Genomic DNA, 115,343 nt, shown 5'->3' on the forward strand with positions numbered 1-115,343 from the left:
GGTCGGTGTCGAGCAGCACGGCGGGCAACTCGGGCAGCCGGCGGCGCAGGTACTCCAGGGTGAGCACCAGCCTCGGCCGGGTCGCCGCGGCCACGGTGCGCAGCCGCTGGTCGGGATGCCCGGGGTCGAGCAGGACCGCGGCGCCGCCGGACTTCAGTACGGCCAGGAAGCCGACCAGCATCTCCAGCGAGCGCTCCATCAGCAGGGCGACCGGCTGCTCGGTACGTACACCGGCGGCGCGCAGGGTGCGGGCCAGCCGGTTGGCCCGGGCGTTGAGGTCGCGGTAGGTCAGCCGCTCGCGGCCGGCGCTGGCGGCCAGCGCGTGCGGGGTGCGCTTGGCCCGCGCCTCGATGAGGCGGTGCACCAGGGTGGTGCCGTCGGCCGGCGGCTCGGCGTGCTCCGGGACGGCCAGGGCGGGCCGGGGAAGTTGAGTGGTGGTCATCCGATGGTCTCCCTCTCCGAGCCGGCGACGAGGCCGGCGTTCTCCAACTCCGAGCCGGCGACGAGGCCGGTGACGAACAGGTCGAGCAACGGCGCCGGGGCGTCGAGGAAGGCGTGGTGGCCGCCGTCGAGCACGACCCGGCGGGACGGGGTGCCGTAGCGCTCCCAGCCCTCCGTGCGCCACGGCTCGACCTCGGCGTCGCCGGTCCAGGCGATCGTGGTCAGCGGAGCGTCCAGCACGGTCCGGGTGGCCGGCCGGTAGCGCCGGTTCACCGCCACGTCGGTGGTGAGCACGTCCAGGCAGAGCTCGACCAGGTCGGGCACCGGCGTGCCACCGGTGCGCCGCATCAGCTCGACGACCTCGGTGCGCAGCGCGTCCCGGTCCATGCCGAGGAACCGGCCGTACGGACCCTCGTCCGGCGCGACCTGGGATGACACGAAGACGTGGGCGGGGCGCCGCGCGCCGGTGCGCTGCAGCTCCACCGCGGTCTGGTATGCGAGCAGTGCCGACCCGCAGTGCCCGAAGAACCCGTACGGGCGGTCCAGCTCCGGCCGCAGCGCGGCGGCCACCGCCCCGGCCAGCTCCTCGTACGTCTCCGGAACGGGCTCCCGCATCCGGTTCTCCCGGCCGGGTAGCTGCACCGGGCACAGCTCGATCCCGCCGACGAAACGGGGCCAGGACCGGTACATGCTGGCGCCGCACCCGCTGTAGGGCAGGCAGAACAGCAGTGCCGCGGACTCGGACAGGGGCGCCCGGGTGAGCCACTTGCCTGTCACGACACCACCCCCCGCAGCCGGGCGGTGATGGTGAGGTGCTTGTACCCGGCGATGAAGTTGGAGACCAGCCGCTGCGGCTCGCCCGCCACCTCGTACGACTCGATCCGGTCGAACAGTTCGGCGAACAGCACTCGCAGGGTGGCCCGGGCAACGGTGTGCCCGATGCAGTAGTGCGGCCCGGCGCCGAACGCGATGTGCCGGTTGGGTTTGCGGCGCACGTCGAACCGGTGCGGCCGGTCGAAGACGCGCTCGTCCCGGTTGGCCGATCCGAGCCAGGCCACCACCGGCTCGCCGGCCCCGATCCGCACCCCGGCGATCTCGGTGTCCCGGGTGGCGTGCCGCATGAAGTGGTTGGCCGGGGAGACCCAGCGCAGGGCTTCCTCGATGCCGGACGCGAGCAGCTCCGGGCGGCGGGCCCAGTCCCGATAGCCGCCGCTACGGTCGAGTTCGACGAGCGCGCCGACCGGGACGTGCGGGGTGGTGGTGTTGGCGCCGAGGATCAGGCTGTAGCAGTTGGACACGATCTCGCTCGACCCGAGTGGCCGACCGTCCACCTCGGTGGCGATGAGCCGGCTGATCAGGTCCTCGCCCGGGGCCCGGCGGCGATCGTGCAGCAGGTCCTGGAAGTACGCGAACAGTTCCCGGTGCGCCTCCCGCAGGGTTTCGCCGGGTCCGCCGGGCAGCGCGTACTCGGGATCGTCCGGCGCGATGGCCATCGTGGTGAGCCGGGTCAGCCGGGGCCAGTCGGCGCGCGGCACACCCATCAGCGTGCCGGTCACGGCCATCGGCAGGTCGGTGAGCAAGGCGGCCACGTCGACCGGGGTGTTGTCGGTGATCGCGCCGAGCAACTGCCGGATCTCCGCCCGGATCATGCCGTCGTGGGTCTCCAGTGACCGCTTGGTCATGGCGCGCTGCAGCCGGTCGCGCATCTGGGAGTGCCGGGGCGGGTCGGTTACCGCGATCTGCCGGCCACCGGCGGGATCGCCGCGTCCGAGCAGGGTCAGCAACGATCCCTCCTCGGAGGTGAACAGATCGTGCCGGCGCAGCACGTGGTCGACGTCGGCGTACCGGGTCACCGACCAGAAGCCGAGTTCCGGGCCGGCCTGCTGCCAGTGCACCGGATCGTGCTCGCGCAGGCCCTGCCAGATCGGGTGCGGGTCCCGGTGGGCGTACAGGCCGGGGTCGATCAGATCGAGGCTCGCGGCGGTGCCGAAGCCGAACGGGCAGCGGCCGGTGGCGGGTACGGCGGTCGTGGTCATGCCGCCACCGCCAGGGTGTCCCGGAGTTCGTCGACGACCGCCGCGAGCCGGCGGATGGTCGCGTCGCGGTACAGCGTGCGGGCCGGGACCCGGACCGCGAACCGGCGGTGCAGTTCGCCGACCAGTTCGGCGGCGAGCAGCGAGTGCCCGCCGAGCTCGAAGAAGTCGTCGTCCACGCCGATGGGCTCGACCTGGAGGGTGCGGCCCCACACCTCGGCGAGCTCGGCCTCGGTGGCCGTGGACGGCGGGTGGTAGTCGCCCTGCACGGTGCGGGGCGCCCGGTCCGCGGCGGGCAGCCGGGAGCGGTCCACCTTGCCGTTGGCGGTGAGCGGCATCCGGTCCAGCGGGAGCACGGCGGCCGGGATCATGTACTCGGGCAGCTCGGTGCGCAGGTCGCGGCGGATGGCGGCGGCGGTCTCCGGCCCGGCGGCGCCGGCCAGTACGACGTACCCGACCAGCCGGGTCCCGGTCAGCGGGTCGGTCTGGGTGACCACGGCCGCGTCGGCCACCTCCGGGCGACGGCGCAGGGTCTGCTCGATCTCGCCCGGCTCGACCCGGAAGCCACGGATCTTGACCTGTTGGTCGGCCCGGCCGAGGTACTCGATCGCGCCGTCGGAGCCGACGCGGACCCGGTCGCCGGTGTCGTACATCCGGTCACCGGGTGCGCCCCACGGGTCGGGCCGGAACTTCTCGGCGGTGAGGCCGGGGCGGCCCAGGTAGCCGCGGGCCAGGCCACGGCCGGTGGCCCACAGCCGTCCCTCGGTGCCGGGCGGCACCGGGCGCAGCTCGTCGTCCAGGACCCGTACGCCGGTCCCGTCGATCGGGCGCCCGATCGGGGTGGTCCCGGCGGCCGGGGCAGTCGTGCTGGTCCAGCAGGTGGTGAAGGTGGTGTTCTCGGTCGGGCCGTACCCGTTGGTGAAGGTGAGCCCGGGCACCGCGTCCAGGACCTGGGCGATCTGCCGTGGCGCGACCACGTCTCCGCCGGCCAGCAGGTGCCGGACGCCGCGCAGGGCGCCGGGGGAGGTGCGGGCGAGCTGATGGAAGATCCCGGCGGTGAGCCACAGCACCGTGACACCCTCGGCCGCGACCGTCGCGGCGATGCTCGCCGCGGTGACCGGGCCGGGCGGATGCAGGGCGAGCCGCCCGCCGGTGGTCAGCGGCGCCCAGATCTCCAGGGTGGACGCGTCGAACGCGACGGGGGACGCCTGCAGGAACACGTCGTCCGGTCCGAAGCTCGCCCAGCGGGTGTCGTGCACCAGCCGGACGACCGCGTCGTGCGGCACGGCGACGCCCTTGGGGCGGCCGGTGGATCCGGAGGTGTAGCTGACATACGCCAGCGTGCCGGGCGCGATCGGCACCGGGACGGCGGGCCGGGCGGCGGGGCCGGTCAGGGGCAGTACCGGCACCGCCGGGTCGCCGGGCGGCGTGTGCCCGGGCCCGGTCAGGATCGCGGCCGGTGCGGCGTCGCCGAGGATCCAGCCCAGCCGCTCGGCCGGCGCGGACGGGTCGGCCACGAGATATCCCGCGCCGGCCTTGAGGATGCCGAGCAGCGCGACGATCAGGTCGGGGGAGCGGTCGGCGAGCACCGCGACGACGTCGTCGGCACGGGTGCCGGCCGCGGTCAGCCGGGACGCGACGGCGTCGGACGCCCGGTCCAGGTCGCGGTAGGTGAGCGAGTGGTCGCCGGCGCTGACCGCAGTGGCGTCCGGCTGGGCCTGAACCTGGCGGACGACGAGATCCACGATGCGCGGTGGAAAAGAGTGGGTCACGGCTCTTCCTCCGGGGTACGGGCCACGCGAGACGGCGGCCGTCTAGGGACTTGACTGTAGTTATGCTTACTGGGGTTGACAATGGAGCCGCGAGAATTAACTCTAGTTAACATCCCAGGACCGACGAAGGGAGACGACATGACGGCCCCGGAGAACGACGAGCAGTTCACCGTCGTCCGCAACGAGGAGGAGCAGTACTCCGTCTGGTGGAGCGACCGGACGCTACCGGCGGGATGGTTCGACGCCGGCTTCACCGGCACCCGCCAGGAATGCCTGGACCACATCGATCGGGTGTGGACCGATATGCGGCCGGCGAGCCTGCGCCGGTTCATGACCGCGAACCAGGCGGCATGACCGGGGCCGAACCCGCTGCCGCGGTCACCTGGGAGCAGGTGCTCGCCTTCCGCCTCGGGCGGCACCTGCTCGCCGGGGAGCCCGGCGACGCGGGACACACCGTCACCGGCGTCGCGTCCCGGCTGTGCGGCCTGCACGCGCAGATCGCCTCCTGCGCCGAACTCGCGGTCACGGTCCGGTCGGACAAGCTCCGACCGGGTGACGTGGCCGCCGCGGTGACCGACCGTGCGCTGGTGAAGACCTGGGCCATGCGCGGCACCCTGCACCTGCTGCCGGCCGCGGAGATGCCACTGTGGACCGCAGCCGGCCGGATGCGCCGCGGGCACCTGACCCCGTCGTGGCTGCGCTACCAGGGCGTCACCCGGGACGAGCTGGAGGCGATCCAGGCGGCGATCCCGGAGGTGCTGTCCGGCACCGAGCTGACCCGCGAGGAACTGGCCGTCGCGGTGTCCGACCGGATCGGCCGACCCGAGATGGCCGAGCGGCTGCGCTCCGGATGGGGTGACCTGTTCAAGCCGTCCGCGTACCGCGGCGACCTGTGCTTCGGCAGCGGACGCGGGCGCAACGTCACCTTCGTCAACCCCCGGGACTGGGTGGACGCCGAGTGGGACTCGATCGCCCCCGACGCCGCTCTGGCGGAGGTGGTCCGCCGGTTCGTGGCCGCGTACGGGCCGGTGGCCCGGGAGGACTTCGCCCGCTGGTGGGGCTGCCAGCCGGCCGAGGCCGGACGGGCGATGGCCGCGCTCGGCGACGAACTCACCCCGGTCGACGTGGCAGGGCATCGCGGCTTCGTCCGCACCGCCGACCTGGCGGAGCTGATGACCGCCGCGCTGCCCCGCGGACCGCACGCCCGACTGCTCCCCGGCTTCGACCCGTACGTGGTGGCCGCCTGCCCCCGGTACCACGAGGCGCTCCTGCCGCCGGAGCGCAAGGAGGAGATCTACCGGCCGCAGGGCTGGATCTCCGCGGTGCTGCTCGACCGTGGGCGCATCTGCGGGGTCTGGAGGCACGAGCAGAGCCGTGCCGCGGTGACCCTGTCGCTGCAGGGTTTCGGCACGGTCGCGGCCCGTACCCGCAAAGCCTTTGGCGCCCGCGCCGAGTCCCTCGCCCGCGCCCTCGGCGGCACCGCCCGCACCGTCTGGGCCGACGCCTGAGCCCACCGACCGCAGGAGACCCCATGTCCGCACCGACGCTGACCGGCGACCGACGCCGGCTCCTCGCCGAACGCCTGCTCGCCCGGCAGGCCCGCCCGGTACCGCGCCGTGACCCGGCGGCCCCGGCGCCGTTGTCCTTCGCGCAGCAGCGTCTCTGGCTGGCCGACCGGATGGCCACCCGGCCGGAGCAGTTCTGCGTCCCGCTGGCCGTGCGGCTGAGCGGCCCGGTCGACGCGGACCGGCTCCGGGACGCCTTCCAGTCCGTCGTCGACCGGCACGAGGTGCTCCGGACGCGGTACCGGCCGGGCGCCGACGGGCCGGTGCAGATCGTGGCGGCCAGCGCGGCCGTGGACTTCGCGGTGGACCCGGACCTGGACCCGGCAACGGCCGCCGAGTACCGCTACGACCTGGAGACCGACCTGCCCCTGCGGGTGCGCCTCATCCCGCGCGGCCCGCACGACGCCGTGCTGGTGCTCACCGTCCACCACATCGCCTCCGACTCGTGGTCGGTCGGCCTGCTCTTCGACGAGGTCCGCGAGGCGTACGCGGCCGGGCTGGCGAACCGCCCGGCCGACCTGCCCGAGCTGCCGGTCCAGTACGCCGACTACGCCCTGTGGCAGCACGCCCAGGCGCGCGGCGACCGCCTGCCGGCGCGGGTCGAAGCGGCCCGGCGGGTGCTGGAGGGCGCTCCGGACAGCCTGGAACTGCCGCACGACCGGCCCCGCCCGGCCACCCGCACCGGCCTGGGCGCCTTCCACCGCAGCACACTGCCGCCCGGCCTGGCCGCGCGGGTGCACGCCGCCGCCCGGGCCGCGAAGGTCAGCCCGTTCACCCTGCTGCTCGCCCTGTACCGGGTGCTGCTCGGCCGGCACGCCGGGACCGGCGACGTGGTGATCGGCATCCCGGCCGCCGGGCGCGGCCGGCCCGAGATCGACCGGCTGATCGGGTGCTTCCTCAACATGCTGGTGGTGCGCGGCGACATCGGCGCCGCCGGGACGGTGTCCGAGCTGATCGCCGCCGAGCACCGTCGGGTACTCGCCGCCTTCGAGGCCGAGGTGCCGTTCGAGCGCCTCGTCGAAGCGGTCGCGCCGGCGCGCGGTACCGGCGTGACACCGCTGTTCCAGACCACCTTCTCGTACCGGCCCGCCGAGCCCGCCCTGGAATCGCTGGGCCCGGCCGCCGTCACCCCGTACGACCTGCCCGGCGGCGTCGCGCAGTACGACCTCGCCCTGGACCTGACCGGTACGGCCGACGGAGGGATCGCCGCGGTGTGGGCCTACGACGACGAACTCTTCGACGCCGGCACGGTGGCCGCGCTGGCCGGGCGCTTCTCCGGCCTGGTCGCCGCCGCGGTGGCCGCTCCGGCCGGCCTGGTCGCCGACCTGCCCGTGCTGACCCCGGTCGAGCACGACGACCTGCTGCGCCACGGCAGGGCCGGCGTCTGCGCGCAAGACGCCGGCACCGACCTGTGCGCGGCGGTGTGGTCGGCCGGCCCCGGCCCGGCGGTGTCCGATGCGTCCGGTGAGCGCGACCACGCGTGGCTCACCGGGTACGCCGACCGCCTCGCCGCCCACCTGCAGAGCCTCGGCGTGCGGTCCGGCGACCGGGTCGGCGTGCTGGTCGGCCGGCGGGCCGAGCTGCCCGCGGTGCTGCTCGCCGTGGCCCGTACCGGCGCCGCCTGGGTGCCGCTCGACCCCGCGCACCCGACCGACCGGCTGCGCTACGTGCTGGACGACTGCGGCGCCCGGGCGCTGGTCACCGACGGCGCGCCGGCCGGGCTGGCGGACGGGATCCCGGTGGTCGAGGTGGACGCGGAACGCCCGGACGCCGTCCCGGATCCGGTGCCGTGCCCACCCGAGCGGCCCGCGTACCTGATCTACACGTCCGGGTCGACCGGTCGGCCCAAGGCTGTCGCGGTACCGCACGCCGCCCTGTCCCGGGTGTTCCGCGCGCTCCGCGAGGAGCTGCGGTTCGGCCGGCACACCCGGTTCGTGGCGGTCAGCACCGTCGCGTTCGACGTCGCCCAGCTCGAACTGCTGCTGCCGCTCACCGCGGGCGGTCACGTCTACGTCGCCGACGCCGCGCAGGCGACCGAGCCCGGCGCGCTGGCCGCCCTGATCGACGCGTGGCGGCCCAGCACCGTGCACGCCACGCCGTCGCTGTGGCGCCTGCTGGCGCAGCTCGACTGGCGGCCCGACCCCGGCATCCAGGCGCTCTGCGGCGGCGAGGCGATGCCGGCCACCGTCGCGGCCTGGCTGAGCGAGCACGTCGCCGAGGCGTACAACTCGTACGGTCCGACCGAGGCGACCATCTTCGCGTCGTTGCACCGGCTCGGCGGGGACGCCGCGAACACCCCGATCGGCTGGCCGCTGACCAGCCACACCATGTACGTGCTGGACGCCCGACTGCGGCCGGTGCCGCCCGGCGCGCCGGGGGAGCTGGTGATCGGCGGCCCCGCGCTCGCGCACGGCTACCCGCGGCTGCCGGCCCGGACCGCGGCTCAGTTCGTGCCCGACCCGTACGGACCGCCGGGCAGCCGGATGTACCGCACCGGCGACATCGTCCGGGTCGGACCGGACGGGCGGCTGCGGTTCCTCGGCCGCGACGACCACCAGATCAAGGTCCGCGGCTTCCGGATCGAGGCCGCGGAGGTGGAGGCGGCCCTGACCACGTGCCCGGGCGTCACCGGTGCGGTGGTCACCGCGGGCCGGGACGCCAGCGGCGACGCCCGGCTGATCGGGCACCTGACCGGCGACGTGCCCGCCCCCGCCGCGCTGCGCGCGACGCTGCGTGAACGACTGCCCGACTACATGGTCCCGTCGCTGTTCGTGACGCTCGACGCGTTCCCGCTCACCCCGACCGGCAAGGTCGACCGGGCCGCCCTGCCCGAACCCGGCCCGGTGACCGGTGACCCGGGGGACCGGCCGCAAGGCCCCACCGAGGAGGTCGTCGCCCGGATCTGGGGCGAGCTGCTCGGCCTGGACACGGTGCCGGCGACAGCGAACTTCTTCGACCTGGGCGGCCACTCGCTGACCCTGGCCCGGCTCGCGTTCGCGCTGGGGTCCGAATTCGGCGTCGAGGTGGCCTTCAACGGCCTGTTCGAGCGGCAGACCGTCACCGAGCAGGCCGCCCTGGTCGAGGAGCTGCTGGTGGCCCAGATCCTGGCGCTCGGCGACGACGAGGCCGACGAGCAGCTACGGAGGCTGTCATGACGGTCGCCGGCAGCCCGGCCCGGCTCACCCCGGCCCAGCAGGCGTTGCTCACCCGGCGGCTGCGGGGCGGCGGTTCCCCCGCCGTCGCCCCGCGCCCCGGCCCGGCCGCGCTCACACCCACCCCGGCCGAGGCACCGCTGTCGTTCGCCCAGGAACGTCTGTGGGTACACGACCGGCTGTATCCCGACGCTGTCCTGTACGCCACCGGGATCGCGCTCCGGGTCGAGGCGCCGCTCGACCCGGACCTCGTGGCCGAGGCGATGCGCCGGCTGCGCGCCCGGCACGAGGTGCTGCGCACCCGCTTCGCCGAGCGTGACGGAACCGTCCGGCAGATCGTCACCGACGAGGACCCGACGCTGCGCGTCGACGACCTGCGCGACGTTCCGGAGGCCGAGGCCGAGGCGCGCGTCCAGGAGGTGCTGCGCGACGACTTCAGCCGCGGGTACGACCTGAGCAGCGGCCCGATGACCCGGGGTCGGCTGATCCGGCTGCCCGGCGACCGTACCGTGCTGTCCTTCGCCACCCACCACGTCGCCGCCGACGCGTGGTCGTTCGAGATCGCCCGGACCGAACTCAGCGACTGCTACGCCGCGCTCGCGGCCGGGCGCCCCTACGACCCGCCGCCGCCCGGCCGGCAGTACCGCGACGTCGCCGTGGCCGAGCGCCGGGCGTGGCCGCCGGAGCGACTGCGCGCGGTGGCCAACGACCGGGCCGACGCGTTGCGCGACGCCCCCGCCCGGCTGGACCTGCCCACCGGGCGGCCACGCGCGAACGGTCGCGGCTCGGGCGACATCCTCGTCGACGGCCCCCTGCCCGCCACGCTCGTCGAGCCGGCCCGGGCGCTCGCCGCCGAGACCCGCAGCACCTTGCTCGCCCCGATGCTCGCCGCGTACACCCTGGTCCTGCACCGTTTCAGCGGCAGCGACGACCTGCTGGTCGGGATGCCGACGGCGGGCCGCACCGACCCCGCCGTGGCCGGGCTGATCGGCTTCTTCAGCAACAACGTGATCGTCCGGCTGCGCGTCGACCCCGGCGCCAGCGTGCGCGACCTCGTGCTCGCCGCCCGGCGCGAGTCGCTGACCGCGCTCGGCCACCAGGACCTCCCGTTCGACCACCTGACCGACGCGCTGCGCGACGGGCGCCCGGCCGGTCGGCTGCCGTTCCACGCCTCGTTCAGCACGTTCCGCACCGAGCCGGCCCGGGAGACGTTCGCCGGCCACCCCGCGTCCACCGTGGACGTCGACGTCGCGCACGAGCCGTTCGACCTGGCCCTCAACATCGTCGACCAGGGTGGCACCTGCACCGCGATCTGGAGTTGGGACGGCACCCGGTTCGGGCGGGACGCGGTGGCCCGGTTCGCGGCGGCGTACCGGCGCGCCCTCGCCGCCCTGGCCGACCCGGACCGTCCGGTGGCGGACGCCGACCTGCTCGACCCGGCCGAGCGGGAGCGGGTCCTGTACGCCTGGAACGACACGGCGGCCGGCCACGAGCCGGAGTTCCGGGTGCATGCCCTGGTCGAGGCGCGGGCCGCCGCCGACCCGGACGGGGTCGCCGTGTGCGGGACCGGCGGCGCCCTGACCTACGGTGGCCTGGACCGCCGGGCCAACCGCCTGGCCCGGGCCCTCGCCTCCCGCGGCGCCGGACCCGGCACCTGCGTCGGGGTCGCCCTGCCCCGCGGGCCGGAACGGGTCGTGGCGCTGCTCGCCGTGCTGAAATCCGGCGCCGCGGTGCTCGCCCTCGACCCGTTCGCCCCGGCGGAGCGCCGGGCCGGACAGATCGCCGACGCCGGCGCCCTGCTCACGCTCAGCACGGCCGCGGACACCGAGACCGGCCCGGACGTCCCGGACACCCCGCTCGACGTCGCGCTGCACCCGCAGTCGGCGGCGTACCTCATCTCGACCTCCGGCTCGACCGGCGTCCCCAAGTCCGTCGTCAACACCCACGCCGGGTTCAGCAACGAGATCCGCACCGCGGCCGGCCTGATCCGACTGGGTCCCGGCGACCGGATCCTGCACCAGGCGGCCGGCGGGTTCGACCTCGCGCTGGAGGAGGTCTTCCTCGCGCTGGCCAGCGGCGCCACCGTCGTCCCGGCCCCGGACGGCGCCGATCCGAGCGGGCTGCTGGACACCATGGCCACGCACCGGGTGACCGTGGTGGACATCGTGCCGTCGGTGCTGCGCGCACTGCTCGACCAGGCCGACCTCAGCGGCTGCGCGACGCTGCGGACCGTGGTGGTCGGCGCCGAGGCGCTCCCGCGGGAACTCGTCCGGCGCTGCCACAGCCGGCTCGGCGTGCCGCTGCTCAACTCGTACGGGCCGTCCGAGGCGGCGATCGCGGTGACGTGCCACCCGATCCCGACGGATGCCAGCACCGTCCGGATCGGACGGCCGATCGCCAACACCACTATGTACGTGCTGGATGCCCGAATGCGCCCGGTCCCGCCCGGCGCGGCGGGCGAGCTGTATCTCGGCGGCGTGCAGCTTGCCCGCGGCTATCACGGCCGGCCCGGCCTGACCGCGGACCGGTTCGTCCCGGACCCGTACGGCCCGGCCGGCGCCCGGCTGTACCGCACCGGCGACCTGGGCCGGCAACACGACGACGGCACGGTGGAGTACATCGGCCGCGCTGACGACCAGATCAAGATCCGCGGGTACCGGGTCGAGCCGGGCGAGGTGGAGGCGGTTCTGGCCGGCTGCCCCGGCGTTACCGGTGCCGCGGTCGTCGCCGTGCCCCGCGGCGGCACCCACTACCTGGCCGGCTTCCTGCTCGGCGACGCCGACCCGGACGACGTCCGCGCGCACTGCCGTGGCCGGCTGCCCGGGCCGATGATCCCGGACCGGCTGATTCCGGTGCCGGCGTTCCCGGTCACCGGGAACGGCAAGGTCGACCGGGCGGCCCTGCGCCGCCGGGCCGCCGCCGCACCCGAGCGGGCGGTCGTGGCGAGCCGGCCACCGCGCGACGCCACCGAGGAGAAACTGGCCCGGATCTGGGCGGCCGCGCTCGGCCGGGAGACCGTGGGCGTGCACGACGACTTCTTCGACCTCGGCGGCAACTCGCTGTTGGCGATCCGGGTGACCACCGGGGCCCGCGAGATCGGCTACGACCTGCCGCCCGCCGCGCTGTTCGAGAATCCCACCGTGGCCGAGCTGGCCGCCCGGCTCCGATCCGTCTCGGACCGGTCGGATAGCCGTACCAGCCTGGTGACCCTGCGGCGGGAGGGTACGGGTGCGCCGATCGTGCTGGTGCACCCGGTCGGCGGCTCGGTCTTCGGCTATCGCGAACTCACCACGCAGCTCGCCGGGCATCCGGTGCACGCCCTGGCCAGCGCGCCCGGCCCGGTTCCGGACGTCGGCGGGATGGCCGACCGGTACCTCGCCGAGCTGATCGCCTTCGGCCCGGACGCGCCGGGAGTGCTCGCCGGCTGGTCGATGGGCGGTGTGGTCGCGCTGGAACTGGCCCGCCGGATGCGCGAGCGCACCGGGACCACGCTGCCGGTGGTCGCGATCGACTCCGGCCTGCCGGACGAGCTGGGCGCACCGGACGGCCCGTACTCGACCCTGCAGTCCTTCGTGTACGACCTCGCCCGCCTGCTCGGGGCCGAGCCGCCGGTGCTGCCGCCGGACGCGGACGACCGGCCGGTCGACGAGGTGCTGGCGGGGGTGCTGCGCGACCTGCCGGACACCGGGCTCACCGCGGACGTGCTCGTCGAGCGGTGGGCAACCTTCGCCGGCAACGACCGCGCCCTGCGCGCCTTCCGGCCGCGTCCCCACCCCGGCCCCGTGCACCTGGTGGTGGCCGGTGACCACCGGCCCGACCTGGACCGGTGGCGCGCGCTCTCCGAATCCCTGCACGTCTCCCGGGTGGGCGCAGACCACTACGACGTCGTGTCCGGCCCGGGCGCCGAACTCACCGCCCGGCTGATCCGGGCCGTGGCGGCGGGCAGGGAGCCGTAGATGCGCGCGGTCCTGTTCGACGTGGACGACACCCTCCTCGACTTCCGCGGCGCGGACTCGGAGGGCTTCGGCCGGCATCTCGCCGACCTGCGGCCCGATCTCGGCCCGGCGGAAACCGCCGTGGCGCGGGAACGCTGGCGGTTCTGGGGCGCACATTTCTTCGCCCGGTTCACCGCGGGCGACCTGACCTTCCCGGAGCAGCGCCGCCGCCGCGCCCGCGCGGTCTGCGCCGACCTGGGTCTTCCGCTCGCCGCCGGACCGGACGCGGCCGACGCCTGGTTCGCCGGGTACCTGCGGCACTGCGAGCGGGCGTTGCGCGCGTTCCCGGATGCCGGACCGGCGCTCGACGCCCTGCGCGCCGGCGGTATCCGGGTCGGCGCGGTCAGCAACAGCGGCCACGCCAACCAGGACCGCCGGCTGCGCCTCGTCGGCCTGCGCGGCCGGCTCCAGGCGATGGTGTGCGTGGACGACGCGGGCGGCGTCGGCAAGCCCGATCCGGGCATCTTCCGGGCCGGCTGCGCGGCACTGGGCGTAGCGCCCGCCGAGGCCGCGTACGTCGGCGACCACCTCGACCACGACGCCCGGGCGGCCACCGCCGCCGGGTTGACCGGCTACTGGCTGGACCGGGCGGCCACCGGCGCCCAACCGGGCCCGCCGGTGGTGACCGGCCTGGCCGAACTCGTCCCGCTGTTCGTACCCGCCCCGGAAGGAGCCTGCCCGTGACAACGCCGTTCGTCCATCGCTGGGCCCGCCTCGCCGCCCACCGCGGCCCGCTCTGCCTCGGTGTGGCGCCGTCACACAAGTGGCTGCGGGCCTGGGATCTGTCCCCGGACCTGACCGGCGCCCGCGCCTACTGCCGGATCGTGCTCGACGCGGCGGGCGACCGGATCGGCGCTGTGAAGGTACAGACCCCGTTCTTCGAGCGACTCGGTCCCGCCGGTCTGGAACTGCTGCGCGAGTTCACCGACGCCGCTCACGACCGCGGCATGCTGGTCCTGGCCGACGCCAAGCGCGGCGACGCCGACGACACCATGGCGGACCTGGCCGCGACCTTTCTGGGACCGGACAGCGTGCTGCGGGCGGACGCGGTGAGCGCTGCCGCGTTCATGGGGTTCGGCACCCTGGCGCCGCTGCTGCGCCACGCGCACCGCACCGGCACGGCGGTGTTCGTCCTGGTACGCACCTCCAACCACGGCGCGACCGAGGCGCAGACCGCGGTGTTGCCGGACGGGCGGACCGTCGCCCAGCATCTGGCCGACGCGGTGGTCGCGGCCAACGACGGGTACGGCGACGCCGGCCCGGCCGCGGCGGTGGTCGGCGCCCGCGCCCCCGAGTCCACCGACCTGCTGGGCCGGCTGCGCGACGCGGTGGTCGAGGTGCCCGGGCTCGGGCGGGCCGACCGTGATCCGGACGAGGTCGTCGGGCCGTGCGGGTTGCTCCGACCGGGACGGGCCATGCTGACGGTCACCACCGGGGTGCTGCGGCACGGTCCGGACCCGGCCGCGCTGCGCCGTTCCCTGTCCGCCTGGCAGGCCGAGGTGGCCGCGGAGGTGCCGGTATGACCGAGCGGGGCGAGGGCATCAGCCAGCCCAGACTCAAGGGTCATGACGCCGACGAGTGGCGCGAGGAGGAGGCATGACCAGCGGAGTCCTGGTCCGGCCGGAACGTGAGGGCGGGCCGTCGAAGCACTTCACCGCCCGGCCGGGGGAGACCCGCCTGGGTCTGGTCCGGCGGGCCCGGCAGATCCACCGGGTCCTCGCCGAGCGGCACCCCGGCGCCCGTCTGCAGCTTCGCTGGGACGACCCGTTCCAGCTACTGGTGGCCGGGGTGCTGGCCGCGCAGACCACGGACGAACGGGTCAACTCGGTGACGCCGGAACTGTTCGCGGCGTACCCGGACGCGGCAGCGCTGGCCGAAGCCGACCCGGCCGGCCTCGAGGAGATGCTGCGCCCGGTCGGCTACTACCGGCTCAAGACCGAGGCCGTGCAGAAGGTCGCCCGGCGGCTGGTGTCCGCGCACCGGGGTCGGGTGCCCCGGACCCTGGACGCCCTGGTCGCCATCCCGTGGGTCGGCCGCAAGACGGCGAACATGGTGCTGGCCAACGCGTACGGGCGACCCGCGCTCACCGTGGACACCCACGTGGGCCGGCTGTCCGCGAGGTGGGGATGGACCGACGCCTGGGATCCGGCCGACGTGGAGACGGAGGTCGCCCCGCTGTTCCCGCGCCGGGACTGGGCGCCGCTGGCCGACCGGGCGACCGCGCACGGCCGGCGGATCTGCCATTCCCGCAAGCCCGCCTGCGGCGCCTGCCCGCTCGCCGCGCTCTGCCCGTCGTACGGCGTCGGGGAGACCGACCCGGAGCGCGCGGCGGGTCTGGTCAAGTCCTGACGCGGTGGCCCGCCGCCGTTCCGTGAACCGGGGCGGCGGCGGGCGCGTCAGCTCTGGTGATGGTCCCGGATCATCCGGGCGAGCCGCTGGATCCCGTCGCGGGCCCGGGCCGGGTCCAGCGCGGAGCACGACAGTCGGATCTCGTCGCGGCCGCCGCCGTCCAGGGCGAAGAACGCCATCGGGGTCCAGATCACCCCGTACTCCGTGGCGCTGCGCCGCAGCGCCGCCTCGTCCGCCCGGAACGGGACGCGCAGCCGCAGGAAGAAACCCCCGTCGGGGACGTTCCACCCGACGCCGAGCCGCTCGCGCTCGCCGGCCGGGAAGCACTCGTCCAGCGTCCGGAGTACCTCGTCCAGGGTCTGCCGGTAGTGCGCGGCGGTGGTCGCGGTCGCCTTGTCGAGGCGGAAGTCGTGCCGCAGCAGGAACCCGCCGAGCGCCGCCTGGGTCAGGCCGGGGGCGTTGCAGGTGACCATGCTGCGGACCTTGGCGATCTCGGCGGCGAGCATCGTGCGGCGCCCGTCCGGGTGGCGCACGGTCTGGTCGGCGACCAGATAACCGACCCGCAGCCCGGGATAGGCGGTCTTGGCGAACGAGCCGATCTGCACCACGCGTCGGCCGGTGTCGAGCGACTTCAGCGACGGCATCGGGTCCGGCCCGGTGAACACCCGGTACGGGCTGTCCTCGAGGATCAGGAAGTCGTGCCGTCGGGCCGCGGACAGCAGGGCGACCCGGTCCGCCCGGCTCAGCGTGGCGCCGGACGGGTTGGCGGCGTCCGGGACGACGTAGCAGGCCCGTACCCGGCGTCCGGCCGTCCGCTCGCCGTGGACCACCCGGTCGAGCTCGCCGAGGTCGATCCCGTCCGCGGTCTCGCGAACCGGCCGGACGGTCAGGTCGAGCAGCCGCGCCGCCCCGGAGACGCCGACGTAGCAGGAGCCTGGCACCACCAGCACGTCGTCCCGCGAGGCGAACAGCGTCCGCAGCGCGAGCAGCAGCGCCTCCTGCGCGCCGACGCTGACCACGATGGACTCCGGGGGCACGTGGACGTCCTCGGACGACGCCAGCAGCCGGGCGATCAGGTCGCCGACGAGCCCGCTGGTCGGGCCGTACTGCAGCAGACTCCGCTCCGCCGCACCCGGGTCGTCGCCGGCGGCCCGGTGAGCGACGTACTCGCGAACGTCGGCCAGTACGTCGTCGAGGGAGAACTCGGCGTCGTACGGGCGCCCGGGCGCGAACGAGACCGCGTCCGGGAACCGTTCGGTCACCTCGTTGAGGAAGGTCATCGTGTCGAGCAGCGGGTCGGTGACGCTGCCGTGCAGGAGGCCGGCATCCAGGTCGTCCGGGCCGCTGCGGTGCAGGAGGCCGGCATCCAGGTCGTCCGGGCCGCTGCGGTGCAGGAGGCCGGCATCCAGGTCGTCCGGGCCGCTGCGGTGCAGGAGGCCGGCATCCAGGTCGTCCGGGCCGCTGCGGTGCAGGAGGCCGGCATCCAGGTCGTCCGGGCCGCTGCGGTGCAGGAGGCCGGCATCCAGGTCGTCCGGGCCGCTGCGGTGGCGGGCGACGCGTCCCTCGGGCACCGCCCGGGCCGCCGCCGCGCCGCCGGATCCGTCGGCGAGCAGGGACTGGTCGACGTCGTCGCTGTTCCGGCAGCCGGCGAGCAGCAGGGCGTCGGCGTACTCCTGGGTGAGCCCGACCAGTGCCTGCTCCACCCCGGACGCGCCGCCCACGGCGAGCGCGTGCAGGACCGGTCGACCGACGAAGGTCGCGGTCGCGCCCCGGGCCAGCGCGGCCAGGACGTCGGCGCCGCCGCGGACGCCGCCGTCAACGAAGACGGGTACGTCCACCGCCGCCGCGACGTCGGCGACGGCGTCCACCGCCGCGATCGCCCCGTCCAGTTGCCGCCCGCCGTGGTTGGACACCAGGACACCGGCCGCGCCGGCCGCCACCGCCCGGGTCGCGTCGTCGCCGCGCAGCACGCCCTTCACCACGACCGGCAGTCGGGTGCGCGACACCAGCCAGGTCACGTACTCCGGGCCGATCGCCGGCTCGAAGGCCGCCGCGGTGTGCGCCGCCGGGTCGGACGGGTCCGCCGCCACCCGGTACGGGGCCAGGTTGGCCGGGGCCAGGCCGGGCGGCAGCCGGAAGCCGGACCGCCGGTCCCGGCGGCGGTCGCCCAGCCGCGGCGCGTCCACGGTGAGCACGATCGCCTCGACGCCGGCCGTTTCCGCGCGCGCCAGCAGGTCGGCGGTGACGGACCGGTCCCGCAGCGGATAGAGCTGAAGCCACAGTGGACTCAGGGCCGCCGCGGCCAGGTCCTCGAGCGGGTGCCCGGAGAGCATCGGGGCGATCACCGGCAGCCCGGCCGCCCCGGCCCCGGCCACCGTCGCCGGCTCCCCGGCCGGATGAGCCAGACCGTGGTAGGCCATCGGCGCGACCCCCACCGGCGCGGACCAGCGCCGGCCGAACACCAGGACCGCCGGGTCGGCGGCGGCGATCCCGCGCAGCATCCGGGGACGCAGCCGGATCGCCTCGAACGCCGTCCGGTTCGCCGCCAGGGTGCGCTCGTCACCCGATCCGCCGGTGACGAAGTCCCAGGCCGACGGGGCGAACAGCGGCTGCGCCCGGGCGGCCAGGGCGGCCATTCCCAGGTACGTCATGTCAGGCCCGGCCCGATCCGGTGAGCGACTCGGCGCGTAGCCGCTCGACCGCCTCGTACAGCGCTCGGATGTTGTTCGAGCCGAAGCCGCGGGCGTCGTGCCGCTGGATCAGCTCGTAGAACAGCGTCGGCCGCGAGTGCGGTGGGCGGGTGAAGATCTGCAGCAGGTATCCCCACTCGTCGCGGTCGGCCAGCACGCTGGTCTCGCGCAGGTCGCCGAGCTGCTCGTCGAGGTGCCCGACCCGGGCCTGCAGGGTGTCGTAGTAAGAGCCCGGCGTCCGCGCGAAGCCCACTCCGCGGGACGACAGCTCGCGCACCGCCGCGACGATGTCCGACACCGTGAAGGCGAGGTGCTGCACGCCCGGCCCGTTGTTGCCGCGCAGGAAGTCGTCGATTTGGCCGGGCTCGTGGGTGGGGTCAGGCTCGATCATGGTGAACGTCGCGCCGTCGCCGGTACGGACCACGATCGAGTCCATCGCCTGCGCGCCGACCTCGATGTACTCGCCGGAGAACCACTCGAACCCGAACGCGCGCTCGTAGTGCGCGACGGTGTCGCGCAGGGTGCCGGCGGTCAGGCACACGGCGACGTGGTCCAGGCCCAGATCGGCGCCGACCGGCGGGACCGGGCCGAGCCGGTGCCATCCGGCGCCCGGCAGCCAGCCGGGATCGGTGACGGAGGTGGGCAGCAGGGTGTGGCGGACCGCGCCGAAGCCCTCGACCGCCGGCGCGCCCAACGTCCCGGCCGGGAATGCCCGCGCTCCGGCGGCGATCGCGCGCCGCATGACATCGGCGGGGTCGTCACAGGTGAACGCGATGTCGGCGATGCCGTCACCGTGCCCGTCCAGGTAGTCGCGGACCGGACCGGCGCCGCGCGGCGCCGTGACCACGACGTTCAGCCCGCCGCGCAGCAGGGTCGAGGTCCGGTCCGGCCGCTCGGTCCGGGCCACCGGGGTGAACCCGAAGGCCGAGACGAAGTAGCCGAGCGCGGCGTCCGCGTCCTCGGTCATCAGCTCCACGTGGCTGATCGTGCGTACGGTCATCAGGGTTCTCCCTCCGGTCGGCGGGCCGGCTCGTCCGGCGCGCGCAAGTGATCGATGTCCCGCCAGATCTGCACCGCCATCCGGTAGGAGTGCAGCTCCTCGGCGAGGAGCGCGAGTTCGCGCAGGTCCCGGACGGCCTCGGCGCGCTGTCCGGCCAGGGCGAGTGCCCGGGCCCGGGTGACGCGGGTGCGCACCTTGTCCAGATGCGCCAGTCCGCCGGGGTCGCTCAGGATGAGGTCGGTGGTGCGCAGGCAGCGCGCGCTGAGCCCGGCCGCCAGTTCGTACCGGGCCCGCAGCAGGAGCACCCGACGCCGCTCCACGGGCAGAGCGAGCAGGCGTGCGGCGGTCTCGGCGTTCTGTAGCCAGTTGCCGACGTCGGCGAGATCGCCGCCGGTGTCGAGCAGGACCGAGGTGGAGGTCCGGCACAGCCGTACCCACTCGTGCAGCGGGAGCGTGGGCGGCATCGGCGTGCGGTGGGCGCGGTCCAGGTGGTCGCGGGCCTGCTCCGGGGAACCCATCCGGGCGAGTGCCAGCGCGGCGGCCTCGTGGGCTCGGCCGATCACCGCGGAGCGGCCGGTGGCTTGGGCGACCAGGAGCAACCTGTCGATCGCCGTTCGCGCCGGCTCGGTCTCCAACTGTTCGACGAGGATGGCGATGAGCACGGCGAGCACCTCGACGTGAGTGGCGGTGTGCGCCAGCATCGTGTCGCCGACCCGCTCCGCGGCGGCGGTGGCCAGCTCGCGCGCGCGACCGAGATCGCCGCAGGCGAGCAGTTCGGCCGCCCGCTCCGCCTCGACCATGGTGTGCAGCCACGGGTGCCGGTCGATCTGGGGCAGGGCGGCCAGCTCGTCCAGCAACTCGATCCGGGCCGTCCCGTCGTCCAGTGCGGCGAGGATGCGCTGTCGGCGCATCCCGGACGCGGCGGCGAGGTGGAAGTCGCCGGCCGCCCGGGCCGCTCGCCAGGTGACGGCGAGGGCCGCCGAGGCGGCCGCGTAGTCCTCGGCGTCCTCCGGGTGCGGGTTCAGCACCTCCTGGAGAAGGGACGTGTCCGGGGACGGAGTTCCGGCGTCGGACGGCGGTTCGCCGAGCAGATCGCTCACGCTCATGTCGAGCGCGGCGGCCAGGTTGCGGAGCACATCCGGAGTGGCTCGGCGCCGTCCCGCCTCGAGCCGGGAGACGTAGCCCGGCGTGACGAAGTCGCCGGCCAACTCGCGCTGCGTGAGGCCCTTCGACTCCCGCAGCGTCCGTAGCCGCCGCCCGAACTCCGTCCGTCGATCCACCCTCGCACCCACCTCATCAACTGGAGTTACGTTACTACTGTAACGGCTCCCTGACTCCAGTCAACCGTATGGATGGGGAGCGATTTATTGCGGCCGGTCGGCGTCCCGGCGGCGTGAAAGTTGGTGACAGGGCCTTGCCTCGACGTGACGGTCGTGCATACCGTAGTCATCACGCAGTTAACTCAAGTCAAGTCCAAGTCACGTCGGGGACATCTCCCGAAGGGTTACCTCTGATGCCACAGCTCACCAAGGCGCTGCGCCCCGTCCTCGCCGCCGTACTGTTCGCCGGCGTGGCTGCCTCCGCTGCTGCCACCGCAGCGGCTGCCCCAGCCTGACGCGACATGGTGGCCGGTGAATGCCGGTCGACGACCCTGGATGCCTCTACCAACGCCGAGCCGGCTGGCAGCCTCGTGATGGGCGCCAGAAGGCAACCTTCGACGCCCGCGAAATGCGACCCTTCAAGAGAGGATCACCCCATGCGACTCAGGCTCCGACTGCTTGTTCCGGTACTGGTGACAGGCGCCTTCCTGCCGCTCACCGTCGCCGCCTCCGTGCAGGCCACGGAAGGTTGCGAGGCACCCGCTTCCTGTCTCGTCGAGAAGGGGACCAGCACGGTCGTCGCCCGGGACCCCGACGACCCCGACGACCCGACCGACGATTGGCCGTGGGACCACGCCGGCTGACATCGCACCTTGTTCAACCTGAACCGAGCGGCGCTCACACACCGCCTCCGACCCCGCACGGACCGCGCAGGGAGGTGGAAAAAGGTTCATCGCACGAGCCCGCGCCGAAACGGTGCGGGCTCGTGCGTGTCCGGTGAACAACGGCAGGCGGGCCGTCATCCGGGTGAACAGCCAGTCCGGCCAGGCCGGTGCCGCCCGGTTTCGCCGGTCGCCCTGGGCGTACGGCGCATCATGTTCGCCGTCGACGACATCGAGGACGTCGTTGCCCGCCTGCGCACCCACGGCGCGGAACTCGTCGGCGAGCTGGCGCAGTACGAGGACAGCTATCGGCTCTGCTACGTCCGCGGCCCGGAGGGCATCATCGTCGGACTGGCCGAACAGCTCGGCTGAAGGCCGCGGCCGCGATCGACGGTCGGACCCTCCGGTCAGGTTCGCGGCCGGAACGGGGCAAGGGTGGCACGGATCTGGTCGCCCGCGCCCCAGTCGTCGTCGAACTGGGCCAGCACGGCGAGGTGCTGGCGTAGCTGGACGATCGGCATGCGGGCCCGCCAGTCGCCATCAAGGGAGGTCAGCTCGGCATAGACCTCGAAGAACCGTTGCGCCTCGGGCGGGGGCGAGGTGGACCACACATGGGCGAGGTCGACCTCGGCCCACATGTAGGACACGGCCGGGTCGATCAGCGCGGGCCGGCCGTCCGGGGTGGCCAGCAGGTTCTGCGCCCACAGATCGCCGTGCGTCAGGCATGCCGGCCGGTCCGGCAGCAGGTCGGGCAGCCGGTGACACAGCCGCTCCAGTGCCGCCCGGTCTCCGGGGTCGAGTGCCGCCTCGACGCGGGGCTGCCCGAGCCACCGAAGCAGCCGATGCTGTGCGAAGAACGCGAAGCCGTCGTCATCCCACGTGTTGACCTGCCGGCGGCGGCCCAGCCAGTTGTCGCGGTGCCATCCGAAGCGAGGATGGGTCGTGCTCAGGTGCAGGCGGGCGAGCGCGTGCGCGAACTGCTCCCAGAAGGTCTCACTGCGCGGCCTCGGCCGCAGTACCGACAACACAAGCAGTTCTCGGTCCGCCAGGATCACCTCGGGGGTCGCCACGCCGCCGAGTTCGCGTAGGGCGGCCAGCCCTTCGGCCTCCGCGACGAAGACGTCGTCGGCAGGCGCGTCGGTGAAGGCCTTGACGAACACCGACGGCGCGTCCCGGCGGGTGGCTACGCCCGCGAGCGCCGCGACCCCACCCGTCGCCGGCTCCACTGTGACGACATCGCGCATCCCGGCCCGGAACAGGCACTCGAGCAGGTACGTCGCCGAGTGCATCACGACGGGTTCCTCCTGTCCGGGTGCGTGTTCGCCAGATGCTATGCGAACGACAGTTGACCTCCCGATACCGACCTCCGGTCCAAGGCCAGTGGATCACGCACGTCCTCGCCAACCCGGACGACCCGCATCTGGACGACTATCTTGCGCAGCAGCTACACGATGACGTCTGACACCGAGATGAGTCCACGCGAGTGTCTGGCCCGGTGGCCGTCGAGCGTCCGGCTCTCGATCGGTTCGAGGTCGAGGTCGGCCGCCTGCTGGAAGATCGGCTCCGGCCCGGTCTGACCGGTGATCACGGGGAAGAGGGTCAGCGCCGCGATCCGTTCCGGGACGCCACCGCGCGGACCACGGCCGCCGTGCCGGCTGGTTGCGATCAACATGCGCCGGCACGGTACGCCGCACCGATGCCAGACCGGCTGCACGCTTGAACCCGTACTCGCTGATCGACCGGATGTCCCGCAACTTGTCGAAGGCGTTGCTTGGCAGGGCGAGGAGGCGGTCCGGTTCCCCTCGCACCGCTCCCGCGGCGGTCGCGCTACCCGCCACCCGGGAGACGGACGGCAGGGTCCGCACCGCCGACCCCCGCCGGGTGCCCGGCCCGGGCCCTGACCGGCCCGCCGAAGCGGATCAACGGGCTGGAACCAACCACCGGTCCACGACGACCAGTAGTAGAACGAGAAGCGAGAACCGGAGGAAATGCAGATGCGCAGGTCGGTATCACCCGGCGTACGACGCGGGGCGGTCAGGTTCGCTGTCACCGTGGTGGCGGTGCTCGCCGCGACGGGCTGCGGCGGAACCGCCGACACACCAGCGGCCGCGCCCAGCCCGGCGGCGTCGGCGACCACCGACAGCGCCGTGTTCATGGTGCGGGACCCGTGGGTCAAGGCGGCCGACAAGGGTATGACGGCGGCCTTCGGGACCCTGGTCAACAACACCGCCAGCGATCTCACCATCACCGGTGTGAGCACCAGTGTCTCCCCGATGGAACTGCACGAGATGACGATGAAAGACGGCAAGATGGTGATGCAGCCGAAGACCGGCGGGATCACGATCAAGGCCGGTGGCAGCCACGTGCTGGAGCCCGGCGGCGACCATCTGATGCTGATGGACCTGAGCAAGCCGGTCCGGGCCGGTGACGAGCTGACCTTCACCCTCACCTTTGCCGACGGGAAGACCACCGGGTTCACCGCGGTGGCGAAGCCGTTCACCGGCGCCGAGGAGAGCTACGACCCGAGTTCGGGCATGCCGATGACCCCCGGCCAGCAGATGACGATGAGCCCGACGCCGTGACCGAACCCGCGCAGACCCGCACGGTGAGCCGTCGGCGCCTGCTCACCGGCGGTGCCCTGGGAGTCGGTGGCGCGGTCGCCGGGGCGGCGGGCGTCGCCGCGACGGCCGCCGGCCGGCAGCCACCGGCACCGGTACCGCTCGACCCGGGCGCCGCCACCGCCGTCGGTACGGATGTCGAGCCGTTCCACGGCGCCCGGCAGGCCGGTATCGCCACCGACCCGCAGGCGCACGCGTCCTTCGTCGCCTTCACCCTGCACCGGGGAGTCGACCGGGCGGCGCTGGGCCGGCTGATGCGGCTGCTCACCGACGACGCCGCCCGGCTGACCCAGGGCCGGGCGCCGCTGGCCGACACCGAACCGGAACTCGCCGTGCTGCCGGCCCGGCTCACCATCACCTTCGGGTTCGGCCCCGGCCTGTACGTGGCGGCCGGCCGGGAAGACCGTCGGCCGCCGTCCGTCGCCGAACTGCCCGTCTTCGAGATCGACCGGCTGCAACCGGCCTGGTCCGGTGGTGACCTGCTGGTGCAGGTCTGCTCCGACGACCCGCTGACGGTCACGCACGCGCAGCGGATGCTGGTCAAGGACGCCCGGCCGTTCGCCGCCGTCCGCTGGGTGCAGCGCGGCTTCCGGCGCAGTCGCGGTGCGCAGGCCGACGGGCACACCCAGCGCAACGTCATGGGCCAGCTCGACGGGACCGCCAATCCCCGTCCCGGCAGCGCGGCGTTCGCGCAGTCGGTCTGGGTCGGCGACGGCCCGGACTGGCTGCGCGACGGCAGCACCCTGGTGCTGCGGCGGATCCGGGCCGAGTTGGAGACCTGGGACAAGCTCGGCCGGGCCGACAAGGAACTCGCGGTCGGCCGGCGCCTGGACACCGGTGCGCCGCTGAGCGGCCGGCACGAGCAGGACGAGCCCGACTTCTCCGCCCTGAACGAGGCAGGGCTGCCGGTCATGCCGGACTTCGCGCACGTGACCCGGGCCCGGGTGATGGACGACCGGCTCAAGATCCTGCGCCGGCCGTACAACTACGACGGGGTGCCGGACGCGACCGGACGGGCGGACAGTGGCCTGATCTTCGCCGCCTACCAGGCCGACATCGAGCGGCAGTACCTGCCGATCCAGCGCCGGCTCGCCGAGCGGGACCTGCTCAACGACTGGATCACCCCGATCGGCTCCGCGGTCTTCGCGATCCCCCCTGGCTGCGAGCCCGGGGGCTGGATCGGCGAACAGGTGCTGGGGTGACCGGCAAGATGCCGAGCAATGACGAGGAAGGACGGCCGATGCGAGGCGTCGGACGAAGGCTGGTGGCGCTGGCCGTACTCGCGGTCACCGGCGCCGCCGCGGGCGGGCTGCTGGGAGCCCGCCCGGCGGCTGCGCACGCCCAACTGCTGGGCAGCGACCCCCGGGCCGACTCGACCGTGACCACCCAACTCGACGAGATCACGCTCACCTTCAACGAGCTGGTCCGGGGCAACTTCAGCACCGTGGTGGTGACCGGTCCGGACGGGGTCCGGCACGGCGCCGGCCAGCCACGGGCGGCCGACAAGCGGGTACACCTGCCCGTCGAGCCGGTACGGTCCGGAAGCTACCGGGTCGCGTACCGGGTGGTCTCCGCCGACGGGCACCCGATCCAGGGACAGTTCCGGTTCACTGTCGCGCTGGCCCCGGCACTGGAGCCGACCGGCGAACCGGCCGCCCCGCCGGCAACCGCCGACGGCCCGTCCGTGTCGCCGGCCGCCGGAGTGCCGACCGCGGATACCGGCGCCGGAGCCGGGCTGTGGGGGGCCGGTGCGGCCGGACTCGGCGTCGCGCTGGTCGGCGCCGGGTTCGTCCTGGTACGCCGACGGCGCCGGATCCCGGCGCGGTGAGTACCGGATCGCGGCAGGGCACGACCACTCCCGCTGCGCCGGTCTCCCGCCCGGCCCGCAGGCAATACTGGCTGCCCGCCGGTGCCGGGCTGGCCGGGCTCGGCGTGCTCTTACTCGCGCTCGCCGCCGGAGACGGTCTCAACGCCGCCACGATCACCGGCCTGCCCGACCCGGGCCCGGTCACCGGCTACGCCCTGCCGATGGTCCGGCTGCTGGGCGACGTGCTGGCCACCCTCACCGTCGGGCTGGCGGTAACCGCCGCGTTCCTACTGCCCGGCGACGGCCCCAGCGTCTCCGCGCCCGGATACCTGCTGCTGCGCCGGGTCACCGCGCTGGCCGCCGGCTGGGCCGCGACCGCCCTCGTCCTGATCGTGCTGACCGTCTCGGACCTGCTCGGCGCCCCGCCGTCGCAACTCGGTGCCGCGACCGTGGTCAGCTTCGCCACCTCGATCTCCCAGGGACAGGCCCTGCTGCTCCAAGCCGGGCTGGCCGGGCTGGTCGCGGTACTGGCCTGGACCGGCGTGTCCCGGGCGACCGCCGCGACCACCGCCGGACTCGCCCTGGTGGCGGTACTGCCGCCCGCGTTCACCGGGCACGCCGCCGGCGCCGGCAACCACCAGGTCGCGGTGACCAGCCTGGCCCTGCACATCCTCGCCGCCACCGTCTGGGTCGGAGGGCTGGCCGCGCTGCTGGTGGTGCGCCGTCACCGGCCGCTCGCCGACGCCGCCGCCCGGTACAGCCGGCTGGCCCTGGCCTGCTTCGTCGCCGTCGCGGTCAGCGGCCTGGCCAATGCCTGGGTACGCCTCGGCGCCCGGGACCAGCTCTGGCAGTCCCGCTACGGCTGGCTGATCCTCGGCAAACTCGCCGCCCTGCTGGCGCTCGGCGGGCTCGGCGCGGCACACCGCTGCCGTACGCTCGCCGCGCTGCGCGCCGGAGAACGCGCCGCGTTCGTCAGGCTCGCCGCCGGCGAACTGGTGCTCTTCGCCGCGACCTTCGGCCTGGCGGTGGCGCTGTCGCGCAGCCCCACCCCGATCCCGACCGACCCGGTCGACGCGGACCCGCTGGTCGAACTGCTCGGCTTCACCCCACCCGCCCCGCCCACCCCGGTCCGGCTGCTCGGCGACCCGCTGCCGGACATGTTCTTCCTCACCGGCTGCGCCCTCGCGGTCGCCGGTTACCTCACCGGGGTATGGCGGCTGCACCGCGCCGGGCACCGGTGGCCGCCATCGCGCACCGCGAGCTGGCTGGCGGGAATGCTGCTACTCGGCGCCGTCACCAACCTCGGCATCGCCCGCTACGCCTACGTGCTGTTCAGCGCGCACATGGTCCAGCACATGGTGCTGTCGATGGCGGTACCGATCCTGCTCGTCTGCGGCGCGCCGATCACCCTGGCGTTACGGGCGCTGCGCCGGCCCGCCGACCGGCAGATGCGCGGCGCCCGGGAATGGCTGCTACTGCTGATCCACAGTCGACCGCTCCGGCTGCTGACCCATCCGCTGATCGCGCTCGGCATCTACACGGCCAGCCTCTTCGGCCTGTACTTCAGCGACCTGCTCGGCACCCTGATGCGCTACCACCTCGGCCACCTGGCCATGCTCACCCACTTCGTCATCGCCGGATACCTGCTCTTCTGGGTACTCATCGGCGTCGACCCGGGACGGCCACGACTCGCCCCACCCCTGCTGGTGATCGTCCACTTCGCGGCCATGATGGCACACGGCTTCTTCGGCCTGGTCCTGATGCAGTCGAGCACCGTCATCGCCCCGGACTGGTACACCGCCGTCCATCCCGACTGGGCATCCTCCCTGCTGGCCGACCAGCGTCTCGGCGCCGGTATCGCCTGGGCCTTCGGCGAACTCCCGGCCGCCATCGTCATGATCATCCTGCTCCGGCAGTGGATCCGCGCCGACCAGCGCGAACAGGCCCGGCTCGACCGGGCCGCCGACCGCGCCGACGCCACGGGAGAGGAGGACGACCTCGCCCGCTACAACGCCTTCCTCCGCGCCGCCGCCCGCGACTCCCACCGCAGTCGCGCCGACGAGCGGTACGGTGCCACCACCCGGGACAGCGAGTAGGCAGACCTTCGCCCCGCTCCCGCGGAGCGAGCGGCGTTTCTGGCCAAGCCGTTGGGGTCGACGGCGAGGGTGGATCAAATGCCGTCCCAGAATCGGCACCTGTGGTCGGTGGCGAAGGGAGTCGATGCGATCGTGTCCGTGGCGAGGCCGAGCACGGCGGTTGTTCCGCGGTGGGCGCGTGCCCATGGAGTCCGGCCAGCGGTGTTCGGGTCGCCGCGGTGCGCGAATGTCGTCCAGTAGTCGATCATCGCCTGGCTCAGCCGCCGTTGCTCGGGGGTCATCTCCGTGTAGTCCGGATACTGGCTCCGGGGGATGGAGGTGTCCCAGAGGAACGGCAGGTCCCAGCCGTGGTACGCGCCGAACGGCGGAGCGCCGTCGAGAAACTCGTAGGCGTACACGGGCGCGTACCGGCTTGCGGTCCGGGCCGTCTCGAGTACCGGGCAGGCGCCGATGCCACCGCCCCAGTCGGTCAGCACGGTCGCCAGCGCCAGCGCCGGACTGGCGAAGTCATCAGCCAGGTACTCCCGCAACACGTCCTCGGCACGATTGCCGAAGGCGGAACGGATCACCTCGGCATAGCCCTCGGCGGTCAGGTCACGGTGCGCGGTGAGCACGAATCCGCGCATCTCGTCGTGGGTACTGCCGATCAGCAGGGGAACGCGGGCCGCCGTGCCGTGCCGGATAGCGTCGATCGGCTGTCGTGGCAGGAAGGGTGTGCCGGCGACCGGTCCCCAGGGATCGTCTCGGCGCTGTCCGGTCACGGGCCGGTCGGGATCGGCCAGGACGTGGACCAGGTCCCCGACCGGGACCGACCGCAGACACCCGGCGATGTCCGCGGCGTCGTCACAACCAGCCTGGCGGATCGCCTCGACGCCCTTGCGGTCGGCGTCGGTCCTTGTCATGACCGGGTTGGCACACGCGCCGCTCTGCAGGATCGCCCGCTGGAACAGACCGCGCGACGTTGGCGAGGAGAGGTGAGCACAGATCGCGCGGGCGCCGGCCGACTGGCCCGCAAGGGTCACCCGGGTCGGGTCACCACCGAACGCCGTGATGTTACGGCGGACCCATCGCAGCGCCTCGGCCTGGTCGAGCAGGCCGTAGTTTCCCGAGATGGTGCCCTCGCCGTCGAGCGAAGCCGAGGACAGGAAACCGAGCGCGCCGAGTCGATAGTTGACGGTGACCACGACGACGTCGCCGCCGGTGGCGATGCGGGCGCCGTCGAACTGCGAGCCCGCGCCGGAGTTGAAGTTGCCTCCGTGCAGCCACACGATCACCGGCAGGCGACCCGGCCGACTCGGTCTGCTCGGCGTAACGACATCGAGGTAGAGGCAGTCCTCCTCGCCCATGACGATCGGCTGGTTCTGCTCGTCACGGCCGGCTTGCGGGCAGATGGGGCCGGGGCTTGTCGCATCTCGCACCCCGATCCACGGTCGTGCCGGCTTAGCTGCGGTCCAGCGCCGGTTGCCGACCGGCGCAGTGGCGTACGGAACCCCGGAGAAGCGGACGACTCCGGTGCCGGCCTCGCCGCGCAGGGTGCCCGCCTCGACCCGCACCTCTGGCTCTGCGGTGCTGGCCTCTGTCGCTGCGATGCCGGCGAGGACGGCTCGGTCCGGCTGGCGCGTTCGCGAAGGCTCGGCGCTCGACGCTGGCGGGAGCACCATGGCCGTCAGGATGGCCGGGGCCACCACCCAGAAGAGACGGTTCCGCGCGATCAGATTCATGCAGGGAGTGTGGTGGGGAACCTCGGCCGGTGCGTCCGCTCCTGGTTGAACAGTCTTCTACTCACAATTACGTACGACGCCCGGGCATGCGCCTGGTACGGCGACGCCCGATCGCGCCTGCCGTACCCCGGAACGGACCCGGCAGTCAGTCGGTGCCCGCCTCCATCGCGGCGTGGTCGAGCAGCTTGTCGACGTCGGAGACCTCGCCACGGGAGGCGATCGCCTCGGCGCCGCCCTCGGGCATCGCGCCGATCAGCCCGGTCGAGGTCGGCTGGGCCGCACCGAGCAGGGCCGGGTGCGGACTGCCCCCGACCATGCCGAGCCGGGCGTACTGCTCAAGCTTGGCGCGCGAGTCGGCGATATCGAGGTTGCGCATGGTGAGCTGGCCGATCCGGTCGACCGGGCCGAAGGCGGAGTCCTCCGTCCGCTCCATCGACAGTTTGTCGGGGTGGTAGCTGAACGCCGGACCCGAGGTGTCCAGGACCGAGTAGTCCTCGCCGCGTCGCAGTCGCAGGGTCACCTCGCCGGTGACCGCCGTACCGACCCAGCGTTGTAGCGACTCGCGCAGCATCAACGCCTGCGGGTCGAGCCAGCGGCCCTCGTACAGCAGCCGGCCGAGCTTCCGTCCCTCGGTGTGGTAGCTGGCCAGGGTGTCCTCGTTGTGGATCGCGTTGACCAGCCGTTCGTACGCCGCGTGCAGCAACGCCATGCCCGGCGCCTCGTAGATGCCCCGGCTCTTGGCCTCGATGACCCGGTTCTCGATCTGGTCGGACATGCCCAGCCCGTGCCGGCCGCCGATGGCGTTGGCCTCCAGCACCAGGTCGATGGCGGAGGCGAACTCCTTGCCGTTGATCGTCACCGGCCTACCCTGCGCGAACCCGATGGTGACGTCCTCGGGGACGATCTCCACCGCCGGGTCCCAGAACCGCAGACCCATGATCGGATCGACGATCTCGATGCCGGCGTCGAGGTGCTCCAGGGTCTTGGCCTCGTGCGTCGCGCCCCAGAGGTTGGCGTCGGTCGAGTACGCCCGCTCCACGCTGTCCCGGTAGGGCAGGCCGTGGGCGAGCAGCCACTCCGACATCTCCTTGCGGCCGCCGAGTTCACCGACGAAGTCGGCGTCCAGCCACGGCTTGTAGATCCGAAGCGAGGGATTGGCGAGCAGGCCGTACCGGTAGAACCGCTCGATGTCGTTGCCCTTGAAGGTGGAGCCGTCCCCCCAGATCTGCACGCCGTCCTCGAGCATCGCGCGCACCAGCAGGGTGCCGGTGACGGCGCGGCCGAGGGGCGTGGTGTTGAAGTAGGTGCGGCCACCGGACCGGATGTGGAAGGCGCCGCAGGCCAGAGCGGCCAGCCCCTCCTCGACCAGTGCCGCCCGGCAGTCGACCAGCCGGGCGACCTCCGCGCCGTACGCCATCGCGCGCCCCGGCACCGATTCGATGTCGGGCTCGTCGTACTGGCCGACGTCGGCGGTGTATGTGCAGGGCACGGCGCCCCGGTCGCGCATCCACGCGACCGCTACCGAGGTGTCGAGGCCTCCGGAGAAGGCGATCCCGACACGTTCACCGACAGGCAGGGAGGTGAGTACCTTGGACACGACCAATAGTATATGCACAGCCTCGCATGATCATGCATTCGGGGGTGCTGCTGTCGGAACCTCCGTCGCGGACAGGACGGCTTCAGTCGTTGCACCCGCAGCTCAGGTGGCTCCGACCGCCGGTTCCGCCTCGGCCCTCGAAGCCTGGGCAGCGCTGCGGCGTGTCCGCCCGGCCGCCGACCCCGGTGGCCGGTTCCAGGCCAACCGCGAGATCCTGATCGACCCGACGGGACGGTTGGGCGACGGGGGAGTGCGGCCACGCACTGCTGTTCGGTCCTGCCGTAGTCACCGGCGCACCGAATATCGACCGGTCCGCTACACGTCGGGAACATGTCTGCGCTGTCTAGTTAACATCCCACGTTGGACGTAGGATGTTGCGTCACAACCTCCTCTTGCTAGGAAGGGCGGCGACATGCGGGGTGGTCATCCTCCGGAGGGTCGTACCGGGCGCCTCCGGTGCCGGCGGGCGGGTGCCGTGTCGGTCCTCGCCGGCCTGCTCCTCAGCGGATTCGGCGCCCCGGCGGGTGCGGTCCCGGCAGGCCGGTTCGACGCCGGCGCGATCGGCGAGAACGCGCCGTTCGTGGACGAGCAGGTGCTCTACAAGCAGGGCGACTTCGGCTACGCGTGCTTCCGGATCCCCGGCGTGGTGCGGGCGACGAACGGCATGCTCCTGGCGTTCGCCGAGGGGCGGGTGAAGGACTGTGGCGACGACGAGGACATCGACCTCGTGCTGCGCCGCTCCGCCGACGGCGGTCGGACGTGGGGACCGCTCCAGGTGCTCTCCGAGGGCAACGGCACCACCCACGGCAACCCGGTCCCGATCGTCGACCGGCGTACCGGCCGGGTGGTGCTGGTGAGCACGCACAACGGCGCGGAGCCGTGTCCGAACGGCTGCGACCGGGATCCCTGGGTGCAGCACAGCGACGACCACGGGGCGACCTGGACGGCCGCCCGGGAGATGACCGAGGGCAAGCGTCCGGAGTGGAACTTCTGGTACGCCACCGGCCCGATGCACGGCATCCAGCTCGAGCACGGCCCGCACGCCGGGCGGCTGGTCGTCGGGGCGAGCTTCGAGAGCTGGGACCGGGTCGGCGCACACGTCTACGGCTCGCACCTGCTCTACAGCGACGACAGCGGACTGACCTGGAACATCGGCGCGGAGACCTCCCGCGACGACGGTACGGTCATCGCCCAGGAGCTCACCGTCGTCGAGCTCACCGACGGGCGGATCTACGCGTCGGCCCGCGAGCGCGGCACCGACGGCGGCAACCGGGCGTACGCGATCAGCAGCGACAGCGGCGAGACCTGGGACGCGCCGTTCCGTACCGTGCCGGCGCCGGCGACGACGGACGTGCAGGCATCGCTGCTGCGGTTCGACGACGACCGCATCCTCTACTCCTCGCCGATGCACCCCGGCGCCCGGGAGGCGATGGGGATCCGTTCCTCCTACGACGAGGGGCGCAGGTTCGAGACCTGGGACCAGGGCAAGGTCTTCTACTGGGGGCCGTCGGCATACTCGGACCTGGTGCGCCTGGACGGTGACGAGGCGGCGCTGATGTACGAGGCCGGCACCGTCACGCCGTACGAGCAGATCCGGTTCGCGCGGTTCAACGAGGCGTACCTGGAGACCCCGAACGGCGCCCCGCCCGGCATCCCCGGACCGCCGGCACCCGGGCCGACCACCCCGGACGTGTCGCCGTACCGCAACGAGGCGTACGTCCGCGGCGGTGCGCAGACCACCGACGGGCGGTTCGGCAACGGGCTGAGCCTGGACCGGGTCGACGACCGGGTGGAGGTGGAGTTCGACGACTCGATCGACCTCGGCGGAAACGACTTCACGCTGACCTCCTGGATCCGGTACTCGGACCGGACCGGCGCGCACGCGATCCTCTGGTTCCACCGGGTGGACCGCGGCACCAACCCGCCGGCGCTGTGGCTGCGGGCCGAACCGGCCAGCAACCGCATCCGGGCGATCCTCGCGGTCGACCGGTTCGACGTCACCGTGCAGTCGCAGAGCGCGTACAACGACGGGCAGTGGCACTTCGTGGTGCTGCAACGGGCGCGCGGCGAGCTCCGGCTGCTGGTGGACGGCCTCCAGGTCTCGTCGGCGCCGGCCCCGGCCGGCTCGCTGACCCTGGGCAGGGAGTTCGGCACCGGCGGGCTGCACATCGGGCAGCGGATCGACGGCGTGGACCGCTTCCGGGGCACGCTGGACGAGGTACGTGTCTACCGGCGCGCCCTCACCGCCACCGAGCTGGACCTGGTCCAGCGGCGGAACCTCCCGGTCGGCGGCAAGCTCGGGCTGCGCCTTCCGTTCGACAACGTCAGCTGAGCGACACGGAACCGCGTGGCGACGGCGTTCACCGCCGTGGCGTCGTCGCCACGCCTCGACGGCGCCCGGAAACCGGTCATGGATTGCCCGAACGGCGAGGACATCCTACCTGCGGCTCCGACGGGACGGATTTTCGCGGTACGACGATCGAAGGGGGAAACCCGTCCGATGACCATGCCCAAGATCATGTTTGGTGGGGACTACAACCCCGAGCAGTGGACCGAAGACGTCTGGGTCGAGGACATGAAGCTGATGGTCGACACCGGCGTCTCGCTCGTCTCGGTCGGCATCTTCTCCTGGGCGAGCGTCGAGCCGCGCCCCGGCGAGTACGACTTCGGCTGGTTCGACCGGGTGATGGACGGCCTCGCCGACGCCGGAATCGGCGCCAGCCTCGCCACCATGACCGCGTCGCCGCCGCCCTGGCTCGCCCGGCTCCACCCGGAGACGCTGCCCGAGCGGGTCGACGGCGTCCGGCTCTGGCCCGGCGGCCGGCAGCAGTACTGCCCGTCCAGCCCGATCTACCGCCGGTACGCGGGCCGGCTGGTCGAGCGGCTGGCCGGCCGGTACGCCGGGCACCCGGCGCTGCGGATGTGGCACATCGGCAACGAGTACGGCTGCCACGTGCGGGCCTGTTACTGCGACGTGTCGGCCAGCGACTTCCGCGACTGGCTGCGCGACCGGTACGGCGACCTCGACGCGCTCAACGAGGCGTGGTCCACCACGTTCTGGTCCCAGCGGTACGGCGACTGGGCGGAGGTACTGCCGCCGCGTACCGCGCCCACCTTCGCCAACCCGGCACAGAAGCTCGACTTCGCCCGGTTCAGCAACGACGCGATCCTCGCCTGCTATCTGGCCGAGCGCGACGTCGTCCGGCGGCACACCCCGGCCACTCCGGTGACCACGAACTTCATCGGTCTGCTGCACAAGCCGATCGACTCGTACCGGTGGGCCGCCGAGCAGGACGTGGTCAGCCTGGACAGCTACCCGGACCCGTACGACCCGCGGGCGCACGCGGCGGCCGCTTTCGGCTACGACCTGGTCCGCTCGGCCCGCGGCGGACAGCCGTGGCTGCTGATGGAGCAGGCGCCCGGCGCGGTGAACTGGCGGGTGCGCAACGCCCCCAAGGGCCCCGGACTGATGCGCCTGTGGAGTTGGCAGGCGGTGGCACAGGGCGCCGACGCGGTGCTCTTCTTCCAGTGGCGGCAGGCGGTCGGCGGCGCCGAGAAGTTCCACTCGGCGATGGTGCCGCACGGCGGGACGCGGACCCGTACGCACCAGGAGATCCGGGCACTGGGCCGGGAGTTGGCCCAGGTCGGCGAGCTGGCCGGTACGCGGGTCCGGGCCGACGTCGCGCTGCTGCACGACTGGGCCAACTGGTGGGCGCTGGAGTCCGACGCCCACCCGGCCGTGCTGGACCTGCTGGAGACGGCGCAGGCGCACTACGACCCGCTCTTCGACGCGCACGTCTGCTGCGACGTGGTGCCGCCGACCGCGGACCTCTCCGGATACCGGCTGGTCGTCGTGCCGAACCTCTACCTGATGTCCGCCGAGGTCGCGCAGCGGCTGCGCCGGTACGTCGACGGTGGCGGGCACCTGGTCGTGTCGTTCTTCACCGGCATCGTGGACGAGTGCGACCGGGCGTACCTGGGCGGCTACCCGGCCCCGCTCCGCGACGTGCTGGGGTTGCGGGTGGACGAGTTCTGGCCCCTGCCCGCGGGCGGCACCGTCGCGCTGGAGTTCGGCACACGGCGGCACACCGGCACGGTCTGGTCGGAGTGGGTCGAACTCGACGGGGCGGAGGTCGTCGCGACCTTTGCCGGCGGGGAGCTGGTCGGCCGGCCGGCGGTCACCCGGCACCGGTACGGCGCCGGGATGGCCTGGTACCTCGCCACCCGCCCGGAGCCGGCGATGATGCGGGCGGTGTTGGACCTCGCCCGCGCCGAGGCCGGTGCGGCGCCGGTGCTGCCCGACCTGCCGGAGGGGTTGCAGGCGGTGGTCCGGCACGGCGACGACCGGTCGTACCTGCTGCTGCTCAACCACGGCACCGAGCCGGTGACGGTACCCCTTCCCCGCCCGGCGGTAGACCTGCTCGGCGAACGTGACCGGACGGTCGACACGGTGACCGTCGCGCCGCGCGGCGTGGCGGTACTCCGGTCCTGAAGGGACGGTCTTCTGGACCTCGATGGCGGGTCGGGCCCACGCGGTGGCGGTAAGGCCCGGCCCGCCATCGACGGTGGGTCGGCGCTACGCCTGCGGGAAGAGTTCGGGCAGCCGCTCCCGGGCCAGCGGTCGCAGCCGCTCGGCGAGTGCGGGGTCGACCGAGGCGTACGGCCAGCGGACCCGGGTGCCGATGTCGGCCCAGTCGCCGACGTGGGCGAGGAACTTGTCGAGCGCGGAGTTGGCGTACCCTCCGCGCTGGAGCGGCTGGATGTGTTCGGTGAAGAACGCATGGATCCGGCGCTCCACGTCGAGTGCGGCGTCCGGTCGCTCGGCCATCATCCGCTGCCACGCCATCGCCCCGGCCGGGCTGAGTGCGGCGATGTTCGAGTACGAGCCGGCGGCGCCGTGCCGGCGTCCGGTCGCCAGGTCGTGGCCGGCGACGAAGATCGCGATCCCGCCCGCGTGCCGCCGCATCCGGGCGTACCATTCGGCGTTGCCGCCGGCGACCTTGATCCCGATGAGTGAACCTTTTTCAACCTCCCCTTGCGGTCCGGTGGACCGCAAGGTCGGACGCGGTGCGTGAGCGCCGCGCGGTTCAGGTTGAAAAAGGTTCAGTGTGTGGACCTCGCGGCGGATCACCGGGTACAGCTCGGCCGGCACCTGGGTCTTGGCGTGCGGCGGGTTGTAGAGCACCAGCGGCACCGGGTCGGCGACGGCCGCGACCCGGGCCAGGAAGCGCAGCACCTCGCCGCGCGACATCGGCAGCCAGTCCGGCAGCGTCACCTGGATCGCACCGGGCCGGAGCGTACGGGCCCGGGCGACCCGGGCCAGGCAGGTCTGCGCGCTCATGTGGCTGGCCCCGATCTGGAACGGCACGCCGCGCCGTTCGCAGCGCCGCGCCAGCAGCTCGTTGACCCGGTCGTACTCGTCCTCGCCGAGGGTGTGGAACTCGCCGGCGGTGCCGTGCGCGTACAGGCCGTCGAGCCCGGCGGCGACGAGGATGTCCAGGGCCGGGTCGAGACGCGCCCAGTCGATCGACTCGTCGGCGCGGATGGGGAGCAGTATCGTACCCCAGGTGCCGCCGAGCGTCTCCGACGTCAGTATCTCCACGATGCCGCTCTCCCTGGTCGACGAGACGACCTGTGTTCAGCCGGATCGGCCGCGAGCGGGCGGGCGAGCGGCCGAGCGGGCAGGTGAGCCAGGTACGTCCGGCTGATTTCCAACCGGTACGGGCGGTGTCGCCGGTGTTACTTCCCGCACTGCCTGGCCTTCCGGGTCCGAGAGGTGGGATGTTATGACCCGAGGTTTCGACGAGCCTGGAGGCAGCATGCGTACGCGTAACGGTGGGTCGCTACAGGAGCGCATCGTCGCCCTGATCCACGAGCGCCGCCTGGCCCCCGGCGCGCCGATGCCGACCGAGCCGCAGCTCATGGACCTGCTCGGGGCGAGCCGCAACAGCGTGCGCGAGGCGGTGCGGGCCCTGCAGGCACTGGGCATCGTCGAGATCCGGCACGGCTACGGCACGTTCGTCGGTCAGGCGTCACTCGACGTGCTCACCCCGTCGCTGGCGTTCCGGGTGCGCTCCGGTCCGGGCGGCGGGATCCGCGCGCTGCACGACCTGGTCGAGGTCCGTGAGCTGATCGAGACCGGGCTGATCGGCCAGGTGGCGCAGATCGTCAGCGGCCCCCGGATCGCCGCGCTGGACGCCCTGGTCACCGCCATGGACCGGGACCTGGAGGCCGACCGGGCGTTCCACTCGCTGCTCTACGAGTCGTGCGGCAACGAGTTGGTGCTCCAGCTGATCGGCCTGTTCTGGGACGTCTACCACCAGGTCGAGCCGGCGCTCGGTCCGCCGGAGGAGCGGACCGCGGAGATCGTGGTCAACCACCGCCGGATCGTGGCGGCGCTGCGCGCCCGCGACCCGGAGGCCGCCCGGGAGGCGATGCGGCTGCACTTCCGCGACGTGAAGGCACGCATCGCGCGGGCGGAGGCCCGGCCGGTCGAGGCGCTGACCGAGCCGGTTTGACCCCCGCCGGGCGGGCGGCCGGGCCCGGTCACACCAGGCCGGCGACGGCAAGGTACTCCTTGACCCGGGCGACCTCGTCGGAGTTCAGCGGGATCTGCGGCAGCGCCGTGGTCGGGTGCGCGATGATGCCGCGCAGGTGCAGCGCCGCCTTGAAGGCGCCCAGCGCCGAGGAGCTCATACCGATCCGGCCGGCGCCGACGTTCACGAGCTGGAACAGGCGCAGCAGGCGCTCCTGCTCGGAGCGGGCCGCCTCCCAGTCCCCCTTGCCCGCCGCCCGGAACAGCCTCGCGTACCCGTGCGGGTCGACGTTGCCAAGGCCCGGCACGACACCGTCGGCTCCCATCCACAGCGCCGAGTCGACGGTCAGCTCGGAGCCGGTCAGCACGCTGAACGCGCCGATTTCCGGGCGGTCCCGGCGCCCGAGGATCACCCCGCGCAGCCCGGCCTCGTCACCGCTGGAGTCCTTGACCCCGGCGAGCGTCCCCTCGGCGGCCAGCTCCAGCACCAGGTCGGTGCCGAGCTTGCTGTGTACCGAGACGGGCAGGTCGTACGCGTACAGCGGAAGTCCGCCGCGGGCCGCGATGGTCCGGAAGTGCAGGGCGATCTCGTCCGGGTGGGTCCGGGTGTAGAACGGCGCGGTCGCCACCAGGCCGTCCGCGCCCGCCTCGGCCGCCACCCGGGCGTGGTCCAGCACCCGCAGCGCGGTCGTGTCGATGACGCCGGCCAACACCGGGACCTGCCCGGCGACGTGCCCGATCACCGTCTCCAGCACGACCTTGCGGTGACCGTCCGGCAGGTACGCGACCTCGGAGGTGGAGCCCAGCACGAAGAGCCCGTCCACACCGCCGGCCAACAGATGGTCCACCAACCGGGCCAGCGACCCGGTGTCGACGTCGAGGTCCGGGGTCAACGGGGTGGACACCGGGGGGATGACGCCGGTGAGGGCACTGGCGGTGGTCATGCTCGCTCCTGGGCTTGGCTGATCAGTTCGAGGTCGCTCGCCCCGTCCAGTACGGGGTGATGGCATCGGAACAGGTGGTCGTCTGGCCGGTCGGTGCTGCCCTGAACCGGCGGCATCGCCGAGGCGCAGACCTCGTCCGCCTTCCAGCAGCGGGTCCGGAAGGGGCACCCGCTCGGCGGCCGGGTCGCGGACGGCACCGGACCCACCAGCGGGATCGGGTCGATCGGGGAGAGCAGCCCGGGTGTGGCGGAGAAGAGCGCCCGGGTGTACGGGTGCCGGGCGTGCTGCGGTACGGCCTGCGCGGGCGTCTGCTCCACGATCCGCCCCAGGTACATCGTGACCACCCGGTCGCTCATCCGGCGGACGGTCTGGATGTCGTGCGAGACGAAGACCAGCGCCAGGCCGAGCCGGTCCTTCAGGTCCAGCAGCAGGTTGAGGATCTGCGCCCGGACCGAGACGTCCAGCGCGCTGGTCGGCTCGTCGGCGATGAGCAGTTCCGGTTGCAGCGCGAGCGCCCGGGCGATGGCCACCCGCTGCCGCTGCCCGCCGGAGAGCTGGCTGGGCAGCAGGTCGGCCGCACTGGACGGGAGTCCGACCAGGTCGAGCAGCTCGCGGACCCGCTCGTCCCGCTCCCGGCGGACGCCCCGGCGGTGCACATCCAGCGGATCGCGCAGGATCGTCCGGACCGGCAGCCGGCGGTTCAGCGCGGTGGACGGATCCTGGAAGACCATCCCGGTGGTCGATCCGATCAGGGACCGGCGCCGGGAGTCCGCCATCGACCAGACGTCCTCGCCGCGGAACGACACCGCGCCGTCGGTCGGCCGCTGGAGCCCGACCAGTACCCGGGCCAGAGTGGACTTGCCGCAGCCCGACTCGCCGACCACGCCCACCGTCTCGCCGGCGGCGATGGTCAGGTCGGCGCCGGTGAGCGCGTAGACCCGGTCCCGGGAGAAGATCCCGCCGGACCGCGCCCGGTGCACCACGTGTACGTCGTGCAGCTCCAGCAGGGTCGCCGCCATCAGTGTGCCTCCGATCCGACGGCCACCGGCGTCGCGATCTCGATCGCCGGGTGGTGGCAGGCGACCGCGTGCCCGTGCACCGCACCGGTCAGCCGTGGCGCCTCGGTACGGCAGATCTCGGTGGCCATCGGGCAGCGGTCGGCGAACCGGCAACCGGCCGGGAAGTCGGCCGGGGAGGGGACGACCCCGCGGATCTGGGTGAGCCGCCGCGCACCCGCCTCCAGCGAGAGCACCGAGCCCAGCAGCCCGCGGGCGTAGTGGTGGGCCGGAGCGCCGACCAGCGCCGCGGTGACGCCGGTCTCGACGATCTGCCCGCCGTACATCACCACCACCCGGTCGGTGACGTCGGCGACCAGGGCCAGGTCGTGGGAGACCAGGATGAGCGCGAACCCGAGTTCGGCGCGGAGCCGCAGCAGCAGCTCGATCACCTGCGCCTGTACCGTCACGTCCAGCGCCGTGGTCGGCTCGTCGGCGACGATCAGCTTCGGATCCCGGGACAGGGCCATCGCGATGAGCACCCGCTGCCGCTGCCCTCCGGAAAGCTCGTGCGGGTACGCCGAGAGGGTCCGGGCCGGGTCCAGCCCGACCATCTCCAGCAGCTCGGTCGGGGTACGCCGGCCACCGCGCCGGACGACCTGCTTGAGCTGCGCCTTGATGGTCATCGCGGGGTTCAGCGAGGAGAGCGCGTCCTGGTAGACCATCGCCATGTCGTGCCCCATCAGCCGCCGGCGGGCCGAGCGGGACAGCTTCAGCAGATCCTTGCCGTCGAACCGGATCTCGCCGCCGATCCGGGCGCCCCTCGGCTGCAACCCCATGACGGTCAGCGCGGTCAGCGACTTGCCGCAGCCCGACTCGCCGACCAGGCCGAGTACCTCGCCCGGCCGGACGTCGAACGAGATGCCGGCCACGATGTCCACCCCGTCGTGCCGGCCCTCGAAGCCGATGGTCAGCTCCTTCACCTGGAGCATCGGCGGACCGGACGGGAGCGGCCGGGCGCGTTCGGCCAGCCGCCGCGCCGCCTCGGCCAGGCCGGGCAGCTCGGTGAGCTCGCCGGATCCGGGGGCGGCCTGCTCCCACGCGTCGCCCTCGACCGGCTTCTTCGCGCCGGGCACCCGCCGGGCCGTCGGTGCCGCCCAGGCGTCGGAGACCCCCTCGGAGAGGATGTTCAGCGCGAGGACGGTGACCAGGATCAGCAGGCCCGGGAAGACGGTGGCCCACCAGCCGCCGAGCAGCACCATGTTCTTGCCGTCGGCGATGACGCTGCCCCAGGACGGGTCCGGCGGCCGGACCCCGGCGCCGATGAACGAGAGCGACGCCTCGAAGACGATCGCGTCCGCGACCATCACCGTGCAGAACACCAGCACCGGCGCGGCGCAGTTGATCGCCACGTGCCGGATCACGATGTACGGCGTGCGGGCGCCGATGACCCTCTCGGCGTCCACGTAGTCCTCGCCGTACTGGGCCAGCACGTTGGCCCGGACCACCCGGGTCACCGAGGGCATGTAGAGGAACGCGATCGCGAGTACGAGCACCTGGATGCCGCCGCCGAAGACCGCCACCAGCACGGCGGCCAGCGCGATGCCGGGGAAGGCCATGATGACATCGAGCGTCCGCATGACCCCCTCGTCGACCCACTTGCGGGAGGTGGCCGCGACGGCACCGAGCACCGCGCCGACGACCAGGGCCAGGGCGGTCGCACCCAGGCCGATGATCAGCGACCACCGCGCCCCGTACAGCAGCCGGCTGAGGATGTCCCGGTTGGCGCTGTCCAGCCCCATCCAGTGCTCCGCCGACGGGGCCCCGTCGGCGGCGGCCGCCTGCTCCAGCGGCGAGTACGGCGCGAGCAGCGGGGCGAAGAGCGCGGCGAGCGCGATGAGGAGGATGACGCCGAGCGAGATCCAGGCGGGTGCGGAGAGCCGCTTGAAGTTGACGCCCGGCCGGGCGAGACGTCTCGTCAGTCCTGGTCGCATCAGGCTGCGCTCCGAAGTCGCGGGTTGACCAGTAGATAGAGGATGTCGACGACCAGGTTGACCACCACGAATCCGGTCGCGATGGTCAGCACCACGCCCTGGACCACGGCCGGGTCCCCGTTGGTGACACCGTCGATCATCAGCTTGCCCATGCCGGGCAGGGAGAAGATGGTCTCGATGACCACCGCGCCACCGAGCAGGTAGCCGACCCGCAGACCCAGCACGGTCAACGGGTTGATCAAGGCGTTGCGGAGCACGTTCCGGCCCACCACGACGATCGGCGGCAGGCCGCTGCCGATGGCGGTCCGGACGTAGTCCCGGTCCAGTTCCTCGACCATCGACGTCCGGACGATCCGGGTCAGCTGGGCCGCCACCGGCAGCGACAACGACAGGGCCGGCAGGGTCATCGACCGCAGCCACCCGCTGAACGAGTCGGCGGGGTTGACGTAGCCGCCGGTCGGGAAGAGGCCCTGCTCCACCGCGAGGTACTGGATCATCAGCAGGGCCAGCCAGAACGACGGGGCGGCCACCCCGCCGAGCGACACGACCCGGATCAGCTGGTCCGGCCAGCGGTCCCGGAAGATCGCCGCGGTGACCCCGAAGACCAGCGCGGTGAGTACGCCGACCAGCAGGCCCAGGAAGGTGAGCTGGAGGGTGAGCGGCAGCGCGGTCAGCACCGAATCCAGTACCGGCGCGTTGGTGAGCACGCTGGTGCCCAGGTCACCCTGTGCCAGATCGGCGACGAACCGCACGTACCGCAGCGGCAGCGGATCCAGCAGGCCGTTCTCGACCTGGAACTGGTGGATCTGCTCGGGGGTGGGGTTGGCGCCCGCGAAGTAGGCGTACTCCGGCTTGTTCTGCGAGAACCGCATGACGATGAAGACGAAGAGGATCACGCCAAGCAGGAGCGGGATCAGGATGAGTACGCGGCGGACCAGCATTCTGGCGATCGCTGCCATGGGACTCCTCGGCGATGAGTTCCGCGGCCGGCGGGGTTACCGGCCGCGGAACTGGGATCAGCGACGCTGGGCCTGCAGCAGGTTGAACCCCGGGTACGGCTGCGGGCGGATCCCGGAGATCTTCTTCGGGTCCCACGCGGTCATCAGCTCGGTGTGCACCACCGGGTAGAGCACCGCCTGCTCGGCGACCATGTCCAGGTACTGGCGGGTCAGGGCGAGCTTCCGCGCCTCGTCCGGTTCCCGGATCGCCTGGTCCATCAGGTCGAAGATGGTCTTCGCCGCCGGGCTGGTGTCCCACCGGGTGTACTTCATCCAGGTGCCGCCCGAGGTGTAGTTGTAGCGCAGGATCAGGTCGGCGTCGATGCCGAACTGGTTGGGGTTGGAGGCGGCGGCGACCACCTGGTAGTCCTGCGACTGGTCCATCTTGGTGAACAGCGCGCTGGTGTCCTGTGGCTGGAGCGTCGTCTTGACCCCGATCGCGTTCCAGGAGTTCGCGACGGTCGGCAGGCAGTCGCTGATCCAGCTCACGTTGACCGCCATCAGCGTGACCGACAGGTTGGTGACGCCGGCGGCGGCAAGCAGCGATTTGGCCTTGTCCGGGTCGTAGTTGTAGACGGTCTTCGCCCTGGCGTAGGACGGGTTCTGCTCGTTGAGGAAGTTGGTGGCCGGCGTACCGTGCCCCTTGAGCGCGACCTCGATCATCTTGCCGGTGTCGATGGCGTAGAGCAGCGCCTGCCGCACCCGTACGTCGTCGAACGGCTTGGTGCCGGTGTTGAACATCAGGAACATGTGGTTCATGCCCTTGCCGCCCTCGACGGTCAGCCCGGATTCCTTCAGCTGGGCGATGTTGGCATAGGGGATGTTGTCGGCGATCTGCGCCTCGGCATGTGCACCGGAGATCTTCGCGACCCTGGCGGCGGCATCCACGATGGATAGCCAGTTCATCTTCTTGAACTGGGCCTTGCGCGGGCCGTTGTAGTCGGCGAACGCCTCGAAGGTGGTGTTCGACTTCGGGTTGTGCGCGGTCATCCGGTACGGGCCGGAGCCGACCGCCTTGCCGCCCTTGGCCGCGTCCCAGCCGCCCGGTGCGCCGAAGACGTGCTTCGGCATGATCTTGGCGATGGCGAGGCGCTTGAGGGCGTCCGGGAAGGGGAAGTTGAGGACCACTTCGACGGTGGCGTCGTCGACCTTCCTGACCTCCTTGAGCCAGGCGCCGAAGAAGCTGTAGAGCAGCACCTTCGCCTGGGGGTCGAGGATCCGCTGGAAGGTGAAGACGACGTCGTCGACGGTGACCGGCTGGCCGTCGTGCCACTTCGCGCCCTGACGCAGGGTGAGCTTCCACGAGGTAGCCGCCGGGTCGGTCGGCAACGCGGTGGCGAGTGCCGGGTACGGCTCGCGGCTGATCGGGTCGGTCTCCACGAGCCCCTCGTAGATGTGCCCGATCGCCGCCATGGAGAAGGCCGAGGCCGTCATGGTCGGGTCCCAGCTCTGGTCGTTGCCGTACCCGATCACGGCGGTGACCAGGTCTTTGTCGTCGGCGGCACCGACCGAACCGGTCGAGGCGGGGCCGGACTCGCAGGCGGAGACGGTGGCCGCGATGGTCGCCGCGGCGCTCAGCGCTCCGCTGTAACGCAGGAAGTCGCGACGGCTGAAAACGGGCCGAGATACCGGGGCGCTCACGGTGCCTCCTACAAGGCGTCGGCAGTTATGTGTGCGATGGAAGTTGGACGTCCCACATCCCATGTTGGCATTAGACTGGAGGCTAGAGGCCGATCAGTCCTCGGGTCAAGAGAGGGTTACCTGGAGATGTCAGCACGGTTTCGCCATGATCGACAGGCGGTCACAGCGGCGTCACGGCGGGCCGCCGAGCGTCGTCGTAGGACGTCTGGTCTGGATGCGCCCCCGATCCGCCCGGCCGGCCGGCGTCGCCCGGGCGGGACGTCATGACCGACCGCCCGACCCAGCGGAAACCCGCCGCGCCCGACCGCCGGACCCGACCGCGGCTGAGCCGCGCGGTCGAGGTCCAGGAGGCGGTCAAGGGCCTCATCCTCGAACGCCGGCTCGCGGCCGGGGACCCGCTGCCCACCGAGTCGGAGCTGATGGAGGACCTGCGAATCAGCCGCAACTCCGTGCGGGAGGCACTCAAGGCGCTACAGGCGGTCGGCATCGTGGACATCCGGCACGGCTTCGGGATGTTCGTCGGCCGGATGTCGTTCACCGGCTTCGTCGACGAGCTGGCGTTCCACAGCCGGATCACCCTGCAGGACGGGCGCAACGACCTCGGCTATCTGACCGAGATCCGCGAGGTCCTGGAGAGCGGGCTGGTCCAGCGGCTGATCGACCGGCCGCAGGAGCTCGATCTGGCGCCGGTCGCCGAGGTGACCGAGCGGATGGAGGCAGAGGCACTGGCCGGCATCGTCTCGCCGGAGACGGACCGCCTCTTCCACGAACTGCTCTACCGGCCGCTGGGCAACCCGCTGGTCGGCCGCCTGCTCGGCGCGTTCTGGGAGGTCTTCTACCAGCTCCGCGACGAGCTGGGGGCTCCGGACGAGACCCCGGCCGACGTCGCGCGCCGGCACCGCGACATCTACACCGCGATCGCCGCCGCGGACAAGACCGCCGCCGCCGTGGCGATGCACGCCCACTTCGACGGTGTACGCGGCAAGCTCGCCCGCCTCAACCAGCCAACCGACGGTCCGGTGGCCGAGGCTCAGTAAGCTCCGTCCCATGGACCACGGTCAACCTTCGTCAGTACCGACCGGGACGCCGTCGGCGGGCCTGTCCGGCCCGCCGGCGGCCGGCAGGCGAAGGGTCGTCGCGGTGCTCGTGGCGGGCGGGCTGGCCCTGGTCGTTCTCTGCGGTGCCGGGATCGCGCTGCTGACCGTCGTGGTCCGTGACCGGATCCGCGACGTCCGCGGCAGCACCACGATCACCGTGGAGGCGATCGCCCCCGCCACCGACGACGCGCTCGAACGGACCAGGCGGGCACTCGCGGACCGGGCCGATGCCGCTGGGTTGGCCGATCCGTCGGTGCAGCGGTCCGGCGACCACAGGATCGTCGTGCGGGTGACCGGCGCCCACCAGGAGGAGAAACTGCGCGCCCTGGTGGCCGTCGGCGAACTCGAGTTCCGTCGCGTACTCGCCACCACCACGCAGCGACCCGACGCCTCGGCCGCCGGCACCCCGCCGGCGCCAGGCCCGCCGACCGCACCGCCGCCCAGCCGGGACCAGGTGATCACCAAGCTCGGTCGGGCGTACGAGGTCGCCCAGTCGCTCGTCCGGGATCGGCCCGCTCCGGAACAGATCGATCCGGTGACGAGGGAGGCGCTCACTCCCTTCGCGGCGCTCTCCGGCGCTGAGGTCGCGGTGCTGCCGCCCGAGATGGGATATGTGGTGCCGACGGTGACCTGTGCGCAGTTGCTGGCTCGCCCGGTCGACGTGCTCACCGCGCCGGGCGAACGGACCGCCACCTGCGACCGGGCCGAGCCGCCGAGTAGGTATCTGCTCGACTCCGCCGCGTTGTCGGCGGTGGACGTCAGCAAGGCGACGGCGACCCTGGAGACACATGGTCAGTGGGTGGTGACGATCGGCTTCACCTCGGTCGGGCAGCAGCGGTTCACCGAGATGACCAGGACGGCGTCAGGTGCCGGGGATGGCGCGAACCAGGTGGCCATCGTGGTGGACGACGTGGTGGTCTCCGCGCCGGCGATCCAGGCCGTACTCACCGGCGACGCCCAGATCGTCGGGAACTTCACCCGGTCGACGGCGGAGGCGCTGGTGAGCCAACTGCGCTCGGGGCCGCTTCCCGTCGCGCTGAGGGTCGTCGAGCTGACCAGCGATCCGGACTAGTCGGCGTGAAGCCGTGGCCAGCCCCCGGCACCGCGCACGAAGCTCGGCGCCGGGGGCGCGTTGTACCACGAGTCCGCGATCCGGTGGAGACGACCGTCGGACGGCGATGCCCAACCGTCGCTGGTTGGTGCGGTGTTGCGAAGCTGCCGTCGGCGACCATTCTGCGATCGCTGGTTCAGACTGAACCTTTTCAACCTGGACCGCGCGGCGCTCACGCACCGCGTCCGACCTTGCGGTCCGCCGGACCGCAAGGGGAGGCGGAAAAGGGTTCACTGTGGCGTGGAGCCGATCTATAGTCCCCAGCCATAACGGATGCGGTCGCGGCCGGACGCATTGCGGACAGTCAGGTTGAGATTGGTGCCGCTGCCGCTGAGGGCGAACATCGAGTAATGGTCGTAGCCGAGGCTTCCGGTGGGCTTGCCGCCGAGCGCGGGCCAGTAGGTGCCGCCCATCTGGTTGTCACGCATGACCTGTGTGACGGCGCGGATGTGACGCACGAAGTTGTCGGTGCTGCTCGCGTCGGCGTAGTTGAGGCCGGTGGACATCGGTGCGCCGTACTCGGTCACGACCGCGCGGGAGGCGCAGTTCCCGAGGCGGGTCTGAATGTGGCTTCGGAAGGCGTCGTACGTCATCGGGCTGTAGAAGAAGGCGTAGTGGTGGAAGGACAGCAACGTTCCATTGAAGCGGCTGTCGTTGCAGACGTCCCGTAGGTCCTGGCTGTAGCCGGTGCCGCCGATGAGCGTCCGACCGGGCACCGCCGAGTAGTGGTAGCTGAGCCAGTTCGCCGCGACGTTGCGCCAGTCCGCCGAGCTGTAGCCGTGGGGCTCGTTCATCGGCTCGAAGTAGACATTGGTGTTGGAGCCGTAGGTGCTGGTCACGCGGGACCACATCGTGTTCCACGCGGCGAGGTTCGTGATCCTGCCGCCGGAGGCGGCGCCGTCCTCCCAATAGGCGAGGATGACCTTGAATCCGCGGGCGGTGGCGGCGTCGATGGCGCCCCGGTAGTTGTTCCACCACGTCGTGCCGACGGTGTGGGTGTTGATCGGCAGCCGGACGGTGTTGACCCCCATGGTCGCCATGTCGTCATAGAGGGCGTTGGCCTTGGCTCGCACGGTCGCGTTGCTGTCGGACTGGCTCAGGCCTTGGATGACGAGCGGGCCCGTGCTGAAGTTGTCACCCAGCACGGCCCAGTTCATCCCTCTGAACTGGTTGGTGGCCGCGCTCGCCGGTGATCCGCCGCCGACGGCGGCGACCGGAATCAGCGTCACCGCGGTCAGGGCGCCGATGAGGACGCGACCCAGTGAGCGCCGACGGGACGTCGATACCTCACCATGTCGAGTGTTGTTCATGATTCCGACCGATCTGCCGGCCTGTCGGGTCGTCAATGTCTCGTCCTTCCTCACGGGGATCCTGTTGCCAAGTACGGCGGATCCGTGCCGTACTGCCTGCGCGTAGCCGCCTGCTTGGTGTGCGCCGGTGCGCCGACTCGGACTGGAGACGACCGTGCCGGCGCCCGCAACGCCTCAGCAACCTGTTCTTAATCCAATGTGATCGATCGCGCCATTTATCGAACCAACTCGTTCAGAAAGAGACATAGACGAACATGCGCGGAGCGGAACGGTTCGCCAGCTTCTACCAAAGGTCACGGCCTCGTTACAGAAGGTGGGTGGACTCCGCCGCCGGCCGCTGCACCTCCCGGCGGACGGGTCCGCGGCCACCGAGCTGGGACGACGTCCTGTTCGGCTCCGCCAGGGGAACCCGGTCCAGACCGACGACGTATCCAGAAGTTGAATCGTTGGGAAACGATCAGTCGGCCCGGCGGGCGGAAGCGATGAGCGAAAGCGGTGGGCGCGTCGGTGTTCAGGATTGGGTGCGTGTCCATTGAACCTTTTTCAACCTCCCCTTGCGGTCCGGCGGACCGCAAGGTCGGACGCGGTGCGTGGGCGCCGCGCGGTTCAGGTTGAAAAAGGTCCATTGTTGGTTGGTGCTGTTGTTGCAGATGTACTGGACGATGAACGTCGATGGTTACTGCGACGCGCGTCGCTGGTACTAGGATTCTTTGCCCAGCTCAGGGGCGTGCCTGGAGAGCGCCTTATCGATGCTGGCCTACATCCCCGCTGGATGGTTCGGCGTCGTTGGAGCCACGTGGCGGCGCTGGCAGCACGGCGCGGCGGCGCACGGATCGGCCGACAAACCGACCCGGACCGTCCTCCGTGCACAGTCGCCTCGTCCGTCCGTCACACCTGCGTTGCCCGGAGCGACGGCGGCCCGGCAGCCGGGCGTTTTGAGCAGGACCGCGGTGGGGCATATCCGTCCGTCAGAGGAAGGGAGCGGACGAGATGAGTGACCTCAGCCGGGACGGCTCGGCTGGTCCCGCGCAGGCCCCGACCGCCGAACTGGTCCGCCAGGCCGCCGAGCAGATCTCGCGCCTGGTCCGGGACGAACTGGCGCTGGCCAAGGCGGAGCTGACCGAGAAGGGCAAGAGAGCCGGCATCGGTGCCGGCCTGTTCGGCGGCGGCGGGCTGGTCGCCCTGTACGGGGTGGCGGCGCTGCTGGCCGGCGTCATCCTCGCGATGGCCGAGGCGATGCCCGGCTGGCTGGCCGCGTTGATCGTGTCCGTGGTGCTCTTCGCCGCGGCCGCCGGACTGGCCCTCGTGGGCCGCCGGCAGGTGCGGCAGGCCAGCCCACCGGTCCCCGAGGAAGCGGTCCGCAGCGTCAGGGCTGATATCGACGAGGTGAAGGAGAGGGCACACCGATGAGCACGAGTACCGGTAAGAGCGGCCGTACCCGCACCACCGCCACAGGCGTGACGGCTGTACCGCCGACGGACGATCCGGACCTGATCCGTGCCGACATCGCCCAGACCCGGGCCGAGCTGGGCGACACCGTCGAGCATCTGGCGGCGCGGGCGGACGTCAAGACCCGTGCCAAGGAAAAGGTCGCCGAGGTCAGGGGTCAAGCCGGGCAGGTCAAGGACCGAGCGACGGACACCGCCCAGGTGGCCGTGGTGCGTGCCAAGGACGCCGCCCAGGTCACCGCCGTGCGGGCCAGGGAGGCCACCCGGCGCAGCGTCGGAAAGGCGCGGCAGCGGCCGGCGCCGTACGTCGGCGTGCTGGCCGGGCTCGCCACCGCCTTGGCAGCGGTGCTGCTGGTGCGCCGTCGCCGCGCGTCCAAACCCGGTGCCCGGCTGCGGCGGTGGCGGTCGCGGTAGAGACAGCCCGCTACGAAACCTGAGAGGCAGGCTCCGCGATGGTGGACAACAGCACCGACCGCGCCTATCGCGACCACCGGACCGCCGACGGCGAACCGACCGGCGCGGGTCGGGGCCCGTCGGCGTCGCAGGCCGGCTCGCACGGGGCGGGACAGGCTCCGGACCAGCCCACCACGCTCGGTGTACGGGGCTGGTGGGGCGTCCTGCGACGTACCGTGCGCGAGTTCGGCGACGACCGCCTGACCGACTGGGCCGCCGCTCACTTACTACGCGGTCCTGTCGATCTTCCCCGGCCTACTGGTCCTGGTCTCGGTGCTCGGCCTGATCGGCGACTCGGTACTTCAACCGCTGATCGACGACATGGGCAGGATCGCGCCCGGCCCGGTCGGCGAGATCCTGAAGACCGGGGCGCGCAACCTCATCGAGGCACAGGGCACGGCCGGACTGTTCGCCGTCATCGGTCTGGTCGTCGCGCTGTGGTCCGCGTCCGGGTACATCGCCGCGTTCATGCGCGCGTCCAACGCCATCTACGACGTACCCGAGGGGCGCCCGATCTGGAAGACCCTGCCGATCCGGATCGCGGTGACCATCGTGGTCGGGATCCTGCTCGCGGTCAGCGCTCTGATGGTCGTCTTCACCGGCAAGCTCGCCGAGTGGGTCGGTGACGCCCTGGGCGCGGGCTCGGCGCTGATCACCGGCTGGAACGTCGCCAAATGGCCGATCCTGGTGGTGCTGGTCAGCCTGATGTTCGCCATCCTGTACTGGGCCGCCCCCAACGCCCGTCAAGGCGGTTTCCGGTGGATCACCCCCGGCGGGCTGGTGGCCGTCGTCGTCTGGATCATCGCCTCGGCCGGTTTCGCGCTCTACGTCGCCAACTTCGGCACCTACAACAAGACCTACGGCACCCTGGGTGGCGTCGTCATCTTCTTCGTCTGGCTGTGGATTTCCAACCTGGCGGTCCTGCTCGGCGCCGAATTCGACGCCGAACTGCACCGCGGCCGCGCCATCGCCGGCGGGCACCCTGAGGACGAGGAACCGTTCGTCGAACTCCGCGACACCAGGAAGATCAAGAAGGGCAGAGACAGGGGTCTGGCCTGATCGACCGGCGTTGAGCGGTGGTTGTAGGTTCGCGTCATGGTGTCGAGCCCGGCGCACCGTCCGTTGATCTTTCTCGACGTGGACGGACCACTGATCCCGTTGGCCGCACGGCCCGCCAGCCCTGGACGTCCCGCAGGCCCCGCCGAGTCGACTCCACCGGACACAACGGGGAATCCGCTCCTCGACCGGCTCCGTCCGGAGGACGGGCGGATGCTCCTGGACCTGGGATGCCAGCTCGTCTGGGCGACGACCTGGATGGCGGACGCCAACGAGGTCATCTCGCCGCGGATCGGCCTCCCGGAACTGCCGGTCGTGCAATGGCCCGACTCGGACGACGAGCCGCGGCACGGCCTGCACTGGAAGACGACGTGCCTGACCCGGTGGGCGGCCGGACGTCCGTTCGTCTGGCTGGACGACGAGATAACCGACGCCGACCGGAGATGGGTCTCGGCCGAGCATCCGTCGCGGGCCCTGCTGCATCGCATCGACCCCTACATCGGCTTGACCGGGGCAGACTTCGCACTGGTTCGCCGATGGCTCGCGGAGTGACGACAGAGCTTCGGTTTCGTCCTGGCAGGCCGTGGGAACGAGCTAGGCATGCATCCGCACCAGCCGGCCGTGCCCGGCATGCCGACCGAGCCGCTGCCCATCGCCCGGGCCAACACGGGAATGTCGGTGGTGGACGCTGCAGGCGAAGCCGTCGGGACGGTCTCCGCCGTGCAGCAGCCCGGCACCGACGTGCGCCCGGATGCGCCACCCGGCGAAGCGGAACGCCTGATGGCGACCGGATATCTGCGGGTCGATGTGGCCGGGCTGATGGCCGGTGACGCCTACGTCGGCGGCGATCAGGTTGCCGACGTGTCGGAGGCCGACCCGGGCGTGGTGATGCTCGCGGTACTGCGCGACGCACTGGCTCGGGCAAACTGACGTCCGAGGTCAGAACGTGTGCCGGTAGAGGGAACAACCCCGGCACACGTCGGGTGGGTCGTTGCCGGAGAGACGCCGACGGAACTCGCGGTACGCATCGCCGTACCAGATCTGGGGGAAGCTCTGCTCGGCCAACCGTCCCAGCGACACCCGGTCGTCGCCCATCACCATGCAACAGGGCTGTAGCACGCCCGTACTGGTGACGTAGGCCGCCTCCCAGGGCCACGAGCAGCCCCGGCCGTCGGACACCCCGGTCACCGGTGGCGTGCCCGGGCGCGGCAGACGCAACCGTACCCGGTGGTCCCGCGCCACCCGCCGCGCCTCGTCGAAGACGGTGGCCGCCCGGTCGCCGTCCTGCCCGGCCCACAGTGCCTGCTCCATCGTGAACCGGCGGATTTCGTGGTAGCGGCCGGTCGGGTCGGTGTCCGAGAAGCTGTGCGACAGGTTCTGCACGTGCAACTCGTCCACGCCGAGGCGGCCCAGCAGGCGTACCAGGTCGGGCAGTTCGGCGACGTTGTCGCGCATCGCGACGAAGACCACCCGAACCCACGGGGTGCTGCGGCCGGCGGCGCGTTTGGCCCGGACGAGCCCGGCGAGGTTCGACACGACGGTGTCGAAGGCGGCGGTGTCGCGGACCGCCTGGTAGGTGCTCGTCGATGCGCCGTCGAGCGAGACATGGAGCCAGTCGACACCGCTGTCCACCAGATCTTCGGCCCGTCGGCGGGTGAGCAGGGTGGCGTTGGTGTTGAAGCCGACGGTGATCCGCCGATCGACCGCCGCCGTGATCATCTCCATCAGGTACGGCGACAGGAGTGGCTCGCCGAGTCCCTGTAGGGTCAGCCGGCTCAGGGTGGGCACCTGGTCCAGGAGCCGGTGGAACAGCTCCGGCCGCATGGCACCGGCGAGCCTGTTCACCGGCGGCCGGTACCGCACCAGGCACATGACGCAGCGCAGGTTGCATGCCGAGGTGATCTCGACCTGCAGATGCGCCGGCAACGGCGGGTGCAGAGCGTCGGCCGCCATGCCCTCCGATGCCCCATATCTATCCGACCAAACCTGCCTGCCCCGCGTACTCGTCCGCCACGGACACCGTCTGGATTCTGCCCTGACGACCCGAGCTGATCGCGGTGGACGAGGAGACCCGCCAACCGCGTCAGGCGAAGCAATCCGGTCGCCGATCTGGCGGTTTGACCACCGCCGGGCCGCCTGTCCTGTCAGGGTGACGGAAGGACCCAGGAGGATCGACCATCTGACATGAGCGGACCGGGATGGGGGTACCAGCCCGATCATGCGCGACGTGACGGTGGTGGTGGCCACCCGCAATCGGCGGGACCAACTCCTGGCAACACTGGCCCGGCACACGGCGCCGGTGATCGTGGTCGACAACGCTTCCACCGACGGAACCTCGGAAGCCGTGGCGGCGTGCTTCCCCGAGGTTCGGGTCGTCCGGCTCGATCACAACGCCGGTGCCGCCGCCCGCAACGTCGGCGTCGAATTGGCCCGCAGCCCCGTCGTCGCCTTCGCCGACGACGACTCCTACTGGGCGCCCGGCGCCCTGGACCAGGCGGTACGGCTCTTCCGGTCTCATCCCAGGGCGGGGCTGCTGACCGCACAGGTACGGGTCGGTCCGCAGCGGCGCCTCGACCCGGTGTCGGCGGCAATGGCCGAACAGCCGCTCGGGATGCCGTTAGACCTGCCCGGTCCGGCGGTGTTGGGTTTCCTGGCCTGCGCGACCGCGGTGCGCCGCCGGGCCTTCCAGCAGGTGGGTGGCTTCAACCCGAGGTTACGGGTGTACGGCGAAGAGGCGCTGCTGGCGTTGGACCTTGCGGCGGCGGGCTGGGGGCTGGCCTACGTCCACGATCTGGTCGTGCACCACCTTCCGCTGGCGGCTGACCGGGTCCATCGCGTCCGGCACCGGCTGGAGGCACGCAACCGGCTCCTCACCGCCGCTCTCCGGCGTCCCGTGCCGGTGGTCCTGCGTACGATCAGCGAGGTCTGGCGCATGCCCCACGGGCGGTACGCGCTCGTCGACGCGGGCCGGGAACTGGGCTGGGTGCTGCGGCGCCGCCGGCGATTGCCGGCCGAGGTCGAGGCGGCCCGGGCCCTACTCGACCGGTTCGACGGGAGGGCGCAGTCCGGGCTGGACGAGCTGCGCGACCACGGGGTTGGCCGGGCGACAGCGCGGCGCCCCGGTTGACTACCGCCCCGGACTGGCCCCGGGCGCTGGCCGGGATCGCCAGCCAGTCGATCAACCCGAGAACACCCGCGACCAGGGCAGCCACGATGCCCGGCGGCGATGGTGTACCCGGCCGCGACGGCAGAACTGTCGGGTGCCTTGCTACCCGGATCGAGGCGTTGTCCCGGAAACCTGAGGCGCCGTCCGTTGTCCTGGATACGGCGTGGACCCGCGCACTGCCGCTGCACTCCTGGCTGCCGGACGCGCACACCCAGGCGTCTGCCGTGGCCCTGAGTCAGTCGGCGCGGCCGGCCCTGAGTGCCGCCGCGGTGTCGACGACGCGCCGGGCCTGGTAGCGGGCCGCTTCCAGGACCACATCACCGGGTGGGTCATCGGCGGTGTCACGGCGATCGGCGACAGCGGTGGCCCTGTCAGCGCCGAACTCCGCCCGATCGAGGGCGGCGAGCGGGTCGCGTCAACGACTACGGCAGTAGCCGAGGCGGTGGTCAGCGTGGCGTACGGCCCAGACGACGACGACCAGCGCCACCGCCCATAGTGGATAGTTCATCGCGATCTTCGAGACCGTCAGCCAGCCGACCTCGTTCTGCTCGTAGAGCCGCTGCAACACGACGAACCGGGCCGCGAACACGGCCGCGAGTACGGCGGTGGCGATGTCGTACCGTCGCAGCGACGGACGGTCCCGGCGCCACCACATGCCGACTCCCTGGGTGGCGCTCCAGAGCACCCCGACCAGCGGCCGGCGCAGCAGGATCGAGATGACCAGGGCGACGGACGCCAGGAAGTACCACCAGATGTCGGCCAGGAAGAAATCCCGAGCCTCGCCGCTGCGTGCGGCGAGGATCCCGGAGACCGCAACGCCGACGAACCCGCCGAACGCCGGACGCAGTGGCTGGCGACGCAGCACCCGCACCAGGGTGACGAGCACGCCGGTGCCGACGGCGATGGCTATCGCCGGGTACAGGCCCCACCACAGGTTGGTGATCACCAACACGGTGGGTGGCAGGGACGACTGGATCAGCCCGGTCAGGCCGCCGGTACGCTCCCATACCGTTGTTGCCGCCGCCTTCGGAGCGGGGCGGTCGCTGTCTGGGTTGTTGTCGGACCGCATCGGGCTTCCCTTCACTGTGGATGTGTCTGACCTGCGGCTGCGGCACGGTTTCCCTGCGCGATCGACCGCCTCGCCCGAGCCGGGTCGTCGCCGTAGCCGACCAGCAGCCGGAAGGTCATGTCGTCGAGGACGAACCGGGCCTGCTCGTCCGGCAGGAGTTCGGCAACCGTCATGGTGACCATGCCGTGTCGCATGCTCCATATCTGGGCCGCCCAGACCGGGACCAGAGACGTACGCGCGGCCGGGAAGCGGCCGGCGGTCACGCATCGGCGTATCACTGCGACCAGCCGCTCGTAGGTGGCGGCGCCGAGGTTGTCGTCCTCCGGCGGGGGGTCGAGGAACATCGCCCGGTACAGGTGATGGTTCGCCACGCCGCTGGCGAAGAAGACCGCGCCGGCCGCGACGAGGTCGGCGACCGGGTCGTCCGAGGCCGGCACCGCGTCGAGTCGCGCGTTGAGGCGGCCGAACGCCTCCTCCCGGACCGCCCGCCGAACCTCGGCCATGCTCTGGAACCTGCTGAAGACGGCCATCGTCGAGGAGCCGATCTCCGCCGCCAACCGGCGGCTGGTCAACGCGGCGGGGCCCTCCTGGGCCAGCACTCGCGCGGCCGCTTCGACCAGCATCGTACGCACCCTGGGATCGGCCGGTCGAGGACTCATGTACGCAGCATACCATCGTTATATAACGGCGGTACAAAAAACCTGGGGCGACTTTTACTCATTCCTCCGAAAGTTTCGTTAGCAAGATCCAAAGTGGTACTGTCAGCGACCTATCTTTTGTGTTGCGAGATCGACCCGACCGGTCCATCGGAAGAAAGTTGCCCGACCGCATCTGCCGGATCCGCACTCATCAGGAGGAACCGTGACCGCACCGAACCGACGGCACCCGCGCGGTCGCGCCGCGCTCGCGGGTGCCGCTCTGGCGATCCTTTCTGCCGCCGCCACCGTCACCCCGGCCACGGCCGCGCCCGTCGCCGCCGACATCCCCCCGCAGGAACCCGGCGTCACCCTGCGCTCCTTCGACATGGGCACCCCGCTGGCGGCGCTGTGCACCCTCAAACCGGCACAGACGCCGAACGTCGACAAGCTCATGCCGCAGATCAACTGGACCACCACCGACGAGTTCGGCCTCTCCGACCGGTTCGTCAGTCACGTCATCGCCAACCTCGCCGCGCCCGTCGACGGCAGCTACACGTTCCGGCTCACCAGTGACGACGGGTCACGGCTGACCATCGGCGACCAGCCTGTCGTCGACCACGACGGTCTGCACGGCGAGACCTCCGCGGAAGGGCCCGTCACCCTGAGCGCCGGCCTGCACCCGTTGTTCGTCGAGTTCTTCGACAACGGCGGCGGCCAGGTACTGCGGCTCGAGTGGCGCGTCCCCGGCGCCGACCACTTCGAGGTCGTGCCGACCTCGGCGCTGAGCACCGACGCGGGCGTCGTGCGTGTCACGGCGCCGGGGTGGAAGTACTGCGAGGGCGCCACCGACTCGGCCGGCGACGGCCTGCCCCTCGACCGGGTGCACCCCGGCTACACCCTCACCGACCTGCGTCCACAGGGGGTCCAGCCACAGGTCACCGGCATGGCCTTCATGCCCGACGGCGACCTGGTGATCTCGACCTGGGGCGGCACCGACAACGCGACCGGCGAGGTCTACGTGGTCGAGGGCGCCACCGGCCAGACCGGCCCCGAGCAGGTGACCTACCGCAAGTTCGCGGAAGGGCTGCGCGAACCCCAGGGCGTTGCCGTGGTCGGCGGCACGGTGTACGTCAGCCAGAAGCACGAGCTGACGGCCCTGCGCGACACCGACGGCGACGGCGCCGCGGACAACCGCCGGACGGTCGCCACCTGGCCGTGGGGCGGCAACTTCCACGAGTTCGCGTTCGGCCTGCTCTATCGGGACGGATACTTCTACCTCAACCTGTCGGTCGCCATCGACCTGGGTGGCGCCACCACGGTTCCCCAGCCCGCGCCGAACCGCGGTACCTCGATCAAGGTGAACGCCAGGACCGGGAAGATCACGTACGTCGCCGGAGGGCTGCGTACGCCCAACGGAATCGGCTGGGGTCCGCGGGGCGAGGTCTTCGCCACCGACAACCAGGGAGGCTGGCTACCCGCGTCCAAGCTGGTCGAGATCAAGCAGGGCGCTTTCTACAACCACTACACCACCCCGGCGGGCCCGTTCGACGACAAGCCGGTGACGCGTCCCATCGTCTGGCTTCCGCAGAACGAGATCGCCAACTCGCCATCCACCCCGGTGCTGCTGAGGCAGGGGCCGTACCAGGGGCAGCTGGTCGTCGGCGACGTGACCTACGGCGGCCTGCAGCGTGTGTTCCTCGAGAGGATCGAGGGCCAGTACCAGGGCGCGGTGTTCCGGCACACGCAGGGCTTGGAGTCCGGCGTCAACGAGGTGGCACTCGGCCCCGACGGCGCGATCTACGTGGGCGGCCTGGGCGCCGGCGGCAACTGGGGCCAGGAGGGGAAGCTCACCTACGGCCTGCAGAAGCTCACGCCCAACCGCAGCTCCGTGTTCGAGATCAAGCAGATGCGCGCGTCGCATGTCGGGTTCGAGCTGGAGTACACCGAGCCGCTGTCGACCGAGACCACGCAGAAGCTCGCCGATGCCTACCAGGTGACGCAGTGGCGGTACGGTGCGACGAGCCAGTACGGCGGGCCCAAGCTGGAGCTGGAGACGCTCGACGTCGCCAGGGCCGAGCTGTCGCGGGACCGCCGTACCGTCAAGCTCAGGATCCCGGGGCTGAAGGAGAACCGCGTGGTGTACCTGCGCTCACCTCGCCCGTTCACCTCGGCCGACGGTGAGGAGCTGTGGAACACCGAGGCCTGGTACACGCTCAACGAGATCCCGGGTCGGGTGGTGCAGCCACAGACGTTCTTCGAGGCCGAGGAGGGCCGGACCGCCGGTGTCGGCATGGCGACCGACCACGCCGGCTACTCCGGTGCCGGCTTCGCCGCCGGGTTCGCCCAGGACGGCTCGTCGACCAGGATCGCCGTCGACGTCCGGGCGAGCGGGAAATACGACCTGGCGATGCGCTACAGCAACGGTCCGAACCCCTACTCCGGCGAGAAGCAGCTCAGTCTGTACGTCAACGGTGAACGGGTGGAGCAGACGGTCTTCCCCTCCACCGTGACCTGGGAGGAGTGGGGCACGGTCACCACGACCGTGCGCCTGGGCAGGGGCCGTAACGTGATCGAGTACCGCAAGGAGGCCACGGACTCCGGACACGTGAACCTCGACGTGCTCGCCGTCCGGCCGCACGGCACGCGCATCACCTTGTTCAACGGTCGCGAACTCGCCGAATGGCAGCACAGCGACGGGCGTGAACCCGAGTGGACGGTCGCCGACGGTGCCATGACGGTGCGCAACGGAGACCTGCGTACGGTGCAGGCCTTCGGCGACTTCCGCCTGCATGTGGAGTTCAACCTGCCGCTGTACCCGCCGGACGTGACCGGCCAGGCGCGCGCCAACAGCGGCGTGTACCTGCAGGACCGCTACGAGATCCAGGTGCTGGACTCGTTCGGGATCGACCCGCCGCAGACCAACGACGCCGCAGCCATATACCTCCAGAAGGCTCCCGACGTGAACGCGGCGCTGCCGCCCCAGCGCTGGCAGACGTACGACATCGTCTACCGGCAGGCTCGCTACGACGCGGCCGGCAACAAGGTCGAGAACGCGCGCGTCACGCTGGTGTGGAACGGTGTCAGGGTGCACGACGACGTCGAGATCCTCGGCCCCACCGGCGGCAGCCGGCCCGAGGGTCCGGCCTCGGGCGCCATCCGGCTGCAGGACCACGGCAACCCGGTCCAGTACCGCAACATCTGGGTCGAGCCGCTCGACCTGTAGCCAACGCCTGTGGCCACCACGCGGGCGGTCGGGACTGGTTCGCCAGCCCGGCCGCCCCGTCAGACTGCGTGTCGGGCGGTCGGTGCCTACCGGCCGGGTGTCGGGGTCGGACCGGTGCTCTCGGCTGGAGCGTCCAGCGGGACGATCCTGCAACGTTCCTCGTCGAGCGGAACGACGTTGACGTGGGTGGCGGCCAGCTCATCGCTGCTGTCCATGGCGTACGCGGTCAGCGCCAACCGCTCGTCCGGATCCAGCCGGCCGGGATGGACGATGAAGCCGTACCCGTTGCTTTCCAAGCCCTTCTCGGACGGGGAGAAGTCAGTACGAATGGTCTTCTGCCTGCAGACCGTGCCGGCGGGCGCGAAGCTGATGTACGCCGGGACGCCCGCCTCCGCCAGCTTGCGCTCCAGCCCTGCCGGGTCCTTCAGCTCCCAGATCTTCACCTCCACCGAGCCGTCGGCACGGGTCTCGACCGTCCAGGCCGCCGATCCCGCGTCCTGGCCGAGCACCACCGGCATGCCGATTGCCGCGCCGACGGCGAGCGTCCCGGCACCTGTCAGCGCACCGACCCGCGCCGGTCGGATGCCCCGGCGCCGCTCGACGGCGCCCGGCGCCGCCTCGCGCTGCGCGATCTCGGTCTCGAGTACGGCCAGCAGCCGGTCTTCGAATGACGTCGAGTCCTTCACCGTGGTACCTCCATGATCGGGTGATGCGTCACTGCGCCGACACCGGGCGGGTGCCGGTGTAGGCGCTTCCGGGCGCGGTGCAGGCGGACCCGCGCCGACACGGTCGATATGCCGAGGGCCGCCGCCGCATCGCCGACGGTGAGTCCCTCGATGGCGACGAACTCCAGTACCGCCCGCTCGCCCTCGGTCAGCTCGTCGATGGCGGGCAGCATCCGCCGGATGGCCGTCTGTGCGTCGATCCGCTCCTCCAGCCGGGTGATGTCGTCGTCGGTGAGCAGCCGCCGACCGGCCACCCGGCCGATGGCACGATGTCTTCATCCGGGACTTGCCCGCAGGGCGCCGGAACGTTACGCCGCCGGCGACCGGCTTTTTCAAGCTCTCCTTGCGGCCTGGCGGACCTCAAGGTCGGACGCGGTGCGTGAGCGCCGCGCGGTGCAGGTGGAAAAGGTCCAACGACGATGCCCCAGCGCGCCAGGTCGGCGTGCTGGGGCCAGGGCTCGGGCTCGGGGGAGGGCTGGGGGGCTCGTCGGTGTCCGGGCCGTCTCCGGCCGCATGGTGTCGATCGACACCATGCGGCCGGGAAGAACGGGTCAGACTCCCAACGAGCGCAGTTGGGGTAGGGCGGACAAGGCCGTGGGTCGGCTGGTGTTGCGGGTGGCGGAGTTCTCGGCCTGGGCGCGGACGGGCTCGGCCGGGGCGGTGACCCACTGGGACTGGCCCCAGTCGCCGTTGTAGGCGGTGCACTCCCACCACTTCTCGCGCGGGAGGCCCGGTTCCTTGAGGCCCTTCTTCACACAGTCCGTCGGGGTGAGCTTGGCGACGACCGCCTCGTAGCTGCGGATCTGGTCCTGGATGACCAGGTTGATGCCGTTGGGCAGGCCGGCGCGGCCCCGAGCGGCGACCACGATGGCGAACAGTGCGGGCAGGACATGGCCGATGTTGTCGACCGCCTGCGGGGTCTGGACGGTGGTGACGTACGCAGTCGCCAGCGTCGCGCAGCCCGTCGCGTTCTGCGCCCAGAGCTGCCGCACCGTGTTCGACATGTTCTCGATGTCGGCGAACTCGATGGTGTGCTGGCGGGCGCAGGCCTGCACCTCGGCGCTGGCGATCAGGTCGGTGTGGGCGATGATGTCGTTCTTCGCGGCCTCGACGGCGGCGACGATCTCCTGGACCGCCGCCTTCAGCGAGGCGTCCTCGGAGCCGCCGCCGGACAGCAGGTGCCCGGCGACCTGGACGACGAGGCTGACCCAGTCGAGGGCCATGGCCTGCACGTCACCGGTGCGCGGTGCGGCCTGGGCCGGTACGGCGGGGACCACCGTGACCGCGACGGCCAGGCCGGCGGCGATCAGGCAGTTGCGCAGTCGTTTTCTCACGTTGCTCTCCTACTGTCCCTGTCCGGCGAGGATGCGTTTGGCCGCCGCCCAGCTGGAGTCCTTGGCGGCTTCGAGCTTGAGGTTCTCCAGGTTGACCGGCCCGCTGTGCCAGGTGTCGCCGACCTTGTGGTCGACGGCGGAGGCCTTCTCACCGTTGGCCGCCGTGCACTCGTGACGGACGTAGATCCGGCCCGGAATGGGTTCGGGGTCGCTGACCCGGGTGCATGTCGGTTCCAGGTCGGCCACGATCTTCTGGTTGAGCTGGCGGTACGCCGCTGCGATGTCGCTGAGCCCACCGGTCCAGCCGGCGTCGGTGCGCGCGGCCAGCAGGATCGGGTAGAGCACCTGCGCGCCGAGGCCGATCTGGTCCTTGGCCTTCACCCCGACCGCCTCGTACTTGTTGCTCGCGTTCTGCGCGTAGCGGCCGACCTCCATGGCGAACATCTCCAGGAGGATCTCGTTGTCCCGGAAGTTGTGGTAGTCGAGCATGTCGATCTTGACTGAGGCGGCGTGTCCCAGCACCTCGGCCGCCTCGATGCCGTCGATGTGCTCGTTCACCTCGTTCTGCAGACCGGTGAGCGCGCCGGTCACGATCCGGACGAACTCGACGATCTGTTCCGGCGTCGCACCGCCCGACCGGTAGATGTTCCAGGCGATCAAGGATGCGTCCACGATCGGACCGCTGATGCCGTCGGCGTTGGCCCGGGCCGGTTGTGCGGTCCCGGTCAGCAGCATCGCGAGTGCGACGGCCGGCGCCGCGATGCCACGTATGAGTCTCCTCCACATGGCGCAGAGTGTCTCGGCACCGGACGGGGCGCGTCTTCGTGAGCGGTGCGTAAGTCTGCGGTGACGTTTGTCAGTCCGCGTAGTGCGCCACGGCGAGCGTCCGCGCTACCGTCGCACTCAGCAGCCGGACCCCGACGGTCGAGCCGGGATCGATGCCGGTGACCTCGCGCACGCGGCGCAGCCGGTAGTCCAGCGTGCGCGGGTGGATGTGCAGCGCGGCGGCGGCGCTCGTCCGGTTCATGTCGCTGGCGTAGTAGGCACGCAGCGTCGCCACCAGGTCCGGGCCGGTGGAGAGCGCCTTCGCGTAGCTGCGCAGCCACCCGTCGAGCGCCGGCGTGCGCGCCACCGCCATCTCCACGAACAGGTCCGCGATCTCCGGCAGCCGCTCCGGACGATCCTGCGGCGGTGCCACCCGGCTCGCCTCGCGGGCCCACGCCAGCGTCTCGGCCAGTCCGCCCACCACGCCCTCCGCCGAGCCCACGCCGCAGGGCTGGCCGATCAGCGCCGCCGCATGGCGTATCCGCTGAAGGATCTTCGCTTTCGGAGTAGTGCCGGGTGTGAGCACCGCGAACTCGTCGGCGCCGAGCCAGGTCACCGGGACCCGGTCCGCGGCGAACGCGGCGACCACCTCGGACTGCGTCTCCGAAGCCGTCGGCTGCGCCATCTTCAAGATCGAAATATGGTACTGCCCCGCGAGGCGCAGGTCGGCGACGAACGGCTCCACCGGCTCGTCGGCGAGCAGGGTACGGGCCAGGATCTCCAGCCGCGTCGACAACACCCGCGCGCCACCCACGCCACGGGTGTAGCCGCGCAGGTAGGCGCTTCGAGCCCGGACGCCCTGGGTACCGAGCCAGCCGACCATCCGCAGCAGGTCGGTGACGTCCTCGGGGCGGGCCAGATCGTGCACCTCCCGCACCATCATCGCGGTGTGCAGGCCGAGTACCTGTTGCTGCGAGGGCACCGACAGTCCCACCTCGGCCCGCTGGCGGCCGACCGTGGCGATGCCGGCCAGGTCCTCCTCGGTCAGCGGCAGCTCGGCCGCGGCGAGGTCGAGCGACCGGCGCCGGATGAACACCGCGAAGTCGTACATCCCGATGCGGTCATCGACGCCGGGCGACATCGCCTGGTACTCGCTGACCTCGTTGGTGTACGTCTCGACCGCGTGCCGCGCGTTGACCTCGACCCGTTCGCGCAGGGCGTTGAACAGTGCACTCATCGATGCGCTTCCTCTCCGTCGCAGATGCTTCGGAGCAGTGGCGGTTGCGGATGGGTCGCCACGTCATCGACCGTAACAGATACTCCACGCCTTCCCGGCCGTCCCGGGTGTACCTCGTCGTCGTGCGCCGGGTCGCCGTCGTCCGCGGCGCAGGTGTAGTGGATCTCCGTGACTACCGGGCGGTCGCGCTCGTCGTGCTCGACCCATCTCGCCGCCCGGTCTCAGCTCGACCGCGAGGATGTCGTAGCTCTGGTTCCTCCTTACATAGTTTGCTCTCTAAACTATTGACAAGCTGCATGCATCGATGTGAATCTCTGTTCAGGGCACCGCCGCCGGAGCCGGGTGGTTGGTGCGGGAGCGCCGGGCAGCCTCCCGCGTACTCGCTCGTGCAATCGACGTCTGGGGATTCCCATGTCTTCACTCGCCCAACAACTCAACCCGGCCCGGCATCGCGCCTCGATGGTCCTGCGGCTCGTCGCTCTCGCGGTGGCCGGGGCCGTCGCGCTCACCGTGGCCCTGGTGGTCACGCAGGACACCGCGAGCGCGCACGGTTCGACGATCAACCCGGCCTCGCGCAACTACGGCTGCTGGAAGCGCTGGGGCAGCGACTTCCAGAACCCGGCGATGGCCACCCAGGACCCGATGTGCTGGCAGGCCTGGCAGGCCGACCCGAACGCCATGTGGAACTGGAACGGCCTCTACCGCGACGGCGTCGCGGGCAACCACCAGGCCGCCGTGCCGAACGGACAACTCTGCAGCGCCGGGCAGACCGGCGGCGTCCGGTACGCCGCGCTGGACAACCCGGGCAACTGGCAGGCCACCAGCGTCGGCGCCAACTTCGGTGTCAAGGTCCACGACCAGGCGCTGCACGGGGCGGACTACTTCCTGATCTACGTCACCCGGCAGGGGTTCAACCCGCTCACCCAGCGGCTGGGCTGGAACAACCTCGAACTGGTCCGGGAGACCGGCCGGTACGCGCCGGGTGCCGGCACCCGGGAGAACGACCCGGTGCTGAACGGCGTCTCCAACACGATCAACGTCAGCGCGCCGGGGCGCAGCGGTCGGCACATCGTCTACACCATCTGGAAGGCCAGTCACTCCGACCAGACCTACTACTGGTGCGCCGACGTCAACTTCTGAGTCGGAAACCGGTAGGCGCCCGCCCGCCGCCCTCCGGCCCGGGCTGCTCGCCCCGGCAGGAGCAACGGGGCACCGACCAGAGCTGCACCGCGACCTGATCATAGAAGCTTTTCAACCTCCCCTTGCGGTCCGGCGGACCGCGAGGTCGGACGCGGTGCGTGGCCGCCGTGGCGGTCCAGATTGAAAAGGTTCATTCCGTGATGGTCCGGCACGGGCCGGGTCCGCGCCGCGCGTGGACCCGGCCCGTGCCCCGCCGAGTGACCGCTCGGGTCGATCGCGTTCGCCGCGGCAAAACACAGTCAGTGCCGCGGCAAAAACACAGTCAGTAGGGTGCGGAAAACCACACCCGAAGCCGGTTCCTATGATCGCCGTCCAGAGGTATCTCTCACATGCGGGAGCGTGCTGATCATGGGGTCGATCACTGGCTGGGAACCCGCCGCCGGCGTCCTCCGCCTGCCGTCCGGGCGCCTGGTGCGTGGCCGTGGCCTGCGCCGGCCCCTGCCGGCTGGGCCGCCGCCAACCTTGGGCGTGTACCTGTTGGGTCGCACGCCACCGCCGGTCGCGTGGGAGAGCCGGTGGCTGCGCTGGCCCGACTTCTGGCTGCCCAGCGACCGCCGGCAGGCGGCGAAGACGCTGCGCGAGGCGTGGGAGCGCGCCGCGAGCGAACGCGTCGAGGTGGCCTGCGGCGGCGGGCGCGGCCGCACCGGTACCGCGCTGGCCTGCCTCGCCGTGCTCGACGGGGTACCGGCGGACGAGGCGGTCGGATTCGTCCGACGGCACTACGACAAGCACGCCGTCGAGACACCCTGGCAGCGCCGGTACGTCGGACGCTTCGCCGTCTCCGCCGTACCGTGACCCTCCGACGGCTACCGGACGAACGCTTCGCGCCTGGGCCCGTAGCCAAGTCTGGAAGGGTAGTCAGCAGGCCGGGCCAGGGAACGACGGCCGGAGCCGGTGACGCCGAACTGACCGATCCTCGCCGACCGCCGGTACCGTCACCTGTCGCGCAACCGCGTCCGTACACTCCCGGGGGTGACCCCGTCCTTCCCCGGTACCGCCGACCACGTTTCTCCGCACGGCCCGCGCCCCGGCGTACGCCCGGCCTGGCTGCTGATCGGGCCCGCACTCGCCGCCTCGCTGGGTGCCTTCCTGCTGACCCTCACCGTCGGGCCGGAATGGGCCGCGATGCAGCGGGACATGGGTCTGCCGGCCTCGGCGATCCTCTGGGTCTTCGTCGCCTACCTTCTGCCGGCACTACTGGCGGTCCCGATCGGCGCTCTGCTCGGCCGCCGGTGGCCGACCGCCGTCGGATTGCCCGCGATCGCCCTGATGGTTCCCGGATCGGTGCTGATCACGCTGGCCTCGGGGAGCGGTTCGCTGCTGCTCGGCCGCGCGGTGGCCGGGTTCGGGGCCGGTCTGGCCTGGGGCGTGACGGCCGTGCTGGTCGCGCAGGCGGGCCCACGGCGTGTGTGGGCGGCGCCACTCGTCGCCGGCGCGGTGGTGCTGGGGCTCGGTCTCGGGCCCGTGGCTGGGGCGCTGTTGGCACGGATGCTCAGCTGGCGGTGGCCCTTCATGCTGGCGGTGCCGTTCGGGGCGGTGGTGTTGCTGGTGATGGTGGTGAGCGGGATCATCATGCTGATACGGCAGGCGTCCACGCCGACTCAGCCTCCGGCCGCACCGTCGGCGTGACGGACCGGGCGGCCTAGCGCACCGGTCGAGAACGGGCTAGCGGGACCCGCCGGTCGACAACCACAGTCGTACCCAGGACGCCGCCGCAGGGTGGGCGCTAACGATGCAGCAGCGCGGCGGCTCCGTCCGCCACCGCTCTGGCCAGGTCTTCCAGACGGCACCGGGCCGTTCCGGCATCGCCAGCGAGTACCACAATGTCCACGCGCCCGGACGACGCGAGATGACCCACGTTGTGCACGAGCAGGTCACCGCGCCCGGTGGACGGATTCCACAGCCTGTCTTCCAGTCGTTCGATCAGGACGTGGAACGGTACCGTGCGAAGCTCTGGATGCCGCAGGAAGCCGAAGGCGTACGGTAGTTGCCCGTGGTGGGGAAAGAGGCGGTCCAACATGGCGCCCAGCACCGAGCCGCCGCTCCACCTGGCATTGCAGTCGACGACCCGAACGTCCGCGTCCGCGAAGGACCGACCGGTAACGATGAAATCCAACGACAGACGCCCGACATATCCCAGTCCTTGCAGGAGTACCGCGATCGTCGAAGCGTGGCGGCGCAGGCGGCGCACGATCTCGTGCGGAAGAGAACCGGCGACGCCGCCACCGAACTGGGACCGGTCGGCGTCCGTGAAAACCTGATCGATGACGCGGCCGCAGATCGGTGCCGCTGCTTTCCCCGGGGGGATCCTGACCTCGATGCTGGGCGCGGCGATTGTTTCCTCCCAGCCGGTTACCAGTACCGGAGAATCGTTGCGCAGATCCAGCTCGCGGTACACGTCGGCGGCCCAGTCGGCGAGGGCCTGCCGGTTGAGTCGACGCAGGGCGTCGGTGGCGAAGAAGCGCATTCCCAGGCCGCCGGCCGAATCTGGTATCCGTACGGCGAGCTTGGACGAGCGCCGGGAGATTTCCTGGACTGCGGCCGGGAACTCGGCGAGGCGGCGTGTCACCCGCAGCCGGGGGATCGCCTCGGCGCCGAGCAGCTCCGCGGCCGCGCCGAGGAACCAGGACTTGTCATTTGCCAACCGACACAACCGGGGCGGCGGCCCGAGCACCGGCACCGATCGGTGCGCCGCCCGGGACAGCCGCTCGGCGAGCTGCCATGCCGCTTCGCACGCGTGGTAGGGATGCAGATAAGCTCCACTGCGAGCGGCTTCGACCAGGGCGGCCGACGTACGGCTGTCGTTCCAGGCCGCCGTGCAGAGGTCCGCTCCGGAGTCGGGATGAAGCCATACCGGGTCACCCAGTCGAAGACGGGCCGAGTAGTACTCGTCGAAACCGGATGGCGGACGTGGCCGACAGACGATGACGTCGCCGTCTCCGGCACGCAGCCGGGCCCTCAGCTGGAACCCGTCGGGATATGAAATCTGATTCATGAGCCGGATCGCGCTGTAGTCATCGAACAGGACGGCCCGCCCGACCGAGGCCCACTGCCCGTGATCTGTCGTCGCTTCTTTCTGCGCGCGTAGCTCCGGATCGCCGTGGAGAATGTCCGCTGCCATCTGCCGAGCCCTGCGCCGCTGCTCCGGTGCCGGATCAGCCGGTTCCTGCCGCTGCGGATCTGTTCCTTCGCGGGGTTGCGATGGCCGCATCTGATCCTCATCTCGCCCGATGCGTTGAAGAGAAGGGATTCTTCGTGCCCCGATCCTCCCGTACGGTCCCGTCGCGTCGATGGTAGAGGAATCCGTCGATGCCTGCGGGTAGGGATGTTGCTACGGTAACGGCCACGGCGTCCGGCGGCGTCATGGTCGCCGCCGTCGGTCGTACGCTGCACGGACGTGCCGGCGTCGACGCGCTCGTGACCGACGTCTTACCTGGGCGAGAGGCTGATCACGTGGGAACACCAGCACGCACCAGGCCGGTCGTCGGCGTGCTCGCCTGTAGCAACCAGAGCGCCACCGGCACGACGTACTCCCGGGTCAACAGGACCGTCGTCAGTCAACTCGCCCGGCACGCCGGCGTTGCCAGTGTGTTGATCCCGGCGGCCGAGCCGGACGTCGCCGGCGCCGTCCTGTCCGTCCTCGACGGTCTCGTGCTGCCCGGTGGCCCTACCTTCGTGCACCCGGCCGGTTACGACGCAGCCGTGCCGGTCCAGCCGAGCCGGGAGTACGACGCCGCCCGCGATGCCGTCGCCGACGCACTGCTCGTCGCCGCCGCGCACCTGCCCGACCTGCCGGTGCTCGGCAGTTGCCGGGGCATGCAGGAGATCGCCGTGCACAGTGGCGGACAACTGCGCGACACCGATCCCACCGACAGCCACCGGCGGCTACCGGACGACAACGACGACAGGTGGGGCCCGGCCCACCCGGTCACCCTCACCCCCGGCGGCCTGCTGGCCGACCTGCCCGGTCTGCCACCCGGCGACCAGTTCCTGGTCAACTCCCAACACTCGCAGGTCGTCGCCGGGCTGCCGGACACCGTCGACATCGAGGCGGTCGCGCCCGACGGCGCGGTCGAAGCCGTCAGCGTCGACCGGCCACACCGGTTCGTGCTCGGTGTTCAGTGGCACTTCGAACAGCACACCGCCGGCAGCCCGCTGGACCTGGCCGTCCTGGCCGAGTTCGGCCGGCGATGCCGGATCCGACACGGCGGCAGGGTCGCACGCTGACCCGGTGGACCGGCATCGCGATCAACTACTCGGCACCGAGGGAGCGTCGACGAGGATCTGCTGGCGGCCGGTGTCGTCTTGCGCCGGGGATGCATCGAGGCGATATCATGTGCCAGCGTACGCATTCTCGGCTCCCCGAGCGCTGACGACGATGGTGCGGGCTTCGCCTCTGGGACACAATATGTTGGACTCGGAGTCGGCGTGAAGAGACAACCGGCACTCGCGCTGTATCTCAACGTCGCACTGATATTGGCGACGAGCCTGCTCGGTCTGATCGGCAACTATCTGACCAGCCTCAGTGAACCGCCCACCTATCTGCGGTTGCTCCAGTCCGTGGCGATTCCGGCGTTCATCGCCATCGTGGTGCTACTCATCATCGGACAAATCGTTCTCCACGTTGTGACGAATCCGAAGGCGAAGCGCTCCGACTGGGATCCGCAGCGGCCGCCGTACCCCGGTCTGGAGCCCTTCCGGGAGGAGGACTCCGCCGTCTTCTTCGGCCGGGACCAGCAGGTCTCGGACATCGTCCGGCGGATGCTCACCGCCTCGGCCGAGCCCCGGGAACGACTGCTGGTGGTGGTGGGCGCATCCGGCAGCGGAAAGTCCTCGCTGGTGCAGGCGGGCGTCGTCCCGACGCTCAAGACGCGGCGCTGGATCCCCCTGGCCACGGTCAACCCGGGCAGCGCGCCGGTGGGAAACCTGGCCAACGCCATCGCCGAGGCCCTCCCGGAGCCCATCGCCGCACCGGTCATCGTCCGGGCGATGCGGCAGGATCCGGCCAGCGCGACGAAGTACCTTGCCGAGATCCGTCGAGGACAGCGACGCAGGTTCGGCCACCTCCTCCTGGTGATCGACCAGTTGGAAGAGCTGTACACGCTCGCCGGCGAGAGCGATCGGCAACTCTTCCTCGATGTCGTCGAGCGCCTGCTACACGCCGACTCCCGGCTGTCGGTGATCGCCAGCATGCGCATCGAATACCTGACGCAGTTCCTCGACAGCGACAAGGCGGCGCTGTTCCAGAATCCCGTCGCGATCGGTGCCATCAAGACGGAGTACCTCACCACGATCATCGAGGAGCCGGCCCGGATCGCCGGCATGACGTTCGAGTCGAACGTGGTCAACCGGATCACCGCCGACGTCGGCACCACCGACGCGCTGCCGCTGTTGGCGTACCTGCTACAGGAACTCTTCTTCGAGGCCCGGCCGGGGACCACGGTGAGTTTGCACGCGTACCTCGCCACCGGCGGGGTCGGTGGCGCGCTCACCCGGCAGGCGGATCAGGCCGTCACCGAACTGCGCGGGGAAGGTGGCATCGCCCCGATCCTGACGACCCTGCTCCGGTTCGTCTCGCTCGACTCCAGCGAGGCGACCAAGCGGCCGGTACGGCTTCGGGAACTGAGCCCCGAGCAGCGCCGCATCGTCGCCGCGTTCGTGGACGCGAGGCTGCTGGTCAGCAAGATGCAGGACGGCGAACCGGTCGTCGAGGTGGCGCACGAGGCGCTGTTCCGGCTCTGGGCGCCGCTGCGGCAGGAGGTCGAGACACGGGCCGAGCACCTACGTCGGCGTTCCGAGTTGGAGCGGTGGGCGGCCGACTGGCAGCACTCCGGGCGTAGCGACGACTATCTGCTGACCGGGCAGCGGCTGATCCTGGCCGAGCAGTGGCTCGTCGGCCTGGAGGCGCTCGGCCAGGCGAGTGACGTGGTCCGGGCCCTGATCCAGCAGTCGAAGCGCCGGGACATCGCCTTTCTGCGTCGCGTGTCGGAGAACATCGGCCGGTACGTCCTCGCCAACGCGGAGCGGTTCCCGGAGCTGTCGATCCTGCTCTCGATCGCGGCGATCGCCGAGGCGCCCGTCACCCCCCTGATCGAACGCGCCCTGATGTCCGCGCTCGCCTTCAGCCACCTGCGCCGGGTGTTCGCCGGACACACCGATACCGTTCGGGCGATCGCCTGGTCCCCGGACGGCCGCCTGATCGCCACCGGCTCCCGGGACAGGTCCACCCGGGTCTGGGATCCGGACTCCGGCCGGACGGTCGCCGAGTTCACCGGGCACGACGCCATGGTGGAGGCCATCGCCTGGGCGCCCGACTCGCGCCGGGTCGCCAGCGGTGCCCGGGACCGTACGGTGAAGCTGTGGCGGGTGGGCGCGGACGAGCCACCGCCGACCCTCTACGGCGCCGGCGACATCGTCCGAGGCGTGGCCTGGTCGCCGGACGGCGAGTACGTCGCCGCGGGCGCACAGGATCACCACATCCACGTGTGGCGGACGGACACCGGCGAACAGACCGCCACGCTGCGCGGGCACACCGGCGATGTCTACGGCCTCTCCTGGTCGCCGAAGGGCACGCTGCTCGCCTCGGCCTCGCACGACCGCACCGCCATCGTGTGGGACTTCACGGTCGGCCAGCAGCAGACGGTGCTGCGGGGGCACACCGACTTCATCGAGGGCCTGGCCTGGTGCCCGGAAGGACGGCGGGTCGCCACGGCCTCCGGCGACCAGACGATCCGGATCTGGGACGTCGCCGACGGCCGCCAACTGCTGCTGATCCGCGGGCACACCGACTTCGTCTGGGACGTGTCCTGGTCGCCCGACGGGCGGTCGCTCGCCTCCGCCTCCAGCGACCGCACCGTACGGATCTGGGACGTCAGCGACGCCCGGGAGATCGCGGCACTGCGCGGACACGAGGACGCCGTCTGGGGCGTGGCCTGGTCGCCCGACGGTACCGCGCTCGCCTCCGCCTCCAGCGACCGTACCGCCCGGGTCTGGTCGGTACTGCCGCACGGCGCCGAACGGCAGTCGTTCACTGGGCACACCGGCGGGCTCCGCGCGGCGGTTTGGGCGCCGGACGGGGCCCGGATCGCGACCGCCTCGGACGACGGATCGGTCCGGGTCTGGAGCGTGGCGTCCGGAGTGGTCAGCACCTTCACCGGGCACACCGGAACCGTCTGGGGCGTGGCCTGGGCCCCCGACGGTCAGCGCCTCGGCTCGTGCTCCAACGACGGCTCGGTGCAACTGTGGCGCCCGGGTGGCGTCGAGCCGTACCTCCGGCTGGACGAGGAGACGATCTGCGAAGGTCTGATGTGGGCCCCGGACAACACACGGATCGCCACGGCCTGCCGGGACAGCACGGCCTCGATCTGGAACGCCACCACCGGACGCCGGCTGCTGCAACTGCGCGGCCACACCGACTGGGTGGTACGCCTCGCCTGGTCGCCGAGCGGGCGCATGATCGCCACGACCTCGGACGACCGTACCGCCCGGGTCTGGGACAGCTCCACCGGTGAGGAGATCGCCGTCCTCCGCGGGCACCACAACTGGGTGGACGGCGTGGCCTGGTCACCGGACGAACAGTTCGTCGTCACCTGCTCGGCCGACTGGACCTCCCGAATCTGGGATCCCCGGACCGGTCGGCACGTCCGGACGCTCGAAGGTCACGAGGGGCGGGTACGGGCCGTCGCATGGTCGCCGACCGGTGACCAGATCGCCACCGGCTCCTACGACCGCACGGTACGGGTGTGGAGCGCGCAGGACGACGCGGAGCCGCAGGTCGTCGGCGTACACGTGGACCGGGTGACCTCGGTCGCGTGGTCGACCGACGCGCGGACGCTGCTCACCGCGTCGCTGGACAAGTCGGCCCGGCTCTGGCCGGTCCAGCCCGACCTCGACGACCTTCGGAGCCGGGCCCGCCATCGGGTGTTCCGGGAGTTGTCCGCCGACGAGCGGCAGTCGCACATGCTTCCGCTGCCGGACGACCTGTCCGCGCAGCACTGAGCCGTCAGCGCCGGTCGCGCTCGCTGTGCCGGGTCAGCCGCAGGACGGAGTCCAGCAGGACGGCGGCGGCGCCCGGGTCACGGGTGTCGACCACCGGCACGGCGTGCTGATCGCCCTCGTGGAACGGCTTGCGCCCGAATACCGAGAAGCCGGCCAGCGCGGCCGGGATGCCGATCCGGCGGCCGAGGTCCGCGATCGTCTGGAGTTCGTCGGCCACCGGTGGGACCGGGAGGCCGGGAAACATCGCCCGGACCTGACGGTCGGTGTCGTGGCACATGATGATCGCATCGGGGGCGGCCCCGTAGAGGAGATTGACCGCGTTGCCGCCGTAGACACGGTGCAGGGTCGACGCCTGTCCCTCGACGACGACGAGTTCGTGCCCCGCGCTGGCCAGGCGGTGCACGGCATGCTGTACGGCCCCGGTGATGAAGTCCGCGAAGATGCGGTCGACCTGCACCACCGCGTCGGCGCCGCACATGGCCGCGATCTGCCCGGTCGCCAGGAAGGCACTGCGCATGCCCCGGGAGAGCGCCTCCCGGTGTACGGCCAGGGCGGTCGTCATCTTTCCGACCGCGCAGTCGGTGCCGGTCGTCAGCAGCACGGTCGCGTCGACCGACAGGTCGGTCGACAACGTTTCCCGGGGGCCGTCGCCCCGGACGTCGACCAGTTCGACACCGGCGGCGGCGGCCAACCGGACCAACTCGGGATCGTCGTTCAGCCGGGCGTGGGTGCTGCAGATGACGTTGAACCCGTGCCCGACCGCCTCGACGACGAAGCCCTTCAGCCGGGCGGGGACGACGGTGTAGGCGTCCATCGAGTTGACGCCGATCACCACGCTGCGGGCACCAGCACCGCGGGCCGCGGTGAGATCCGGCAGCACGGGTACCCCGAGCCGTCCGACGCCGAGGACCTCGCCGGCATCGGCACCGGCACGACGCACGTCGACCACGCAGGCGACCGTCCAGCGGGCACCGGTCAGGATCAGGCCGGACGCCGTCTTGGTGCCGGGCAGGCCCAGTCGACCATCGGTCCACACGGCGACGGGATCCAGGTCGGACGAGATCGCTCCCAGGTTCTCGGCGGGTGCTTCCATGCGCTCGAACACCCTCTCATCTCGTTCTCCGCCTCGGCTGCCCCCGTGTCGTCGAGCCGGCTGCCCGACAACGGCAGAGGCCCCTCGAACTTGTTCGGTGTCAGGCCAGGTCGGCACCCTGCCGAGCGCGAAGTGGCCGGCACCTGTCCTACCATAGACCGGCGGCGATGCGGGCGAGCGCGGCGTCCGGCACCGGCGGTGCTCCGATCGAGGACATGGCAGAGCTGCCACCCAGTCCTGACAGCGTGGCGAAGGAGCATTCGACAATGGATCGGCTTGTGGCAGTCTTCGGCAGCGGCCTGGTCGAGGCGGACACGCCGATCGTGCACGCCGACGATCCGGGATTGCTGCGCGGCGACGGGGCGTTCGAGGCGTGGCTCCTCGCCGCCGGAGCGCCCGTACTGCTGCCCGCCCACCTGAACCGGCTGTACCGGTCGGCAACGAGCCTGGAACTGTCGCTGCCGGAACTCGACGCACTGCGCACCTTCGTCCTCGACGTGGCAGCGGTCTGGCCCCGCGACGTCGAGGCCGTCCAACGCCTGGTGTGTACGCGGGGACGGGTCGGCACCGGCCGCCCCACCATCTTCACCACCGTGGAGCCCGTGCCGCCGTGGACGTCGCTCAATCGGCAGCGCGGCCTTCGTCTCGTTACCGGCACCGTCGGGTTCCCGGTCCGTGAACGCGCGAATGCGCCGTGGCTGCTGGGCGGCGTGAAGTCCCTGTCCTACGCCGTGCATACCGCCAGCCAGCGGTGGGCAGCCAACCGGGGCGCCCAGGAAATGCTCTGGCTCAGTTCCGACGGTTACGCACTGGAGTGCCCCAGCTTCAACCTGGTCTGGATCCGGTCCTCGACGCTGTTCACCGTGCCAAGCTGGTCCGGCATCGTCGCCGGTACGACGGAGGGCGCGCTCATCACCCAGGCACACCTGCTCGGCCTGGCCACCGACGAGGCCCTGGTGACCCCGGAGGAGTTGCTGCGCGCGGACGGCGTGTGGCTGACCGGGTCGCTGAGCGGAATCCTGGCCGCCACCGAACTCGACGGACGCCCGCTGGCCCGATCCCCGCTCCTCGGCGAGGCCAGGCGGCTGATCGGCTATCCGGAGACCTGACGGGGACCGTCCGAGTTCAGAGCACCGGTTCGACGGTGCGGATCTCCTCGTCGAGCAGGTACTCGTGGGGGTCGAGGCCCAGCGCGACGCGCTCCGGCGAGCGCCAGTAGTCGGCGTTGGCCTCCTCGAACGACTGCGGGCCGGGGTGCGACACGACCCAGAGGTGCTGCTGACGCGCGACATCGACCCAGGATCCCGAGATCTCGAAGCCGAAGCGTCGGCGCAGCGGCACGACGAGTGTTTGCCAGGCCTCCACCCACGCGTCGAGCCGCCCCGGTCGGGCGGTGTAGATCCGCAATTGCGTCGTCACGTCCCACCGCCGCCTCGGCAACCACAACGGAATTCGGGGCCCTGACAATACGCCGACTCGGGGTACGGCGCAGGTGAGGTCTGTCGACGTCCGCAGCCGGCCATGTGCCTGGGCGGTACGCGGAGGGCGCGTTCACCGGCGGCGAGCAGGTCCTGTTCGAGGGACGGGGCGGGTGGTGGCAGGCGTCGATGGCCCAGCCGAGGCGTGCCGGCGGCGCCCTTGCCCCCGGGAACGGTCCGCAGCGTCGGCGCCCCGGTCGTCGCCGGTAGCTCGGCGCGACAGCGGGCACCGACGCGCCGGCCGTCGAGACGACGCTGCGGGCACCGCCCGGCCGATGATGTCAGGACGGACGCCCATGGTGAACGGAGAATGAGCAGGGATGATCGGCCACACACCCGGAACGGTCGTGCTGACCGGAGGGACCAGCGGGATCGGCGCGGCGACCGCACTCCGCGTCGCCGAATCGGCCCAGCGACTGTTCGTGCACGGCCCGGAGCCGCACTCGGCGGTACAGCCGCTGGTCGAGAGAATCCGTGCCGCCGGGCGGGCCGAGGTCGTTTACGCGCAGGCCGACTTCGATCGCCTCGACGACGTCGTGGCGCTGGCCCGGCAGGTGGCGAGCGCCACCGACCAGGTCGATCTGCTCATCAACAACGCGGGTCGTCCTGGTGCGGCGAGCCGCCGGTGCAGCGCGGACGGCTACGAGGCGACGCTGCAGACGAACTATCTGGCGGCCGTGCTACTCACCGAACGGCTCGTACCACTGATGCCCGCGACGGGCCGGATCGTGCACGTGTCCTCCGCGACCCACCTCTCGGCGCACCTCGATCTCGACGACCTGCAGTTCCACCACGGCTACCAGCCGGCTGCCGCGTACGCGCGGTCCAAGCTCGCGCTGGTCGCCCACGCCGTTCGCCAGTCCGGGCACTACCGGCCCGGGATCGTCAGTGTCCATCCGGGGGTCATCGACACCCGACTGCTGCACGCGATGTTCGCGGTCCAGGGCAGGAATGCGTCGTACGGGGCTGCGAACGTCATCCACGCCGCGTGTGACCCCGGCGTGCCGAGCGGGGCCTATCTGGACGAGAACCGGGTGGACGAGCCGGCCGGACAGGTCCGCACGGCGAGCCTTCGAGACGATCTCTACCGGCGCACCATGGTTCTGCTCGGCCCCTGGCTCGACGGCTCTGCGGCCCAGCCGGACCCTGCGTAGGTGCTGCTGCATCGCCTGCGTGGCGGGCCGGAAGGGCGGATCTTCTGGGCGTGGGGGGAGTAGTACCCCGTCGAGCCGGCCGGCACCTACCCGGTGCCGGCCGGTCCTGACGTGCTGTCGTTTCCGTCACCGGCGAGGATGCACCACACATCGGGAACCCGGTGAGCGTCGGCGGGCCTCAGTAGGTGAAGGTCCAGAGGAAGTAGTAGCCGGGGCCGGTGGGGCCGTACTGGCGGTACTCGCAGTAGTACCAGCTCCACAGGCCGGTCTGGGCACCTTCGCTGCCGTAGCTGTTGCAGAACTGGCCGTCGGAGTAGACACCACGCAGGGTGCCGCCCGGCGGGTCCGCAGCCGCCGGAGCGGCGCCCATCCCGAGCAGCCCGCCCAGTGCGAGCGTCACCGCCGCTACCAGGGTCGCCCGTCTGCGTCCGCGCATGAGACTCCTTCCCGTTACCGTCCACAGTGCAGAGCGACTCCCCGTCGAGCCGGCGCCCGGGACATCGAAGTTCGTAAAAGTCAGGCTCACATGGGAGCGTATGATCCGGCTCACGACAACGGGTGATGCTGCGGCGACGATCCGTCAACACGGTCTCCGTCGAACGGGCATCCGCCCTGGCGGCGTGGGAGTCGGCTCCGGGCGGCCCCGGCGCGTCCGGCGATCGCATCGATATGTCGACACACTCAGGTCGGTCCTTCCGGGCGCCTCGGGGCGCGGCTTGCTGTCGCGTACCGCGATGTCCGGCTGGTGGCGGTTGACTGCGCAGTATCGGTGCGAGGAGGGCCTGGTGGAGATTCGGTTTGATTTCGGCGACGAGCGTGGTCGGGTGTTGGTGGAGGTGGTGCCCAACACTGACCCGGTCGCCGTCGGCAAGAGCGAGCGGGACCTGGGTATGCCGGTGTGTACTGCCTCCGTCGAGTTCAGTGCCCGCGGTTACCGGTCGCTCTTGGGCTGGGTGCAGTTGGTTCGGGAGCCGAGTGCGGCGGACCCGTTCGAGGTCGACCCGTTCGACCTGTTCACCGACTCCAGTGCACCGTTTGCCTGGTACGGGTTCCGGCCGGTGTTGTTCGACGCTCCCTCCCGGTGGCGTACCGGTGCCGTGCAGTGGCAGGCGCACAGCTTCTTGACGATCGGCCCCTGGGACGGGGACCGGCGACTCGTCGTCCCCCTGGTCGGATTCGCCTGGGGCTACCAGCAGGACTCGCACGGCGAGCTTCACCTGTCACCGCTGCGCCTGCTCGGGCCGGCCGACTGGAACGGCCACCGTCGTTACCTGGCCGAGCAGTATCCGATCTGGAGATTTGGCGACGGTGATCCGCTCGCTCCTCGGATCGGACCGCGTTCCCCCGACTCATCGCCGACGGGGACTGATTCCCGCCACGGTCAGCCCGAGTAGTCGGTTCGCTTCGGCGGCGGGGTTCGGGTGGTTCTCCGTGGCCAGGGCGATGCCGGTGATCAGCGCGAGCAGGTCGGTGATCGTTACCCCCGGGGCCAGCACACCATCGTTCGCGGCGCGGCGTACCAGGGGGTCACCTGCCTCGGTGAGTCGATCCGAGGCGCAGTGCTCGGGTGGCACCCCGAGGTCGGCTGTGCTGTTGTGGGCCAGCGCGATGGCCAGCCCTCGGATGGTTGCGGCGTACGCGGTGACGGTGTTCAGCCACTCCAGCAGCGCGGCCCGGGAGTCGGCCGCCTCGGTCAGGTCGCGAGCGTGGGCGCAGAGTGTTTCGATCCGTTCCCGGAAGACCGCGTCCAGCAGGGTACGGCGGTTGGGGAAGTGCCGGCGCAGCGTGGCCGATCCGACTCCCGCCGTGCGGGCGATCTGCTCCAGAGACGCGTCGGCGCCGTGTGCGGCGATCGCCTCCTCGGCGACCGCGAGCAGGCGCGCGTAGTTGCGCCGGGCGTCCGCACGTTGGCCGGTCATGGCGTCCTGCCTCAGGGTTGCTAAGTGGCGGGGGCCTCCGTATCGTAGCGATACAGAAACGGCGGGCCCCGCCGTTTAGTCCACGCATGGATCTCGTGGTCAAGGGTCGAAACGTCGAGGTGCCCGTGTGCACCACAGGAGGAGCTTCGTGTCCACCGATCCCGCATCCGTCCTGGTCGTCGGTGCCACCGGACAGCAGGGTGGCGCCACCGCCCGTGCCCTGCTCGCAGCCGGCGTTGCCGTCCGGGCCCTGGTCCGCAATCCCGCGACCGACCGGGCCCGGGCCGTCGAAGCACTCGGCGCCGAACTGGTCACCGGCGACCTCCACGACCGCGACTCCGTGAGCCGGGCCGCGGACGGAGCCCGAGCCGTCTTCTCGGTGCAGATGCCCCCGATGAGCGGAGGCGCTATCGACTTCGACGGCGAGTCGACCCAGGCCGTCAACCTGATCGAAGGCGCGCTGGCCGCCGGTGTGCCGCAGTTCGTGCATACCTCCGTCTCCGGAGCCGGACAGCACACCGAGGCCCCCGGCTGGGCCGATGGCCGTTGGGCCGCCATGGAGCCGTACTACACCACCAAGGCCGGCATCCAGGACCGCGTACGCGAGGCGGGCTTCAGGTACTGGACGCTCCTCAAGCCGGGTTTCTTCATGGAGAACTTCCTGCCCGCCGTGGCATACCTGTTTCCCCGTGGTGTCGCGGGTGGCCTGGTGACCGTCCTGAAGCCCGAGACCCGGCTCTCGCTCGTCGCGGTCCACGACATCGGCAAGGCGGCCGCCGCCGCCGTCGCCGAACCCGATCGGTTCAACGGGGTCGAGCTGGAACTGGCGAGCGACTACCTGGCGATGACGGAGATCGCCAAGATCCTCTCCCGTGCTCTGGGTACCGAGCTGACCGCGCCCGACATGACCGAGGAGGAGGCGGTCGCCGCGGGAATGCCGGAGTGGGCGGGTACCTCCCACGAATTGATGAACGCGGCCGGACAACCCGCCCGCCCGGAATACGCGCGCGCCCTCGGCATCCCGCTCACGACCTTCGAGGAATGGACGCACCAACACCTAGCAGCCACAGCCTGACCCGCGCAGAAGCGAAGGGCTCGCTCCGATGATCCGACCAGCGCCCGACCAACTCAAAGGAGAAACTCGTCTACCGCCTGCCGTCGGTCGATCGGCGAGTGACACCGGTCCTGCTCGGGCGAGGTTCGGTTGTTTCGCACATACAGCCCAGGAAACCGGTTACGCCGGTGACGTACCCTCTGCGAGCGAGGACTTCGTGCTGCGGACCACGGACGCACTGTCCTCACGGAGGTGGAGCCGGTTCACGGGTAGGGCGTGCATCCACAGCTCGTGGAAGCGCTCGATCCGGTGGCGTACGGCTTCCTCGTTCAGCACGAGCCGGGTCGTGAGCCGCCATGGCGCGCCGTGCACCTCCCGGCGCGACACCGACGTCGTGTCGTAGCAGAGCTGCTCGTCGAAGATCACGAAGTCGGGTAGTCCACCATCCTGTGGCGCCTCGCTGCCCTCGACCAGCCGCACCTCGATGCCGGCGCTCTTCTGCATCGCGAGAATGCGACTCAGTTCCGGGTCGGTCACCAGCGTCGCGGACTCGATGATGAATACACGCCGGACGAGTACACCGCGGCGGAGCGCCATTCGTTGCAGGTCGAGATACCGAGCGCCGAGATCGCTGAGCCAGAAACCGGCCTCGAAGCTGGCGCCCTCCGCGTTGATCGTCGCCCAGCTGACGGCGAACAAGGACACCGTGGTGCCACGGGTCAGGGCAAGCAGGAACTCCCGGTCCTCGCCGTCGTAGAAGACCTCGTGGCCGTCGGAGAGCGACTGTAGGGTATCGGCGAGCCTCTTGGTCTCGCTCTCCGCCAAGGCCTGCACAGCGGCGGGCCCGCCTGCGTGAGGTGCGCGGAGCGACGAATCACCTGCTTGAGCAGTTCGTGACGGACCGCCGACTGCTCCAGTTCAGCCATCAGTTCGGTCGCCTCGTCCACGCTCTCGAAGCCGCGCTGAATCATGTGGCGCAGGCCCTCTGTCGTCTCAGTCTGGAGTTGCTCGGCTGCAGCGAAGCGACGCTCCATGTCGACCAGGTATTGCGCAAGGAGCGTTACGCCGCCGATGACTATGGTGATGATCAGTTGGTCGGCGAGGGTCACTCCGAGAACCTCGTCGAGCAGTGCGGAGCCGGCGAAGCCGATGAAGCCGGTGAGCAGCGTCCAGCCGATCTTCCGCAGGAGTGTCGTACTGCGGGTCATGGGGTCTCCCTCCCTGCGCGATGCTATCGATTACGGTCAACTTCAGGACTTTTGATCTAGTGCTGAAACTCGCGGTGTTACGACCCCGGCTACCGACGGTCCTGCGGATCCTGAGATCGGAACTGGTCGACTCAGCTCGGTGCCTACTCCGAGCCATTTCTCGTGGGTGGCAGTTGGCCTCGACTAGGTGTCGGACGATAATGGCCTGCACGATCCCGTAGCTGGCGTGGGTAACACTGCCCACCGACACCCGGACGCGGCCGCCCCGGCACCGGCCGGTCGATCAGCGAGGCTGACACCCTCGTGCTGTCCGCGCGGTGACCGACGCACCGTCCCGAGCGGCGGACCAGCAAATCGTTAACCGGCCCAGCCTAGATTCGGATCCTGATATCCGAGTGGCGGGATGGGGTGAGATGCTCGCATTGCCCGGCAGTGCGCGACCGGCCACCGACACTCGATCGCCTTGCGACGCGCGACCGCCCACCGGGATCGAATCGCCCGACCAGGTCGGACGCGGGTCCCGTTCCGATACCGGGTCGCCGCCGTTCTCCCCGGCACACGGTGGGACGGGTGGGGACCGAACGCGGCGGCCGGCCGAGGGTCCGGAGCCGGCCGCGGTGTTCATGAGCTGGGTCAGCCGGCTGTTCGACCGGCGGATGCTGCCGCTGCGGCTGCTGATCCTGCTTACCTGCGCCGTGGGATACCTGGTGCAGTTGCGGGACCCGGCGACACCCGTACGCCCGGTCGACTGGGTCCTGGCGATCACGGCGGTGGCGGTCAGCGCCGGCAGTGGTCGGTGGCCGCTCGCGATCGTGCTGGTCCAGTCGACGCTGCTCGGCACGGCCGAACAGGTCGGTGCGAGCTTGCTGGTACCGATCAAGGTCGGCGCCAGTCTGGCGGTCTTCGAGCTGGCGATGTACCGGACGGGGTGGCAGTTGCTCGTCGGCTGGAGCGCGCTGGCCGGCGTCTACGCGACCCGGGTCGTCAGCGGCCTGCCGGCGGACCTCGCGCCGGTGCTGTACCGGGTGACCGTGCTGATCGGCCTGCCGCTGCTGCTCGGTGCGTACCTTCGCTCGGTCTGGCAGCGGGCCCGGCAGGCCGAGCGGTGGCTCGCCGAGGAGCACCGGCGCCGGCTGTCCGAGCTGGCGCTGGCCCGCGCCACCGAACGCACCGCGATCGCCCGGGACCTGCACGACATGGTCGCCCATCACATCGCGTCGATGGTGCTGCGGGTCGGCGTGGCCCGGCATGTGCTGCCGGAGACCGACCCGAAGGTCCGGGAGGTACTCGACGACGTACATGCCAGCGGTACGAGCACGCTGGCCGATCTGCGCCGGCTGGTGGGACTGCTGCGCCAGCCGTCGACCGGTACGAGCCTCGACCAGCCGCTGTTGGACCCGTCCGAGCTGCCGAACGCCCTGACCGAGATGGTGCAGCGCAGTCGCAGGGTCGGGCTGCGGGTCGACGCGTACGTCGATCCCCGGATCACCGGCGTGGACGCGGTACGCGGTCTGGCCGTACTCCGGCTGGTACAGGAAGGGCTGACCAACGTCGCCAAGCACGCCGGTACCCGAGCCCGGGTCTCGGCCGCGGTACGGATGACCGCCGACGGCGACGTCCGCGTCGAGGTCTGCGACGACGGCGGCGAGGACCCGACGGAGGCGGCGTCGTACGGTCTCGGTCTGGGGCTGGCCGGAATGCGTGAGCGGGTGGAGATCCTCGGCGGACGGCTCGCCGCCGGCCCGGCCGACCGGGGCTGGCGGCTGCACGCCCTGCTGCCCGGGGCGGCCCGGTCGAGCAGGGGGGCGTCGTGATCCGGCTCCTGCTCGTCGACGACCAACACCTGGTCCGGGCCGGGCTGCGGATGCTCTGCGAGGCGGCACCGGACGTCGAGGTGGTCGGCGAGGCCGAGAACGGGAGTGCGGCGGTCCGCTACGCCGGAGAGGTGCTGCCCGACGTCGTACTGATGGATCTCAACATGCCGGGCATGAACGGCATCGTGGCCACCGAGCGGATCCTGGCGGCCCGGCCGAGCGTCCGGGTGGTGGTACTGACCACCTTCGACGACGACGACCACCTCTACGCCGCGCTGCGGGCGGGCGCATGCGGGTTCCTCGTCAAGGACGCCGCCCCGGCCGAACTTTTGGACGGCGTCCGCAGGGCCGCCAACGGCGAGAGCCCGTTCAGCGCCGACGTGCTGGGCCGGCTGGTGGCGACTGCCGTCGACACGCACGCCGGCGACCGCGCGGCGGACCCGGTGGCCCGGTTCAGCTTCACCGGCCGGGAACGGGAGGTACTCGAACTGGTCAGCGGAGGACTCTCCAACGGCGAGATCGCGCAACGGCTGGGCCTCGGGGTGACCACGGTCAAGACGTACGTCACCAGCCTGTTGGCCAAGACCGGCGCCCCGAACCGGGTCCGGCTGGCCGTGTTGGCGGTCCGGGCCGGCATCGGCCCCGACTGAGCCCGTCGCCGCGTCCGGCTCCCACGCTCTCCGGGTACCCCGACGTCGTGACCCACGGCCCGCGCGCCTCCTCCACCTGGCCGGTTCCCTCGTCCGACCGGCCGGCCGGACGCCCCGGCACCGGTCGCCGGCAGCAGGAGGTGCCGGTGCGACGCCGGAACGAACATGGTCGGTGTAACGCGCCGACGGCGCCGGAGGGCAGGGCCGTCCGTGCTCCGTCGGCGATGTCCATGACACACGGAGGAGTCCCCATGGCGTTCCCCAGCGACCCACCGGCTTCCCGCCCGGGCGGGAACCCGACCAGGCGAAACCTGCTCACGGCCGCCGGAGCGGCCGGAGCCGGCGCGCTGCTCGCCGTCGGCGCCGCCGGCCGGGCCGAGGCCGTCGCCGTCGCAGCGGCGGGACCGGCGGCCAGTCGCGGGAGCGGCGGTGAGATCACCCGGGTCGTCGGGCGGACCGGCGAACGGCTCCGCGCGGTCGGTCTCGGCACCTTCATGACGTTCGACAAGCGGCCCGGTGCCCCGCGGGGCCACCTGCGGGAGGTGCTGAAGCGGTACTGGGAGGCGGGCGGCCGGGTAATCGACACCTCTCCGCTGTACGGCGGGGCCGAGCTGTCGGTCGGTGACTTCGCCACCGATCTGGGTATCGCCGACGACATCTTCCTGACGAACAAGAGCTGGTCCACCGGTGAGTATCTCAGCGACGAGAGCCACATGATGCGGCAGTTGGAGACGTCGAAGACCCGGCTGTGGCGCGACAGGATGGACGTGTTGCAGGTGCACAACCTCGTCAACGCCGAGGCCGCCGTGCCGATCCTGCGGCGTTGGAAGGGCGAGGGGAAGATCCGGTACGTCGGGGTCAGCCACCACGCGCCGCAGTACTATCCGGCGATCGAGGTTCTGATGCGCAACTTCGACGTCGACTTCGTGCAGGTCCGCTACTCCATCTTCACCCGGCACGCCGAGGAGCGGATCCTGCCGCTCGCCGCCGACCGGGGCATCGGCGTGATGGTCAACATGTCGATGGAGAAGGGCCGGCTGCACAAGCTGGTCGAGGGGCACCGGGTGCCGGGCTGGGCGAGGAGCTTCGGCGCCGACACCTGGGCGAAGTTCTTCCTGAAGTACGTCCTCTCGCACCCCGCTGTCACGGTGGTGTTGCAGGCCACCAGCGATCCGGACCACCTCGACGAGAACATGACCGTGCTGCGTGGCCCGCTGCCGGACGCGGCGACCCGGGCGAGGATGGTGCAACACATGATCACGGAAATCCCCGGCTTCGCCGACCTGGAGAGCATGCCGTGGTACCCGGGCAAGACGTTCGACGGGTACGTGAGACTCTGACCAAGGCCTGGAGCGGAGCAGAAAGACCAAGGCCTGGAGCGGAGCAGAAAGCTGCCTCGGCGGTGCCGAGGCAGCTTGCCTGCTCAGGCTAGTTGCCTGCTCAGGCTGGCCACCGGTCGGGGAGTACGGGCCGGAACGCCACCTTCACTCGCCGCCCAGCGGCTGGATCGGCCGGGCCGGTCGCTCGGGTAGAGCGGTGGCCGGCCTGGCGGTCCTGTTCTCCATGCTGACCTTCCCCGACACCTCTCCATGCTGACCTCCCGCGACACTTCTCCATACTGACCTTCCGCGACACCCCGCCCCAGGGACCCCGGCGCGCCCTGGGACTTCGTTGCGCTGGGTGTCACCGGTTGCGGCGCGGCCTTCTACGGCGCGGGCGAACTCCAGGCCAGCATGAGCGCCGAGGTGCGGTCGGTGGTACCGCTCGCCGTCGGAGCGGGCCTGATCGCGCTCCTGGTCGCGTCACCGTCGGAGCGGGTCTGATCGCGCTCCTGGTCGCGAACGAGTACCGGCTGCCCAATCCGCCCGTACCGGTCAGGGCGCTCGCCGCCGCGAGGAACCCGCCTGAGAGTCCCCGCCGTTCCTCAGCGCACTGCGGCGCGAGCGGCGGTAAGGAAGCGGTGGGGCAGCGCCGGCGTCGCCGTCCTGGCCGGGCAGCCCCGCACGCTGGGTATCCGACAGACCGGATCCCAACCCTCGGGGCGACGCTACGATTTTCTCGACACCGGGCAGAACCGCACGCCAGCCCTCGGGATCGGGATTCCGAACGGTAAAGCGAGCGCGGCACGCACCTGAAACTGGTTCGGCTCACTTTGTGCAATCGGAACGGATCAGTTCGGGTGCGCATGACGTATTTGCGGAGTCGGTCGGTTCTTGCGCCGTCGCGTATCTGTCGTTGATCATTTGATCCGGTCCGGGGGGAAGGGATCGTGGGCATGGCACACGCGTTGTGGACACGGTCCGTCGGGGCGCCGCGTGCCGGCCGTCCAGGCTGCGTTCAGTCACGATCCAGTCGCGCCTGGCATCGTCGGCCAATCCAACGACATTGAGCGAGTACTCGTGATGCTGGTACGGGGGATCCGAATGCCGAATCTCCGCAGGGCAAGATCCAGCCAAGGGCTGAGCTGGACCGAATTCTCCACTGTGGAAGCGAGCGGGATCCCGGTGTGCTCGTCTCGCAGGCCCGGTGCGTGGCGCATTCGTCACCGGTCACCGACTTGACCGCAATTCGGGTACGTCGCCCGAAGTTTCTTCCGACGATCAGGAAATATTCGTAATCGGCGTCGCCGAACCGAATTTCCGAACGACACATTCGACATCTGGCGAGATGTCGGTGTCCGCGGCAGGGAGGGGCAATCCGTGGACCGCATCCGGACACCACTGGTCGCACGATCCGGCCTGGTCCAGCAGATCATCACCGCGCTGACCACCGACCGGGGGGCCGTACTGGTGGGGCAGCGGGGGACCGGCCGTACGACACTCGTCGAGATCGTGACCCGGCAACTGTCGACCGACCGCTACGCCGTCACCCGTACCACCGCCACCGAGGCGGGACGTCCGATTCCGTTCGGACCGTTCTGCCAGCTGTTTCCGGTCACCGGCGACCTCGCCCTCGTCCCCGGCAGGATCCGCGCCGAGCTGGTGCGACGTGGACGATCACGTACGCCCCTGCTGGTCGTCGAGGATGCGCACTGGATGGACGACCGGTCGGCGAGTACCCTGCTCGGTCTCGCGCACGACAGTCACATCCGGTTGATGGTCACCACCCGGGCCGACGTGGCGACGCCCGACGCCGTCGTGGCGCTCTGGAAGGACCGGCATCTGCGTCGGGTCGACCTGCCACCGCTGGACCCGGCGGAGACGGCGACCCTGATGCAGGCGATGCTCGGTCACGCAGTCGCCTCGACCACCGTGCAGCTTGTCTACCAGTGGACCGGCGGCAACCCGCGACTGGCGACCGAGCTGGTCCGGCACGGCACCGCCACCGGCCGACTGGTCCGCGACCGGGGCCTGTGGTGGTGGCGTGGTCCGCTCAGCGTGCCACCGCATCTGGTCGAGCTGTTCCTTCCCGAACCCAACCGGCTCACCCCGACCCACCGGGACGCGCTGGCCGCGCTCGCCGTGAGTGATGACCTGCCGATCGAGCTGGTCGACCGGGTCGCCCCGGCTGCCGTCGAGGAGCTGGAGGATCTGGACCTGTTGCGTACCACGGACACCGAGGACGGGGTGTCCGTGGGATTCAGCCATCCGTTGCTCCAGGCGATCGCCTGGGCACAGGTGTCACCGGCCCGGCGGCGGCGGGTCGCGTCGGCGCTCGTCGAGGCGGCGCACGAAGTCGGTGGTACGGCACCGGATCCGGTCACGGTCGCCCGCTGGCAGGTGGCCGTGGGTGCGCCGGTCACCGGGGCGGTGTTGACGGATGCCGCCCGGCGGATACGTTCGCACGATCCGGAGCAGGCGCTCCGGCTGGCGCGGATCGCGTTCGGTCGGGACCGGTCCGCGCGCGCCACGGTCGTGCTGGCCGACGCGCTCGCCGAGCGGGGTACCGGACGCGAGGCGCAGTCGATACTTTACCAGGCGACCGCGTCCGACCGTTCGGCCGCCGGCCGCATCGTGCTCTCGGCGGCGCTCGCCCTGCACCGCTGTGCGACCGAGCGTGACCCGGCGTCCGCCCACGCCGACCTGCGGGCGCTGCGCGCCGTCGCGTCGCTGGACGCACCCGGGGCCGACGTCGTGGACGGCGCCGACGCGCTCGTCCTGCTGGTCGGTCAGCGCCCGGCCGAGGCCATCCGGGTCGCCGACAGGTTGCTGCACCGGCTGCCCGGCGCCGGGTCGGCCGGCGGCTCTTCCGCGCTGCGGTGCCGGATCGTCCGTACGGTGGCGCTGGCCCTCGTGGGCCGCACCGACGAGGCGGCCGCCGCCGGCGCGGCGGTGGCGGCGGATGCCGGCGGCGGCGCCGGGGCCCCGGACACGGCGGGGCTGGCCGCGGCGGCGCTGGCCCTGGTCGGGCTCTGGCGGGACGGCAGCGCGTCGCTGCCGGTCACCGATCCGATCCTCGGGCGCTGGCCGAGGCCACCGGGGACGGTACCCGGAACCCGGCTACGTGCCGTCGACTGGCCGCTGCTGGTCGGGTACGCACGGCTGCTCCGTGCCGAGTACCCCGCCGCGATCGCGCCGCTGCGTGAGGCGCTGGCGCAACAGGCGGTCGGTTTCCGGCCGTTCCGGTCGGAGGCGTCGGCGTGGCTCGCCGTGTCGCTTGCCGGGACCGGGCGACCGGACGACGCGCAGCGGGTGCTGGACGTGGAGCCGCCGGACCGGCTGGCGGTGCTGCCGGGCCTCCGGCCGTGGGCCGACGGGGCGGTCGCCGCTGCCCGAGGCGACACCCGGTCCGCCGGGCGGCGTCTGGAGGAGGCGGTGGCGGCGGCACACACGGCGGGTTGCTGGAGCGTCGAGCTGCAGTATCTGACCTGGGCGGCGCGGTTGCCGCCCGCCGACCAGCCGGTCGCGCTGGCCGACCGGGTCGCCCGCTGTCTGCGGTACGTGGACGCGAGGCGGCTGGTGACCGAGGCGCGCGGCGAGCTGGCGCTGCTCAGCCGTGACCGCGCGGGCCTGCTCGAACACGCCACCCGGCTCGCCGAGATGGGGCTGCACCGGCCGGCATGGCGGCTGGCCGAGGCCGCCACCTGGGTGTTGCCCGGGCGCGACCAGGACTACGCCCGGGCCGTCGCGCTGGCCGGTCGGCTCCGCGGCGCCCTCGGCCTGCCCGCACCGAACCTCGCGTCGCCGACCCTGACGGCCCGGGAGAACGAGGTCGCGGCCCTCGCCGCCACCGGTCTGCCCAATCGGGAGATCGCGACCCGGCTGGTCGTGTCGGCCAGGACCGTCGAGAGCCACCTGGCCCGGGTGTACCGGAAACTCGGCATCGGTTCCCGTCGTGAGCTGCGGGCGGACTGGTTCAGCCGGGCTGCCGAGGGCGTTCCGGGGTCGCCCACCACCCCGGACACCTACCTGGTCTGACCCGAGCCTGCCCGGACCTCGCCCCGGGTCGCCGCCGCAGTCGACTCCAGGACCGTCGGGCCGGAGACGTACGCGGCGGCGTGCAGCGCGTACATCTCGGCGTAGCGACCGGCCCGGTCGACCAGCTCGGCGTGCGGGCCGTACTCGACTATCCGGCCCTCGTGCAGGACCACGATCAGGTCCGCGTCGCGCACCGTGGTGAGCCGGTGCGACACCACGACGGTGATCGGCGCGTCGGTGGCCGGCCCGCCCGGTGCGAGGTACCTGCGCAGCAGTTCGGCCTCGCTGTCCGGGTCGAGGCTCGCCGCCGGCTCGTCGAGCAGCACCACCGTGGGTGCGGTCCGCATCCGGCCCCGGGCGAGCGCGAGCTTCTGCCACTGGCCGGACGACAGGTCGGTACCGTCCGGGAACGTCCGGCCGAGCCGGCTGTCGAGGCCGGCGGGCAGCCCTGCCACCACGGTGGCCGCGCCGGCCGATTCCAGCGCGCCGTTCACCGCCTCCCGGTCGTCGATCGCGCCGAGCCGGCCGACGCCGACCGACTCCCTGGCCAGCAGTTCGAACCGGCAGAAGTCCTGGAAGACCGCGGTGACCCGGCTCCGCCACAGGTCCGGGTCCACCTGCGCCAGGTCCTGCCCGCCGAACGTGATGCGCCCGGTCGACGGCGGGTAGAGGCCGGCCAGCAGCGCGACCAGGGTGGACTTGCCGGCACCGTTGTCACCGACGACCGCGACGGTGGCGCCGGCCGGCAGCCGGAGGTCGATCGGGCCCAGCGCCGGAGTCGCCTCGCCGGGGTACCGGAAGCTGACGCCGTCGAGGACGAGGTCGCCGCGCTCGGGCAGGTCCCGGCTCCGCCCGACAATGGCACCGGGGTGCGGATATCCGGCCAGCCGCTGGTAGAGCGCGACGGTGTGCAGCGAACGGCGCAGCCATCCGATCAGGAAACTCAGTCCGGTGGTGGCGCCGACCAGCCGGGTGCCGAGCAGCAGCACCAGGACCGCCTCCCCGGCCGACGCGGTGCCGGAGAGCACGGACCGGGTGACGATGTACAACCCGCCGACGAGCGCGACGCAGAACAGCAGCCAACCGGCCGCCACCGCGACCGCGCCGCGCGCCCGGGCGGCTTCCCGGCGGCGCGCCGAGACGGCGAAGGCCTCCCGGTGCCGGGCGGCGATCTCGCCGCCCAGCCGGTACAGCCGGACCTCGGGGGCGGCGGCCGGATCGGTGGCCAGGGTCAGCAGCGCCGCGCGTTGCCGGTCGGCCTCGGCGCCGGCCACCTCGGCCGCGGCGACGATACCCGCCTGAGCGCGGATGGCGAGGGCCAGCGGCACGATGAACACCGGAAGCAGGGCCAGCACCGGACTGACGACGGCCATCAGGGCCACCGCGCCGACGAACCGGGCCAGCAGGCCGGCGTTCTCCACCAGCGCCGCGAACGCACCGCCGAACTCGGTGCGGCGCTGCCGTACCAGCTCGGCCGTGTCGAGGAACTCGGGGTCGTGGTAGTGGCTGACGTGGGCGGGACCGGAGCACAACGCCATCAGACGGCGGTCGAACTCGAGTCCGACCCGCTGCTGGAGCACCTGCCGGAGGTCGGTGGCGACCGCGCTCGCCTGGTGCACGAAGACGGTGACGAGGACGAGGACCAGACCGCCGGTCAGCGCCTCGGTGACCTGCCGGGCGACCGCGCCGTCGACCATGCTGCGCAGCCCCAGCGCCTGCGCCGCCGCGACGATGTTGAACAGCGGGACGAAGATCATGACCAGTACCGCGCGTCGCGGGTCCGCCCGGACCGCGACGCCCACCACCAGGCGGGCGGCGCTCAACCAGCTACCCACGACGGCCTCCTGCCGGATCGGTGAAGGGCGCGGACTGCACCCGGAACATCTGGGCGTACCGGCCGTCGGCCGCGAGCAACTCGTGGTGGCTGCCGTACTCGCTCACCCGGCCGCCCCGCACCACCGCGATCCGCTCGGCCAGCCGGACGGTGGCGAACCGGTGTGACACCAGGATCGTGGTGATGCCGGCCGTGATCTCCAGGAACCGGGCGTAGAGTTCGTACTCCGCCTCGATGTCCAGGTGCGCGGTGGGTTCGTCCAGGACCAGGACCTTGGCGCCCTGCCGCACCGCGTAGAGCGCCCGGCTCAGCGCCAGCCGCTGCCACTGTCCGCCGGACAGCTCGGTCCCGCCGGTGTAGGCGCTGGTCAGCGGGGTGTCCCAGCCGTCCGCCAGCCCCTGCTCCACGCCGAGGAAACCACCGAGCCGGGCGGCCTCGACCACCGCGTCCCTGGTGCCGGCCGCCTCGACGGCGCCGAAGGCGATGTTGTCGCGCACCGAGAACGGGTACCGGCCGAAGTCCTGGAACACGACGGCCAGTTGCCGGCGCCAGCTCGCGAGATCGTAATCGTGCAGGTTCCGCCCGTCTACGAGGATCCGGCCGGCGTCCGGCCGGTAGAGCCCGGCCAGCAGCTTGGTGATGGTGCTCTTGCCGGCGCCGTTGTCCCCGACGATCGCCAGCGAGGACCCGGCCGGGATGACCAGGTCCAGGTCGTCGAGGACCGCGCGGGCGTCGCCGGGATATCCGAAGGAGACCCGCTCGAAGCGGATCTCCCGGTGCGGCAGCCCGGTCGCGGCCTGTCCGGCGACGGCGGGCCGCTGGCCTCCCAGCGCACTCACGGCGAGCGCCGGCGGTACCGCCGCACTGGCCAGGTGCAGCCGCCGTTGCAGGTCGCCGGTGAACCCCAGGGCGAACAGACCCAGCAGCGCCTGGAGGGCGATGGTCAGGTGCCCGACCGACGGGTCGCCGGTGCTGGCCCCGTACGCCAGCGGTACCACGACGACGACGTGTGCCGCCAGCAGCAGCCCGCTCGCCGCCAGGTGCCGCCGGCCGTCGGTGGTCTTGCGGCGCATCTCGACGATGCCGTCCCACCATTCCCGGGTGAAGCGTTCGGCGAGCCACTGGTGCAGGCCGAACAGGCGTAGCTCCTTGGCCGACGGCGCGGTCACCGTGATGTCGCGCAGGTACGCCGCGTGCCGTAGCTGAACGGTTCGCGCGGTGTTGGCGACGACGGCACGGGCCATCTCCTTCTCCTGCCAGCGGCCGGTGACGATCCAGGCGGCGCCGAGTACGACCGGCATCCACCACTGTCCGGCCCAGCCGAGCAGGACCGCGGACGCCAACCCGGTGAGCCGGAGCGGGACCAGCGCGGCCAGCGCGTTGACGGCCTGTCCGGGGGCGTGACCGCCGATCCCGACCCCGCGCGCCTGCTCGATCCGGTCGGCGACGTCCGGGTCGTCCAGGTGCGCGACCCCGGTGGGGCGCAGTGCGCCCTCGACGGTGCGTTGGGCCAGGCTGCCGTCGACCGCGGTACTCAGCTTGGCGGTGACCATCGCGCGGATCGGCTCCAGGGCGATGTCCAGGACGAGGGCCAGCGCCAGGAGGGTGAGCCCGGACCACGCCGCTCGGGACGCCGCCGGACCACCGCCGGCGGTCAGCGCCGTGACCAGTCGGCCGATCGCCAGCGGCAGCAGCACGACGCCCGCGACCTGTCCGGCGACGAGCGCGGCGAGCAGCGCGGTGAGCGGGGCGTTGACCCGCGGCAGCTCGCGGACGAGCGCCGACACACTGCCGGGGCGGCGGGTCACGCCGGCTGTCGGTGAGGTCGACACGGGCACACTCCTTGTGACGTCGACGGGTTCGGTACAGCGCCGCGGTGGCCACCCGCGCGGGGTGGCCACCGCCATCAGGCACCTGGCCCCTTACGAGGCGTCGACCGGCGGGTAAGCGCGCATGATCCACCTCCTCTGCTGGCGACGGACAGTGCACCGTGGCGGCCGCCACGCCAGAACGCTAGGTGCCACGGCGCACCGGGGAATCGGTAGTCGGGTACGCAACCGCCGTGCCGGCGCCACCGAGGGCCGACCGGTACGCGTACGCCGTCGGTGGGCCGGACCTGCGTATCCGGTGGTGCCGCTTGCGTATCCGTCGCCGATGTCCCGGGCGGTTCGCCGCCCGTACAGTTCCGGCGACCGCACTGCCGATTCCTTCGGGAGACCCGTCTCATGAATGTCGACGCAGGTCCCAACGTCCTCATCTGGGACGTCACCTTCGCCTGTCCACTGCGCTGCTCGCACTGCTACACCGAGTCGGGCCGGCGGCGCCCGCAGAATCTCAGCCACGAGGAGATGCTGAAGGTGGCGGACGCGCTGATCACCTTCCGGCCGATCATGATCACGCTCTGCGGGGGTGAACCGCTCACCGTGCCGCGCATCGTGGAGGTGGTGGAACGGTTCGCCGCGGCGGGCGTACGGGTCTTCCTGTACACCAGTGGTTGGTCACTGCCGGAGCGGACGGTCCGGGACCTGGCCGGCATGGTCGCCAAGATGGTGGTCAGCGTCGACGGCGCCACGGCGGAGGTGCACGACGGGATCCGTGGCCGCGCCGGCTCCTTCGACCGGGCCATGGCCGCGCTGGCACTGCTCGACGCGGAGAGCGCCCGGCGTGTCGCGGCAGGGGAGTCCCCGCTGCGGTACGGCATCGACAACGTGGTGGTCCGCAGCAACTACCACCAGCTCGACGAGATGTGCACCTCCGTCGTGCCGAGGTTCCCGAACCTGAGCGAGGTGGCGTTCGGCGCGGTGGTGCCCACCGGCCTGGCCAGTCGGGTGTCGTACGGCGCGCACGAGATGCTGACCGACGAGCAGGTCGCGGCACTGGTCGACGAGGGGACGAGGCAGCGGCTCCAGCAGGCCGTGCCGGCGTCGGTCACCGTCTCCACCACCGACAACTTCGGCGTGCAGATGCACCCCGACTACATCGCCAGCCACCCCGACTTCCGTCCACTGGAGATCGAACCGGACGGCAGGGTGCGGGCGATGCCGATCTACGAGGGCACCGTCGGCAGCCTGCTGACCGAGGATCCGTTCGTGCTGTGGGAACGCGCCCGCAGCCGGTGGCACGACCCCTTCGTCCTGGAGTGCCTGCGCGCAATCCGCACCAGGACGGACTGGGCCGAGGCGGTGCGCCGGATCGACTACCGGTTCGGCTCGGACGAGGTCCGCGCCCGGATCGACCGGCGTCCGGTCTTCGATCCGGACCAGCCGCAGCGGCGGCTCGCGCTGCGACCGGTCCGCGGCTGAGTCCTCGCCCTCGCGAAGGCGCCGGGGCCGGACGGGCCGGCCCCGGGCCGTGACGTGACCGCCAGTATGCGGCGATCGTGGGCACTCCGATGTCGGCGTGGACTCCCCGCCGCTCGCCTCAGGACGTCGGCGTGGCGGTGATGCAGGTGAGCACCCGGCCCTGCCCGCGGACCTCCATCGATCTGGTGGTGCTGAACCCCTGGGCGCGGAGCAACCGTTCGGTCGAGGTGACGTTTGCCACGGGGTGCGCGGAGGTGGGCCGCTCGCCGAACACGTAGAGCCGCCCGCCGGGAGCCAGCAGGTTCCGCATCCGATGGATCTGTCGCGTCGCCGCACCCAGCCAGAACAGGTTGACGTTCACGGCGAAGATCTTGGTGAAGTACCGGGTCGGGAGGTCGGCCGACTCGAACTCGGCGAGTCGGATCTCGGCCGTGCCCGACCGGATGTGGCTCGCGTTACGTTCGGTCGCGAGCCGCGTCATCGTCGCCGCGCGGTCGATCGCGACGATCCGGCCGGTGACGAGCCGGCTGGCGACCAGGGAGACGGCCACTCCGCGCCCGCATCCGATCTCCAACAGGCGGTCGTGGGGGGCGACAGCCATCGTCTCCACCGCCCAACGCTGCCGGTAGGTGGCCGCGAGGGCCTGGGCCGACGCGTCTGGCACCGGGACGGGGTCGCTGGCGAGGAGACCCGGATCGCGGGTCGGGAGGGTACATCTCACAACGTCACTCGCCGGTCCGGGTTCTGGTCACACACCCGATTTCACCCCTCTGGATCGCCGGATGCACCGTGTCCTCGGTCACCGTGCGGCCGGGCCGAGCATCCGGCAGGTCATCGCCGGGCGCGCCGGGCGGATGGCCCCAGGGTGCGTCGGGTAAGGCTACGGCCTGCGGCCGCCCCCGTCCGCCCTGCGGAGCTGGCCGCGCGTCGGCGGGAACGCCGAGCGTAGGAGTTCCCCCGGTTGGCGGGCAGAAACTGGCCAACTGACGGCGGGCGGTAATGGCCGCCCAGGCGCCAGGTCACCGACCACGGACGATCAACCGATTTCTGGTGAACCCCGCGTGAACGGGCGATATCAGTCGCGCAGGGCGGTGTGTGCTTGTCCGCCGAGGTTCCTCGACGTCGGGCACGTCGTCTGGCTTGGGCGGCGAGACGGGCGGGTCGGCTCCGCGGTCACCGGGACGTCGGCCGGCGGAGAACGGCGCGGTCGACGGCCGGATCCCCGGTGCGGTACCGGACCGGCGGCACCGGCCGGCGGCCGCGAGCGCCGCCTTCCCAACCTTCACCGCGTTCTCGGGGTTCGCCAGGAACCCACCGGTCCGGTACGCGAAGGAACCGCACCAGGTTGTCGCCGCGGATCTGCTCGCAGTCGACCGCCGTGTCGTCCCGCGCGTCGTTCAGCCGTCCGAGCGCGTCCAGCTCCACCGCAAAGGCCGCCATGGCTTCTCTCCCACCAGTGTCGACAGCACGCCGTTCCGCCGGGTCCGACAGCTCGCCTGCCAGCGGACGTCGCAACGTGGCGCTGCCCGCCGGGACGAGGCCGCGGCCGGCCGCGATGTGCTGAGCCAGCGTGGGATAGAACCATCCAGGAGGAGCTGCCCAGATTCCGCCCAGACCCCGCCCAGTCGCCGGCAGGGAAAAGGTCCGGGTCGAGCAGCGCGACTCGCGGTGGGCCCCGGACGAGCTTTCGGGGGAGAACCAGGGCGTTCCCGGATATGTCGGCCGTCCCTCACTCGTCAGGCTCGTTCTTGACGAACTGCTCACGAGGGGGTCGGGATGAGGCGGGTGCATGCGGCTCTGCTGGCTGCGGCGACAGCGCTGGCGGTGATCGCGGCGCCGGCTGCCCGTGCCGCCCCGGAGGAAACGGACCGGTTCGGGCTGCAGCGACGGCTGGACGACGTCGTGGCCGCCGGCGCGGTGGGTGCGCTGGCGGAGGTGCGTGACGAGCATGGCGTGTGGCGGGGTACCAGCGGTGTCGCCGAACTGGGCACGACGCGGGCGGTCCCGGTTGACGGCCGGTTCCGGGTCGGCAGCGTCAGCAAGACGTTCGTCGCCACCGTCGTCCTGCAACTCGTGGACGAGGGTCGGTTGCGGCTGGACGACACGGTCGAGGCGTGGCTGCCCGGAGTCGTCCCGGGCGGTCACCGCGTCACCGTGCGCCATCTGCTCAACCACACCAGCGGGTTGTACGACTACCTGGCCACCCTGCCGATGCCGCCGAGGTCGGACTTCCTGGCCAACCGGTGGCGGACCTGGACCGCGGCCGAGCTGGTCGCGCGGGCGGTGGCGAACAACCCGACGTTCGAGCCCCCGGGTTCGGCCTTCGGCTACTCGAACACCGGCTACCTGCTGCTCGGCCAGATCGTCGATCGGGTGACCGGCTCGTCGTACGGCGCGGAGATCGAGCGCCGGGTCGTCGAGCCGTTGCGGTTGCGCGGCACGTCGGTGCCGGGCACGTTCCCGCGCATCCGCGGTCCGCATCCGCGCGGCTACGTGCCGACCGGACAGGACGGCGAGGACCTCGTCGACTACACGAAGATGAATCCGTCGGTGATGGGCGCGGGTGGCGAGATGATCTCCAGTACGAGAGACCTCAACCGGTTCTTCGCCGCACTGCTCGGCGGCCGCCTGCTGCCGGTTCACCTGCTCGACGAGATGAAGACACCGGGTGTCGAGCACAGCAGGTACGGGCTCGGGCTGGCCTGGTGGCGGGACACCTCCTGCGGGGTCCGGGTGTACGGCAACGACGGCGATGCCGTGGCGTACCAGTCCTGGTCGTTCTCCACCGAGGACGGTGGCCACCAGGTCACGGTCGCGCTGACCCCCGACTTTTCCGGTGACCTCGACGTCGCCGTCGACGCGTTTCTGAACGAGGCGCTCTGCGGCTGACCAGTGAACCTTTTTCAACCTCCCCTTTCGGTCCGTCCGAGCGCGAGGTCAAACGCGGTGTGTGAGCGCCGCGCGGTGCAGGGTTGAAAGGTTCAGTGGTGATCTCCGGTCCGGACGGCGGCCCGCCGGAGCGCGGGGTCCCGGGCGGTGGAATCCGGGGTGCTGCCGCCATCGCCACGATCATCTTGATCGCGGCGTGCCTGCACCGGGTCGTCCCGGCTATCCGGAAAGGTTTCGGGGCGCGCGGACATCGACGACGCGGCGTCCTGCTGCGATCGCAGACCTCCGCTTTCCACGGGCTTCGGCTCACCGGTCGAGGCGAGGTCCGTCGAGTTTCCACGGGCTCCGGCTCACCGGTCGAGGCGGTCGGGGCGATGTCGGTCGAGCCGGCTTCGCGAATCCGGCCTTATCTGCCCCAACTATCGCAGATACTCCATCCCGTACGGCATTTCCGGGCAGGGGAGCGGGGGAGACGTGAGTCGAGACGACGGAATCGGGGGCGCCATGGGCCCGCCCGCACCGAGCGGGGCCACCCAGATCCAGTTGACGCTGACCGTGAACGGTGCCGACCACGGGCTGCGGCTCGACAACCGGGTCACCCTGCTCGACGCGCTGCGTGACGACTTGGGCCTGGTGGGCACGAAGAAGGGCTGTGACCAGGGCACCTGTGGGGCGTGCACCGTGCTGGTCGACGGCCGGCGGGTGCTCGCCTGCCTCACCCTCGCCGCCCAGTGCGAGGGCCGGCAGGTGACCACGATCGAGGGCCTGGCCGGTGACGGGCACCGGCATCCCCTGCAGGAGGCGTTCCTGCGCCACGACGGGTTCCAGTGCGGGTACTGCACTCCCGGTCAGATCATGTCGGCGGTCGCCCTGCTCCGCGAGGGGCGCGCGGGTTCCGACGAGGAGATCCGCGAGTTCATGAGCGGCAACATCTGCCGCTGCGGCGCGTACCCGAACATCCTCGCCGCCATCCGCGAGGTCGCCCGCGCGGGGGTGGCGTAACCGTGCGTGCCTTCGAGTATCTGCGCCCCGACGACGTGGGCACCGCGGTGGCGCTGGTCAGCGCCGACCCCGCGGCCCAGTTCCTCGCCGGGGGCACCACCCAGGTCGACCTGATGCTCAAGGACGGCATTCTCGATCCGGAGCGGCTGGTCGACATCACCCGGCTGCCGCTTGCCGGGATCACCGCCGACGACCGGACGTTGCGGGTCGGCGCGCTGACCACGATGGAGGAGATGGCCGCCGATCCGACGGTGGCCCGGCGTCTTCCGCTGGTCCGCACGGCGTTGCTCGCCGGGGCGTCGCCGCAGTTGCGCAACATGGCGACGATCGGCGGCAACCTCCTGCAACGGACCCGCTGCCGCTACTTCCGGGATCCGACGGTGCCGGACTGCAACAAGCGGCGGCCGTCGTCGGGCTGTGCGGCCATCACGGGTGCGGCGGCCCGGATGCACGCGATCCTCGGGGCGGGGGAGAGCTGTATCGCGCTGCACGCCTCGGATCTCTGCGTACCGCTGGTGGCGCTGGACGCGGTGGTGCAGGTGCGCGGTGTCGACGGCGAGCGCGAGATTCCGCTGACCGAGTTCTACGTGCTGCCGGGCGACCGGCCGGACGTCGAGACGGTGCTGCGGCACGGCGACCTGGTCACCGGGGTCGCGGTGCCGCTGCTGCCGCCGGCGGCCCGGTCGGGCTACCTCAAGGTGCGCGACCGCGCCTCGTACGAGTTCGCCCTCGTCTCGGTCGCCGCCGTGCTCGTGGTGGAGGACGGCAGGATCACCGAGGCCCGGGTCGGCCTCGGCGGGGTGGGGACGGTCCCCTGGCGGGCGTGGGCCGCCGAGCGGGTGCTGACCGGTGCCCCGGCTGTCGCCGAGACGTTCCGGTCGGCGGCGGCCGCCGAACTCCAGGAACCGTTCGTCGTGCCGGGCACGGCGTTCAAACCGGAGCTGGCCCGGCGGACGATCGTGCGGGCGCTGGAGACCGTCGCGGGGTACCAGCCGTGACCATGACCGAGCCGACCACGGTCGTCGGGGCCGGTGTCGACCGGGTGGACGGGCCGCTCAAGGTGGCGGGCGCGGCGGCGTACCCGTCCGACGTCAGCTATCCGGGAATGGTCCACGCCGCACCGGTACGCAGCACCATTGCCGCCGGCCGGATCAGCAGCATCGACACCGCCGCCGCCGAAGCCATGCCCGGGGTCCTGGCGGTGCTCACCCACCACAACGCGGCACGGCTCAACCGGGGACCGGAGAACAACCTCGGACCGACCCCGCCCCCGCCGCTGCAGGACGACCGGATCCTGCACAACGGGCAGTACGTGGCGGTGGTGGTCGCCGAGCGGCCGTACCAGGCAGCGGCGGCGGCCCGTGCCGTCACCGTCGGCTACGAGCGCGCCGACCCGGTGCTGGAGATCGACGACCCGCGCGGTGAACTGCGTACGAACCCGTTCGACACCGACGCCGAGCGGGGCGACGTCGCCACCGCGCTCGGCTCCGCCGACGTCGTGCACGAGGCGACCTACAGCACGGCGGAGAACACCAACAACCCGTTGGGGCCCTTCGCGACAGTGGCGGCCTGGGACGGCGACCAGGTCACGGTCCACGACTCGACCCAGTGGACCTCGAACGTGCGGACCACCGTCGCCGAGGTGTTCGGGCTGCCGGAGCCGGCGGTCCGGGTGTACGCGAAGTACGTCGGCGGCGGCTTCGGATCCGGTCTGCGGGTGTGGCAACACGTGATCCTGGCGGTGCTCGCCGCCCGTACCGTGGGCCGGCCGGTGAAGCTGGTGCTCTCCCGTCCGGAGATGTTCACCGGGGTCGGGCACCGGCCCAACACGGTGCAGACGATCAGGATCGGCGCCCGCCGGACCGGTGAGCTGGTCGCGATCGACCACGAGTCCGTGCAGACCGTGGCGATGGGGGACGAGAACATGGAGCCGGTGGCGTCGGTCAGCGGCAACTCGTACGCCTGCCCGAACGTGGCGCACCGCGACCGGCAGCGGCGGCTGAACATCCCCTGTCCCGGTTCGATGCGGGCACCTGGCGAGGCCCAGGGCAACTTCGCGCTGGAGTCGGCGCTGGACGAACTCTCCTACCGGCTGAACCTGGACCCGCTGACGCTGCGGATGCGCAACTACGCCGAAACGCAGCCGCAGTACGGCCTGCCGTGGTCGAGCAAGGCGCTGCGCGAGTGCTACGAGGTGGGGGCGGAACGGTTCGGCTGGTCCCGCCGTGAGCCCGGGGTCGGCGCGATGCGGGACGGCCGGTGGCTGGTCGGCTACGGCATGGCCGGGGTGAGCTACCTGTGGTGGCAGGTGCGCTGCGAGGCCCGGGCCAGCATCGGCCGGGACGGCACCGCCTACGTCAGCAGCGCCGCCACCGACATCGGCACCGGCACCTATACCGTGATGTGGCAGCTCTCGGCGGAGCTGCTCGGGCTGGAGTTGGCGCAGGTCCGGTTCGACCTGGGCGACTCGGAGATGCCCTGGGCGCCGCAGGCGGGCGGGTCGGGGCTGACCGGCGCGCTCGGCAACGCCGTGTACGCGAGCTGCCGTGAGCTGGTCCGGCGGTTCCTCCACACCGTCGCGGACGATCCCGAGTCGCCGCTGCGCGGCTGCACGATCGACGACGTCGCGGTCAGCGGCGGGCGCATCCACCACCGCGCCAACCCCGGGCAGGGCGAAAGCTACTCCGCGATCCTGGCCCGGCACGGGCTCGACGAGCTGACCGCCCAGGCGGCGAGCGCCCCGCCCGAGGCGCAGCAGGTGGGGATGGCGCCGGCCGGCGCCTTCGCGGCGAAGTTCGTCGAGGTGCACGTCGACCCGGATCTGGGACTGTTGCGGATCCCCCGGGTGGTCTCGGTGATCGACGGGGGCCGGATCCTCAACGAGAAGTTGGCCCGCAGCCAGATCATCGGCGGGATCGTCGGCGGGATCGGCCAGGCGTTGTTCGAGGAGACCCGCACCGACGCCCGGACCGGCCGGATCGCCAACGCCAACCTCGGCGACTACCTCGTCCCGGTGCACGCGGACATCGGCGAGGTGGACGTGGTCTTCGTCGGCGCACCGGACCGGCTGACCCCGGTCGGCACCAAAGGGGTCGGCGAGGTCGGGCTGCCCGGCGTACCCGCCGCGATCGCGAACGCGGTCTACCACGCTACCGGCAAACGTATCCGTTCCCTGCCGATAACCATCGACCAGCTTCTCTGAGTTGGACGTCGGTTGGGCGGCGGCGGGCGCCGGGGTGAGCTGGGCGGTCGGTTGCGGGCGCCGTCACGGAGATCGGTCGACAGTCGATCGAACTTAATGGACAATAGGGATTTTTAGGAAGACGCTGATCTTCGGTGTGGCGTGGACCCGGCCGGGGTAGAAGCGCCGTCATGCGCGTACTCGGGATCAACGCGATCTTCCATGACCCGGCGGCCGCACTGGTCGTGGACGGTACGGTGCTGGCCGCCGCCGAGGAGGAGCGGTTCAGCCGGCGCAAGCACGGAAAACGACCGGTGCCCTTCTCCGCGTGGGAACTGCCCGAACTCTCCGCCGCCTGGTGCCTGCGTCAGGCCGGCGTCGACCCGGCCAGCCTCGACGCGGTGGCGTACTCGTTCGACCCCGGGCTGTGCCGGGACGCGGCCGAACTCGGTCTGGCGGACCCGTGGGACTGGCTGCGGGTCGAGTACGCCGAACGGGCGCCGCAGTTCCTCGCCGAGGTGCTGCCCGGCCTCGACCCGGAGATCGTGCGGTTCGTGCCGCACCACGTCGCGCACGCGGCCTCGGCCGGCCTGGCCGCGCCCCCGGACCCGGCCGGCGCGACCAGTGCGGCGGTACTCGTGCTCGACGGGCGGGGCGAGACCGCCAGCCACCTGGGCGGGGTCTACCGCGAGGGCCGGCTGCGGCAGCTCGCCGCCCAGCAGTTGCCGCACTCGCTGGGCCTGCTCTACGAGGACCTCACCCGGCACCTCGGCTTCCTGCACTCCAGCGACGAATACAAGGTGATGGCCCTCGCCTCGTACGGTCAGCCCCGCCACCTGGGGCTGTTGCGTGAACTGGTCCGCACCACCGACGACGGTGGCTTCACCGTCGAGCGGATCGACTGGGCCTCGCTCGCCAAGGCCCGTACCCCGGACGGGGAGATGACCGGTGAGCACGCCGACCTCGCCGCCAGCGTGCAGGCCCGGCTGGAGGAGGTGATCCTCGACCTGGCCCGCTGGCTGCACGAGGCGGCCGACGGTCCGGCCACCCTGACCATGGCCGGCGGGGTCGCACTGAACTGCGTGGCCAACGCCCGCATCGCCGCCGAGGGGCCCTACCGGCGGGTGTGGGTGCAGCCGGCCGCCGGCGACGCGGGGACCGCCCTCGGCGCGGCGCTGCACCTGGACAGCGTGCTCGGCGACACCACCAGCCCGATGCCCGGCGTCGATCTCGGCCGCGGCTGGACCGACGAGGAACTGGAGACCGAGCTGCGCCGCGCGGCGCTGCCGTACCGGCGACCGGACTCGATCGCCGCCGAGGCGGCCCGGGTGCTGGCCGGCAACGGCATCGTCGCCTGGTTCCAGGGGCGTAGCGAGTACGGGCCGCGGGCCCTCGGCCACCGGTCGCTGCTGGCCCACCCCGGTGACCCGGACACCACCCGCCGGATGAACGACGTCAAGGGCCGTGAGCAGTTCCGCCCGATCGCGCCGATGGTCCGCGCCGAACGGGCCGCCGAGATCTTCGAGGGCGTGCTGCCCAGCCCGTACATGCTGTTCGTGCACCGGGTCGCACCGGTGTGGCGGGAGCGGATCCCGGCGGTGGTACACGTGGACGGCACCGCCCGGGTACAGACCGTCGACCCGGAGACCGAACCGCTGGTGGCGCAGATGCTGGCCGAGTTCGAGCAGCTCACCGGCCTGCCCGTGGTGGTCAACACCTCGCTCAACACCGCCGGCCGGCCGATGGTCGACACCCCGCGCGAGGCGATGGAACTGTTCGGCTCCGCACCGGTCGACCTGCTCGCCATCGGTCCCTACGCCGTGCACCGCGGCGACCTCGGAGCACAGCGGTGATCAGCGTCGTCGTGCCGACCCTCGGTCGGGACAGCCTGTCGGACCTGCTCAGCACCCTCGCCGGACAGGTGCACGACCGGCCGGGACTCGAGATTCTCCTGGTCGACGACCGGCCGGCCGGCGGCGCCGAGCTGGCTGTGCCGGGGGCCCTCGCGCCGTACACCAAGGTGCTGCGCGGACGCGGTGCCGGCCCGGCGGCGGCCCGCAACCTCGGCTGGCAGGCGGCCCGGCATCCCTGGGTGGCGTTCCTCGACGACGACGTGCTGCCGGCACCGGACTGGCTGGACCGGCTCCGGGCCGACCTCGCCGTGCCGGACCGGGTCGGCGGGGTGCAGGGCGTCGTGCGGGTGCCACTGCCGACCGATCGTCCGCCGACCGACTGGGAACGGGTGACCGCGGGCCTCGCCGACGGCGAATGGATCACCGCGGACATGGCCTACCGGCGAGCCGCGCTGGCTGCCGTCGGGGGCTTCGACGAGCGGTTCCCCCGGGCCTACCGGGAGGACGCGGAGCTGGCCCACCGGGTACGGCTGGCGGGCTGGCGGCTGCTCCGGGGCACCCGGACCGTCGTCCACCCGGTGCGGCCGGAGAACCGCTGGATCAGCCTGCGCGCCCAGCGGGGCAACGCCGACGACGCCCTGCTGCGCCGGCTCTACGGTCCGACCTGGCGTACCGACCTGGGCGTGCCGGCGGGACGACGCCACCAGCATGCGGCGCTCACCGGCGCTGCGGTGCTGACCGCCGTCACCCTGGCCGGCGCGGCGGCCGCCCGCCGGTCCCGGGCCGGCCGCCCGTTCGCGGCCACCGCGGCCCTGGCCGGTGCGGCCTGGCTGGCCGGTACCGCCCGGTTCGGGTACGCGCGGATCGCGCCGGGGCCGGGTACCCGCTCGGAGGTCACCACGATGTTGGTGACCAGCGCCGTCATTCCGCCGCTCGCCGTCGCCCACTGGGTGCGGGGCTGGTGGCGCAACCGGAACGAGACGCCGCGCCCGGTCCGGCGGTACCCGGGGGACCTGCGATGACCGGGCGGGAAGGCCGGCCACGTCCCCTCTTCGACGCCGTCCTGCTCGACCGGGACGGAACCCTGATCGAGGACGTGCCCTACAACGGGGACCCGGAGAAGGTACGTCCGATGCCCGGCGCCCCTGAGGCGCTGGCCCGGCTGCGCGCCGCCGGGCTGCGACTCGGCGTGGTCACCAACCAGTCCGGGCTGGCTCGTGGCCTGTTCACCGCCGCCGAGATGGGGGCGGTCAACGCCCGGGTCGAGGAACTGCTGGGTCCGTTCGACACCTGGCAGATCTGCCCGCACGGCGACGGCGACGGCTGCCGGTGCCGCAAACCCGCTCCCGGGCTCGTCGCGGCCGCCGCCCGGGCGCTTGGCACCGATCCGCGCCGCTGCGCAATGATCGGCGACATCGGCCGGGACATGACGGCCGCCGTCGCGGCCGGTGCCGCCGGCATCCTGGTACCCACGCCGGTGACCCGCCCCGAAGAGGTCGCGGCCGCCCCGTCGGTCGCCGCCGATCTCGCCGACGCGGTCGACCAACTGCTCCGCCGCCAGGCACTGCTGCGCGCCGCGCCGGCCACCGGCCGGCTGTCGACGGCCGCGTGGCGGGCCGGTGGGCAGCGGGGCACGGTGCTGGTGGCACGCAGTGACTCGGCCGGAGATGTCCTGGTCACCGGGCCGGCGATCCGGGCGGTCGCCGCCGGGGCAGACCGGGTCGTCATGCTCTGCGGGCCCCGTGGCCGGGCCGCCGCGCGGCTGCTGCCCGGCGTCGACGAGCTGATCGAGTGGCCACTGCCCTGGATCGACCCGGCACCCGCCCCGGTACAGCCGGAAGCGATGCGCGAGCTGACCGCCCGGCTCGCCGCCGTCGGCGCGGACCAGGCGCTGATCTTCACCTCGTTCCACCAGTCCGCCCTGCCACTGGCCCTGCTGCTGCGGATGGCCGGGGTACCCCTGGTCGGCGCGATCAGTGACGACTATCCGGGCAGCCTGCTGGACCTGCGCCACCGCGTGCCGGCCGGAATGCCGGAGCCGGAGCGGGCGCTGTCGCTGGCCGCCGCCGCCGGTTTCGAGCTGCCGGCCGGCGACGAGCCCACGCTGCGGCTGCGTGCCGACGTGCTGCCCGCGCGACCGCCCGTGGACGTCCGCACCGGCTACCTGGTCGTGCACCCCGGTGCGTCGGTGCCGGCCCGGGCCTGCCCGCCGGGGCGGTGCGCCGACATCGTCGCCGCGCTCACCCACGCCGGTCACCGGGTGCTGGTCACCGGCGGCCCGGGCGAGCGGGACCTGACCGCACAGGTGGCGGCGGCCGGCGGCGGCATCGACCTCGGCGGTCGTACCTCGCTGGGCGAGCTGGCGGCGGTCCTGGCCCGGGCGGCCTGCGTCGTGGTCGGCAACACCGGCCCGGCGCACCTGGCCGCGGCGGTCGGCACACCGGTGGTCAGCCTGTTCGCTCCCACCGTCCCTTTCGGACAGTGGGCACCCTACCGGGTACCGGTGGTACGCCTCGGCGATGCCGGCGCCGGCTGCCGGGACAGCCGCGCCGGCGTCTGCCCGCTGCCCGGTCACCCCTGTCTGGCCGGCGTCGACCCGGCCGAGGTGGTGGCCGCCGTCGACCTGCTGGTAACCCGGCCACTGCCGCCACCACCGCCGGCCGGGTCCGGCCACCCGGCCGGGTTCCACTACACGACACCGGGAGGAGCACGGTGAACATCCTGCTGTGGCACGTGCACGGCTCGTGGACCACCGCGTTCGTCCAGGGTAAGCACCGCTACCTGGTCCCGGTCACGCCGGACCGGGGGCCGTACGGCCTCGGCCGGGCCCGGACGTACGACTGGCCGGAGACGGTGCACGAGGTCGCTCCGGAGCGGCTCCCCGCCGAGCCGGTCGACCTGGTGATCCTGCAACGGCCGGAGGAACTGGAGCTGGCCGAGAAGTGGCTGGGCCGGCGCCCCGGCCGGGACCTGCCGGCGGTCTACGTCGAACACAACACCCCGAAGGGCGACGTACCGAACACCCGGCACCCGATGGCCGACCGCGACGACCTGCTCGTCGCGCACGTCACCCACTTCAACGCCCTGTTCTGGGACACCGGTGCCACCCGCAGCACCGTCGTCGAGCACGGCATCGTTCCGCCGACGGTCCGCTACGACGGCAGCCTCGACCGGCTGGCGGTGGTGACCAACGAACCGGTCCGTCGCTGGCGGGTCACCGGCACCGACCTCTTCCCCCACTTCGCCGCGGTCGCCCCGCTGGACGTCTTCGGCATGGGCGTCGACGCGCTGCCCGAGGCGGTCGGGCTGCCCGGCGACCGCCTCGGCACCTACGACCTGCCGCAGGCGCGATTGCACGAACAGCTCGCCCGACGGCGGGCCTACCTGCACCTGTGCCGCTGGACATCGCTCGGGCTCAGCCTCCTGGAGGCGATGACGATCGGCATGCCGGTCGTCGTGCTGGCCACCACGGAGGCGGTCGCCGCCGTACCGCCCGAGGCGGGCGTCCTCTCCAGCAACCTCGACACCCTGCGGGACGCCGCCGCGTGGTTGATCGCCGATCCGACCGCCGCGCGGGCGATGGGTGAGCGTGCCCGACAGGTCGCCACCACCCGCTACGGCCTCGACCGGTTCGTCGCGGACTGGGACCGACTGCTTCAGGAGGAGCAATGCGTATCGCGATGATCTCCGAACACGCCAGTCCGCTCGCCGAACTCGGCGGCCCGGACGCCGGCGGACAGAACACCCATGTGGCCGAACTCGCCGCGGCCCTGGCCGACCAGGGACATGACGTGCGCGTCTACACCCGACGCGACCAGCCGCAGCAGAGCCCGGTGGTGCCGATGCGGGACGGGGTCAGCGTGCTGCACGTGCCGGCCGGTCCACCCGAGCCGGTGCCAAAGGACGAGCTGCTGCCGTACATGACCGACTTCGGTCGGTGGCTCACCCGGCAGTGGCAGGACGGGCTGTGGCGCCCGGACGTGGCCCACGCGCACTTCTGGATGAGCGGCCTCGCCACGCTCGCCGCCGCCCGGCAGACCGGGGTGCCGGTGGTGCAGACCTACCACGCCCTCGGCACCGTCAAGCGCCGCCACCAGGGCCCGGCCGACACCAGCCCGCCGCAGCGGATCAGGTACGAGCGGATGCTCGGCCGGGCAGTCGACCAGGTCATCGCGCAGTGCCGCGACGAGGTGGCCGAACTGATCCGTATGGGCGTGCCGCAGTCCGCCATCACGGTCGTCCCCTCCGGGGTCAACCTGCGCATCTTCACCCGGGACGGTCCCGCCGCCGGCCGCGACCCGGGCCGCCCCCGGCTGCTGGGCGTCGGCCGGCTGGTCGAACGCAAGGGCTTCCAGGACGTCGTCCGGGCGCTGCGGATGGTGCCCGAGGCCGAGTACGTCCTGATCGGCGGCCCTCCGGCGGCGCGGCTCTGCGGGGACGGGTTCGCCAACCGGCTGCGTGCGCTGGCCGAGTCAGAGGGAGTCGCCGACCGGGTACACCTGGTCGGGTCGGTGCCCCGGGACGAGATGCCGCGGTGGTACCGGTCGGCCGACCTCCTCGTCGCCACGCCCTGGTACGAACCGTTCGGGTTGACTCCGCTGGAGGCGATGGCCTGCGGGGTACCGGTGCTCGGCGCGGCCGTCGGTGGCCTCGTCGACACGGTCGTGCCCGGCCTCACCGGCGACCTCGTACCGCCCCGTGACCCGAAGACGCTGGGTGCGGTGCTGCGCCATCTCCTCGCCGACCCGCAGCGGCGGCACCGCTACGGTCTCGCCGCCGTCGACCGGATCCGTACCGGCTACTCGTGGACCCGGACGGCGGCCCGGCTCGGCGCCGCCTACGCCGCCGTGTGCGGCACGCCCCAGACCAGCGGGGCGGTGGCCTGATGTCCGGGCAACTGCTTCTCGACGCGCACCTGACCCAGCTTTCCCGAGCCCTGCCGGGCTACCGCGACTCCGCCCGGCGCCTCGGCCGGTGGGGCGCCCACCTCGCCCGGATCCTGTCCGACGGCGGTCGTCTGCTCGCCGCGGGCAACGGCGGCAGCGCCGCCGAGGCCCAGCACCTCACCGCCGAGCTGGTCGGCAAGCTCCGCGACGACCGCACCCCGCTCTCCGCGATCGCGCTGACCGCCGAGACCTCCTCGCTGACCGCGATCGGCAACGACTACGGCTTCGCCGAGGTGTTCGCCCGGCAGGTACGGGCACATGGTCGACCCGGTGACGTGCTGCTGCTGATGTCGACCAGCGGTCGCAGCGAGAACCTGCTCGCGGCGGCCGACGCCGGCCGGTACGCCGGGCTGACCTGCTGGGCGTTCACCGGACCGGTGCCCAACCCGCTGGCCGACGCCTGCGCCGAGGTCCTGGCGGTGCCGTCGCCCGAACCGCAGGTGGTGCAGGAGCTGCACCTGGTCTCCACCCACCTGCTCTGCTCGTACGTCGACCAGGCCCTGTCAGGACTGCGGCCCGCCGGCCCGGGCCGACCACCCGGTGCCCGGGACGGTTCGGTGCCGCCGCCCAGACCGCACAACGGGCGCGGACCGTCGACACCGCGACGGCTGCTCAGCGTGCTGTCCGGCGAGGAGGCGTGCTCATGAGAGAGCAGGGCCAGCGAATCAGCCAGCTCAGCGAGTGTGTTCACGGCGAAGCGGGGTGCCGGCATGAGTGAGTTGCTTGTCGTGGTCGGGGACACCCTGCTGGACCGGGACGTCGACGGCCGGGTCGACCGGCTCTGCCCGGACGCCCCGGCGCCGGTCCTGGACGAGCAATCCGCCACCGACCGGCCGGGCGGGGCCGGCCTCGCCGCCCTGCTCGCCGCCGCCGACGGGCGGGAGGTCGCGCTGGTCACCGCGCTGGCCGACGACCCGGCCGCGGCTCGGCTGACCGGACTGCTCACGGCCGCCGGCGTGCGGCTCTACCCGCTGCCGCTGCCCGGCGCCACTCCGGAGAAGATCCGGCTTCGGGCCGGCGGCCGGACCCTGCTCCGGCTGGACCGGGGCGGTGCCGCCCAACCGCCGGGCGAACCACCGGCCGCCGCGCTGGAGGTCCTGGCCGGGGCGGGCGCCATCCTGGTCAGCGACTACGGACGCGGCGTGGCCGGACTGTCGGCGATGCGCCAGGCGCTCGCCGGGACCGCCGCGCCGGTGGTCTGGGACCCGCATCCGCGCGGACCGGCGGCCGTTCCGGGTAGCCGTCTCGTGACGCCGAACGAGGGGGAGCTGTTCCGGCTCACCGGTGACGCGGCCACCGGGCCGCGCCTGTCCGGGCTGGCCCGCGCGGCCCGGGTGCTGCGGGACCGGTGGCGTGCCGCCGCGGTCGCGGTCACGATGGGTGGGGACGGCAGCCTGCTCTGCCACAACGGCGGGGCTCCGCTGGTCGTACCGGCGCCGGTGAGCGCGGTCGGCGACACCTGCGGCGCCGGTGACCGGTTCGCCGTCGCCGCCGTCACCGCGCTGGCCGACGGGGCGCTCCTGTCGGAAGCGGTGCAGGAGGCGGTCCGGGTCGCCTCGACCTACGTGGCGGAAGGCGGAGCAGCCACGCTCGCCGGCCCGGCCGCCGGAGGACGGCCGGACGCCGCCGCCACGGGTGACGGCGATCGTCCAGCCGGCACACCCGGAGTCGACGGCGGCGGGCGGGAGGCCGCCTCCGCCGTCCTGGCGCGGGTACGCGCGAACGGCGGGACGGTGGTCGCCACCGGCGGTTGTTTCGATCTCCTGCACGCCGGCCACCTGGCCACCCTGCAGGCCGCCCGACGGCTCGGCGACTGTCTCGTCGTCTGCCTCAACTCCGACCGCAGTGTCGCGGAGCTGAAGGGGCCCGGGCGGCCGCTCACCCCGCAGGCCGACCGGGCCCGGCTGCTGGCCGCGCTGGACTGCGTCGACGCCGTCGTGGTCTTCGACGAGTCGACACCGCACGCGGTGCTCCGCTGGCTCCGTCCCGACATCTGGGTCAAGGGCGGCGACTACGCCCGTGGCGCCGACCCCGACCACCCCGACCTGCCCGAGGCCGAGCAGGTACGGCGCTGGGGCGGACAGACCGTGCTCGTTCCCTACCTCGACGGGCGCTCCACCTCCGGCACCATCGCCGCCGCCCGGGCCGGCGGCCGTCAACTCGCGGAAGGACGACGATGAACAACCTGACCGGCAAGGCGATCCTGGTCACCGGCGGCGCCAGCGGACTCGGCGCCGCCGTGGTGACCGCCGTGCAGAAGGCGGGCGGGCGGCCGTACGTGCTGGACCGGCAGGCACCGGCCGACGAGGTGCCCTGGATCGAGTGCGACCTCGCGGACACCCGCGCCGCCGAGCGGGCCACCCGGCAACTCGTCGAGCAGGCCGGCGGGCTCGACGGCGTGGTCACCGCGGCCGGCACCGACACGCCCGGGCGGCTGGCCGACGTACCCGCCGAGATCTGGGAACGGGTCGTCACGGTCGACCTGTTCGCCACCGCCGCGGTCGTCCGTGCCGCGCTGCCCGCGCTGGAACGCTCGCACGGCACGGTCGTCACCGTCGCCTCCACCCTCGGCGTCAAGGCGGTCGGCGACGCCACCGCCTACTGCGCCGCGAAGTTCGGCGTCGTCGGCTTCACCCGTGCCCTCGCCGCAGAACTGGCCGGCACGGTCGGCGTCACCCTGCTCATCCCGGGCGGCATGCGTACCGCGTTCTTCGACGGTCGCGACGAGCAGTACCGCCCCGGCGCGGACGCGGTACTCAACGATCCCGGCCACGTCGCCGACACGGTACTCTTCGCGCTCTCCCAACCGCCGGGCTGCGCCGTACGGGAGCTGGTGGTCTGCGCCGACCGGGAGAGCTCGTACCCGTGATCCTCGCGCTGCGCGCCCTCGGCATCGGCGACCTCGCCACCGCCGTACCGGCCCTGCGCGCGCTGCGGGCCGCCTTCGGCGGAGAAAGGCTGGCGCTCGCCGCACCGCGCTGGCTCGCGCCCCTGGTCGACCTGGTCGGCGGCATCGACGAGCAGGTCGACGTCGACGGGCTGGGGCCGTACCGGTGGCCGCCGCTGGCGCCGGGATGGGCGGTGAACCTGCACGGGCGCGGCCCGCAGTCGCACCGGTTGCTGCGCACCGCCCAGCCCCGGCACCTGATCGCGTACGCCTGCGCCGAGGCCGGACACCACGTCGGCCCGGTGTGGCGACCCGACGAGCACGAGGTGCACCGCTGGTGCCGCCTGCTCGACTGGTACGGCATCGCCACCGATCCGGATGATCTGGCGCTGCACCGGCCGCCGCCGGGCGACCTCCCGGTCGGGGTCAGCATCGTGCATCCCGGTGCCAAGGCCGCCGAGCGGCGCTGGCCGGCCGACCGGTTCGCCGCCGTGGCTCGGGAGCTGACGCGGCGGGGACACCGGGTCGCGGTCACCGGCGCACCCGGCGAGCGTGGCCTCGCCGAGGAGGTCGCCGCCCGGGCCGGGCTGCCCGGTTCGGCCGTCCTGGCCGGGCGCACCGACGTCGGTGCGCTGGCGGCGCTGGTCGCGCACGGCCGGCTGGTGGTCGCCGGTGACACCGGCATCGGCCACCTCGGCACCGGCTACGGCACCCCGTCGGTCCTGCTCTTCGGCCCGGTGCCGCCGGCGCTGTGGGGACCGCCGGTCGACCGGCCCTGGCACCGTGCCCTCTGGGCCGGCCCGGCGGTGGGGTGGCGGCACCCGCCCGCCGTTCCCGCCGCCCGGCAGCCGGATCCCGGCGCGTCGGGGCGGCCGGAACCGGAACCTGCGCACCAGCGGGGGAGACGACCGGCGGAGGCCGGGCCGCATCCGGCGCTGGTGGCGCTTGGCGTGGCGGAGGTCCTGGCGGCCGTCGAGGAGGTCGAGCGGGCGGGACGGGGGGCGGTCACCGCGCGCTGACGGGGCCGGGCCGGTCGGCTCGCCGGCGGGGGCTATCGGTGGCGGACGCGGTGGCGTGCCTACGCGTTCACTGAACCTTTTCGACCTGGACCGCGCGGCGCTTACGCACCGCGTCCGGCCTTGCGGTCCGTCGGACCGCAAGGGGACGTGGAAAAGGGTCGGTTTCGGAGTTCGCCGTCGTAGCGGGCCGTCGGTGCGACATCATGGCCGAAGCGGACCTTGGTTGCGGTGCGGGGCAGGGGCGGCGAGGGCGATTGCGAGGTGGCCGGGTGCGGGACGTGACGGCGGCGCCGCCGCTGACCGGTGTCGAACCGTCGGGCCTGGCCGAGGTCGTCTGGGACAACGCCCGGCAGGATCCGGAGGCGGTGCAGTTCGTGCGCCCGGATCCGGATCCTCGGTCCTGGCCGGCGCCGGGGGCCGGCAGCGACGGGGCCGTGCAGGTGTCCTGCCGGCAGTTCCGCGATGACGTGCAGGGGCTCGCGCGGGGGTTCATCGCGGCCGGGGTGGGACCCGGCGATCGGGTCGCGTTGATGAGCCGTACCCGCTATGAGTGGACGCTGGTCGACTATGCGCTGTGGTCGATCGGTTCGGTCACGGTCCCGGTGTACGAGACTTCCAGTCCGGAGCAGCTCGGATGGATGCTGTCCGATTCCGGTGCGGTGGGATGCGTCGTGGAGACCGCCGAGCACGCCGCGATGCTCGCCGACCTCCGCCCGGACCTGCCGGCGTTGCGGCAGGCGTGGCGGATCGACTCCGGTGACCTGATCGAGCTGGTCGGGCGTGGCCGCGCCGTCGACGACGCGCAGGTGGAAACGCGTCGTCGGGCGGTCACACCCGCAGATGTGGCGACGATCGTCTATACCAGCGGTACGACCGGACGGCCCAAGGGATGTGTGTTGACGCACCGCAACATCTCCTGCGACGTGGCCGTCTCGACCGCGGTGCTGTCGCAGTTGCTGCATCCTGGCGCGACGACGGTGCTGTTCCTGCCGCTCGCCCACGCGTTCCCCCGGCTGATCCAGGTCGGCATGGTGCGTACCCGGGCCACGTTGGTACACGGCGCCGGCACCGCCGGAGTGCTCGATCAACTGCGCCGGTACCGTCCGACGTTCATTCTCGCGGTCCCCCGGGTGTTCGAGAAGATGTACGCCCGGGCCCGGCAGACGGCCGACGACGCCCACCGCGGATGGTTGTTCACCGTGGCAGACACCGTTGCCGTCCGCCACAGCCGCGCGGTGCAGACCCGGCGCGGCCCGGGGCCGCTGCTCCGGCTGGCACGCCTGGTGTTCGACGCCCTCGTGTACCGCAAGCTACGCGCCACCCTCGGCGGGCGTTGCCGGATGGCGATCGTCGGCGGCGCCCCGCTCGGTGAGCGGTTGAGCCACTTCTTCCGGGGCGCCGGCGTGACGGTGCTGGAGGGGTACGGGTTGACCGAGACGTCGCCCGCGCTGACGGTGAACCTACCGTCGGCGACCCGGATCGGCACTGTGGGGCGCCCGCTCCCCGGCGTGGAGATCCGCATCGCCGACGACGGTGAGGTGCTCGCCCGCGGCGAGGTGGTCTTCGCCGGCTACTGGAACAACCCCGACGCGACCCGCGACACCTTCAGCGACGGCTGGCTGCGTACCGGCGACCTGGGCAGCATCGATGACGATCACTACCTGAGCATCACCGGACGCAAGAAGGAAATCCTCGTCACCGCCGCCGGGAAGAACCTCGCCCCGGAGCCCGTCGAAGAGCAGATCCGGCAACACCCTCTCGTCAGCCAGTGCATGCTCCTCGGCGACGATCGTCCCTACGTCGCCGCACTCGTCACCATCGACCCCCAGGCGTGGCCGCGTTGGCGCGCCACACACGGCCGACCCGACAAATCCGTCGCCGACCTGCGTGACGACCCGAAGCTCCGGCGGGAGATCCAGGCTGCGGTCGACCGGGCCAACGAGACGGTTTCGAGGGCGGAACAGGTGAAGACGTTCCGCATCCTGCCCCGGGAGTTCACCGAGGCCGACGGCGAACTCACTCCCACCCTGAAGATCAAACGCGACGTGGTGGAGGACCGCTACGCGGCAGATGTCGAGGCGCTGTACCGGGGGCACTGACCCCGTCCGGGCAGCCCGGCACCTCTACCGCGCGACCTCGGCGAGCAGGCGCGGCCCTGCGGCACCGGCCCGGACGGGCCCGCCGTCCCCTCGACCTCGACCGGGTGCCCGCGACGAGCAGACAGGCGCCGGACTTCAACCCCCGTCGCCGGGCGCCGGATCGTCGTGGTTGCGCACCATCTCGGCGAAGGCGGCGTGCAGCGCGGCCACGAACTCGCTCGCGGTGTGGGCCAGCGTCTCGTCGAGCAGGATGCCCACGTTCGTCGTGTCGCCCCAGCGCAGCACGCCGACGCCGATCGGCACGCCGTCGGCCAGTGCGACGACCGGGGTGACGGCGCGTACGGGCGCGCCGGCCAGCCGCTGTGGACGCGGCGAGCGCTCGCTCAGGTAGGAGACGATGACGTTGAGGAAGCGGCGGCTGTAGACCCGGCGGGCCAGGGCGCCGTGGACCGGTGCCGGCAGTGCACCCATGGCCCGCATGACGAGCGTGGCGGCGATCGGCTGTCCGCTCGCCACACTGCTCCGCAACCGATCGCTGACCTCGGCCAGACGCCGGAGGGGTGGCAGCGGCCCGACCGGCAGGTCGAGGGCGATCGCCCCGGTCCAGTTTCCGTGGGTCCGCGAGCGGTTCCGCGGATCCATGGAGACCGCGAACATGGCTCGCAGGCCGGTCGGGGCAGCCGTCGGGCGGTAGGTGCTCCCGAGCGCGTCGGCCAGCAGCGCGCACACCAGCTCGCTGACGTGCACGCTGTTTGCTCGCGCCGTTCGACGCAGTTCCTCGCTGGGCAGGGTGGTCGCGACAAAGACCCGACCCGGAGTGCGGAGCGGACGGTTGACGGGTGTACGGGGAGCCCGCCCGGCCACGGCCAGTCGAGCCAGTCCGCGCATCGCGCCGAGAGTATGCCGGGTGCCCGCTCTGGCCGCCCCGAGCAGTGCCGACCCGGGGTGCTGGATCCGAGGTCGGCGCGTCGGCCCGGGGGGTTCGCCGTGGACGTCCGCCCCGGGGGCCGGATCGAACAGCCGCTGCACCGTGCCGATCACGGACAGGCCGTCACCGAGGCTGTGGTGCAGCTTTATCGCGAGCCGGGTACGGCCGCCGGGCAGGCCGGTGACCAGCAGCATCTGCCACAACGGCCGGTGCATCGGGAGTGGCCGCGACCAGAAGAGGTCGATCGCCGAGTCGGCGGCGCTCCTTCCGGAGCCGGCCGGCAGATGGTGCTCATCCACGTGGTCCGCCGGATCGACGCAGGGATCGACGACCCAGCCGGGCCGCCGCCACCGGCCGCGCTCCGACAGCCGGCGACGCAAGGTGGTGATCGCGGGCAGCCTCCGGGCCAGCAGGTCGATGATCTCGTCGCGCTCGACGGGACGACCGTCCGGCAACGGGTCGAGTTCGATTACCGCGCCGATCTGTTGCGCGACCGTCGGGGACTGGACGTGCAGGAAGAAGGCGTCCTGGGCGCGAAGCGGCCAACTCGGCGGCCGCCGGGGTCGGCGTCGCCGCGAGTCCGTGGTTCCGGGGCCGGCCCCGACGGCCGGTGAGGTCCGCACGGCCAGTACCGGGGTCGAGGAGGGTGCGGGCGGTGCCGGGGTCGACGGCGGCGGGGTCGAAGCAGCCAGGGCCAGTAGGCCGAACTCGGCCAGGCAACCGCCACCGTCGAGCCCTTGGTGCGGGCGGGGCGAGGACGCGCGTTGCGCCGCCAGCCGAACCCGCCGCAGCAGGTCGGGCAGGTCCTGGGAGGTCTCGGTCAGCCCGCAGGCCGTCATCAGCGCGGCGTTCGCGGCACCGTGTGCGGCGATGGGCCGGTACATCAGCATCGGGGTACCGGTCGCCCACGCCTCCAGCGCGGTCGCGCCGCCGGCGTTGGTCACCAACAGGTCGGCGGCGCGCAACAGGGCAGGCATGTCGTCGACCCAGCCGAGCACCATGAGCCGGTCGGCCGGTGCCCCCAGCCGGCTGAGCCGGTCGACGAGCTGCCGGTTGTGCCCGCACACCACGACCACCTGTACCGGGCCGGCGAGCGTGGCCAGGCCCCGGACCGCCTCCTCCACCGCTCCGAAGCCGAAGGAGCCGCAGGCGACCACGACGACGTACCGGGAGGCGTCCAGCCCGAACCGGTGCCGAGCGGCGGCCTGGTCACCGGGGCGGAAGCGTTTCAGGACCGGCGGTGGGCAGACGGCGATCGGTGCCCCGGGTGCGGCGGCGTCCGCCAGCGGTACCGCCTGCGGGTGGACCACCAGGTTCAGGTCGAGCTGCGGATAGACCCAGAACGGGTGCGGGGCGAAATCCGACACCCAGGCCCCGATCGGTACGCCGAGCCCGCGGTGGCGACGCAGCCAGGCCAGCCCGGCACTGCCCAGCGGGTACGTGGAGATGACGAGATCGGGGTCGAAGGCCTCGATCCGGGGGCCGAGCCGACGCCCCGCCCAGGCCCCGGTGAACGCCTTCGACGCCCGAGCCAGCCAGGGATACCGCCACAGCGAGCGGAAGAAGAACTCGTACAGCCAGGGGGTCAGCTCCACGTTGGTGACGTAGACGCGCCGGAAGGCCGCCCCCACGCCGGGTCCCATCACGTCGAGGGTGTCCAGCCACCGCACCGTGCTGCCCGGCCACAACTCCAGAATCCGCTCCTGTAGTGCCCGGCCGGTCGCGTCGTGGCCACCGCCGATGTCGGCCGAGACCACCAGTACCCGACGCGGGGTCATTCCCGGGACGGGCGGGGTCGGTGGCGGGTCCGGCAGCCGACGGCTGACCACGCCACGGAGTGCGCTGCCACCTCCATCAGTCATGCCGTCTCCTCGTTGAGCGGCCCCGGGCCGACCGCCCCCGGTCCGGGTCAGCGGCGCGGA

Annotated in this window: 91 protein-coding genes and 1 pseudogene (1 of these 92 only partly in view); 53 read left to right on the top strand and 39 right to left on the bottom strand. The window is 72.0% G+C overall.

Going from position 1 to position 115,343, the window contains the following annotated elements; all coding sequences use genetic code 11:
- The 4 genes in view from ACQEVC_RS27820 to ACQEVC_RS27835 are tightly spaced (each overlapping or abutting the next) and all read right to left on the bottom strand, a layout consistent with a single transcriptional unit that may run on beyond the window.
- Window positions 1-442, bottom strand: the start of a protein-coding gene (locus ACQEVC_RS27820) for a non-ribosomal peptide synthetase (RefSeq protein WP_432883105.1). The gene continues 1,391 nt to the left of window position 1, outside the view; 442 of the gene's 1,833 nt are visible here — the first part of the coding sequence; the start codon lies at window positions 440-442; its stop codon lies off the left edge, out of view.
- Window positions 439-1,218 carry a thioesterase II family protein gene (locus ACQEVC_RS27825; RefSeq protein WP_432883107.1) on the bottom strand — a complete coding sequence of 260 codons (780 nt, stop codon included), beginning with the start codon at window positions 1,216-1,218 and terminating at the stop codon, window positions 439-441. Before ACQEVC_RS27825 ends, ACQEVC_RS27820 begins: the two co-directional genes overlap by 4 nt.
- A complete protein-coding gene (locus ACQEVC_RS27830) occupies window positions 1,215-2,477 on the bottom strand; it encodes a cytochrome P450 (RefSeq protein ID WP_432883110.1) in 1,263 nt (420 codons plus the stop codon). The genes ACQEVC_RS27825 and ACQEVC_RS27830 overlap by 4 nt, the downstream gene beginning before the upstream one ends.
- Window positions 2,474-4,246, bottom strand: coding sequence for an amino acid adenylation domain-containing protein (locus tag ACQEVC_RS27835; protein WP_432883113.1), 1,773 nt, complete (start codon window positions 4,244-4,246; stop codon window positions 2,474-2,476). Before ACQEVC_RS27835 ends, ACQEVC_RS27830 begins: the two co-directional genes overlap by 4 nt.
- 138 nt (window positions 4,247-4,384) lie before the next feature.
- Here ACQEVC_RS27835 and ACQEVC_RS27840 point away from each other — a divergent pair, with 138 nt between their 5' ends.
- The 7 genes from ACQEVC_RS27840 (at window position 4,385) to nth (ending at window position 15,307) form a co-directional block, all read left to right on the top strand.
- Complete coding sequence (locus ACQEVC_RS27840; RefSeq protein ID WP_203855656.1) at window positions 4,385-4,600, top strand: MbtH family protein; 216 nt, start codon at window positions 4,385-4,387, stop codon at window positions 4,598-4,600.
- Window positions 4,597-5,754, top strand: a complete 1,158-nt coding sequence (locus tag ACQEVC_RS27845) for a winged helix DNA-binding domain-containing protein (RefSeq protein WP_432883116.1) — start codon at window positions 4,597-4,599, stop codon at window positions 5,752-5,754. Before ACQEVC_RS27840 ends, ACQEVC_RS27845 begins: the two co-directional genes overlap by 4 nt.
- Window positions 5,755-5,777: 23 nt before the next feature.
- Entirely contained in the window at window positions 5,778-8,966 is a 3,189-nt protein-coding gene (locus tag ACQEVC_RS27850) for an amino acid adenylation domain-containing protein (RefSeq protein ID WP_432883117.1), read from the top strand.
- Window positions 8,963-12,919, top strand: coding sequence for a non-ribosomal peptide synthetase (locus tag ACQEVC_RS27855; protein ID WP_432883119.1), 3,957 nt, complete (start codon window positions 8,963-8,965; stop codon window positions 12,917-12,919). The genes ACQEVC_RS27850 and ACQEVC_RS27855 overlap by 4 nt, the downstream gene beginning before the upstream one ends.
- Complete coding sequence (locus ACQEVC_RS27860; protein WP_432883121.1) at window positions 12,920-13,642, top strand: HAD family hydrolase; 723 nt, start codon at window positions 12,920-12,922, stop codon at window positions 13,640-13,642. It begins immediately after the preceding gene.
- The gene (gene pyrF, locus ACQEVC_RS27865; protein WP_432883124.1) at window positions 13,639-14,481 is read left to right on the top strand and encodes an orotidine-5'-phosphate decarboxylase; all 843 of its coding nucleotides are present in this window, start codon (window positions 13,639-13,641) and stop codon (window positions 14,479-14,481) included. The genes ACQEVC_RS27860 and pyrF overlap by 4 nt, the downstream gene beginning before the upstream one ends.
- Window positions 14,482-14,554: 73 nt before the next feature.
- Window positions 14,555-15,307, top strand: a complete 753-nt coding sequence (nth, locus tag ACQEVC_RS27870; RefSeq protein WP_432883126.1) for an endonuclease III — start codon at window positions 14,555-14,557, stop codon at window positions 15,305-15,307.
- A gap of 47 nt (window positions 15,308-15,354) precedes the next feature.
- On the opposite strand, the gene ACQEVC_RS27875 is transcribed toward nth, so the two are convergent.
- The 4 genes and pseudogenes from ACQEVC_RS27875 to ACQEVC_RS27890 form a co-directional block, all read right to left on the bottom strand.
- Window positions 15,355-16,587: a PLP-dependent aminotransferase family protein gene (locus tag ACQEVC_RS27875; protein ID WP_432891722.1), complete on the bottom strand. Its 1,233-nt coding sequence runs from the start codon at window positions 16,585-16,587 to the stop codon at window positions 15,355-15,357.
- 351 nt (window positions 16,588-16,938) lie between these two features.
- A pseudogene (locus ACQEVC_RS27880) lies at window positions 16,939-17,958 on the bottom strand (alpha-hydroxy acid oxidase); the annotation flags it as partial.
- Between the two features lies 1 nt (window position 17,959).
- On the bottom strand, window positions 17,960-18,997 hold the full coding sequence (hppD, locus tag ACQEVC_RS27885) for a 4-hydroxyphenylpyruvate dioxygenase (protein WP_432883129.1): 1,038 nt from the start codon (window positions 18,995-18,997) through the stop codon (window positions 17,960-17,962).
- Window positions 18,997-20,277: a helix-turn-helix domain-containing protein gene (locus tag ACQEVC_RS27890; protein WP_432883131.1), complete on the bottom strand. Its 1,281-nt coding sequence runs from the start codon at window positions 20,275-20,277 to the stop codon at window positions 18,997-18,999. Before ACQEVC_RS27890 ends, hppD begins: the two co-directional genes overlap by 1 nt.
- A 476-nt stretch (window positions 20,278-20,753) precedes the next feature.
- On the opposite strand from ACQEVC_RS27890, the gene ACQEVC_RS27895 reads away from it, so the two are divergent.
- Window positions 20,754-20,960: a hypothetical protein gene (locus ACQEVC_RS27895; protein WP_432883133.1), complete on the top strand. Its 207-nt coding sequence runs from the start codon at window positions 20,754-20,756 to the stop codon at window positions 20,958-20,960.
- A gap of 126 nt (window positions 20,961-21,086) precedes the next feature.
- Window positions 21,087-21,350, top strand: a complete 264-nt coding sequence (locus ACQEVC_RS27900) for a VOC family protein (protein ID WP_432883135.1) — start codon at window positions 21,087-21,089, stop codon at window positions 21,348-21,350.
- A gap of 35 nt (window positions 21,351-21,385) precedes the next feature.
- On the opposite strand, the gene ACQEVC_RS27905 is transcribed toward ACQEVC_RS27900, so the two are convergent.
- Both ACQEVC_RS27905 and ACQEVC_RS27910 read right to left on the bottom strand, forming a co-directional pair.
- The gene (locus ACQEVC_RS27905; protein WP_432891725.1) at window positions 21,386-22,267 is read right to left on the bottom strand and encodes a fructosamine kinase family protein; all 882 of its coding nucleotides are present in this window, start codon (window positions 22,265-22,267) and stop codon (window positions 21,386-21,388) included.
- 155 nt (window positions 22,268-22,422) lie between these two features.
- Complete coding sequence (locus ACQEVC_RS27910) at window positions 22,423-22,650, bottom strand: hypothetical protein (protein ID WP_432883137.1); 228 nt, start codon at window positions 22,648-22,650, stop codon at window positions 22,423-22,425.
- A 322-nt stretch (window positions 22,651-22,972) separates the two neighbouring features.
- Here ACQEVC_RS27910 and ACQEVC_RS27915 point away from each other — a divergent pair, with 322 nt between their 5' ends.
- From ACQEVC_RS27915 to ACQEVC_RS27930, 4 genes are read left to right on the top strand one after another with little or no spacing between them, the layout of a single operon-like run.
- On the top strand, window positions 22,973-23,560 hold the full coding sequence (locus ACQEVC_RS27915) for a copper chaperone PCu(A)C (protein ID WP_432883139.1): 588 nt from the start codon (window positions 22,973-22,975) through the stop codon (window positions 23,558-23,560).
- A gap of 23 nt (window positions 23,561-23,583) precedes the next feature.
- On the top strand, window positions 23,584-24,798 hold the full coding sequence (locus ACQEVC_RS27920) for a Dyp-type peroxidase (protein WP_432891728.1): 1,215 nt from the start codon (window positions 23,584-23,586) through the stop codon (window positions 24,796-24,798).
- 38 nt (window positions 24,799-24,836) lie between these two features.
- Window positions 24,837-25,424: a copper resistance CopC family protein gene (locus ACQEVC_RS27925; RefSeq protein WP_432883141.1), complete on the top strand. Its 588-nt coding sequence runs from the start codon at window positions 24,837-24,839 to the stop codon at window positions 25,422-25,424.
- The gene (locus tag ACQEVC_RS27930; RefSeq protein ID WP_432883144.1) at window positions 25,421-27,499 is read left to right on the top strand and encodes a cytochrome c oxidase assembly protein; all 2,079 of its coding nucleotides are present in this window, start codon (window positions 25,421-25,423) and stop codon (window positions 27,497-27,499) included. Before ACQEVC_RS27925 ends, ACQEVC_RS27930 begins: the two co-directional genes overlap by 4 nt.
- Window positions 27,500-27,573: 74 nt before the next feature.
- Here the strand turns inward: ACQEVC_RS27930 and ACQEVC_RS27935 are convergent, their stop codons facing one another.
- Together ACQEVC_RS27935 and argG are read right to left on the bottom strand one after the other, a co-directional pair.
- On the bottom strand, window positions 27,574-29,220 hold the full coding sequence (locus ACQEVC_RS27935) for a carboxylesterase/lipase family protein (RefSeq protein ID WP_432883148.1): 1,647 nt from the start codon (window positions 29,218-29,220) through the stop codon (window positions 27,574-27,576).
- Window positions 29,221-29,365: 145 nt separating this feature from the next.
- Complete coding sequence (gene argG / locus ACQEVC_RS27940) at window positions 29,366-30,817, bottom strand: argininosuccinate synthase (protein WP_432883151.1); 1,452 nt, start codon at window positions 30,815-30,817, stop codon at window positions 29,366-29,368.
- Window positions 30,818-31,292: 475 nt separating this feature from the next.
- Between argG and ACQEVC_RS27945 the strand changes: the two genes are divergently transcribed.
- The gene (locus tag ACQEVC_RS27945; protein WP_432883154.1) at window positions 31,293-33,149 is read left to right on the top strand and encodes an exo-alpha-sialidase; all 1,857 of its coding nucleotides are present in this window, start codon (window positions 31,293-31,295) and stop codon (window positions 33,147-33,149) included.
- A 168-nt stretch (window positions 33,150-33,317) separates the two neighbouring features.
- A complete protein-coding gene (locus ACQEVC_RS27950) occupies window positions 33,318-35,309 on the top strand; it encodes a beta-galactosidase (RefSeq protein WP_432883156.1) in 1,992 nt (663 codons plus the stop codon).
- Window positions 35,310-35,393: 84 nt separating this feature from the next.
- On the opposite strand, the gene ACQEVC_RS27955 is transcribed toward ACQEVC_RS27950, so the two are convergent.
- A complete protein-coding gene (locus ACQEVC_RS27955; RefSeq protein ID WP_432883158.1) occupies window positions 35,394-36,419 on the bottom strand; it encodes a dihydrodipicolinate synthase family protein in 1,026 nt (341 codons plus the stop codon).
- 217 nt (window positions 36,420-36,636) lie between these two features.
- On the opposite strand from ACQEVC_RS27955, the gene ACQEVC_RS27960 reads away from it, so the two are divergent.
- The gene (locus tag ACQEVC_RS27960) at window positions 36,637-37,335 is read left to right on the top strand and encodes a FadR/GntR family transcriptional regulator (RefSeq protein WP_432883161.1); all 699 of its coding nucleotides are present in this window, start codon (window positions 36,637-36,639) and stop codon (window positions 37,333-37,335) included.
- A gap of 28 nt (window positions 37,336-37,363) precedes the next feature.
- On the opposite strand, the gene ACQEVC_RS27965 is transcribed toward ACQEVC_RS27960, so the two are convergent.
- Genes ACQEVC_RS27965 through ACQEVC_RS27985 form a run of 5 tightly spaced genes read right to left on the bottom strand, consistent with a single transcriptional unit; the run spans window position 37,364 to window position 43,924 of the window.
- Window positions 37,364-38,296 carry a dihydrodipicolinate synthase family protein gene (locus ACQEVC_RS27965; protein ID WP_432883163.1) on the bottom strand — a complete coding sequence of 311 codons (933 nt, stop codon included), beginning with the start codon at window positions 38,294-38,296 and terminating at the stop codon, window positions 37,364-37,366.
- The gene (locus tag ACQEVC_RS27970) at window positions 38,293-39,315 is read right to left on the bottom strand and encodes an oligopeptide/dipeptide ABC transporter ATP-binding protein (protein ID WP_432883166.1); all 1,023 of its coding nucleotides are present in this window, start codon (window positions 39,313-39,315) and stop codon (window positions 38,293-38,295) included. Before ACQEVC_RS27970 ends, ACQEVC_RS27965 begins: the two co-directional genes overlap by 4 nt.
- Complete coding sequence (locus tag ACQEVC_RS27975) at window positions 39,315-41,285, bottom strand: dipeptide/oligopeptide/nickel ABC transporter permease/ATP-binding protein (protein WP_432883169.1); 1,971 nt, start codon at window positions 41,283-41,285, stop codon at window positions 39,315-39,317. The genes ACQEVC_RS27970 and ACQEVC_RS27975 overlap by 1 nt, the downstream gene beginning before the upstream one ends.
- Window positions 41,285-42,244, bottom strand: a complete 960-nt coding sequence (locus ACQEVC_RS27980; protein WP_432883172.1) for an ABC transporter permease — start codon at window positions 42,242-42,244, stop codon at window positions 41,285-41,287. The genes ACQEVC_RS27975 and ACQEVC_RS27980 overlap by 1 nt, the downstream gene beginning before the upstream one ends.
- Before the next feature lie 57 nt (window positions 42,245-42,301).
- Complete coding sequence (locus ACQEVC_RS27985) at window positions 42,302-43,924, bottom strand: ABC transporter substrate-binding protein (RefSeq protein WP_432883174.1); 1,623 nt, start codon at window positions 43,922-43,924, stop codon at window positions 42,302-42,304.
- A gap of 263 nt (window positions 43,925-44,187) precedes the next feature.
- Here ACQEVC_RS27985 and ACQEVC_RS27990 point away from each other — a divergent pair, with 263 nt between their 5' ends.
- Window positions 44,188-44,961, top strand: coding sequence for a FadR/GntR family transcriptional regulator (locus ACQEVC_RS27990; RefSeq protein WP_432883177.1), 774 nt, complete (start codon window positions 44,188-44,190; stop codon window positions 44,959-44,961).
- Window positions 44,962-45,064: 103 nt separating this feature from the next.
- Window positions 45,065-46,093: a SecDF P1 head subdomain-containing protein gene (locus ACQEVC_RS27995; RefSeq protein ID WP_432883179.1), complete on the top strand. Its 1,029-nt coding sequence runs from the start codon at window positions 45,065-45,067 to the stop codon at window positions 46,091-46,093.
- Between the two features lie 290 nt (window positions 46,094-46,383).
- On the opposite strand, the gene ACQEVC_RS28000 is transcribed toward ACQEVC_RS27995, so the two are convergent.
- Complete coding sequence (locus ACQEVC_RS28000; RefSeq protein WP_432883183.1) at window positions 46,384-47,496, bottom strand: glycoside hydrolase family 5 protein; 1,113 nt, start codon at window positions 47,494-47,496, stop codon at window positions 46,384-46,386.
- A 936-nt stretch (window positions 47,497-48,432) separates the two neighbouring features.
- Here ACQEVC_RS28000 and ACQEVC_RS28005 point away from each other — a divergent pair.
- The 5 genes from ACQEVC_RS28005 to ACQEVC_RS28025 all read left to right on the top strand — a co-directional run bounded on the left by ACQEVC_RS28005 (window position 48,433) and on the right by ACQEVC_RS28025 (window position 51,329).
- Window positions 48,433-48,852: a phage holin family protein gene (locus ACQEVC_RS28005; protein WP_432883185.1), complete on the top strand. Its 420-nt coding sequence runs from the start codon at window positions 48,433-48,435 to the stop codon at window positions 48,850-48,852.
- Window positions 48,849-49,304: a DUF3618 domain-containing protein gene (locus tag ACQEVC_RS28010; RefSeq protein ID WP_432883187.1), complete on the top strand. Its 456-nt coding sequence runs from the start codon at window positions 48,849-48,851 to the stop codon at window positions 49,302-49,304. The genes ACQEVC_RS28005 and ACQEVC_RS28010 overlap by 4 nt, the downstream gene beginning before the upstream one ends.
- A gap of 312 nt (window positions 49,305-49,616) precedes the next feature.
- Window positions 49,617-50,402, top strand: coding sequence for a YihY/virulence factor BrkB family protein (locus tag ACQEVC_RS28015; protein WP_432883190.1), 786 nt, complete (start codon window positions 49,617-49,619; stop codon window positions 50,400-50,402).
- Between the two features lie 36 nt (window positions 50,403-50,438).
- On the top strand, window positions 50,439-50,951 hold the full coding sequence (locus ACQEVC_RS28020; protein ID WP_432883193.1) for an HAD domain-containing protein: 513 nt from the start codon (window positions 50,439-50,441) through the stop codon (window positions 50,949-50,951).
- 78 nt (window positions 50,952-51,029) lie between these two features.
- Entirely contained in the window at window positions 51,030-51,329 is a 300-nt protein-coding gene (locus ACQEVC_RS28025) for a hypothetical protein (RefSeq protein WP_432883195.1), read from the top strand.
- 9 nt (window positions 51,330-51,338) lie between these two features.
- Here ACQEVC_RS28025 and ACQEVC_RS28030 read toward each other — a convergent pair whose 3' ends face one another.
- A complete protein-coding gene (locus ACQEVC_RS28030; protein WP_432883197.1) occupies window positions 51,339-52,352 on the bottom strand; it encodes a radical SAM/SPASM domain-containing protein in 1,014 nt (337 codons plus the stop codon).
- 265 nt (window positions 52,353-52,617) lie between these two features.
- Between ACQEVC_RS28030 and ACQEVC_RS28035 the strand changes: the two genes are divergently transcribed.
- Window positions 52,618-53,526, top strand: coding sequence for a glycosyltransferase family 2 protein (locus ACQEVC_RS28035; protein ID WP_432883199.1), 909 nt, complete (start codon window positions 52,618-52,620; stop codon window positions 53,524-53,526).
- 454 nt (window positions 53,527-53,980) lie between these two features.
- Here ACQEVC_RS28035 and ACQEVC_RS28040 read toward each other — a convergent pair whose 3' ends face one another.
- Both ACQEVC_RS28040 and ACQEVC_RS28045 read right to left on the bottom strand, forming a co-directional pair.
- Window positions 53,981-54,634 carry a DUF3159 domain-containing protein gene (locus ACQEVC_RS28040; protein ID WP_432883201.1) on the bottom strand — a complete coding sequence of 218 codons (654 nt, stop codon included), beginning with the start codon at window positions 54,632-54,634 and terminating at the stop codon, window positions 53,981-53,983.
- A gap of 11 nt (window positions 54,635-54,645) precedes the next feature.
- Window positions 54,646-55,293, bottom strand: coding sequence for a TetR/AcrR family transcriptional regulator (locus ACQEVC_RS28045; protein WP_432883204.1), 648 nt, complete (start codon window positions 55,291-55,293; stop codon window positions 54,646-54,648).
- A gap of 202 nt (window positions 55,294-55,495) precedes the next feature.
- On the opposite strand from ACQEVC_RS28045, the gene ACQEVC_RS28050 reads away from it, so the two are divergent.
- Window positions 55,496-58,495, top strand: coding sequence for a family 16 glycoside hydrolase (locus ACQEVC_RS28050; protein WP_432883207.1), 3,000 nt, complete (start codon window positions 55,496-55,498; stop codon window positions 58,493-58,495).
- A gap of 86 nt (window positions 58,496-58,581) precedes the next feature.
- On the opposite strand, the gene ACQEVC_RS28055 is transcribed toward ACQEVC_RS28050, so the two are convergent.
- From ACQEVC_RS28055 to ACQEVC_RS28075, 5 genes are all read right to left on the bottom strand, one after another.
- A complete protein-coding gene (locus ACQEVC_RS28055; protein WP_432883209.1) occupies window positions 58,582-59,181 on the bottom strand; it encodes a hypothetical protein in 600 nt (199 codons plus the stop codon).
- Window positions 59,178-59,474 (bottom strand): RNA polymerase sigma factor, encoded by a 297-nt coding sequence (locus ACQEVC_RS28060; protein ID WP_432883212.1) that lies wholly within the window; start codon window positions 59,472-59,474, stop codon window positions 59,178-59,180. Before ACQEVC_RS28060 ends, ACQEVC_RS28055 begins: the two co-directional genes overlap by 4 nt.
- 297 nt (window positions 59,475-59,771) lie before the next feature.
- Window positions 59,772-60,554, bottom strand: coding sequence for a hypothetical protein (locus ACQEVC_RS28065; RefSeq protein WP_432883214.1), 783 nt, complete (start codon window positions 60,552-60,554; stop codon window positions 59,772-59,774).
- Window positions 60,555-60,563: 9 nt separating this feature from the next.
- Window positions 60,564-61,340 carry a hypothetical protein gene (locus ACQEVC_RS28070; RefSeq protein ID WP_432883217.1) on the bottom strand — a complete coding sequence of 259 codons (777 nt, stop codon included), beginning with the start codon at window positions 61,338-61,340 and terminating at the stop codon, window positions 60,564-60,566.
- Window positions 61,341-61,410: 70 nt separating this feature from the next.
- Entirely contained in the window at window positions 61,411-62,556 is a 1,146-nt protein-coding gene (locus ACQEVC_RS28075; RefSeq protein WP_432883219.1) for a PucR family transcriptional regulator, read from the bottom strand.
- A gap of 411 nt (window positions 62,557-62,967) precedes the next feature.
- On the opposite strand from ACQEVC_RS28075, the gene ACQEVC_RS28080 reads away from it, so the two are divergent.
- The 3 genes from ACQEVC_RS28080 (at window position 62,968) to ACQEVC_RS28090 (ending at window position 65,385) form a co-directional block, all read left to right on the top strand.
- Window positions 62,968-63,696, top strand: coding sequence for a lytic polysaccharide monooxygenase auxiliary activity family 9 protein (locus tag ACQEVC_RS28080; protein WP_432883221.1), 729 nt, complete (start codon window positions 62,968-62,970; stop codon window positions 63,694-63,696).
- A gap of 408 nt (window positions 63,697-64,104) precedes the next feature.
- A complete protein-coding gene (locus tag ACQEVC_RS28085) occupies window positions 64,105-64,551 on the top strand; it encodes a protein-tyrosine phosphatase family protein (RefSeq protein ID WP_432883223.1) in 447 nt (148 codons plus the stop codon).
- 177 nt (window positions 64,552-64,728) lie between these two features.
- Window positions 64,729-65,385: an MFS transporter gene (locus ACQEVC_RS28090; protein ID WP_432883225.1), complete on the top strand. Its 657-nt coding sequence runs from the start codon at window positions 64,729-64,731 to the stop codon at window positions 65,383-65,385.
- Between the two features lie 97 nt (window positions 65,386-65,482).
- Here ACQEVC_RS28090 and ACQEVC_RS28095 read toward each other — a convergent pair whose 3' ends face one another.
- Window positions 65,483-66,877: a hypothetical protein gene (locus ACQEVC_RS28095; protein WP_432883228.1), complete on the bottom strand. Its 1,395-nt coding sequence runs from the start codon at window positions 66,875-66,877 to the stop codon at window positions 65,483-65,485.
- 332 nt (window positions 66,878-67,209) lie between these two features.
- On the opposite strand from ACQEVC_RS28095, the gene ACQEVC_RS28100 reads away from it, so the two are divergent.
- Both ACQEVC_RS28100 and ACQEVC_RS28105 read left to right on the top strand, forming a co-directional pair.
- Window positions 67,210-67,983, top strand: coding sequence for a gamma-glutamyl-gamma-aminobutyrate hydrolase family protein (locus ACQEVC_RS28100; RefSeq protein ID WP_432883231.1), 774 nt, complete (start codon window positions 67,210-67,212; stop codon window positions 67,981-67,983).
- A gap of 201 nt (window positions 67,984-68,184) precedes the next feature.
- Complete coding sequence (locus ACQEVC_RS28105; RefSeq protein ID WP_432883233.1) at window positions 68,185-71,754, top strand: AAA family ATPase; 3,570 nt, start codon at window positions 68,185-68,187, stop codon at window positions 71,752-71,754.
- Between the two features lie 4 nt (window positions 71,755-71,758).
- Here ACQEVC_RS28105 and ACQEVC_RS28110 read toward each other — a convergent pair whose 3' ends face one another.
- Window positions 71,759-72,847, bottom strand: coding sequence for a DUF1611 domain-containing protein (locus ACQEVC_RS28110; RefSeq protein WP_432883235.1), 1,089 nt, complete (start codon window positions 72,845-72,847; stop codon window positions 71,759-71,761).
- Between the two features lie 266 nt (window positions 72,848-73,113).
- Between ACQEVC_RS28110 and ACQEVC_RS28115 the strand changes: the two genes are divergently transcribed.
- A complete protein-coding gene (locus tag ACQEVC_RS28115; protein ID WP_432883237.1) occupies window positions 73,114-73,956 on the top strand; it encodes an aminotransferase class IV in 843 nt (280 codons plus the stop codon).
- A 16-nt stretch (window positions 73,957-73,972) separates the two neighbouring features.
- Here ACQEVC_RS28115 and ACQEVC_RS28120 read toward each other — a convergent pair whose 3' ends face one another.
- Complete coding sequence (locus tag ACQEVC_RS28120; RefSeq protein ID WP_432883240.1) at window positions 73,973-74,266, bottom strand: NIPSNAP family containing protein; 294 nt, start codon at window positions 74,264-74,266, stop codon at window positions 73,973-73,975.
- Between the two features lie 379 nt (window positions 74,267-74,645).
- Here ACQEVC_RS28120 and ACQEVC_RS28125 point away from each other — a divergent pair, with 379 nt between their 5' ends.
- Window positions 74,646-75,479 carry an SDR family NAD(P)-dependent oxidoreductase gene (locus ACQEVC_RS28125; RefSeq protein ID WP_432883243.1) on the top strand — a complete coding sequence of 278 codons (834 nt, stop codon included), beginning with the start codon at window positions 74,646-74,648 and terminating at the stop codon, window positions 75,477-75,479.
- A 178-nt stretch (window positions 75,480-75,657) separates the two neighbouring features.
- Here the strand turns inward: ACQEVC_RS28125 and ACQEVC_RS28130 are convergent, their stop codons facing one another.
- The gene (locus ACQEVC_RS28130; RefSeq protein ID WP_318393740.1) at window positions 75,658-75,915 is read right to left on the bottom strand and encodes a hypothetical protein; all 258 of its coding nucleotides are present in this window, start codon (window positions 75,913-75,915) and stop codon (window positions 75,658-75,660) included.
- A 349-nt stretch (window positions 75,916-76,264) separates the two neighbouring features.
- Here ACQEVC_RS28130 and ACQEVC_RS28135 point away from each other — a divergent pair, with 349 nt between their 5' ends.
- Window positions 76,265-76,873: a hypothetical protein gene (locus ACQEVC_RS28135; protein WP_432883246.1), complete on the top strand. Its 609-nt coding sequence runs from the start codon at window positions 76,265-76,267 to the stop codon at window positions 76,871-76,873.
- On the opposite strand, the gene ACQEVC_RS28140 is transcribed toward ACQEVC_RS28135, so the two are convergent.
- Window positions 76,829-77,398, bottom strand: coding sequence for a TetR/AcrR family transcriptional regulator (locus ACQEVC_RS28140; protein ID WP_432883248.1), 570 nt, complete (start codon window positions 77,396-77,398; stop codon window positions 76,829-76,831). The two genes, ACQEVC_RS28135 and ACQEVC_RS28140, sit on opposite strands and share 45 nt — an antisense overlap.
- Window positions 77,399-77,546: 148 nt before the next feature.
- Between ACQEVC_RS28140 and ACQEVC_RS28145 the strand changes: the two genes are divergently transcribed.
- Window positions 77,547-78,473, top strand: a complete 927-nt coding sequence (locus ACQEVC_RS28145) for an NmrA family NAD(P)-binding protein (protein WP_432883250.1) — start codon at window positions 77,547-77,549, stop codon at window positions 78,471-78,473.
- Between the two features lie 159 nt (window positions 78,474-78,632).
- Here ACQEVC_RS28145 and ACQEVC_RS28150 read toward each other — a convergent pair whose 3' ends face one another.
- Both ACQEVC_RS28150 and ACQEVC_RS28155 read right to left on the bottom strand, forming a co-directional pair.
- On the bottom strand, window positions 78,633-79,277 hold the full coding sequence (locus ACQEVC_RS28150; protein WP_432883252.1) for a DUF6879 family protein: 645 nt from the start codon (window positions 79,275-79,277) through the stop codon (window positions 78,633-78,635).
- Window positions 79,172-79,660, bottom strand: coding sequence for a hypothetical protein (locus ACQEVC_RS28155; protein ID WP_432883255.1), 489 nt, complete (start codon window positions 79,658-79,660; stop codon window positions 79,172-79,174). Before ACQEVC_RS28155 ends, ACQEVC_RS28150 begins: the two co-directional genes overlap by 106 nt.
- Before the next feature lie 623 nt (window positions 79,661-80,283).
- Between ACQEVC_RS28155 and ACQEVC_RS28160 the strand changes: the two genes are divergently transcribed.
- The 4 genes from ACQEVC_RS28160 (at window position 80,284) to ACQEVC_RS28175 (ending at window position 87,481) form a co-directional block, all read left to right on the top strand.
- Window positions 80,284-81,474 (top strand): sensor histidine kinase, encoded by a 1,191-nt coding sequence (locus tag ACQEVC_RS28160; RefSeq protein WP_432883257.1) that lies wholly within the window; start codon window positions 80,284-80,286, stop codon window positions 81,472-81,474.
- On the top strand, window positions 81,471-82,124 hold the full coding sequence (locus ACQEVC_RS28165) for a response regulator (RefSeq protein ID WP_432883260.1): 654 nt from the start codon (window positions 81,471-81,473) through the stop codon (window positions 82,122-82,124). The genes ACQEVC_RS28160 and ACQEVC_RS28165 overlap by 4 nt, the downstream gene beginning before the upstream one ends.
- A 251-nt stretch (window positions 82,125-82,375) precedes the next feature.
- Window positions 82,376-83,464, top strand: coding sequence for an aldo/keto reductase (locus ACQEVC_RS28170; protein WP_432883262.1), 1,089 nt, complete (start codon window positions 82,376-82,378; stop codon window positions 83,462-83,464).
- Between the two features lie 1,359 nt (window positions 83,465-84,823).
- Complete coding sequence (locus tag ACQEVC_RS28175) at window positions 84,824-87,481, top strand: LuxR C-terminal-related transcriptional regulator (protein WP_432883265.1); 2,658 nt, start codon at window positions 84,824-84,826, stop codon at window positions 87,479-87,481.
- Here ACQEVC_RS28175 and ACQEVC_RS28180 read toward each other — a convergent pair.
- Both ACQEVC_RS28180 and ACQEVC_RS28185 read right to left on the bottom strand, forming a co-directional pair.
- Complete coding sequence (locus tag ACQEVC_RS28180) at window positions 87,469-89,316, bottom strand: ABC transporter ATP-binding protein (RefSeq protein WP_432883268.1); 1,848 nt, start codon at window positions 89,314-89,316, stop codon at window positions 87,469-87,471. The two genes, ACQEVC_RS28175 and ACQEVC_RS28180, sit on opposite strands and share 13 nt — an antisense overlap.
- Window positions 89,309-91,147: an ABC transporter ATP-binding protein gene (locus ACQEVC_RS28185; RefSeq protein WP_432883270.1), complete on the bottom strand. Its 1,839-nt coding sequence runs from the start codon at window positions 91,145-91,147 to the stop codon at window positions 89,309-89,311. The genes ACQEVC_RS28180 and ACQEVC_RS28185 overlap by 8 nt, the downstream gene beginning before the upstream one ends.
- A 393-nt stretch (window positions 91,148-91,540) precedes the next feature.
- Here ACQEVC_RS28185 and ACQEVC_RS28190 point away from each other — a divergent pair, with 393 nt between their 5' ends.
- Complete coding sequence (locus ACQEVC_RS28190; RefSeq protein ID WP_432883272.1) at window positions 91,541-92,617, top strand: radical SAM protein; 1,077 nt, start codon at window positions 91,541-91,543, stop codon at window positions 92,615-92,617.
- A 118-nt stretch (window positions 92,618-92,735) separates the two neighbouring features.
- Here ACQEVC_RS28190 and ACQEVC_RS28195 read toward each other — a convergent pair whose 3' ends face one another.
- Together ACQEVC_RS28195 and ACQEVC_RS28200 are read right to left on the bottom strand one after the other, a co-directional pair.
- Window positions 92,736-93,281: a class I SAM-dependent methyltransferase gene (locus tag ACQEVC_RS28195; RefSeq protein ID WP_432883274.1), complete on the bottom strand. Its 546-nt coding sequence runs from the start codon at window positions 93,279-93,281 to the stop codon at window positions 92,736-92,738.
- Between the two features lie 509 nt (window positions 93,282-93,790).
- The gene (locus tag ACQEVC_RS28200) at window positions 93,791-94,057 is read right to left on the bottom strand and encodes a hypothetical protein (protein ID WP_432883277.1); all 267 of its coding nucleotides are present in this window, start codon (window positions 94,055-94,057) and stop codon (window positions 93,791-93,793) included.
- 336 nt (window positions 94,058-94,393) lie between these two features.
- On the opposite strand from ACQEVC_RS28200, the gene ACQEVC_RS28205 reads away from it, so the two are divergent.
- The 14 genes from ACQEVC_RS28205 (at window position 94,394) to ACQEVC_RS28270 (ending at window position 112,493) form a co-directional block, all read left to right on the top strand.
- Window positions 94,394-95,506, top strand: a complete 1,113-nt coding sequence (locus ACQEVC_RS28205; RefSeq protein ID WP_432883280.1) for a serine hydrolase domain-containing protein — start codon at window positions 94,394-94,396, stop codon at window positions 95,504-95,506.
- Window positions 95,507-96,010: 504 nt separating this feature from the next.
- On the top strand, window positions 96,011-96,508 hold the full coding sequence (locus tag ACQEVC_RS28210; protein ID WP_432891731.1) for a (2Fe-2S)-binding protein: 498 nt from the start codon (window positions 96,011-96,013) through the stop codon (window positions 96,506-96,508).
- A gap of 2 nt (window positions 96,509-96,510) precedes the next feature.
- A complete protein-coding gene (locus ACQEVC_RS28215) occupies window positions 96,511-97,506 on the top strand; it encodes an FAD binding domain-containing protein (RefSeq protein ID WP_432883283.1) in 996 nt (331 codons plus the stop codon).
- Between the two features lie 2 nt (window positions 97,507-97,508).
- Entirely contained in the window at window positions 97,509-99,710 is a 2,202-nt protein-coding gene (locus tag ACQEVC_RS28220) for a xanthine dehydrogenase family protein molybdopterin-binding subunit (RefSeq protein ID WP_432883286.1), read from the top strand.
- Window positions 99,711-99,880: 170 nt separating this feature from the next.
- The gene (locus tag ACQEVC_RS28225) at window positions 99,881-101,542 is read left to right on the top strand and encodes a carbamoyltransferase family protein (RefSeq protein ID WP_432883289.1); all 1,662 of its coding nucleotides are present in this window, start codon (window positions 99,881-99,883) and stop codon (window positions 101,540-101,542) included.
- A complete protein-coding gene (locus ACQEVC_RS28230) occupies window positions 101,539-102,564 on the top strand; it encodes a glycosyltransferase family 2 protein (RefSeq protein ID WP_432883292.1) in 1,026 nt (341 codons plus the stop codon). The genes ACQEVC_RS28225 and ACQEVC_RS28230 overlap by 4 nt, the downstream gene beginning before the upstream one ends.
- Window positions 102,561-104,258 (top strand): HAD-IIIA family hydrolase, encoded by a 1,698-nt coding sequence (locus ACQEVC_RS28235; RefSeq protein WP_432883294.1) that lies wholly within the window; start codon window positions 102,561-102,563, stop codon window positions 104,256-104,258. The genes ACQEVC_RS28230 and ACQEVC_RS28235 overlap by 4 nt, the downstream gene beginning before the upstream one ends.
- A complete protein-coding gene (locus ACQEVC_RS28240) occupies window positions 104,255-105,226 on the top strand; it encodes a glycosyltransferase (RefSeq protein ID WP_432883297.1) in 972 nt (323 codons plus the stop codon). Before ACQEVC_RS28235 ends, ACQEVC_RS28240 begins: the two co-directional genes overlap by 4 nt.
- Window positions 105,211-106,428 carry a glycosyltransferase gene (locus ACQEVC_RS28245; RefSeq protein WP_432883299.1) on the top strand — a complete coding sequence of 406 codons (1,218 nt, stop codon included), beginning with the start codon at window positions 105,211-105,213 and terminating at the stop codon, window positions 106,426-106,428. Before ACQEVC_RS28240 ends, ACQEVC_RS28245 begins: the two co-directional genes overlap by 16 nt.
- The gene (locus ACQEVC_RS28250; RefSeq protein ID WP_432891734.1) at window positions 106,425-107,135 is read left to right on the top strand and encodes a D-sedoheptulose-7-phosphate isomerase; all 711 of its coding nucleotides are present in this window, start codon (window positions 106,425-106,427) and stop codon (window positions 107,133-107,135) included. Before ACQEVC_RS28245 ends, ACQEVC_RS28250 begins: the two co-directional genes overlap by 4 nt.
- A 63-nt stretch (window positions 107,136-107,198) precedes the next feature.
- Window positions 107,199-108,668, top strand: coding sequence for a PfkB family carbohydrate kinase (locus tag ACQEVC_RS28255; protein ID WP_432883302.1), 1,470 nt, complete (start codon window positions 107,199-107,201; stop codon window positions 108,666-108,668).
- Window positions 108,665-109,357: an SDR family oxidoreductase gene (locus ACQEVC_RS28260; protein WP_432883304.1), complete on the top strand. Its 693-nt coding sequence runs from the start codon at window positions 108,665-108,667 to the stop codon at window positions 109,355-109,357. The genes ACQEVC_RS28255 and ACQEVC_RS28260 overlap by 4 nt, the downstream gene beginning before the upstream one ends.
- Window positions 109,354-110,394, top strand: a complete 1,041-nt coding sequence (locus ACQEVC_RS28265) for a glycosyltransferase family 9 protein (RefSeq protein WP_432883307.1) — start codon at window positions 109,354-109,356, stop codon at window positions 110,392-110,394. The genes ACQEVC_RS28260 and ACQEVC_RS28265 overlap by 4 nt, the downstream gene beginning before the upstream one ends.
- Window positions 110,395-110,597: 203 nt before the next feature.
- A complete protein-coding gene (locus tag ACQEVC_RS28270) occupies window positions 110,598-112,493 on the top strand; it encodes an AMP-dependent synthetase/ligase (RefSeq protein WP_432883310.1) in 1,896 nt (631 codons plus the stop codon).
- A 135-nt stretch (window positions 112,494-112,628) separates the two neighbouring features.
- Here ACQEVC_RS28270 and ACQEVC_RS28275 read toward each other — a convergent pair whose 3' ends face one another.
- Window positions 112,629-115,283, bottom strand: a complete 2,655-nt coding sequence (locus ACQEVC_RS28275; protein WP_432883313.1) for a wax ester/triacylglycerol synthase domain-containing protein — start codon at window positions 115,281-115,283, stop codon at window positions 112,629-112,631.
- Between the last annotated feature and the right edge of the window lie 60 nt (window positions 115,284-115,343).

It is taken from the genome of Plantactinospora sp. CA-294935 (assembly GCF_050936445.1).
Taxonomy (GTDB): Bacteria; Actinomycetota; Actinomycetes; order Mycobacteriales; family Micromonosporaceae; genus Plantactinospora.

Coding starts and splice junctions, on each gene's coding strand:
- ACQEVC_RS28045 (WP_432883204.1), bottom strand. CDS start 55,293: ATGAGTCCTCGACCGGCCGATCCCAGGGTGCGTACGATGCTGGTCGAA.
- ACQEVC_RS28030 (WP_432883197.1), bottom strand. CDS start 52,352: ATGGCGGCCGACGCTCTGCACCCGCCGTTGCCGGCGCATCTGCAGGTC.
- ACQEVC_RS28110 (WP_432883235.1), bottom strand. CDS start 72,847: ATGGAAGCACCCGCCGAGAACCTGGGAGCGATCTCGTCCGACCTGGAT.
- ACQEVC_RS27850 (WP_432883117.1), top strand. CDS start 5,778: ATGTCCGCACCGACGCTGACCGGCGACCGACGCCGGCTCCTCGCCGAA.
- ACQEVC_RS27895 (WP_432883133.1), top strand. CDS start 20,754: ATGCGACTCAGGCTCCGACTGCTTGTTCCGGTACTGGTGACAGGCGCC.
- ACQEVC_RS28260 (WP_432883304.1), top strand. CDS start 108,665: ATGAACAACCTGACCGGCAAGGCGATCCTGGTCACCGGCGGCGCCAGC.
- ACQEVC_RS28095 (WP_432883228.1), bottom strand. CDS start 66,877: ATGGCAGCGGACATTCTCCACGGCGATCCGGAGCTACGCGCGCAGAAA.
- hppD (WP_432883129.1), bottom strand. CDS start 18,997: ATGACCGTACGCACGATCAGCCACGTGGAGCTGATGACCGAGGACGCG.
- ACQEVC_RS28225 (WP_432883289.1), top strand. CDS start 99,881: ATGCGCGTACTCGGGATCAACGCGATCTTCCATGACCCGGCGGCCGCA.
- ACQEVC_RS27990 (WP_432883177.1), top strand. CDS start 44,188: ATGACCGACCGCCCGACCCAGCGGAAACCCGCCGCGCCCGACCGCCGG.
- ACQEVC_RS28070 (WP_432883217.1), bottom strand. CDS start 61,340: ATGTGGAGGAGACTCATACGTGGCATCGCGGCGCCGGCCGTCGCACTC.
- ACQEVC_RS28235 (WP_432883294.1), top strand. CDS start 102,561: ATGACCGGGCGGGAAGGCCGGCCACGTCCCCTCTTCGACGCCGTCCTG.
- ACQEVC_RS28005 (WP_432883185.1), top strand. CDS start 48,433: ATGAGTGACCTCAGCCGGGACGGCTCGGCTGGTCCCGCGCAGGCCCCG.
- ACQEVC_RS28035 (WP_432883199.1), top strand. CDS start 52,618: ATGCGCGACGTGACGGTGGTGGTGGCCACCCGCAATCGGCGGGACCAA.
- ACQEVC_RS27855 (WP_432883119.1), top strand. CDS start 8,963: ATGACGGTCGCCGGCAGCCCGGCCCGGCTCACCCCGGCCCAGCAGGCG.
- ACQEVC_RS28220 (WP_432883286.1), top strand. CDS start 97,509: ATGACCGAGCCGACCACGGTCGTCGGGGCCGGTGTCGACCGGGTGGAC.
- ACQEVC_RS27980 (WP_432883172.1), bottom strand. CDS start 42,244: ATGGCAGCGATCGCCAGAATGCTGGTCCGCCGCGTACTCATCCTGATC.
- ACQEVC_RS27970 (WP_432883166.1), bottom strand. CDS start 39,315: ATGGCGGCGACCCTGCTGGAGCTGCACGACGTACACGTGGTGCACCGG.
- ACQEVC_RS27905 (WP_432891725.1), bottom strand. CDS start 22,267: ATGCACTCGGCGACGTACCTGCTCGAGTGCCTGTTCCGGGCCGGGATG.
- ACQEVC_RS28020 (WP_432883193.1), top strand. CDS start 50,439: ATGGTGTCGAGCCCGGCGCACCGTCCGTTGATCTTTCTCGACGTGGAC.
- ACQEVC_RS27960 (WP_432883161.1), top strand. CDS start 36,637: ATGCGTACGCGTAACGGTGGGTCGCTACAGGAGCGCATCGTCGCCCTG.
- ACQEVC_RS27915 (WP_432883139.1), top strand. CDS start 22,973: ATGCGCAGGTCGGTATCACCCGGCGTACGACGCGGGGCGGTCAGGTTC.
- ACQEVC_RS28025 (WP_432883195.1), top strand. CDS start 51,030: ATGCCGACCGAGCCGCTGCCCATCGCCCGGGCCAACACGGGAATGTCG.
- ACQEVC_RS28275 (WP_432883313.1), bottom strand. CDS start 115,283: ATGACTGATGGAGGTGGCAGCGCACTCCGTGGCGTGGTCAGCCGTCGG.
- ACQEVC_RS28010 (WP_432883187.1), top strand. CDS start 48,849: ATGAGCACGAGTACCGGTAAGAGCGGCCGTACCCGCACCACCGCCACA.
- ACQEVC_RS28080 (WP_432883221.1), top strand. CDS start 62,968: ATGTCTTCACTCGCCCAACAACTCAACCCGGCCCGGCATCGCGCCTCG.
- ACQEVC_RS27830 (WP_432883110.1), bottom strand. CDS start 2,477: ATGACCACGACCGCCGTACCCGCCACCGGCCGCTGCCCGTTCGGCTTC.
- ACQEVC_RS28130 (WP_318393740.1), bottom strand. CDS start 75,915: ATGCGCGGACGCAGACGGGCGACCCTGGTAGCGGCGGTGACGCTCGCA.
- ACQEVC_RS28115 (WP_432883237.1), top strand. CDS start 73,114: ATGGATCGGCTTGTGGCAGTCTTCGGCAGCGGCCTGGTCGAGGCGGAC.
- ACQEVC_RS27965 (WP_432883163.1), bottom strand. CDS start 38,296: ATGACCACCGCCAGTGCCCTCACCGGCGTCATCCCCCCGGTGTCCACC.
- ACQEVC_RS27840 (WP_203855656.1), top strand. CDS start 4,385: ATGACGGCCCCGGAGAACGACGAGCAGTTCACCGTCGTCCGCAACGAG.
- ACQEVC_RS27975 (WP_432883169.1), bottom strand. CDS start 41,285: ATGCGACCAGGACTGACGAGACGTCTCGCCCGGCCGGGCGTCAACTTC.
- ACQEVC_RS28125 (WP_432883243.1), top strand. CDS start 74,646: ATGATCGGCCACACACCCGGAACGGTCGTGCTGACCGGAGGGACCAGC.
- ACQEVC_RS28190 (WP_432883272.1), top strand. CDS start 91,541: ATGAATGTCGACGCAGGTCCCAACGTCCTCATCTGGGACGTCACCTTC.
- ACQEVC_RS28205 (WP_432883280.1), top strand. CDS start 94,394: ATGAGGCGGGTGCATGCGGCTCTGCTGGCTGCGGCGACAGCGCTGGCG.
- ACQEVC_RS27950 (WP_432883156.1), top strand. CDS start 33,318: ATGACCATGCCCAAGATCATGTTTGGTGGGGACTACAACCCCGAGCAG.
- ACQEVC_RS27860 (WP_432883121.1), top strand. CDS start 12,920: ATGCGCGCGGTCCTGTTCGACGTGGACGACACCCTCCTCGACTTCCGC.
- ACQEVC_RS27925 (WP_432883141.1), top strand. CDS start 24,837: ATGCGAGGCGTCGGACGAAGGCTGGTGGCGCTGGCCGTACTCGCGGTC.
- nth (WP_432883126.1), top strand. CDS start 14,555: ATGACCAGCGGAGTCCTGGTCCGGCCGGAACGTGAGGGCGGGCCGTCG.
- ACQEVC_RS28140 (WP_432883248.1), bottom strand. CDS start 77,398: ATGACCGGCCAACGTGCGGACGCCCGGCGCAACTACGCGCGCCTGCTC.
- ACQEVC_RS27845 (WP_432883116.1), top strand. CDS start 4,597: ATGACCGGGGCCGAACCCGCTGCCGCGGTCACCTGGGAGCAGGTGCTC.
- ACQEVC_RS28245 (WP_432883299.1), top strand. CDS start 105,211: ATGCGTATCGCGATGATCTCCGAACACGCCAGTCCGCTCGCCGAACTC.
- ACQEVC_RS28085 (WP_432883223.1), top strand. CDS start 64,105: ATGGGGTCGATCACTGGCTGGGAACCCGCCGCCGGCGTCCTCCGCCTG.
- ACQEVC_RS28200 (WP_432883277.1), bottom strand. CDS start 94,057: ATGGCGGCCTTTGCGGTGGAGCTGGACGCGCTCGGACGGCTGAACGAC.
- ACQEVC_RS28170 (WP_432883262.1), top strand. CDS start 82,376: ATGGCGTTCCCCAGCGACCCACCGGCTTCCCGCCCGGGCGGGAACCCG.
- ACQEVC_RS28160 (WP_432883257.1), top strand. CDS start 80,284: ATGAGCTGGGTCAGCCGGCTGTTCGACCGGCGGATGCTGCCGCTGCGG.
- ACQEVC_RS27910 (WP_432883137.1), bottom strand. CDS start 22,650: ATGTTGATCGCAACCAGCCGGCACGGCGGCCGTGGTCCGCGCGGTGGC.
- ACQEVC_RS28075 (WP_432883219.1), bottom strand. CDS start 62,556: ATGAGTGCACTGTTCAACGCCCTGCGCGAACGGGTCGAGGTCAACGCG.
- ACQEVC_RS27935 (WP_432883148.1), bottom strand. CDS start 29,220: ATGAATCTGATCGCGCGGAACCGTCTCTTCTGGGTGGTGGCCCCGGCC.
- ACQEVC_RS27875 (WP_432891722.1), bottom strand. CDS start 16,587: ATGACCTTCCTCAACGAGGTGACCGAACGGTTCCCGGACGCGGTCTCG.
- ACQEVC_RS28270 (WP_432883310.1), top strand. CDS start 110,598: ATGGCCGAAGCGGACCTTGGTTGCGGTGCGGGGCAGGGGCGGCGAGGG.
- ACQEVC_RS28155 (WP_432883255.1), bottom strand. CDS start 79,660: ATGACCCGCAGTACGACACTCCTGCGGAAGATCGGCTGGACGCTGCTC.
- ACQEVC_RS28040 (WP_432883201.1), bottom strand. CDS start 54,634: ATGCGGTCCGACAACAACCCAGACAGCGACCGCCCCGCTCCGAAGGCG.
- ACQEVC_RS28210 (WP_432891731.1), top strand. CDS start 96,011: ATGGGCCCGCCCGCACCGAGCGGGGCCACCCAGATCCAGTTGACGCTG.
- ACQEVC_RS28255 (WP_432883302.1), top strand. CDS start 107,199: ATGAGTGAGTTGCTTGTCGTGGTCGGGGACACCCTGCTGGACCGGGAC.